Origin of the sequence: Flavobacterium caseinilyticum, from assembly GCF_004349085.1 — a bacterium.
GTDB classification, from domain to species: domain Bacteria; phylum Bacteroidota; class Bacteroidia; order Flavobacteriales; family Flavobacteriaceae; genus Flavobacterium; species Flavobacterium caseinilyticum.
Window position 1 is genome coordinate 1 of record NZ_SMFM01000010.1, and the last position, 115,343, is coordinate 115,343.

General features: G+C 35.0%; 90 protein-coding genes, 2 tRNA genes and 1 pseudogene (1 of these 93 running past the window's edge). 37 read left to right on the forward strand and 56 right to left on the reverse strand.

Annotated elements, in window-relative coordinates:
- From E0F89_RS15400 to E0F89_RS15415, 4 genes are all read left to right on the forward strand, one after another.
- Positions 1 to 137 (forward strand): ATP-binding protein (locus E0F89_RS15400; RefSeq protein ID WP_165930002.1); only part of this gene is annotated, 137 nt, incomplete at its 5' end.
- 103 nt (positions 138 to 240) lie between these two features.
- A complete protein-coding gene (locus tag E0F89_RS15405; protein WP_207915826.1) occupies positions 241 to 540 on the forward strand; it encodes a hypothetical protein in 300 nt (99 codons plus the stop codon).
- Positions 541 to 610: 70 nt separating this feature from the next.
- A complete protein-coding gene (locus E0F89_RS15410) occupies positions 611 to 1,237 on the forward strand; it encodes a hypothetical protein (protein ID WP_131910624.1) in 627 nt (208 codons plus the stop codon).
- A 55-nt stretch (positions 1,238 to 1,292) separates the two neighbouring features.
- On the forward strand, positions 1,293 to 1,634 hold the full coding sequence (locus tag E0F89_RS15415; protein ID WP_131910625.1) for a hypothetical protein: 342 nt from the start codon (positions 1,293 to 1,295) through the stop codon (positions 1,632 to 1,634).
- 774 nt (positions 1,635 to 2,408) lie between these two features.
- On the opposite strand, the gene E0F89_RS15420 is transcribed toward E0F89_RS15415, so the two are convergent.
- Positions 2,409 to 2,726, reverse strand: coding sequence for a DUF6922 domain-containing protein (locus E0F89_RS15420; RefSeq protein WP_131910626.1), 318 nt, complete (start codon positions 2,724 to 2,726; stop codon positions 2,409 to 2,411).
- A gap of 39 nt (positions 2,727 to 2,765) precedes the next feature.
- The gene (locus E0F89_RS15425; RefSeq protein WP_131910627.1) at positions 2,766 to 3,446 is read right to left on the reverse strand and encodes a nucleotidyl transferase AbiEii/AbiGii toxin family protein; all 681 of its coding nucleotides are present in this window, start codon (positions 3,444 to 3,446) and stop codon (positions 2,766 to 2,768) included.
- 215 nt (positions 3,447 to 3,661) lie between these two features.
- Here E0F89_RS15425 and mobA point away from each other — a divergent pair, with 215 nt between their 5' ends.
- The 3 genes from mobA to E0F89_RS15440 all read left to right on the forward strand — a co-directional run bounded on the left by mobA (position 3,662) and on the right by E0F89_RS15440 (position 5,091).
- The gene (gene mobA / locus E0F89_RS15430) at positions 3,662 to 4,093 is read left to right on the forward strand and encodes a conjugal transfer protein MobA (RefSeq protein ID WP_131910628.1); all 432 of its coding nucleotides are present in this window, start codon (positions 3,662 to 3,664) and stop codon (positions 4,091 to 4,093) included.
- 243 nt (positions 4,094 to 4,336) lie between these two features.
- Positions 4,337 to 4,762, forward strand: a complete 426-nt coding sequence (locus E0F89_RS15435) for a hypothetical protein (protein ID WP_131910629.1) — start codon at positions 4,337 to 4,339, stop codon at positions 4,760 to 4,762.
- 44 nt (positions 4,763 to 4,806) lie between these two features.
- On the forward strand, positions 4,807 to 5,091 hold the full coding sequence (locus tag E0F89_RS15440; protein ID WP_131910630.1) for a MerR family transcriptional regulator: 285 nt from the start codon (positions 4,807 to 4,809) through the stop codon (positions 5,089 to 5,091).
- Between the two features lie 69 nt (positions 5,092 to 5,160).
- On the opposite strand, the gene E0F89_RS15445 is transcribed toward E0F89_RS15440, so the two are convergent.
- From E0F89_RS15445 to E0F89_RS15515, 15 genes are all read right to left on the reverse strand, one after another.
- Entirely contained in the window at positions 5,161 to 6,381 is a 1,221-nt protein-coding gene (locus E0F89_RS15445) for a site-specific integrase (protein WP_131910631.1), read from the reverse strand.
- Between the two features lie 260 nt (positions 6,382 to 6,641).
- A tRNA-Ser gene (locus tag E0F89_RS15450) sits at positions 6,642 to 6,729 on the reverse strand.
- Positions 6,730 to 6,885: 156 nt separating this feature from the next.
- Entirely contained in the window at positions 6,886 to 8,019 is a 1,134-nt protein-coding gene (ribB, locus tag E0F89_RS15455; protein ID WP_131910632.1) for a 3,4-dihydroxy-2-butanone-4-phosphate synthase, read from the reverse strand.
- A gap of 8 nt (positions 8,020 to 8,027) precedes the next feature.
- Positions 8,028 to 9,461 carry an LptF/LptG family permease gene (locus E0F89_RS15460; RefSeq protein WP_131910633.1) on the reverse strand — a complete coding sequence of 478 codons (1,434 nt, stop codon included), beginning with the start codon at positions 9,459 to 9,461 and terminating at the stop codon, positions 8,028 to 8,030.
- Positions 9,462 to 9,469: 8 nt separating this feature from the next.
- Complete coding sequence (locus E0F89_RS15465) at positions 9,470 to 10,159, reverse strand: LolA family protein (protein ID WP_131910723.1); 690 nt, start codon at positions 10,157 to 10,159, stop codon at positions 9,470 to 9,472.
- Positions 10,160 to 10,163: 4 nt separating this feature from the next.
- Positions 10,164 to 12,608: a DNA translocase FtsK gene (locus tag E0F89_RS15470; protein ID WP_131910634.1), complete on the reverse strand. Its 2,445-nt coding sequence runs from the start codon at positions 12,606 to 12,608 to the stop codon at positions 10,164 to 10,166.
- 12 nt (positions 12,609 to 12,620) lie between these two features.
- Positions 12,621 to 13,001: a diacylglycerol kinase family protein gene (locus tag E0F89_RS15475; RefSeq protein ID WP_131910635.1), complete on the reverse strand. Its 381-nt coding sequence runs from the start codon at positions 12,999 to 13,001 to the stop codon at positions 12,621 to 12,623.
- A gap of 10 nt (positions 13,002 to 13,011) precedes the next feature.
- Positions 13,012 to 13,509 carry a thiol peroxidase gene (tpx, locus tag E0F89_RS15480; protein ID WP_131910636.1) on the reverse strand — a complete coding sequence of 166 codons (498 nt, stop codon included), beginning with the start codon at positions 13,507 to 13,509 and terminating at the stop codon, positions 13,012 to 13,014.
- Positions 13,510 to 13,696: 187 nt separating this feature from the next.
- Positions 13,697 to 13,954: a DUF6952 family protein gene (locus E0F89_RS15485; protein WP_131910637.1), complete on the reverse strand. Its 258-nt coding sequence runs from the start codon at positions 13,952 to 13,954 to the stop codon at positions 13,697 to 13,699.
- 152 nt (positions 13,955 to 14,106) lie between these two features.
- Positions 14,107 to 14,415: a thioredoxin family protein gene (locus E0F89_RS15490; protein ID WP_131910638.1), complete on the reverse strand. Its 309-nt coding sequence runs from the start codon at positions 14,413 to 14,415 to the stop codon at positions 14,107 to 14,109.
- 87 nt (positions 14,416 to 14,502) lie between these two features.
- Complete coding sequence (locus E0F89_RS15495; protein ID WP_131910639.1) at positions 14,503 to 15,141, reverse strand: peroxiredoxin; 639 nt, start codon at positions 15,139 to 15,141, stop codon at positions 14,503 to 14,505.
- A 138-nt stretch (positions 15,142 to 15,279) separates the two neighbouring features.
- Positions 15,280 to 16,893, reverse strand: coding sequence for a glycoside hydrolase family 3 protein (locus E0F89_RS15500; RefSeq protein WP_131910640.1), 1,614 nt, complete (start codon positions 16,891 to 16,893; stop codon positions 15,280 to 15,282).
- A gap of 162 nt (positions 16,894 to 17,055) precedes the next feature.
- A complete protein-coding gene (locus E0F89_RS15505; RefSeq protein ID WP_131910641.1) occupies positions 17,056 to 18,324 on the reverse strand; it encodes an MFS transporter in 1,269 nt (422 codons plus the stop codon).
- Positions 18,325 to 18,351: 27 nt separating this feature from the next.
- Positions 18,352 to 19,884 carry a glycoside hydrolase family 10 protein gene (locus E0F89_RS15510; RefSeq protein ID WP_131910642.1) on the reverse strand — a complete coding sequence of 511 codons (1,533 nt, stop codon included), beginning with the start codon at positions 19,882 to 19,884 and terminating at the stop codon, positions 18,352 to 18,354.
- 144 nt (positions 19,885 to 20,028) lie between these two features.
- Complete coding sequence (locus E0F89_RS15515) at positions 20,029 to 21,300, reverse strand: acyltransferase family protein (protein WP_131910643.1); 1,272 nt, start codon at positions 21,298 to 21,300, stop codon at positions 20,029 to 20,031.
- Positions 21,301 to 21,812: 512 nt separating this feature from the next.
- Here E0F89_RS15515 and nagB point away from each other — a divergent pair.
- The 4 genes from nagB (at position 21,813) to E0F89_RS15535 (ending at position 29,982) form a co-directional block, all read left to right on the forward strand.
- Complete coding sequence (gene nagB, locus E0F89_RS15520) at positions 21,813 to 23,738, forward strand: glucosamine-6-phosphate deaminase (RefSeq protein WP_131910644.1); 1,926 nt, start codon at positions 21,813 to 21,815, stop codon at positions 23,736 to 23,738.
- Positions 23,739 to 23,995: 257 nt separating this feature from the next.
- Positions 23,996 to 26,911, forward strand: coding sequence for an FAD-binding and (Fe-S)-binding domain-containing protein (locus tag E0F89_RS15525; RefSeq protein ID WP_131910645.1), 2,916 nt, complete (start codon positions 23,996 to 23,998; stop codon positions 26,909 to 26,911).
- Between the two features lie 188 nt (positions 26,912 to 27,099).
- On the forward strand, positions 27,100 to 28,776 hold the full coding sequence (locus E0F89_RS15530) for an amino acid permease (protein ID WP_131910646.1): 1,677 nt from the start codon (positions 27,100 to 27,102) through the stop codon (positions 28,774 to 28,776).
- A 561-nt stretch (positions 28,777 to 29,337) separates the two neighbouring features.
- Entirely contained in the window at positions 29,338 to 29,982 is a 645-nt protein-coding gene (locus tag E0F89_RS15535; RefSeq protein ID WP_131910647.1) for a hypothetical protein, read from the forward strand.
- 179 nt (positions 29,983 to 30,161) lie between these two features.
- On the opposite strand, the gene trpA is transcribed toward E0F89_RS15535, so the two are convergent.
- The 11 genes and pseudogenes from trpA to E0F89_RS15585 all read right to left on the reverse strand — a co-directional run bounded on the left by trpA (position 30,162) and on the right by E0F89_RS15585 (position 39,719).
- Positions 30,162 to 30,923, reverse strand: coding sequence for a tryptophan synthase subunit alpha (gene trpA, locus E0F89_RS15540; protein ID WP_131910648.1), 762 nt, complete (start codon positions 30,921 to 30,923; stop codon positions 30,162 to 30,164).
- A gap of 105 nt (positions 30,924 to 31,028) precedes the next feature.
- Entirely contained in the window at positions 31,029 to 31,349 is a 321-nt protein-coding gene (locus E0F89_RS15545) for a gamma-glutamylcyclotransferase family protein (RefSeq protein WP_131910649.1), read from the reverse strand.
- 238 nt (positions 31,350 to 31,587) lie between these two features.
- A complete protein-coding gene (gene trpB / locus E0F89_RS17510) occupies positions 31,588 to 32,769 on the reverse strand; it encodes a tryptophan synthase subunit beta (RefSeq protein ID WP_317126103.1) in 1,182 nt (393 codons plus the stop codon).
- 66 nt (positions 32,770 to 32,835) lie between these two features.
- Positions 32,836 to 33,498, reverse strand: a pseudogene (locus E0F89_RS17515) (phosphoribosylanthranilate isomerase); the annotation flags it as partial.
- Positions 33,499 to 33,572: 74 nt separating this feature from the next.
- Complete coding sequence (gene trpC / locus E0F89_RS15555; RefSeq protein WP_131910650.1) at positions 33,573 to 34,358, reverse strand: indole-3-glycerol phosphate synthase TrpC; 786 nt, start codon at positions 34,356 to 34,358, stop codon at positions 33,573 to 33,575.
- An 87-nt stretch (positions 34,359 to 34,445) separates the two neighbouring features.
- On the reverse strand, positions 34,446 to 35,438 hold the full coding sequence (gene trpD / locus E0F89_RS15560) for an anthranilate phosphoribosyltransferase (RefSeq protein WP_131910651.1): 993 nt from the start codon (positions 35,436 to 35,438) through the stop codon (positions 34,446 to 34,448).
- 111 nt (positions 35,439 to 35,549) lie between these two features.
- Positions 35,550 to 36,116 carry an anthranilate synthase component II gene (locus E0F89_RS15565; protein WP_131910652.1) on the reverse strand — a complete coding sequence of 189 codons (567 nt, stop codon included), beginning with the start codon at positions 36,114 to 36,116 and terminating at the stop codon, positions 35,550 to 35,552.
- A 143-nt stretch (positions 36,117 to 36,259) separates the two neighbouring features.
- Positions 36,260 to 37,660: an anthranilate synthase component I family protein gene (locus tag E0F89_RS15570; protein ID WP_131910653.1), complete on the reverse strand. Its 1,401-nt coding sequence runs from the start codon at positions 37,658 to 37,660 to the stop codon at positions 36,260 to 36,262.
- 344 nt (positions 37,661 to 38,004) lie between these two features.
- Positions 38,005 to 38,574 carry a YceI family protein gene (locus E0F89_RS15575; protein ID WP_131910654.1) on the reverse strand — a complete coding sequence of 190 codons (570 nt, stop codon included), beginning with the start codon at positions 38,572 to 38,574 and terminating at the stop codon, positions 38,005 to 38,007.
- A gap of 43 nt (positions 38,575 to 38,617) precedes the next feature.
- Positions 38,618 to 39,250, reverse strand: coding sequence for an NAD(P)H-dependent oxidoreductase (locus E0F89_RS15580; RefSeq protein ID WP_131910655.1), 633 nt, complete (start codon positions 39,248 to 39,250; stop codon positions 38,618 to 38,620).
- A 13-nt stretch (positions 39,251 to 39,263) separates the two neighbouring features.
- Complete coding sequence (locus E0F89_RS15585) at positions 39,264 to 39,719, reverse strand: MarR family winged helix-turn-helix transcriptional regulator (RefSeq protein ID WP_131910656.1); 456 nt, start codon at positions 39,717 to 39,719, stop codon at positions 39,264 to 39,266.
- Positions 39,720 to 40,292: 573 nt separating this feature from the next.
- Here E0F89_RS15585 and E0F89_RS15590 point away from each other — a divergent pair.
- The 4 genes from E0F89_RS15590 to E0F89_RS15605 all read left to right on the forward strand — a co-directional run bounded on the left by E0F89_RS15590 (position 40,293) and on the right by E0F89_RS15605 (position 55,013).
- The gene (locus tag E0F89_RS15590; RefSeq protein WP_131910657.1) at positions 40,293 to 42,440 is read left to right on the forward strand and encodes a catalase; all 2,148 of its coding nucleotides are present in this window, start codon (positions 40,293 to 40,295) and stop codon (positions 42,438 to 42,440) included.
- Positions 42,441 to 42,736: 296 nt separating this feature from the next.
- Positions 42,737 to 49,078 (forward strand): PAS domain S-box protein, encoded by a 6,342-nt coding sequence (locus E0F89_RS15595; protein WP_165930053.1) that lies wholly within the window; start codon positions 42,737 to 42,739, stop codon positions 49,076 to 49,078.
- Positions 49,079 to 49,450: 372 nt separating this feature from the next.
- Positions 49,451 to 52,816, forward strand: coding sequence for a chemotaxis protein CheB (locus tag E0F89_RS15600; RefSeq protein WP_131910659.1), 3,366 nt, complete (start codon positions 49,451 to 49,453; stop codon positions 52,814 to 52,816).
- 58 nt (positions 52,817 to 52,874) lie between these two features.
- Positions 52,875 to 55,013 carry a PAS domain-containing hybrid sensor histidine kinase/response regulator gene (locus tag E0F89_RS15605; protein WP_131910660.1) on the forward strand — a complete coding sequence of 713 codons (2,139 nt, stop codon included), beginning with the start codon at positions 52,875 to 52,877 and terminating at the stop codon, positions 55,011 to 55,013.
- Positions 55,014 to 55,042: 29 nt separating this feature from the next.
- Here the strand turns inward: E0F89_RS15605 and E0F89_RS15610 are convergent, their stop codons facing one another.
- From E0F89_RS15610 to E0F89_RS15640, 7 genes are all read right to left on the reverse strand, one after another.
- Positions 55,043 to 55,645 carry an LOG family protein gene (locus E0F89_RS15610; protein WP_243699537.1) on the reverse strand — a complete coding sequence of 201 codons (603 nt, stop codon included), beginning with the start codon at positions 55,643 to 55,645 and terminating at the stop codon, positions 55,043 to 55,045.
- Positions 55,646 to 55,933: 288 nt separating this feature from the next.
- Positions 55,934 to 56,236, reverse strand: coding sequence for a thioredoxin (gene trxA, locus E0F89_RS15615; RefSeq protein WP_131910662.1), 303 nt, complete (start codon positions 56,234 to 56,236; stop codon positions 55,934 to 55,936).
- Positions 56,229 to 56,435: a hypothetical protein gene (locus E0F89_RS15620; protein ID WP_131910663.1), complete on the reverse strand. Its 207-nt coding sequence runs from the start codon at positions 56,433 to 56,435 to the stop codon at positions 56,229 to 56,231. The genes trxA and E0F89_RS15620 overlap by 8 nt, the downstream gene beginning before the upstream one ends.
- Before the next feature lie 386 nt (positions 56,436 to 56,821).
- Complete coding sequence (locus E0F89_RS15625; protein ID WP_131910664.1) at positions 56,822 to 57,445, reverse strand: methyltransferase domain-containing protein; 624 nt, start codon at positions 57,443 to 57,445, stop codon at positions 56,822 to 56,824.
- Position 57,446: 1 nt separating this feature from the next.
- Entirely contained in the window at positions 57,447 to 57,650 is a 204-nt protein-coding gene (locus tag E0F89_RS15630) for a YgaP family membrane protein (RefSeq protein WP_131910665.1), read from the reverse strand.
- Between the two features lie 25 nt (positions 57,651 to 57,675).
- Entirely contained in the window at positions 57,676 to 59,091 is a 1,416-nt protein-coding gene (locus E0F89_RS15635) for an MBL fold metallo-hydrolase (protein ID WP_131910666.1), read from the reverse strand.
- Positions 59,092 to 59,407: 316 nt separating this feature from the next.
- Positions 59,408 to 60,034 carry a Crp/Fnr family transcriptional regulator gene (locus E0F89_RS15640; RefSeq protein WP_131910667.1) on the reverse strand — a complete coding sequence of 209 codons (627 nt, stop codon included), beginning with the start codon at positions 60,032 to 60,034 and terminating at the stop codon, positions 59,408 to 59,410.
- Positions 60,035 to 60,315: 281 nt separating this feature from the next.
- Between E0F89_RS15640 and E0F89_RS15645 the strand changes: the two genes are divergently transcribed.
- The 5 genes from E0F89_RS15645 to chrA all read left to right on the forward strand — a co-directional run bounded on the left by E0F89_RS15645 (position 60,316) and on the right by chrA (position 64,956).
- Positions 60,316 to 60,627 (forward strand): rhodanese-like domain-containing protein, encoded by a 312-nt coding sequence (locus tag E0F89_RS15645; protein WP_131910668.1) that lies wholly within the window; start codon positions 60,316 to 60,318, stop codon positions 60,625 to 60,627.
- A 60-nt stretch (positions 60,628 to 60,687) separates the two neighbouring features.
- On the forward strand, positions 60,688 to 62,268 hold the full coding sequence (locus E0F89_RS15650; protein ID WP_131910669.1) for an NADP-dependent glyceraldehyde-3-phosphate dehydrogenase: 1,581 nt from the start codon (positions 60,688 to 60,690) through the stop codon (positions 62,266 to 62,268).
- Positions 62,269 to 62,585: 317 nt separating this feature from the next.
- Positions 62,586 to 63,128 (forward strand): hypothetical protein, encoded by a 543-nt coding sequence (locus tag E0F89_RS15655; RefSeq protein WP_131910670.1) that lies wholly within the window; start codon positions 62,586 to 62,588, stop codon positions 63,126 to 63,128.
- 276 nt (positions 63,129 to 63,404) lie between these two features.
- Entirely contained in the window at positions 63,405 to 63,836 is a 432-nt protein-coding gene (locus E0F89_RS15660; RefSeq protein ID WP_131910671.1) for a DoxX family protein, read from the forward strand.
- Positions 63,826 to 64,956 carry a chromate efflux transporter gene (chrA, locus tag E0F89_RS15665; protein WP_131910672.1) on the forward strand — a complete coding sequence of 377 codons (1,131 nt, stop codon included), beginning with the start codon at positions 63,826 to 63,828 and terminating at the stop codon, positions 64,954 to 64,956. Before E0F89_RS15660 ends, chrA begins: the two co-directional genes overlap by 11 nt.
- A gap of 154 nt (positions 64,957 to 65,110) precedes the next feature.
- Here the strand turns inward: chrA and katG are convergent, their stop codons facing one another.
- Positions 65,111 to 67,366, reverse strand: coding sequence for a catalase/peroxidase HPI (gene katG, locus E0F89_RS15670; protein WP_131910673.1), 2,256 nt, complete (start codon positions 67,364 to 67,366; stop codon positions 65,111 to 65,113).
- A 273-nt stretch (positions 67,367 to 67,639) separates the two neighbouring features.
- On the opposite strand from katG, the gene E0F89_RS15675 reads away from it, so the two are divergent.
- Both E0F89_RS15675 and E0F89_RS15685 read left to right on the forward strand, forming a co-directional pair.
- The gene (locus E0F89_RS15675; protein ID WP_131910674.1) at positions 67,640 to 68,086 is read left to right on the forward strand and encodes a tellurite resistance TerB family protein; all 447 of its coding nucleotides are present in this window, start codon (positions 67,640 to 67,642) and stop codon (positions 68,084 to 68,086) included.
- A gap of 735 nt (positions 68,087 to 68,821) precedes the next feature.
- Positions 68,822 to 69,205: a pyrophosphohydrolase domain-containing protein gene (locus E0F89_RS15685; protein ID WP_131910676.1), complete on the forward strand. Its 384-nt coding sequence runs from the start codon at positions 68,822 to 68,824 to the stop codon at positions 69,203 to 69,205.
- 87 nt (positions 69,206 to 69,292) lie between these two features.
- On the opposite strand, the gene E0F89_RS15690 is transcribed toward E0F89_RS15685, so the two are convergent.
- On the reverse strand, positions 69,293 to 70,360 hold the full coding sequence (locus E0F89_RS15690) for a branched-chain amino acid aminotransferase (RefSeq protein WP_131910677.1): 1,068 nt from the start codon (positions 70,358 to 70,360) through the stop codon (positions 69,293 to 69,295).
- 292 nt (positions 70,361 to 70,652) lie between these two features.
- Between E0F89_RS15690 and mnmD the strand changes: the two genes are divergently transcribed.
- Together mnmD and E0F89_RS15700 are read left to right on the forward strand one after the other, a co-directional pair.
- A complete protein-coding gene (gene mnmD, locus E0F89_RS15695; RefSeq protein WP_131910678.1) occupies positions 70,653 to 71,321 on the forward strand; it encodes a tRNA (5-methylaminomethyl-2-thiouridine)(34)-methyltransferase MnmD in 669 nt (222 codons plus the stop codon).
- A gap of 173 nt (positions 71,322 to 71,494) precedes the next feature.
- Entirely contained in the window at positions 71,495 to 71,692 is a 198-nt protein-coding gene (locus E0F89_RS15700) for a hypothetical protein (protein WP_131910679.1), read from the forward strand.
- A 29-nt stretch (positions 71,693 to 71,721) separates the two neighbouring features.
- Here E0F89_RS15700 and E0F89_RS15705 read toward each other — a convergent pair whose 3' ends face one another.
- On the reverse strand, positions 71,722 to 72,663 hold the full coding sequence (locus tag E0F89_RS15705) for a LysR substrate-binding domain-containing protein (protein ID WP_131910680.1): 942 nt from the start codon (positions 72,661 to 72,663) through the stop codon (positions 71,722 to 71,724).
- Between the two features lie 97 nt (positions 72,664 to 72,760).
- Here E0F89_RS15705 and E0F89_RS15710 point away from each other — a divergent pair, with 97 nt between their 5' ends.
- The 4 genes from E0F89_RS15710 (at position 72,761) to can (ending at position 76,122) form a co-directional block, all read left to right on the forward strand.
- Complete coding sequence (locus E0F89_RS15710) at positions 72,761 to 73,240, forward strand: Dps family protein (protein WP_131910681.1); 480 nt, start codon at positions 72,761 to 72,763, stop codon at positions 73,238 to 73,240.
- 121 nt (positions 73,241 to 73,361) lie between these two features.
- Complete coding sequence (locus tag E0F89_RS15715; protein ID WP_131910682.1) at positions 73,362 to 73,643, forward strand: hypothetical protein; 282 nt, start codon at positions 73,362 to 73,364, stop codon at positions 73,641 to 73,643.
- Positions 73,644 to 73,730: 87 nt separating this feature from the next.
- Entirely contained in the window at positions 73,731 to 75,401 is a 1,671-nt protein-coding gene (locus tag E0F89_RS15720; protein WP_131910683.1) for a SulP family inorganic anion transporter, read from the forward strand.
- Between the two features lie 85 nt (positions 75,402 to 75,486).
- Positions 75,487 to 76,122: a carbonate dehydratase gene (gene can, locus E0F89_RS15725; RefSeq protein ID WP_131910684.1), complete on the forward strand. Its 636-nt coding sequence runs from the start codon at positions 75,487 to 75,489 to the stop codon at positions 76,120 to 76,122.
- A gap of 45 nt (positions 76,123 to 76,167) precedes the next feature.
- On the opposite strand, the gene E0F89_RS15730 is transcribed toward can, so the two are convergent.
- Both E0F89_RS15730 and E0F89_RS15735 read right to left on the reverse strand, forming a co-directional pair.
- Positions 76,168 to 77,367 (reverse strand): LETM1-related biofilm-associated protein, encoded by a 1,200-nt coding sequence (locus E0F89_RS15730; protein ID WP_131910685.1) that lies wholly within the window; start codon positions 77,365 to 77,367, stop codon positions 76,168 to 76,170.
- Positions 77,368 to 77,650: 283 nt separating this feature from the next.
- Positions 77,651 to 78,205, reverse strand: coding sequence for a superoxide dismutase (locus tag E0F89_RS15735; RefSeq protein WP_394345972.1), 555 nt, complete (start codon positions 78,203 to 78,205; stop codon positions 77,651 to 77,653).
- Between the two features lie 520 nt (positions 78,206 to 78,725).
- Between E0F89_RS15735 and E0F89_RS15740 the strand changes: the two genes are divergently transcribed.
- Together E0F89_RS15740 and E0F89_RS15745 are read left to right on the forward strand one after the other, a co-directional pair.
- On the forward strand, positions 78,726 to 79,673 hold the full coding sequence (locus tag E0F89_RS15740) for a YihY/virulence factor BrkB family protein (RefSeq protein WP_131910687.1): 948 nt from the start codon (positions 78,726 to 78,728) through the stop codon (positions 79,671 to 79,673).
- A gap of 54 nt (positions 79,674 to 79,727) precedes the next feature.
- Entirely contained in the window at positions 79,728 to 80,156 is a 429-nt protein-coding gene (locus tag E0F89_RS15745) for an META domain-containing protein (RefSeq protein ID WP_131910688.1), read from the forward strand.
- Between the two features lie 84 nt (positions 80,157 to 80,240).
- Here the strand turns inward: E0F89_RS15745 and E0F89_RS15750 are convergent, their stop codons facing one another.
- The 10 genes from E0F89_RS15750 to E0F89_RS15795 form a co-directional block, all read right to left on the reverse strand.
- Complete coding sequence (locus E0F89_RS15750) at positions 80,241 to 82,031, reverse strand: acyl-CoA dehydrogenase family protein (RefSeq protein WP_131910689.1); 1,791 nt, start codon at positions 82,029 to 82,031, stop codon at positions 80,241 to 80,243.
- Positions 82,032 to 82,062: 31 nt separating this feature from the next.
- Positions 82,063 to 82,428: a four helix bundle protein gene (locus E0F89_RS15755; RefSeq protein ID WP_131910690.1), complete on the reverse strand. Its 366-nt coding sequence runs from the start codon at positions 82,426 to 82,428 to the stop codon at positions 82,063 to 82,065.
- 82 nt (positions 82,429 to 82,510) lie between these two features.
- A complete protein-coding gene (locus E0F89_RS15760; protein WP_131910691.1) occupies positions 82,511 to 83,692 on the reverse strand; it encodes an acetyl-CoA C-acyltransferase in 1,182 nt (393 codons plus the stop codon).
- A gap of 92 nt (positions 83,693 to 83,784) precedes the next feature.
- Entirely contained in the window at positions 83,785 to 86,175 is a 2,391-nt protein-coding gene (locus tag E0F89_RS15765; RefSeq protein WP_131910692.1) for a 3-hydroxyacyl-CoA dehydrogenase/enoyl-CoA hydratase family protein, read from the reverse strand.
- Between the two features lie 42 nt (positions 86,176 to 86,217).
- Complete coding sequence (locus tag E0F89_RS15770) at positions 86,218 to 86,727, reverse strand: MarR family winged helix-turn-helix transcriptional regulator (protein ID WP_131910693.1); 510 nt, start codon at positions 86,725 to 86,727, stop codon at positions 86,218 to 86,220.
- Positions 86,728 to 87,119: 392 nt separating this feature from the next.
- A complete protein-coding gene (locus E0F89_RS15775) occupies positions 87,120 to 89,636 on the reverse strand; it encodes a T9SS type B sorting domain-containing protein (RefSeq protein WP_131910694.1) in 2,517 nt (838 codons plus the stop codon).
- A 381-nt stretch (positions 89,637 to 90,017) separates the two neighbouring features.
- A complete protein-coding gene (locus E0F89_RS15780) occupies positions 90,018 to 91,070 on the reverse strand; it encodes a proline iminopeptidase-family hydrolase (RefSeq protein WP_131910695.1) in 1,053 nt (350 codons plus the stop codon).
- 21 nt (positions 91,071 to 91,091) lie between these two features.
- On the reverse strand, positions 91,092 to 92,867 hold the full coding sequence (locus E0F89_RS15785) for an AMP-dependent synthetase/ligase (protein WP_131910696.1): 1,776 nt from the start codon (positions 92,865 to 92,867) through the stop codon (positions 91,092 to 91,094).
- 1,222 nt (positions 92,868 to 94,089) lie between these two features.
- Positions 94,090 to 94,698, reverse strand: coding sequence for an HD domain-containing protein (locus tag E0F89_RS15790; protein WP_131910697.1), 609 nt, complete (start codon positions 94,696 to 94,698; stop codon positions 94,090 to 94,092).
- Between the two features lie 84 nt (positions 94,699 to 94,782).
- Positions 94,783 to 95,670 carry a YitT family protein gene (locus E0F89_RS15795; RefSeq protein ID WP_131910698.1) on the reverse strand — a complete coding sequence of 296 codons (888 nt, stop codon included), beginning with the start codon at positions 95,668 to 95,670 and terminating at the stop codon, positions 94,783 to 94,785.
- Between the two features lie 175 nt (positions 95,671 to 95,845).
- On the opposite strand from E0F89_RS15795, the gene E0F89_RS15800 reads away from it, so the two are divergent.
- Both E0F89_RS15800 and E0F89_RS15805 read left to right on the forward strand, forming a co-directional pair.
- Positions 95,846 to 96,232: a hypothetical protein gene (locus tag E0F89_RS15800; protein ID WP_131910699.1), complete on the forward strand. Its 387-nt coding sequence runs from the start codon at positions 95,846 to 95,848 to the stop codon at positions 96,230 to 96,232.
- A complete protein-coding gene (locus E0F89_RS15805; RefSeq protein WP_131910700.1) occupies positions 96,232 to 98,061 on the forward strand; it encodes an adenylate/guanylate cyclase domain-containing protein in 1,830 nt (609 codons plus the stop codon). The genes E0F89_RS15800 and E0F89_RS15805 overlap by 1 nt, the downstream gene beginning before the upstream one ends.
- Before the next feature lie 943 nt (positions 98,062 to 99,004).
- On the opposite strand, the gene purL is transcribed toward E0F89_RS15805, so the two are convergent.
- The 4 genes from purL to E0F89_RS15830 form a co-directional block, all read right to left on the reverse strand.
- Complete coding sequence (gene purL / locus E0F89_RS15815) at positions 99,005 to 102,673, reverse strand: phosphoribosylformylglycinamidine synthase (protein ID WP_131910701.1); 3,669 nt, start codon at positions 102,671 to 102,673, stop codon at positions 99,005 to 99,007.
- Positions 102,674 to 102,765: 92 nt separating this feature from the next.
- Positions 102,766 to 105,321, reverse strand: coding sequence for an endonuclease (locus E0F89_RS15820; RefSeq protein ID WP_131910702.1), 2,556 nt, complete (start codon positions 105,319 to 105,321; stop codon positions 102,766 to 102,768).
- 322 nt (positions 105,322 to 105,643) lie between these two features.
- On the reverse strand, positions 105,644 to 107,413 hold the full coding sequence (locus E0F89_RS15825; protein ID WP_131910703.1) for an endonuclease: 1,770 nt from the start codon (positions 107,411 to 107,413) through the stop codon (positions 105,644 to 105,646).
- A gap of 160 nt (positions 107,414 to 107,573) precedes the next feature.
- A complete protein-coding gene (locus tag E0F89_RS15830; RefSeq protein WP_131910704.1) occupies positions 107,574 to 109,100 on the reverse strand; it encodes a hypothetical protein in 1,527 nt (508 codons plus the stop codon).
- A gap of 116 nt (positions 109,101 to 109,216) precedes the next feature.
- Between E0F89_RS15830 and E0F89_RS15835 the strand changes: the two genes are divergently transcribed.
- The 5 genes from E0F89_RS15835 to E0F89_RS15855 all read left to right on the forward strand — a co-directional run bounded on the left by E0F89_RS15835 (position 109,217) and on the right by E0F89_RS15855 (position 113,220).
- Positions 109,217 to 109,645, forward strand: coding sequence for a PaaI family thioesterase (locus E0F89_RS15835; RefSeq protein WP_131910705.1), 429 nt, complete (start codon positions 109,217 to 109,219; stop codon positions 109,643 to 109,645).
- Between the two features lie 49 nt (positions 109,646 to 109,694).
- Entirely contained in the window at positions 109,695 to 110,759 is a 1,065-nt protein-coding gene (locus E0F89_RS15840) for an isochorismate synthase (RefSeq protein WP_131910706.1), read from the forward strand.
- 86 nt (positions 110,760 to 110,845) lie between these two features.
- Positions 110,846 to 111,562: a bacillithiol biosynthesis deacetylase BshB1 gene (gene bshB1 / locus E0F89_RS15845; protein ID WP_131910707.1), complete on the forward strand. Its 717-nt coding sequence runs from the start codon at positions 110,846 to 110,848 to the stop codon at positions 111,560 to 111,562.
- A gap of 75 nt (positions 111,563 to 111,637) precedes the next feature.
- Positions 111,638 to 111,711 (forward strand) — tRNA-His (locus tag E0F89_RS15850).
- 312 nt (positions 111,712 to 112,023) lie between these two features.
- Positions 112,024 to 113,220: a PAS domain-containing sensor histidine kinase gene (locus E0F89_RS15855; RefSeq protein ID WP_131910708.1), complete on the forward strand. Its 1,197-nt coding sequence runs from the start codon at positions 112,024 to 112,026 to the stop codon at positions 113,218 to 113,220.
- Between the two features lie 182 nt (positions 113,221 to 113,402).
- Here E0F89_RS15855 and E0F89_RS15860 read toward each other — a convergent pair whose 3' ends face one another.
- Together E0F89_RS15860 and E0F89_RS15865 are read right to left on the reverse strand one after the other, a co-directional pair.
- Positions 113,403 to 114,416: a M28 family metallopeptidase gene (locus tag E0F89_RS15860; protein WP_131910709.1), complete on the reverse strand. Its 1,014-nt coding sequence runs from the start codon at positions 114,414 to 114,416 to the stop codon at positions 113,403 to 113,405.
- Positions 114,417 to 114,424: 8 nt separating this feature from the next.
- Positions 114,425 to 115,343 carry the 3' portion of a DUF3667 domain-containing protein gene (locus E0F89_RS15865; RefSeq protein WP_131910710.1) on the reverse strand. 95 nt of this gene lie beyond the right edge of the window, so 919 of the gene's 1,014 nt are visible here — the last part of the coding sequence; its start codon lies off the right edge, out of view — the gene reads right to left on this strand; it ends in the stop codon at positions 114,425 to 114,427.

Genomic DNA, 115,343 nt, shown 5'->3' on the forward strand with positions numbered 1-115,343 from the left:
CGGTACAAGGCTGGTATGACATCATTGGAGAAAAAACCATAGCTGATGCAATTCTGGATAGACTCATACATCAATCTCACCGACTCGAATTACATGGAGAATCTATGAGAAAGAAAAGAGGAATAAACAAAGGGTAATATTTTAAGTATATTTGAACACTAATTAACAGATGAAAAAAAGTAGTTTTTGATGTAAAATGTAGGTGGTCATTTTGCTCCGGAATTAGGTGGTCATTTTGAATTGGAATCAGGTGCTCACTTTAAATTGGAATTGGGTGGTCAATATCACTGGAATTTGCACCTGACAAAGGAAGAGTATGAGAATCCTTTCCTTGTATTTAAAAAAGCATTTGCCGAGAAAACCATTGATGAATTCGAATTCTTCCTATTTGAAGTTATACACCTGTCACTGTCTCGATGCATCGAAGAATTTGATTATGACTTGATCACACCCTACATATATTTAATCAAAATGCTGGATGCAACTCAGCTTATGCGTGAAAGAGGGATTGAAAAGATCAAAAATAATGTACAGTCTTAAAGATAACATCTCCAGTAACGGAATATAATATCTGCACATTCTCAACTTTAAAAACTATAATTTTTTTAATATGAAAAACAATAAAAATTTTAAGAAAGAAAAAACACTTGTAAAATCAACAGAACAGGCAAAGACAGTACTGCATATGCTCCTGCAGAATTCAAAAAAGAATCTCGAAAGCGGGATTTCTGAACTTCTGGGTAAATTGAGAAATCCCAAACTCGATTTATTACTTGACCGATATCCCGACCTTTTGCAGGAATACGATTTGGAAGAATTGCTTTCAGATGATCTTGAAATCATTGATGCGGAGATACAGGATTTAAAGACAGCAGGACTGCTGTCGTGCCTTCAATTACTAATACATTTTTGTTATGAATTAAAAGAAAATCCAAATCCAGCTGATAAGTGTTTTGACAGCCTCAGGTATATTTTAAAGTCAATTACCTGTTCCCAGTTTGTACATGAACTGCTCTATGTTGTTATATCGCTGGTTGGAACAGACTACTACCAAAAGTTTCAGCAGAGAATACAAAACTTAAATTTTGATTCAGAAAGCGCAATAGAACTGGAAAGCGATCCTGAACTGAATGAGCATATTGATCTGATGACATGGTTTGCGTTAGTGAGGCTATTTTTAGAATCGGTTTATACTTATTTCAACAGTTCAGATAAAAACTTCAAAAACACGACATGATGAAAACTTCAAAAAGTCCACTATTTAAATAATTAATCGATTTAAAATTAAGATTATGGAAAAAGATAAAATCAAATTAAATGAGTTCATAGAGAACCCAGAGCATTATTTTGTATTGCTCAAGCCGGCATTAGAAACAAGAAATGATATACACATTATTGAAATTAGTGTAGAAGGATATAGAGATCTATTTTGTATGATAATGGATTTGCTTAAAACAGCAAAATTTGCTTTAGACGGAATTGAAGTCAGTATTGAAAACACAAAAAATACTGAAAGATATGTTGGAAGTCTTTTAAGAATAATAGAAATGCTGATTCCATTGGAAGAAGCGGAATTACTGGATATGCTTTACCTAAAACATTTAAATGAAAAAAATAAGAGTGATTCCAATTAACCTGTTTCCAATTGTAATTTTAATAAAACGGCGACTTTGGAGACGTTTTTCCAGCCCCCTGCAAGGGCAAGTTGTTTTGAGATGCTGAATTCATTTCAAGCATCTCAAAACACAACTTGCTGGTTTCCTGCGAAACCATTTTTAGAAATAGATTTAATTGAAAGGGCTTGATGCCCTTTTTTTGATTTTTTCGATAATTTAAAAAGTGATTTATAGCAAACACATTTAAGGTTACAAATAGATTGAAGGTGATAATAAGTTTCTTTTGTTTAAGGTTGTTCTTAAAAACACCTTACCAATACACGCAGTATCGTTTGTTTTTGCAGTTTGTTAGCTATTGAATTGTGTAAAGTATCTGTAAAACTATAAAAGCAGTAAGGCTGTTTTTACATACATATGCTTTTACATACATATGCTTTTACATGAATATGCTTTTATTTGAATATGCTTTTACGCATAGGCAAGAATACATATTTGAACACAGGCACATATTTGTATGTAAATATTCAAGCTTTCAAATATTGCTGTATGTGCATATGTAAAGCCATAAATATAAATTCAAAAGAAAACAGAAAAACCATAAAAAAGAAAAAGAAAGCAATTTAACAGGGCTGGCATTAAACTTAGCAAAAGGAAACGGAATAAGTCCCGCAAGGGTGGCTTGTGAGGAACGAGCAAGACATTATGCCGTAGTCTTTTGCTAAGTTTAATGCCTGGCCTAACTTCGTTTTCTTTTTATTTATTTGTTCGTAAGAATGGCTTATGGTCTAAAAACTAGATCCAGTGGTAGGGTTTATCCTTACGGTTAAGATAGCAGTACATCTCTTCCTTTTTAAGTTCAGGAAATAATTTTAAAGCCTTGTCAATGGCATAATTAGGAAGAAAATAAATTTCGTCACGAATCGCTTTTACCACCTTTTTAAGGCCGTAGAAACGAACAATTTCGTCGATTTCTTCTTGTCCTCCACGCTCTACGATACGGGCAATAATAGTTTTATAGGCTCTCTCAAAGTCCATTGCATCTATGTCGAAATCCCAAAAAAATACTGGGTTTAGATTTGGGATTGCCTTATTTTTTTTAACTCGTGCCATGAAGTAAATATACGATTTTTTATCTTCTTATTCAAACGCTTAGTGTCTAAATCCACGTCCTTTATTGGGTGGAGGAATTTGATTTTTTGATTCAGAAAATAAAATGGAAGGATTGAAAACTGCTTTTTTTAACCGCTGGGTCATTTTATTCCAATTGGTTTCTTTGCCTTTGATGAGTTTGACTTTTTCTTCTTTGTCTATATTGCTATGATCCATTAATGCAAGGGCAGCCAGTCTGGGATTTCCGTTATATTTGTTTTGGTAAGCTTCTAAATAGGTCTTAAGGGGATGGTGTTCCAAAAGAAAATACATGTCAACAAAGTCTTTTATCCTCGTGCCGTTTTGGAAAATCGCATGAAGCTTCATGGCACCGATGTCATATAAAGATACCAACCGTATTCCTTCTTCATTCTGAACAGGTTCGTGCCATGGATATTTATGGGCGAGAATGTCTACCTTGACACTGCCTATATCCAAAAGCATTGTATTTTCAAGTATCTGCCTGATCTTTACCGAGTGCTGATTTTCTAAATGGGTAAGTATGGCTTGCTCGTCAAAATCTTTCGTAGTGAACAGATCCAAATCGATACTTAATCTATGGCCAATCATTAGGCTGAGAGCTGTTCCTCCAACAAGGTTAAAATCTTTCAATTTTTCATCTTTCATGAGTCTTTGAAGAAGTTCCCACATCTCTTTGGTAACTGTTTCTTTGTAAAGCATAATTTCACGTTTTTCATGAAATTAATCCCGAAAGCGAGGACGCTCTTACAAGGTGTCCTGTCGTGGCTTTATTTGACAGCCGATTTCCAATGTTAAAGGTTTAGACTGGGTTAGGAACAAATAAGCCAAATGCTTCCAAGTGCTTCCAAAAACTTCCAAATTGGAGTTTAATTGCCATTTATCAGATATATTGGTTTTAAGTAATACGATTGATCATGGAAAATGAAGAAAAAAAGAATCGGAATAAAGGAGGCAGACCTGCCAAAATAGATCCCGCCGTCCACCGCTATTCTATCAGTCTTAATGATGAAGAAAACGCCCACTTTCTCACTCTTTTTGAAACCTCAGGAATGCATGTAATGGCGCACTTTATAACAGCGTGTGTTTTTCAAAAAGGGATCAAAACAATTAAGATTGATAAAGCGACAATGGATTATTATATGCGCCTGACCTCTTTTTATAGCCAGTTTAGGGCAATCGGGGTAAATTACAATCAGGTTGTGAAGATTCTATATCAAAAATTTTCCGAAAAGAAAGCTTCGGCATATATGTACAAATTGGAAAAGCAGACCGCAGAATTTGCCGTTTTATCCCAAAAGATCATATCACTCACCAAGGAATTTGAAGAAAAGCACTTGGAAAAATAGGAATTTCCAATGTTTTACATTTTCTAACAATGCCAAATAAAGTCATTATATTCCTTTGAAAACAATAAAAAGCTGAGATATACTTTTACTTTTTAAATTCGCTTTAACACTTTAATTAGATTGGTGTCTTAATTACATCAATGCCATTTGGCATTGGTGTAGAAATCTTTTATATGTCCTGACAGGGGAATACAAATGAACGATGCAGTTTATTTAAATAATGATGACTAAATTTTAGACGCAATGAAAAACGGTAAGCTAATAAAGTTTATAGAAGTTATATTAAATTTTGATGAACGGCTGCGATTATTAGAAAATCTAATTAGTACAAGTGACCAGGAAAACAAAATACAATACGTTTCATCAAAAGAAAAATGTAAATCCTGTTACAGCAAAATTGATTTTGCCCAGCTGTTTTATATTTTAATGGATGAAGGTTTATTGTTTTTTGATGCTGCAGACGAAAAAAGTAATAGAAGTAAGTTTCAGTTTTTTCTCGAAAATAATTTTACATATGCCGGCGATGAGGGCGGGCAGTCGAAAATTAAGTCGATCAGTAGACAATTCTCCGAATGCAAAGGTTATACCTATAAAGAGAAGCAGATTACATTTTTAGAAGAACTCATTACAAAAATGGAGGAAAGAAAAAGAAGACTTCAGAGCTGGTAAGAGCTTGTAAAAATAGTTTAGTGTCAAAATTTAAATCTTTAGTTATGACAAAAAAAGAAAGAAAACTCTCTTTTGTAATGAGAGTAAAACAATTAATAGAGCCTGTACTGGTGAGGCTGGAAACAATTGATTCAAAAATCAGCGGACAGGGTAAAGGCGTGATACCTGTATATTACAGAAATGAAGATTTAAAAAAGATATTTGGATTGTCTAGCAATACTATTATAAAATACAGGCAGACAGGAATACTTCCATTTACTAAACTAGGGGATATATTTCTGTACGATGCTGCAAAAATAGATAAAATTCTTCATGAAAATAATGGCTAATAAAATTGTGTATAGTCCCTACAATATCAAAGAAAAGGCTCCAAATTTGGAGCCTTTTCTTTGATAATTTTACTTGTACTTTAGTTTCAGTTTCTCCATATCTTCCATTATATTAACATCTAAAACTTTAGCATAGTGCTGTGTCTGCTTAATATTTGTATGCCCCATCATTGCAGAGACATGTTCCAGACGCACGCCATTTCCTAGCGTGACAGTAGTAGCAAAGGTATGTCTTGAAACGTACCAGGTCAGGTGTTTATTGATCTCGCATATATCCGCAATCTCCTTTAAGTAAGCATTCATCTTTTGATTTGAAATCTGCGGAAGCAACCCTATCTGTTTATTTTTATATTTTTTGATCACAGCCATGGCAGGAGGAAGCACGGGTACATTTTCCCTAATCGCAGTTTTTGTCCTGTTTGTCATTATCCAAAGGTTACCGTCATTGTCTTCGAAGAGATTTGCAGGGGTCAGGTTCAAAGCATCCACTGGTGCGTATCCTGTGTAGCAGCAAAAAAGAAATATGTCCCTGACTTTCTGTAGGCGCTCCATAAAGATTGGCTTTTCTTCAATAAGTTTAAGTTCCTGCTGGGTTAGAAATACCGCGTCCTTTACGTTTAATTTTCCGTCGTAGGCATCAAAGGGATTGCGGACAAACAAATCCATCCGTATACAATAGTTGCAGGCTGTTTTGTACATTTTCATATATTTAACCACAGAGTTGTTTTTTATTCCGACCTGCCCCTTAAATGAACTCTCGTACTTTAAGTATTCTTCAAGATTATAAACGAAAGAATTTGAAATTTCGCTGACCGGCATATCTTCTGCGGTATAATGTTTTTTCATAAACGCAGTCAAAAGCTCACCACTTCGTTTGTACTTCTGAAGAGATGCAGTTGACCTTTCACCTGCGTCCACTTTTCTTTTGAAGAATTTGTTATGCCGTTGCATAACTTCATTGATTGTTGTTTTACTTGTTTGGATTTTAGATTTTCCTGTAAGTTCGGCTTTAAGCATTTCTAAAGATACCTCGGGATCAATGTTGAAAAGGTGGTTAAATTTTTTCTCGACATTAAGGCGGTATAATTCAAGATAATTTTTAAGGATCTTTTCTTTTTCGAGTCGCAGCAGATTCCTGAGGTTGTTGGTGTAAATCCATCTTTCTTTGGAAATAGTTTTTCCTGTGCTGAGAGAAACTCTTTTGGTTTTGTAGGTAATGCGCGCAAATATGGAGCATTCTCCGTTTTTATCTGCTTTTTCGGATTTAAGGTAAAAAATTACTTTTAACATGTTTTCTAGTTTTTAAATTAATACTCAAATTGATTTAAAAATTTTGAAGGACACCTTTGTTTACAGGGAATTCCCGGGGAATTCTTTCAATTTAGTACACTTTTTTTTGACGCAAAAATCAAAAAAATAAAAGTGTACTAAAAAGTGTACCACGCTTTGCTCTAATATGTGTTTTTTGACATATTGTAAAAAAGAAAAAACCCTTTAAATACTAGTATTTAAAGGGTTTTGATATTTAAAGTTTCTTTTGAAACTTATACTGGCGGAGAAAGAGGGATTCGAACCCCCGGACCTGTTACAGTCAACAGTTTTCAAGACTGCCGCATTCGACCGCTCTGCCATTTCTCCAGTATGTCGCTTTCATTACCTGATTGCGAGTGCAAATATAGCAACCTTTTTCGATTTACAAAACCTTTTACACTTAAAAATAGCAAAAAAATAATGGGTCTTTTTTAATCATTTCATTATCTTGGTTTTACAATCTAAAAAAGTAAAATAATTTTATTAGAACCGTACATATTCTGTTATTTCCAGGCCATATCCAATCATTCCTACTCGTTTTGTCTGTTGGGCATTTGAAACCAATCTTATTTTTGAAATATCAATGTCATGAAGGATTTGAGCCCCAATCCCAAAATCTTTGCTATCAATAATTATTTTTGGAGCTTTCATAACTCCTTGCGTTTGTAGTGCTTTGAGTTCAGAGATTCTACTAAGCAAATTAATCGATTGCATGTCTTGGTTAATAAAAATCACAGCACCTTTACCATGTTCATTGATAACTTTGAACATATCATCCAGTTGCTGGTCTGCATTATTGGTTAAGGTACCCAGTAAGTCGTTATTAACCTGAGAAGAATTTATTCTTGTCAGTACAGATTCACCCAAATTCCAGGTGCCTTTTGTTAGGGCAATATGAATTTGTTTGTTGGTTGTTTGTTGATAAGCTCTCAATCGGAATGTTCCAAATCGAGTTTCTACTTCAAAGTCTTCTTTTTTTACAATCAGGCTGTCGTGTTGCATTCTGTACGCTACTAAATCTTCAATTGAAACTAATTTTAAATTGAATTTTTTAGCTACTTCAACTAGTTCCGGTAATCGTGCCATGCTTCCGTCTTCGTTCATGATTTCGCAAATGACACCTGCAGATTTAAAACCGGCCAGTCTTGCAAAATCAATGGCAGCTTCGGTGTGTCCAGTTCTTCTTAAAACACCACCTTGTTTAGCTACCAAGGGAAAAATGTGCCCAGGTCTTGCTAATTCAAAGGGTTTAGTGCTTGGGCTGACTAATGCCAAAACTGTCTTAGCCCTGTCTCCAGCTGAAATCCCTGTCGTTACTCCATTTCCTTTCAAATCTACCGAGACAGTAAAAGCTGTTTCCATGTGATCAGTATTGTTGGTGACCATGGCTTTTAATTCCAGTTCTTTACAACGGCTTTCGGTTAATGGAGCGCAAATCAATCCTCTGCCATGAGTGGCCATGAAATTAATCATTTCGGGTGTTACTTTTTCGGCGGCAGCCAAAAAATCACCCTCATTTTCCCGGTCTTCATCATCAACAACGATAATAATTTTTCCTTGACGAATATCTTCTATCGCTTCTTCAATTGTGTTGAGTACTATTTTATTTGTCTGCATTAAGGGTATTAATTTTGTGAGGGAAATATTTTTTTAATTACTTTTTGAAATGGAGCTAAAATGACATCCATGTTTATTAATCCGATATCGTTTGTAGCTCTATACGTTAATAAAATAGCCAAAGGAGTCAATATCATCGAGGAGAGCCAAGCTCCCATAAATGGCGTCATTCCATTTTCCTGTGCGATTCTTTTTCCAAAAGTATTTATAAAGTGGAACGTTATAAATATTAAAACCGCAAAAACTATTGGAAGTCCTAATCCTCCTTTTCTAATAATTGCGCCTAATGGAGCACCAATGAAAAACATCAAAAAGCAAGCGTACACAATTACAAATTTATCATAAAATGCTTGTAAATGCCTGTTGATATTTTTTTGTTTGTTTTCTAATTCGGTGTTACTGGTGTCAATAGCATAGGAGGTACTGGTAACATTACTGCTTGCGATTTTTAAAATGGCTAATTGTTCCTCCATCGTGTATAACGACAAAATATTGTTTGGAAGCGGTTTCGTTTTTTTTATCTGTGAAAATTTTTTATCAGCAGGGACTGCAATTTTGGTATTACTGTTTTCCGAAAATGAAATTATATCAGTTTTTAGATTCTTATTTAATGAATCCAATGTGTACCTAAGTTCATTAACAGTAAGCATTGTATTTGAATTAGAAACACTTTCGTTATTGACCTCCACTTTGTTAAGTTCGGATAAATCGATGTTAATGATCTGTTTTTTAAACGAACTTTTGGCAAAAGGCATTTTACTGCGCTCTTCGTATTTTTTCGGAACAATATCTTCATAATAATAACCATTATTCAGTACTAACTGTAGTATGCTCGACTGCTCACTACTAATTAATTCTCCGTCTTTGGCTTTTATTACTGTTTTACTTCCGTCACCAATATTTGATTTTTTGTGAATTGTGACCCCGGTGAGAACATTTCCGTTTTCCCCAGTCTTCTTATTTACCTTGATGTTATAAAACCCTACATCACTAAATTGTCCTTCAGTTATGGCCAAAGCGGGTTTTACCTGAGCTATATTTTTTCTGAAATTGATGAATTTGTACTCCGCATACGGAATCACATTGTTTGCAAACAAAAAGGCAATGATACTTAAAAAAAAGATAAAAACCGTTAAACTTCTCATGGCTCTTTGCAGCGATATCCCAGAAGATTTCATCGCCGCAAATTCATAATTTTCTGCCAGGTTTCCAAAAGTCATTATTGAAGATAACAATACTGAAAGCGGCAAAACAAGTGGCACTATTCGAGGCATGGAAAAGGCAAGGAATTTGACAATCATAAATATGTCCAAATCTTTACCCGCTAATTCAGCGATGAAAAGCCAGACTGTTTGAAGTATAAATATGAAAAAAAGGATTACAAATACGGTGGTAAATGTAGTCAGGAATGTTTTTAATAAGTATTTGTCAAGAATCTTCACCTAATTCATTAATCTAATTTGTTAACGTAGTAACTTGGATATTTACTTTCTGCAAATGTAAATTGATTTTTTGACAAAGGTTGATTGGTTTTAAAAGAATTAACCGTTAATGTGGTTTTTGTACCTTTTTTGCCTACTTCTATTAAGTTATAAATGTGTTTTGTTTGGATATCAATTCCTAGTAATACTTCTTTTCTTTGATCTTTTGCATTGGTGGGAACCAATTTTATATACTGTATTTTTCGTCCTTTTACATTCTGCAAAATATCCATACTGTACTTGTAGCCACTATTGAAAAAAGTCAGCATTTTTGAAGGTGTAATCGCATTATCATCTTTTTCATTCACAGTAGAGATGGTGATTTCTTCATCTTCAGGGACAATAGTATATGTTTTTTTACCATCAAAAATTTTAGTAACACCCATAAAATTCAAGACATACTGATTTCCTTTCATCGTTACATTTCCTTTGCTCTCCTGGTTGATGTTTTCTTTGTAATTATTTAATGAATATTTAAAATCAATTGCGATATTGTTATAACTTTTAACTTTTGCGGTAACTTGATCTAAAAGGTCTTTTGCTTTTTTATCTTGCGCCTGTATTGAAAAACTAAAAAGAAACATAGCCGTTAATAAGAGGAGTCTTTTCGCCATAATTTGCATAGTAATCTTTTTAGAATCTTGAATTTTTGATTTCATCGTATTATTTGTTTTGTTCATTGTTGAAAAATTGATCAAGAGAACTCATGTCCAGAATGTTCACACTTCGTGCTTTACTTCCTTCAAAAGGACCCACAATTCCGGCAGATTCAAGCTGATCAATTAATCGACCTGCTCTGTTGTAGCCTAATTTTAGTTTTCTTTGCAGCAATGAAGCCGATCCCTGTTGTGCATTGACAATGATTTCGGCAGCTTCTCTAAACAAAGTATCTCTGTCGGAGATATCCATATCAAGATTAATGCCACTTTCTTCTCCTACAAATTCGGGAAGCAAATAAGCAGTCGCATATGCTTTTTGTGAACCAATAAAATCAGTAATTTTTTCAACCTCAGGAGTGTCAATAAAGGCGCATTGAACACGCACCACATCATTTCCGTTAGTATAAAGCATATCACCGCGACCTATTAATTGATCCGCACCCTGAGTATCCAGAATGGTTCTGGAATCAATTTTTGAGGTAACTCTGAAAGCAATTCTCGCAGGGAAATTGGCTTTTATCAATCCCGTAATTACATTTACCGAAGGTCTTTGAGTCGCTATAATTAAATGAATTCCAATGGCTCGCGCGAGTTGAGCTAAACGGGCAATAGGAACTTCAACTTCTTTCCCGGCGGTCATAATCAAATCGGCAAACTCATCGACAACAAGAACGATGTAAGGTAAAAATCGGTGTCCGTTTTCAGGATTCAGTTTTCGAGCTTTAAATTTATCGTTATATTCTTTTATGTTACGCACCATGGCATCTTTCAACAAAGAATAACGGTTGTCCATTTCCACGCAAAGGGAATTCAACGTGTTGACTACTTTTGCATTATCGGTAATAATAGCGTCGTCCATATCCGGAAGTTTCGCTAAATAATGTCTTTCAATTTTATTAAAAAGCGTTAACTCTACTTTTTTGGGATCAACCAATACAAATTTAACTTCCGCTGGATGTTTTTTGTACAAAAGTGAAGTCAGTACGGCATTCAAACCAACCGATTTTCCTTGTCCAGTAGCACCAGCCATCAAAAGGTGAGGCATTTTGGCTAAATCAACGACAAAAGTTTCGTTCGAAATTGTTTTTCCAAGAGCGATCGGTAATTCCATTTCAGCTTCTTGAAATTTGGCCGAGCCAATAACACTTTTCATCGAAACCATCGTTGGATTCTTGTTAGGAACCTCGATTCCAATTGTCCCTTTTCCAGGAATAGGAGCAATGATACGAATTCCTAATGCTGAAAGTGAAAGTGCTATATCATCCTCCAGGCTTTTTATTTTAGAGATACGAATTCCTGCTTCCGGTACAATTTCATATAATGTAACCGATGGTCCAACGGTCGCTTTTATCTGTGCAATTTCTATTTTGTAATTGCGAAGTGTATCAACAATTCTATTTTTGTTTTCTTCTAATTCTTCTTGATTGATGGTAATTCCTCCGGTAGAATATTCTTTTAATAAATCAATTGTCGGGAATTTGTAATTGGATAAATCTAAAGTTGGGTCGAATAATCCAAAATCAGCAACCAATCGCGACGCAAGATTTTCTTCGATAATATCTTCTTCCGGAGCTGTTTCTATCACAAACGAATCGTCAGCATTTGAAATAACTTCTGTTGCTGGTACTGGGGTCACTTCCATTGCAAGCGGTTTAGTAACGGGCTCCATATTAATTTCTGATGAATTGGTAATGGTTGGTTTTAATGCTTCTTTGTTGATTTCGAATTGAGTGTCTTTTGTTTTTAAGTGAATATCGTCTACTTCTTCTTCCGAAACAGCAAATTCCTCCAAATTATATCCGCTTTTCGCAGTATTAAACGGATTAGTCGCAACAGCCTTCATCTCTTTTTTGGTACTATCAAAAAAGGACTGAATGCTTTCCGGAGAAAGTTTAATTTTGAAAATCACATAAATGATTAATCCAAACATCAAAATTAAAAGTGTTCCGGTCTTCCCAAGATAATCCTGCAGAAATAAGTTTAATTCATATCCAATTATACCACCTAATTCAGGTTCTGAAGTCGCAAAAAAGCCAAATAAAACCGATAAAATTATAATTACAAATAAATCCCAAAACCAAATATTCTTAAGCTTTCGCAAAGGAATTCCCAGAATCATGTACATTCCAGAAAGGAAAAATAAGCGGACAAATATAAATGCAGCAATCCCAAAACCTCTAAAAACAAGCAGATCCGCCAAATATGCGCCGAATTTCCCTAACCAATTCTCGACGGTTTCTGACCTATTTGATAATTCGCGAACAGCACTTTGATCTTGTTGTCCGTAAATGAAAAAGGAAATAAAGGCAAACAACAAAGCAATGGAAAATAAGACCATTAGGGAACCAAAAACAAATTTGTGTTGTTTGGTGATTCTGGCAGGATTACCAATATCAGCTTTAGTGCTACTCTTTTTATTTAAGGGGGCTGTTTTAGTTGTTTTTGCCATTCTTGAGTATAATTATACCTGTAATAATAGTGGTATATAAATGATTAAACCGATTGCGATTGCCGTCAAAGCAGCAAAAAATACTGCTCCTGCAGCTATGTCTTTGATGAATCCAATTCTTTCATGATAAGTGGGATGAATAAAATCGGCTATTTTCTCAACAGCAGTGTTCAAACCCTCAATACTCATCACTAAACCAATGGCTAAAGTCTGAAAAAGCCACTCTGTTTTGGAAATTCCAAAATATAACCCAGCGAAAATCATCAAAATTCCTATGGAAAATTGAACCATAACACTATGTTCCGTCTTGATTAATTTGAAGGCTCCCTTAAATGCATAAGAGATACTTTTTAATCTTCCGGTTAAGAAAGTATTGTCTTTTTGAAACTCCATCAAGCTGCGATTAAAGTAATGCTAAGGCAGCTTCGTAGTTAGGTTCATCTGCAATTTCAGTAACTTGTTCCGTATGTGTAATTATTCCGTTTTCATCAACAACAATAATAACTCTTGAGTGTAATCCGGCCAATGGTCCGTCGGTCATTTCTAAACCGTTTGCTTTACCAAAACTTCCTTCAGAAAAATCAGATAAATTCACGACATTTTCAAGTCCTTCCGCACCGCAAAAGCGTTTTTGGGCAAATGGTAAATCTCTTGAAACACATAAAACAGTAGTGTTTTCTAATGTACTCGCGCTTTCGTTGAATTTTCGAACAGATGCTGCACAAGTTCCGGTATCTATACTAGGAAAAATATTTAATACTAATTTTTTACCTGCAAAATCATGTAATGATGCTATAGATAAATCTGTTTTAACTAATTTAAAATCAGCGATTTTTGTGCCTATTTTTGGTAATTCTCCTGAAGTTTGAATTGGATTTCCTCCTAATGTTATCGAAGCCATAGTGTTTGTTTTTTGTGAGGTTCAAAAGTATGAAAATTATTTAAGAATTTGTCTTCAAATTATGGTTTAAAGTTTACCATTTTAATCAAATTATTAACTGTAAATTTATATCGTCTTTTCGCTTTATTGAATAAAAAAACGCACTCGTTGCGGAGTGCGTTTTTTTAGAATTAAATAACAAAATCTTTTATTTATCGATAGAACCCAAAACACGTTTCATGAAACTGTTTAAAGCTTCTTTTTTGTCAGTTCCGGTTTTAACTAATTTGTTTACTTCTAATGCGCCGTACATATTAGAAATTAATTCCCCTATGACATCTAATTCTTCATCTTTCAACGACGAAATTTCAGTCATTGCTTCCAGAACTTCGATTGTTTCGATGATATAATCTTCATCATTATCTTCTATAAACTGCGTTAAATGCTTTATTACGGGTAATTTCATATTTAGACTTCTTAGATTTTTAGATATTTAGATATTTAGATATTTAGATCTTTAGAATTTTAGACTTCTTAAATTCTTTAAATTTTTGAGTAAAAGATTCAAGGAATCTATTATTTAAAAGTCTAAAAATCTAAGCTAGTCTAATGATCTAATTAAACTATTTCGTTCACTAATTCAATTAGCACTTCTTGTTTATTTGTTTGTGTTTCGCTTACCAGTTTTCCATTTACAAAAGTGGCAAAAGTAGGTAAATTACTAACATTCGCTAATTTTCTGGATTCAGGAAAATTTTCAGCATCAACAAGAGCAAAAGTAATTGTTTCGTTTTCAGAAGCTAATTTTTTGAATTTTGGCTTCATAATTCGGCAATTACCGCACCATGAGGCCGAAAATTGAACCACTACTTTTTCGTCTTTTGCAATTAAATCCTGTAACGTATCTTCGGTTAATTCGATTAACATATTTTTTAAATTTAAAAATGCAATTGCAATAACAACACTCAATATTATTAATTGAAATTTGATATTGCAATTAACATTGTTTTTGAATTAGTTTAAACTTAAGTATTCAGCAGTACTTTTTCTGTCAGCACTCATTGCTTCTTTTCCGGCTTCCCAGTTTGCAGGACAAACTTCTCCTTTTTCCTGAATGTGCGTGTAAGCATCAACCATACGTAAATATTCATTTACATTACGACCCAATGGCATATCGTTTACACTTTCGTGGAAAATTTTTCCAGTTTCGTCAATTAGGTAAGTAGCTCTGTAAGTAACGTTAGATCCTTCGATAATAATAGAATCTGTTTCTTCGCTGTAACCCGTTTCTTCAATATCAAGAATTCCTAGTATGTTTGATAAGTTTCTGTTGGTATCTGCAAGGATTGGGTACGTAACGCCTTCGATTCCACCGTTATTTTTTGCAGTATTTAACCAAGCAAAGTGTACCTCATTAGTATCACAAGATGCACCTATTACAATTGTATTTCTTTTTTCGAATTCTGGTAAAGCAGCTTGAAAAGCATGTAATTCAGTTGGGCAAACGAATGTAAAATCTTTCGGATACCAAAATAAAAGTACTTTTTTGTTGTTATTTACAGCTTCTTCGAAAATGTTGATTTTTAAATTATCACCCATTTCAGAGATAGCGTCTACTGCAATACTTGGGAATTTTTTACCTACTAATGACATATTATTTACTTTTTTGATTGTTTTTTTGTTGGTGCAAAAGTAGTCTATATAAAAGGTTTCAAACAATAACATTTGATTATAAATTCTTATTTAACAATAGAAATTTACTATGTAATAATTTTTGAAATTTCAAAACCTTTATTTAATATAGTTAATCTCTACAGGCAGAGTTCCTTTGCATTTTGTGTCCGATAAAAGTTGTTCAGCAGCGACTTTCTGAAATTCTGAAAAATCCTGATACATTTGAATGATTCCTGAAGCATTTTTAAGTTTTGGAATAATTTGCAACACATAAGGATTTCCAAAAACATATAAAACACATTTTTGCGTACTAAATAAGTTTCCTAAAAACTGAAGTACAGAATCTTCAATGTCAAAATTATTTAAAGGTTTTGCTTTTGGAACAAATAAGGAGACAATCACAGTATCATACTTGATTAATTCTGTTTTTAATTCATCCAATATCAAATCTCCGCCAGTTTCATAACTAAATTCCGGTGAAGACAAAGCATTAGACAAGCTCCTGAAAAATTCGTTGTCTGAATTTTTATAGATGCTTATTTTGGCAAGAGTTCCGGTGTTTTTGGCATCAAAAACCGTCACAGTATTGTTGTTGTCTTTTATTTTTGTAATACAATTTTGAGCAATTTTTAGATTCAATTTAGAAGTCGCTTCAAAATTAAAATCAGTTTCAGAAAGGTTTGGTAAACTTAGTATTTTATCCACAATTCCTGCTTTTTGTTTGCATTTCAAAATGCGTTGAAAACTGGCTTCAATTCTTTCAGGTTTTGCATTTTTTAGTATTTCCTGGATGCCTTCCGGAACATTTTCGGCGAAGCACAACACATCATTTCCGGCATTAAAAGCTTCCCACTCCAATTGTCCTTTTTGGTCATATAATTTGGAAACGCTGTGCATATTCAACGCATCCGAAATAATCAATCCGTCGTAGCCTAATTGCTTTCGCAAAAGTGTTTCAATCACTGATTTTGATAAGGTTGCCGAAGTGTCTTTTCCTTCGTTCAAAGCAGGAACAGCCAAATGACCAATCATAATCGAATCGACATCATTCTCGATTCCTTTTAGGAACGGAACTAGTTCATTGGCTAATAATTCTTCCAATGTTTCTTTTAAAATCGGTAATCCTAAATGCGAATCAACATTGGTATTTCCGTGTCCTGGAAAATGTTTGAGACATCCTAAAATCCCGACATCATTCATTCCTCTAAGATATTCCAGCGCAAAATCAGCTACTTTTTCTTTATTTTGACCAAAAGAACGGTACCCAATTACAGGATTATTTGGATTATTATTGATATCCGCCAACGGCGCCAAATTATAATGGATTCCAACTGATTGTAAGTCCAAACCAATTTGTTTTCCAACTTCGTAAACCAAATTTTTTTCGCTGTTTGGTAATGCGCCAAGTGTAATCGCATACGGATATTGAGGTGTTTTTTCGACGCGCATTGCTAAACCCCATTCGGCATCAATGCTCATTAGTAAAGGAGTAGTTGCACAATTTTGATATCTGACGATGAGTTCTTTTAAACGTCGAAAACTGTCATCATTAAATACTATTTTTTTCTTGGTTTCATAATTCGTTGCAGCGCTGGCTCGGCTGTGAAAAAAAGTCAATCCACCTATATTATGTTCTTTGATTAAACGTTCGGTAGCTTGAATATTTTCTTCGGTATCATTGATGAAAACCGCAGGAAAGAAAAATTGTCCTATTTTTTGTTCTAATGTCATTTTGAAGTGAATATGAAATTAATTTTAACATATAAGTCATTTAAGTCAAACTATTTAGAATAAATAATTAAAGAATAATAACTACAAAAACAGTTGTTTTGTAAGAGACTTACTTAAATAAATTTACATGACTTATATGTTTGAAAAAAAAAGCTAGTTTGTTTATTCTTGTACAGCTTTTTTTCCAAAATCAGCCGGAAAAATTAAGAGTCGCGATAATATTATTCCTGGAATGGTCGCTATAAATACCCAAATAAAGAAATTTCCATATCCCAAATATTCCTGAATATAACCGCTTAACATTCCCGGAAGCATCATCCCCAAAGCCATAAATCCGGTTGCGATAGAGTAGTGAGACGTCTTAGATTCGCCATCGGCAACATAAATCAAGTACATCATAAACGCAGCAAAACCAAAACCATATCCAAATTGTTCCGCAATTACCGTTAAATAAACATAAAAAACGGAAGTTGGGTGAAAATGAGAAAGCAATATAAATCCTATTATCGGTAAGTGCATGGCTAAAATCATCGGTAACATCCATTTGCCAAGCCCTCCTTTTGAAATGGCTATTCCGCCAAGAATTCCGCCTATTACCAGCGCAGCAACTCCAAATGTTCCATAAATGATACCTACATCTTCGGTGGTGAGTCCCATGCCGCCTTTTGTTTTATCATCTATTAAAAAAGGAGTTAACATTTTTAATAATTGAGATTCTCCTAATCTGAAAAGAAGGATAAACGATAATATGATTCCGATTTGTTTCTTTTGAAAAAAGGTTTTAAAAACAGCTGCAAAACTTTGTTTGTTTTCCTTTTCGACTGTAACTTTTGTTTCTTCTACTTTTGGAGTGGTCAAAAAATTATAGATAGTCAGGAAAGCCATAATCAAAGCTACAGCTATCATCGTGTAGGACCAAGCTTTGCTTTTGTCTCCATATTTCTGCTCCAGAAAACCACCCAGAATTACGATTAATCCATTGGCGGTAAGCATTGAAAGTCTGTAAAAAGTACTTCGGATTCCTAAGAAGAATGATTGCTGTTCTTTGGCCAAAGCCAACATATAAAATCCATCGCTTGCCACGTCATTTGACGCCGAAGCAAATGCCGCGACCCAAAATATTGCAAGGCTCAGTACAAAAAAATTACTCAGCGGAATGGTTAATCCCACAACCAAAAAGGCAACTGCAATCACCAATTGCATCGCAAGAAACCACTTTCTTTTAGTGGCATATAAATCTATAAAAGGACTCCACAATGGCTTAATAACCCAAGGCAAATATAGTAAGCTGGTGTACACTCCGATATCTTCGTTATCGATGCCCAAACTTTTGTACATAATCACCGAAACGGATATAATGATGGCATACGGAAATCCGGATGCAAAATTTAATAACGGAATCCAATACCAAGGGTTTTTGTCGTTTCTCATTTTTAGCGAATTATATTCGATTAAATTTTATAGCGTAAAGTTCACTAAAGTAGCTTCACTTTCATTACCATAAAAATCAATGAATGTAATGGCGCAGGTTGTATTTTTATCTAATTTATAAGTTGGAATCACAACCTCAACAGTGTCGGTATCCTCTTTAAATGCTATTTTGTCAATAATTTGACTAGGATCATTTAAATCAATTTTTGAGTTGAATTTGGCCCCGTAAACCATAACATAGCGCACTTTACTGTACAAAGGATACGTGACATTAAATCGTGATGAAATAGGATCTGTCAAAATGTTATTCGCTGTGGGAACAATAGCCATTGTTTTAATGGAATTTGGAACCACAGTAGGAAGAGCAGGATATTTATATTGGTTTTCTGTTAATAATTTAGTTACATTTTGATTTCTATTCAAAAATGATTTGGCGCTAAAAAAAGCATTCCCCTGAATGTTCTTATACGATCGGGTGATGTCTATCTGATTCGGAATTTCCTTTGGATTGTTCCATCTTTTATCAGAATCTGTATTGATTTTATATGTTCCATTTCCAATGTAGATTGCGGTATTTGTTGAATTTTCAGACCACCAACGCAATAATTTTGAATAAGAAGCTTTTGGATGATCCATACTCCAATACAATTGTGGAACGAGGTAGTCAATCCATTTGTTTTCCATCCAGGCTAACGGATCAGCAAATAAATCATCATAATTAGTTTGTCCAGCTTCAGTTTCAGAACCTCTTGGATCCACTGATTTATTTCTCCATACTCCAAATGGACTGATGCCAAATTGGACCCATGGTTTAATACTTTTTATTGAAAGGGAAACACATTTTACAAAATTATTCACATTCGAACGTCTCCAATCTTCAATGCTTGATCCGTTTCCATATTTTTTGAAAGAGGCGGTATCGTTAAATACCTCTCCTTTTATTCTGTACGGATAAAAGTAATCATCAAAATGTATCGCATCAATATCATATTTTTCCACAACTTCCTCTACAATAGCCAATAAATGGTTCTGAACTTCGGGTAATGCCGGATTGTAATAATATTTCCCGCCGTATTTAATCATCCAATCCGGATGCTTGAAAAAATCATGTTGCGGACTCAATAGCGACGTATTGTAATCCATCGTAGCTCTATATGGATTCATCCAGGCATGAAACTCAAAACCTCTCGCATGCGTTTCAGCAATCATCCAAGCTAGTGTATCAAAATAAGGTTTTGGAGCCTGACCTTCTTTTCCGGTCAAAAAACGGGACCATGGTGCTAATTCGGTTGGATAAAATGCATCTCCAACGCTTCTGATTTGGACAATTACAGCGTTATAATTCAGTTTTTTATAAGCGTCTAAAATTTCAATATAATCTGCTTTTTGTTTGGCAACATTATCAGTACTCATTTTCGGCCAGTCAATATTTACTACGGTAGCAATCCAAACGGCTCTAAATTCATTTTTAGGATTTGTGACTTGCATCTGTGCTTTTACATTCAAAACCGAAAGTAAAAGAAACAAAATAAGTAATCCGATATGCTTGACATTCTTCATTATTGTTGTGTTTATTAAGTATTCAAAAATAGTTTTTTTAGTGAAATCAGCCCGTTAAAATCCAGATAAAATTTGACTTATTTTCCTGCTGCAATTTCTTTGCCGTTTTTTTAATAAATCAGTTAGTTGTATTACTTGATGGTATCATACTTTGAAAATCATTTTGTTTTTATAAAAAAACCAGAGAATAAGAGACCAAAAAACGGCATAAGTTAACGCATATGTCAGTGACGCATCCAACGGATTTTCAAAAATGGGCACAATCCAAAAGTTATAAATTAAATTCTGAAGATTGATTTCTTCAGCAGATATGTCTGGATTCTGAATTTTAATAGAGCTTAAAACCCTTGGAATAATTCCCGAAAAAAAGAACACAATCATAGGATTTACCCCCCAAATTAAAAAAAAAGTCGCCCATTTTTTATAGTCTGCAATATCAATTGTGTAGTATAATATTGCTAAACATACTGTAGCGATACCAGCGGAATACAATACGTAAGAACTTGTCCAAAGCGATTTGTTTATCGGAAAGATGATACTCCAGATTAAACCGATGATTATTAAACCAATACCTGTAATTCCAATTTTTTTGGCAATTTCAATTTTCGGAATTGGCAAGTTTAATATTTGCCCGATAAACATTCCTAAAATCCCGGTGGCTATCGCGGGTAAGGTGCTCAATATCCCTTCCGGATCCCAAGTTTTGGAATAACTCCACATATGTCCGCTCAAAAGTAAATTGTCCAGCCAGGCAGCTAGGTTGGTGCCTTTTTCAAAATTTGCCGCGCCAAATCCCGGAACAGGGACAAAAGCCATTAAAATCCAGTACGTCAGTAAAATCAATGCAGCAACTATAAGTTGTGTTTTTTGATTAGTCTTCAAATACAAAATAGCGATGAAGAAATAAACAATCCCTATTCGCTGTAAAACGCCGGGAATCCGTACGTCCTGAAAAGCTTCTATTTGACTGTATGCCAAAAATAGTAATGTTGCAAAAACTGCAACAACGAAATATGTTTTAATTTTTAAAGAAAAGTTTCCTAAAAGCGCATAAGCCACTGCAAAAGTTATTACCAACCTGAGTATTAACAGAGAGATTCCTTCTAATCCAAATAACTCTATTTTACTGAAAAAGTTTAAAAATAATCCTAAACAGAAAATCCGTAACGAGCGTACGAGAATTTTATTAAAAACGGCAAAGTCAAATTGTTTATCTGGCATTGCAAAAGGAATTGCGGTCCCCATAATAAAAATAAAAAACGGAAAAACTAAATCGGTAGGAGTACAGCCATGCCATTCGGCGTGTTTGAACGGCGGATAAATAGAACCCCAACTTCCCGGATTGTTTACAATAGTCATCAACAAAATGGTGAACCCTCTGAATACATCAAGTGATATTAAACGCTCTTTTGTCATTTTTAAAATTAGATTATTGGGTTAATTTAATCATTTTAAACGTATTAAATTAAGGATACTTAAATAGGCATTGACAATTTTATTTTACAATATACTGCTGAATTATTTACTGCATATATTCTCGAATTTTTTCTTTAGATAATTTATTTCCTTTCGTTGATTCATGTGGATTCTTTTTAAACTTCTTTGCTAATTATTCTTTTACGATATAAACGTAAATCATTGGATTCATATTCTTTTTTTAAGGATAAAGGAGTATTAGCGATGACTTGCATTATACGATTCTAATATTCATTTTAAATTCTTGGATTTTCTGTGGCCTTTGTCAAAAATTGGAAATCAGATGTTTTACGATATTGCTAATAGAATCGTCTGTTTCCCGCTTAGTTACTGCAATATCTTTATCAAAAATACTTAATTTTTTTAAAAGTGTTAAAGCAATAGAAACATAAGTAAATAAGAGACAATTCTTTATATTTGTTGTGATAACTTTCTTAAATACACCAATAATTATGAGTGCAATTCAAACTTTGACGTATGTAAAACCAGGAAAATACGAAACAACCCGATTTGAAAAAATTCATAATGAGATTTTTAAAAATTCACAACAAGCTTCAGAGATTGTGGCGTTGGAAATTGCAGAATTAATAAGATCCAGACAGGCCAAAAATAAATTGTGCATTTTAGGTTTGGCGACTGGTTCCTCTCCCGTTAAAGTATATGAAGAATTGGTGCGAATGCACAAAGAGGAAGGACTCAGTTTTAATAATGTAGTGACTTTTAATTTGGATGAATATTATCCAATGACTAAAGAGAATAATCAGAGCTATCATTATTTCATGCATCAGCATCTATTTAATCACATTGACATCAGTCCGGAAAATATTAATATTCCCGATGGAACCGTTGCAATTCAAAATCTGAATCAGTATTGTGTTGATTATGAAACGAAAATTAAAAAGGCAGGCGGACTGGATTTTCAGCTGTTGGGAATAGGTCGCACAGGTCACGTAGGATTTAATGAACCGGGTTCCCATATTAATTCAGGAACACGAATAATTACGCTGGATCATATTACAAGAGTTGACGCTTCATCGGATTTCAACGGCATTGATAATGTTCCTAAACGAGCGATTACTATGGGAGTTTCGACTATCCTGGCTTCCAAAAGAATTGTGCTGATGGCCTGGGGACAAAATAAAGCCGAAATTATTAAGAGAACAGTTCAGGGAGATATCAATTCAGAAGTTCCCGCCACATTTTTGCAAAACCATACCAATACCACTTTTGTTTTAGATCAATCTGCCGCTTCTGAACTAACCCGATTTAAAACGCCGTGGTTAGTGGATGACTGTATTTGGACCCCTGAATTAAAAAGTAAAGCAATTGTTTGGCTCTGCCAAGAAACAAAAAAATCAATATTAAAACTGACAGATAGAGATTATAACAATAACGGAATGTCTGATTTATTGGCACAAGAAGGATCTGCCTATGACTTGAATATTAATATGTTTAATGTTTTGCAGCATACTATTACAGGATGGCCCGGAGGAAAACCCAACACGGATGATTCCAACAGACCTGAAAGAGCCAATCCTGCCAAGAAAAGAGTAATCCTTTTTAGCCCGCATCCGGATGATGATGTGATTTCTATGGGAGGTACTTTTTCTAAATTGATAAAGCAGGGACATGAGGTACATGTGGTGTATCAAACATCAGGAAACATAGCTGTTACAGATGATGAAGCATTAAAATTTGCTGAAGTTGCTAACGATTTCATAGGAAACAATGAAGGTATAATCAATTTTCCGAACATCATTAATTTCTTAAACAATAAATCAGAAAATCAGACGGATTCGCAGGACGTGAGAAAATTGAAAGGATTGATCCGACGCCGCGAATCGCACGCAGCAACAAGATATATCGGACTGGAAGCTAAAAACATTCATTTTCTCGATATGCCTTTTTATGAAACCGGTCAAATAAAAAAGAGTCCAATAGGTGCAGACGACATCGCAATGGTCGCCGCCATTATTGAAAAAATAAAACCGCATCAAATCTTTGCCGCGGGTGATTTATCTGATCCGCATGGCACTCATAAGGTTTGCTTAAATGCGATACTTAGCGCGATGAAACAGCTCAAGCCGAATCCATTCATGAATGATTGCTGGTTGTGGTTGTATAGCGGTGCTTGGCATGAGTGGGAAATTCACGATATTGATATGGCAGTTCCACTAAGTCCGGAAGAAGTTTTACTGAAAAGACATGCTATTTTATACCATCAATCCCAAAAAGACAGAGTGATGTTTCAAGGAAACGACTCCAGAGAATTTTGGGTACGTGCCGAAGACCGGAACAAGCATACTGCAAAGCTCTATGATGATTTGGGATTAGCTGAATATCAGGCTATGGAGGCCTTTAAACGTTTTGATTACTAAAAAAATTTTTTAAACAAGTTGGGTAGAATTATTACCCAACTTGCCTACAATCCCAATTAAATTACTTTTTATATCTGTTAATTTCGTTTTTAATCATGTTTTACAAGTCTCCAAATATTTATATTTTCTTTTGTTTATTTGAATGAGGCTTATTTCGCAAAAGGAAATAGTAAACTTCAAGAATTATTACTAAAATCATTAAATTATAATTCGCGATAATTTATATTTGTGAAAATAATAGCAATTTACTCCACAAAATGTCAATTACGCCTAAATTACTAGAATTATCTCAGTCATTAGAAGGAGCACTTTTATATGATGATCTGCATAAAACATTGTATGCCACAGATGCTTCTGCATATCGGATGATACCAGATGCTGTAGCGATTCCAAAATCAGAGGATGATATTGTAAAAATTATTCGCTTTGCAGCAAAAAATAAGATTTCAATCACGCCCAGAACTGCCGGAACTTCGTTGGCTGGTCAAACAGTGGGTAATGGCATAATTGTCGATGTTTCGAAACATTTCACCAAGATTGTTGCTTTTGATGCAGAAAAAAAGACAATAACAGTTCAGCCGGGAGTAATTCGTGATGAACTGAATTTATATTTAAAACCACACGGATTGTTTTTTGGACCCAATACTTCGACGTCAAATCGTTGTATGATAGGAGGAATGGTGGGCAATAATTCATCTGGAACCACATCGATTCGTTATGGAGTTACCCGAGATAAAATCGTCGAGATTAAAGCGATTTTGAGTGATGGAAGCTTGGCAGTGTTTAAAGAACTGACTTCGGCGGAATTCATTGAAAATACAAAAGGGAACATGCTCGAAAGCTCCATTTACAAGACTATTTATGAGGAACTTACCAATACAGAAAACCAGAAAGAGATAATCAAGGAATTTCCGAAACCTGAAATTCACAGACGAAATACCGGATACGCGATTGATTTATTATTGAAATCGGAACTTTTTGGAGGAACCGAAAACACGATAAATCTAGGAAAACTCCTTTGCGGCAGCGAAGGAACGTTAGCTTTTACCACCGAAATCACACTGAAAGTGGACGAGCTGCCACCAACGAATAATGTGATGGTCGTGGCCCATTTTCATACCATTCAGGAAAGTTTAGAAGCTGTGGTTACCGCGATGAAACATCATTTGTATACCTGTGAAATGATGGATGATACGATATTAGATTGCACGAAAACCAACAGAGAACAAGCCAAAAACAGATTTTTCATTCAAGGCGAACCAAAAGCGGTTATCATGCTCGAAGTGGCGTCGCATCACAGTATGGAAGACGCCGAATCGCAAGCCAATGCTTTAATCGCTGATTTACAAAGAAATAATTTTGGGTATGCTTTGCCAAAAATTTACGGAACTGATATTGATAAAATTAATGAGTTGCGAAAATCGGGTCTCGGACTTTTAGGTAGCATTGTTGGCGACAACAAAGCGGCCGATTCTATTGAAGATACTGCCGTTGAGTTGAGTGATTTACCCAATTATATTGCCGAATTCTCGGCGATGATGGAGCGTCACGGGCAGAGCGCCATTTATTATGCACATGCCGGCGCCGGAGAATTGCATTTGCGACCGGTTTTAAATTTAAAAACAAAAGAAGGACTGCATCAATTTAGAAACATCGCAACCGAAGTTGCTATTTTGGTTAAAAAATACAGAGGTTCGCTGAGCGGGGAACACGGAGACGGAATTGTACGTGGCGAGTTTTTGCCTTTTATGATTGGTGAGCAGAATTATGAATTGTTAAAAAGAATCAAACACGCTTTTGATCCCAATACCATCTTAAACGTGGGGAAAATCGTCAACGCTTTCAAAATGGATGAAAATCTGAGGGTGGAAGCGGGCAGAGTGGAACCTGAAATACAAACGATTCAGGATTTTTCGGATAGTATGGGGATTTTGCGTGCTGCGGAAAAATGCAATGGTTCCGGTGATTGCAGAAAATTACCATCGGCAGGCGGGACTCTGTGTCCAAGTTACCGCGCCACCCGAAATGAGAAAGATACGACGCGCGCCAGAGCCAATGCGCTGAGAGAATATTTGACGCATTCCGAAAAAGACAATAAATTTGACCACGAAGAATTATATAAGGTATTTGAATTGTGTGTGAGTTGCAAAGCCTGTGCCAGCGAATGTCCCAGTAATGTGGATGTAGCGGCTTTAAAATCAGAGTTTTTGTACCAATACCAAAAAGCAAATGGATTTTCATGGCGCAATAAAGTTTTTGCTTTTAACGCCAAATTGAATGGACTCGGAAGTATTACTCCAAGGTTTACGAATTTCATGGTGAATTTGCCTTTGGTGAAAAAAAGCATGGGAATTGCTTCCAAAAGAGAAGTGCCGCTTTTGGCTCCAAAGACATTTCGAAAATGGTACGAGGAAAATTGGAATCAGGCGCCAAGTAATTCTTTTGTAAACGGAAAAGTATGTTTGTTTTGCGATGAATTCACTAATTTCTATGACGTTTCGGTTGGAATTGATGCGTATGAGTTATTGACAGCATTAGGATATGAAGTGATTCTGGTAGATCATGAAGAAAGTGGAAGAGCTTTTATTTCTAAAGGGTTTCTAGAAGAAGCAAAAGCAATTGCGAATACAAACGTTGCTGTTTTTTCGGATTACATTACTGCAGATTTTCCCTTGATAGGAATCGAACCTTCAGCTATATTGACCTTTAGAGACGAATATATTCGCTTGGCAGATGATAAAGAAGGCGCTGAAAAATTAGCCAAAAATGTTTTTACGATTGAAGAATTTTTCAAGAATGAGATTACAAAAGGTAAAATTCATGCAGAACAATTTTCTGATGAGGCAAAAGCAATAAAAATCCACGGACACTGTCACCAAAAGTCATTGAGTACGATGGAAGCGACTTTTGCGATGTTGAATGTGCCGAAAAACAGTTCGGTTACCATTTATAATTCGGGTTGCTGTGGCATGGCAGGTTCTTTTGGATATGAAAAAGAACATTATGAAATCAGTATGCAAATGGGCGAGGATACGTTGTTCCCAAAAATTAGAGCAACTGAACCAACAACAGCCATTGCCGCTGCAGGAACGAGTTGTCGCCATCAGATTTTTGACGGAACCAATAGGAAAGCATTGCATCCGGTGACCATTTTAAGAAGTTGTTTGAAGTAGGATCTATTTCTTTACAGACTGATAAATTGGGACTGACTTTAGTTTGCCAATAATTATCTTAAGGTTGTTTTAAAAAAAATAATAATAAAATTCTTTTCTATTACTATATCCGAACAAAATTTATATTATTGCAAACTGCAAGTAAAAAAAAATACAAATAGATTAATTTTTAATGATAAAATTTAGATATGGCATTTTCAAGTTTATTTAGAAGAAAATCAACAACAACAATACTACAGCAAGGTGGCGATGGAGATCATACGGAACTACGCAAGGTTCTTACGGTCAGAGATCTGACTTTTTTTGGGATTGCTGCGATCATTGGCGGAGGAACTTTTAGCGCGATTGGAAATGCCTGTTTTTCGGGAGGTCCCGGAGTAGTTATCCTGTATATCATTTGTGCTATCGCATGTGGATTTACCGCTATGTGCTACGCCGAATTTGCTGCAAGAGTTCCCGTTTCGGGAAGTGCCTACACCTATGCGTATGTTTCTTTTGGGGAATTGTTTGCATGGATTATCGGCTGGGCATTGATTATGGAATATTCTATCGGAAACATCTATATTGCTTTTTCTTGGAGTGGTTATTTTACGAATTTGTTGGAAACTTTTCAGATTTATTTGCCGGAATGGCTGACGATAAATTACCAATCTGCGCATTCGGCCTTTTTGGAAAATAAAGCTGGAGAAGGGTTTAATGCTTGGCAAAACGCACCGATGCTCGGCAGCTTGAAAATAATTTTTGATATGCCGGCTGTTGTAATCAATATATTGATCACTTATTTAGTATATCGAGGTACAAAAGAGTCCAGAAATATCAGCAATGTCATGGTGATGATTAAATTGGTGATAATAGCTTTGGTCATTGTTGTTGGCGCTTTTTATGTGGATATTGACAATTGGACGCCATTTATGCCAAATGGTTTCAAAGGAGTTATGGGTGGTGTTTCGGCTGTTTTCTTCGCTTATATCGGCTTTGATGCCGTTTCAACATTGGCAGAAGAAAGCAAAAATCCGCAACGGGATTTGCCTCGAGGTATGATTTATTCCCTATTGGTTTGTACCGTTATATATATCATTTTAGCGTTGGTCATTACAGGGATGGTTTCCTATACTTTGCTAGGTGTAAGCGATCCTTTAGCTGAAATATTTGCATTAAAAGGAGTAAAATGGATGTTGTTTATTGTTTCCATTGCGGCCGTGGTGGCAATGACCAGTGTAATGTTGGTTTTTCAAATGGGACAACCGCGTATTTGGATGACAATGAGTCGTGATGGACTGATGCCAAAGAAATTTGCCGAGATTCATCCAAAATACAAAACACCGGGTTTTGCAACTATCATAACAGGCTTAGTGGTTGGAATTCCAATATTCTTCACAGACGAAAATTTTGTTTTGGACTTTACCAGTATCGGGACTTTATTTGCTTTTGTGTTGGTTTGTGGCGGGGTGTTGATGTTATCACCTCAAAGCGAAGCTGAAATTGCGGAGCGTAAGATCAACGGCAAGTTTAAAATTCCATACATTAACTCCAAGTTTATTTTTCCTCTGCTGGTTGTGGTTACTGCATTCTTAATTCAGTATTTATTTCCAACATTTTTTGCGGATACTTTCGATTTATCCGCCGATAAAATGGCAGCAAATAGCACAATGATCATTTTCTTTATTTTGTGTATTGTTATGGCGGTTTTATCATTCCTTAAAAACCTTTCTTTAATTCCGTTACTGGGATTAATTTCGTGCTGTTATTTACTTACCGGAATGGCAGTTTCTAATTGGAAATGGTTTGGTGTTTGGTTGTTGATTGGATTAGTATTCTACTTTATTTACGGATATAAAAACAGTAAATTGAATCTCAACAAGTAATTAAATAAAAGGTTAAAAATATCCGTTTCTGCTCCAGAAATGGATATTTCTTTTTTCAATTTCTCTCCAAAATTAACAGCAACTCCGCAATTTTAGCGGACTTACAATCGGTTCCATTCCAGATGAGTTTACCGTGTTTGTTTACTATTTGTTTTGGTTTTCGGTAATTCCAGTTAGTTACTTCTTCCCAGGAGTATACAGTTTTTCGAGCTAAGCAGGCAGTGAAACCATAGCTATTTTGAAACGAATTCCAAATCGCTATTTGGGGGAAAGTCAAAGGTATCAGGACGGTTTATTTTTTCAATCAAGTTTGTTAAATTGCAATAAGTCAAATGCGTTTTGCGCAACTTTTGATAAATTTATTTCTTTACAAGAAATGTTTCGCAGCTTGGCTCATTTTGCGGAAGCTAAAAATCCACTATGAAATATTTTTTAAATAATTGATTTTGAATATTTTATAAAATCATAAAAAAATATTTCGTAAATTTATGTGTTATTTGTTCTGCTTTTTCTACTTCAATTCATACTATAATTTGTTAATAAGGTCTAAAAACAAAAAGAATGAAAAAGTATATTTTTTACCTAATGACTTTTGAATTTCTAATTTTAAATGTAAGATGTTCATCAGATGTTAACTTAGATGCAAATTTTGATCACAATATAGTCGAATCGGTTACAGTTAAAGAATATAAAACCAATATACCTTTACCAGAAGTAAAATTTAGCATCTATTTTTGTAAAAAATACGATGTTGAGTTCGGCACTTGTATAGAGAAAGAGCAATTGTCTTCATGCGTAACCGATAAAAATGGTATTTGCAAATGTACTTTTCCTAAGAATTCATTTGCAGACATTATAATAGAAAAACCAATGTATTGGATAAAACATTATCATAACATTGAAAGGAGTAAAGAATATGTAATTCAACCGGAAGCTTGGGTTAATATTAATTTTATAGCTAATGCTGAATATCCAAGTACATGTACTTTTTTTATAAAAATTGATGGAGAATTGCGTTATGCACAAGAAATTTTTCAGCTAATAAATCCATCAAATAAGGTTTTAACGCTGTTTGGTAATGAAGAAAATAAAATAAACTGGATATTGTATAAAACCTTTAACAGCAATTCCGAAGTCTTAAATTCAGGTAGTTTTATTTTAAACCCAAAAAAATTTAAAAATTTAACTTATACCTTAAATTATTGATTTATCACTCTTTTGATATTTTTTGTTAACTAGTAGATAGGTCTGATAAATTTCAGTTATTAATTTTACTATTACGGACAAAATAGATTGTTGTAAATTAAATTACTGTATTATTTGGTCAAAAAAACGCCGTTTAAATCAACTTTAAACGGCGTTTCATCTTATATAAAAGAAGTTGTTTATCGAATCGCTTGTACAAACTCTTCAATTTTTCCAGTTCCATTTTCGGTTAAATGCTGAATGAAGGCACTTCCTATAATCGCTCCTTTGGCATATTGTGTGGCTTGGTTGAAGGTTTCTTTGTTGTTAATTCCAAATCCAATTACTTGAGGATTTTTTAGATTCATGTCGGCAATGCGTTTGAAATATTCTTCTTGAGCGCTTCCAAAACCAGTTTGCGATCCCGTAACACTCGCTGAACTGACCATGTAAATAAATCCATCAGAAACACTGTCAATAAAGTTGATTCGTTCTACGGATGTTTGTGGTGTGATAAGGAAGATGTTTTTTAATCCGTATTTTTCGAAAGTAGTTTTGTATTCATCGGCATACACGTCAACCGGTAAATCAGGAATGATTAATCCATCGATGCCAATTTCGGCACATTTCTGACAGAAATTTTCAATTCCGTATTGCAACATTGGGTTGAAATATCCCATAATCACCAAAGGAATGGATACTGTTTTACGAATGTCTTTTAGTTGGTCAAACAAGACTTGTGTTGTCATTCCGTTATTCAACGCCTGTGTAGAACTAGCTTGAATCGTTGGGCCATCAGCCAATGGATCGCTAAACGGCAATCCGATTTCAATCATGTCGACGCCATTTTTTTCTAAATCCTGAATGATTTGTATCGTATCGTTTAGATTGGGATATCCCGCCGAGAAATAAATGGAAAGTATCTTTTTAGTCTCTTTTAATTTTTGATTTATTCGGTTCATTATTTATTTTTTTTATCAGATCAACAAGGTTTTAGAAACCTTGCAGGTCATTTATCGTTATCCTGCAAGCTCTTTTTTGACCTTGTAGGTTTAATTTTCAATGCCTTAAATTGCGGCACTGTATGCCCAAGCTTTTTGGTTGGATTGCAACTGTACTTCAACACGTCTGTAGTGCAATCCTTCGTACAGATCTGTTTGGCGAAGTTCTTGTGACGAAACAGAATACACCATTCCGTTGATAGTATCTTCGGGTTTATTAGTTTCTGTAATAATGGGATAGTGTACTAGTCCAAATTCTTCTTCAATTTGAATTTTTTTTACAATATATCCAATTAACGTTTCAGGAGTTCCCTCCAGAATACGTCCAAAGAGATCTTTTTGTATGTCTTCATTTTGTAAACTGCCGTAAGCGAATAATTTTTCCATAGTTTCTATTTTTGAAAGTGTGAACAAACGTAATTTTTATTGCTGTTGGGTTTGCGTTAAGGATTAAAGTGGAAATCCTTTTTTGTCTCGTTTTTTTAACGAGATAAAAAAGATTGCAACGGAAAGCCTGACCGCGCTGAAACGCTAGTGAAAGCGAGGTAACGCCCCGAAATAAATTCGGGATAAACCCCGAAATAAAGCCGGGATAAACTGTAAAATGAATTCAGAGTCAACCCAGTTATAATTTAAAATAATCGATATAAGTACTCAAATCTTTGTCACCGCGACCGGAAAGATTAATGACAACCACATCTTCCGGTTTGAATTTCATCTCGTCGAGAACGGCAAAGGCATGCGCACTTTCAATGGCGGGAATAAGCCCTTCCATTTTGGATAATTTGATTCCCCATTGCATGGCTTGATCATCCGTAATGGAGATAAATTGTGCTCTTTTGGTGGCGAATAAATTTGCGTGCATTGGACCTACACCCGGATAATCCAGTCCTGCAGAAATGGAATACGGTTCGGTGATTTGGCCATCCGTTGTTTGCATCAACAGTGTTTTACTGCCGTGAATAACACCCACTTTTCCTAGGGCCGATGTGGCGGCACTTTCCCCTGAATTTACGCCTAAACCGGCTGCTTCGACGGCAATGATTTTCACGTCCTCATCTTCTAAGAAATGGTAGTAAGTTCCAGCAGCGTTGCTTCCGCCACCTACGCAGGCAATTACATAATCAGGGTTTTCACGACCTTCTTTTTCCAATAATTGTTCTTTGATTTCCTTAGAAATAACACTTTGAAAGCGCGCTACCATATCAGGATAAGGATGCGGTCCCACAACAGATCCAATAATATAATAGGTGTCAACAGGATTATTAATCCAATCCCGAATGGCTTCGTTTGTGGCATCTTTTAAGGTTTTTGATCCTGACATTGCCGGACGAACTTCAGCACCTAACATTTTCATACGAGCTACATTTGGCGCCTGACGTTTGATGTCGATTTCACCCATGTACACGATGCATTCCAGACCCATTAAAGCACATACAGTGGCAGTGGCTACGCCGTGTTGGCCGGCACCAGTTTCAGCGATGATTCGTTTTTTGCCTAAACGATTGGCTAACAATATTTGTCCAATCGTATTGTTAATTTTATGCGCACCAGTGTGACATAAATCTTCTCTTTTCAGATAGATTTTAGTGTTGTATTCTTTTGATAGGCGTTTGGCAAAATAAAGAGGTGTTGGTCGGCCTGCATACTCTTTCAGTAAAGAGTCAAATTCAGCTTGAAATTCTGGTTCAGCTGTAATTTTTAAATAGTTTTGGCGTAATTCCTCAACATTTGGATATAACATTTCAGGAATGAAAGCACCTCCAAATTCTCCGTAATAGCCTTTTTCGTTGACGTTGTATGACATAATTTTATTTTTTATTTTGTTATCTGTAGAGACGTACTGCAGTGCGTCTCTACGTATATTTCTACATAATTCTATATTTTTTAATCCCGGTTCTATTTCGAATTTACTGTTTACATCAATGGCGTAAAGCGGTAAATTAGTTTTTGCTATTTCTTTCACTGCTTCCATTTCCTCAATTCCAATTCCGCCACTCAAGAAAAACGGTTTGCTTGAAGGATATTTTTCTAAGACTTTCCAGTCGAATGTGGTTCCGTTTCCGCCTGGTAATTTTCCTTTGGTATCAAAAAGGAAATAATCACATACGGTTTCAAAGGGTTTCAATACCTCAAAATCAAAAGCGTCATCAACAGAGAATACTTTGATGATTTCAATTGAACTATTCAGATTATCCCTCAATTCCTGGCAAAATTCAACCGATTCGTGACCGTGCAATTGAATGGCTTGCATATTATATTTCTGGGCTTTCGCCAAAATAACTTCTATGCTTTCATTTACAAAAACGCCTACTTTTTTAATCGATTTGGGTAAATCTGGAATCACACCATCAAAATACCGAGCTGATTTCTCCCAGAATATAAATCCCATATAATCGGGTAGGAGCGTACCTACTTCAATTATATTATCGGGATATTTCATACCGCAGATTTTTATCCCCAATCCTCCCAAAGTCTCGGGACTCCCTGAATGTGAGGGAGCGGAAGTATCTTGATTGTCAGTGTTTTTTTTCATCTATTTTTTTACCACAAATTTCACAAATTTTCACCTCTTGAATTCGTGTTAATTTGTGAAATTCGTGGCTAGTTTTAATTTTTTAATTTTGAAATAAATTCCGCTGCTGCTTTTCCTGCATTATCAGTTTTCATAAAATTTTCTCCAATTAAAAATCCTTTGTAACCAAAAGGTTTTAATTCGTTTATGGCTTCAATAGATGAAATTCCGCTTTCGGAAATTTTTACAAAATCATCCGGGATTTGCGCTGCTAATTGCTTGCTGAAATCCAAACTCACTTCGAATGTTTTTAGATTTCGGTTATTCACACCAATCATGTCTAATGTTGGCATAATCGATTTCTCCAATTCTTCCTGATTGTGAACTTCCAGTAAAACTTCGAGTCCTAAACTTTTGGCAAATTCAGATAATGATTTGATTTCGTCTCTGGTTAAAACCGCTGCAATAAGCAAAATTAAATCTGCTCCATGTGCTTTTGCTTCCAAGATTTGGTATTCATCAACAATGAATTCTTTTCGCAATAATGGAATGTTGACTGTGGCTCTTGCCAAAAGTAAATCGTCTAACGAACCACCAAAATATTTTCCATCCGTCAATACCGAAATCCCGCAAGCACCTGCATTTTCATATCCTTTGGTTACTTCTTCAACAGTAAAACTATAATTGATTTCTGCTTTAGAAGGCGAACGGCGTTTGTGCTCGGCAATGATTCCTGAGTTGCTGTTTCTTAAATTGCTGCTCAAAGAAATAGTCTTTTTTTCAAAGAAAACCGAAGATTCCAATTGTGTAACAGGAATAATCAATTTCTTGAGAATGACTTCTCTTTTTTTGTCAACTATGATTTTATCTAAAATATTCATTTATTTTATTGTTTCAAGTTTTCTTTGTTTAAGGTTTGAAGTTATCCGTATTTGGGAACAACTTTAAACGGTAAACTTTAAACTATTTTATTTGCTTAATTCCTGTAATTTCTTCAAAGCTACAAGTCCTTTTCCGGATAATAAACTTTCTTTCGCTATTTGAAATCCTTCTAAAGGAGAACATTTTGTAACTGTTGCAATTGCCATTCCAGCATTGGCACAAACCACATTATTCTGAGCCTCGCTTCCTTTTCCCGAAATGATATCGGTAAACATTTGTGCAGATTCTTCAATGGTTGTTCCGCCTTCAATTTCGCTTTGCAGCAAAAGGGGAACATCAAAATCTTCTGGATTTAGCATTCCTTCTTTGGAACTGGTAATTATTTTTGTAGGTCCTGTCAGAGAAACTTCGTCATAACCGTCAAGCGAATGCAGGATGGTGAAATTAGTATTCGTGTTTTGATACAAATAGGCATACATTCTGGCCAGTTCCAAATTGAAAACGCCCACTAATTGGTTTTGCGGAAACGATGGATTTACCATAGGTCCAAGCATATTGAAAAAGGTTTTTACAGCTAATTCTTTTCTGATAGGTCCCACATTTTTCATTGCGGGGTGAAATAACGGTGCGTGTAAAACGCAAATCCCTGCTTTATCGATGCATTTTTCCAGAAAATCACGATCATTACTGAACTTGATTCCTAGTTTCTCCATCACGTTACTTGACCCAGAAATAGAAGAAACTCCGTAATTTCCGTGTTTCGCCACTTTTATTCCTGCTCCCGCAGCCACAAATGATGCCAATGTTGAAATGTTAAAAGTATCTTTTCCATCACCGCCCGTTCCACACAAATCGATGGTATTATACGCGGATAAATCTACACGGATACACAATTCTAGCAATGCTTCACGAAAACCGGCAAGCTCATCGATGCTAATGCTTCGCATCATGTAAACCGTTAGAAAAGAAGCAATCTGGCTGGTGTTGTAACTTCCGTTTGATATATTAACCAATACGTTTTTCGCCTCTTCTTTCGACAGGATTTCGTGGTTGATTAATCTGTTTAATATATTTTTCATTTTTATTTTTTTGTTTAAGGTTTCAGGTTTAAAGTTTAATACAAGACCTAAAACTTCAATCTAAATATCCATATTGGCTCCCCTTCCTTTGGAGTGGGTTGGGGGGAGGAATTACCCTTTCACCCAGTTTTCCAATATCTTTTTCCCATTTGGAGTCAACACACTTTCGGGATGAAATTGAACACCGCGCACATCATACGTTTTGTGGCGCAAGGACATAACCTGTCCGTTTTCATCAAATGAAGTTGCTTCCAGAACATCCGGCAAATTAGCATCTACGACCCAGGAATGGTAACGTCCCACTTCAAATTCGTTTCCTAATCCTTCGAATAAAAGTTCATCATCGACTACAGTTTTTACATTGGTAGCCACACCGTGATACACTTTGTCCAAGTTAGAAAGCGTTCCTCCGTAAACTTCGCCAATCGCTTGTTGCCCCAAACAAACGCCAAAGATACTTTTGGTTGGCCCGTATTTCCGAATCACATCTTTCAATAATCCAGCTTCATTCGGGATTCCAGGTCCAGGAGAAAGAAGAATTTTATCAAAAACTGCAATTTCATCAATATCAAATTCATCGTTTCTGTAAACGGTTACTTCACAATCTAAATCTTCGAGATAGTGCACTAAATTATAAGTGAAACTATCGTAATTGTCTATGACTAGTATTTTTTTCATTTTCCTGCCCCAACCCCTCCGAACGAGGGGAGTACCTATTGGGGTAAATAGGTTTTTAATTGTTATTTTTATTTACAACTTCATAAGTTGCTATTTTTTTTAGACTTGGCTCCCTTCCCTTCGGGGAGGGTTGGGGAGGGGATTTATATTGTCTCCGCTAAATCCAACGCTGCATTCAACGCTCTCAATTTATTATACACTTCTTGCATTTCGCTTTCTTCATCAGAACTGGCAACAATTCCCGCTCCCGCTTGAGAATGCAATTGATGATTCTTACTAAGGAAAGTCCGAATCATAATCGCATGATTAAAGTTACCTTCAAAATCCATAAAACCGATGGCGCCTCCATAAAAATTACGATTTGTTTTTTCATAATCCTCAATCAGTTGCATCGCCCTATGTTTTGGCGCGCCGCTCAAAGTTCCTGCCGGAAAAGTATCGGCAACCACTTGCATCGTTGTAGCATTTTCATGTAAATGTCCCGTTACTTTTGAAACCAAGTGAATCACATGTGAGAAAAACTGTACTTCTCTGTATTTCTCCACATTGACGTGATGACCATTTCTGCTCAAATCATTTCTGGCTAAATCCACTAACATTACATGCTCACTGTTTTCTTTTTTATCTATGGATAATTCTTTGGCAAGAATCGCATCTTTTTCGTCATCGCCCGTTCTTTTGAAAGTTCCCGCGATAGGATGAATCTCCGCTTTACGGTCTTTTACAATAATCTGTGCTTCGGGTGATGAACCAAATATTTTGAAATCACCGTAATCAAAAAAGAATAAATAAGGCGAAGGATTGATGCTTCTTAGCGCACGGTAAACATTGAATTCATCACCTTTGAATCCTTGGGTAAATCTTCTGGATAAAACTAATTGGAACACATCGCCGCGGAAACAATGCTTTTTGGCCAAAGCCACATTATGCTTAAATTCTTCGTCAGTCAGATTCGAAAATCCTTCTCCTTCTTTCGAAAATTTATAAGAAGCAATATTTCGAGATTGTAATAATTGTTCGATTTCCGAAATGTTGTTTCTTCCGTCTAAACTGTGACAGAAAATATAAGCTTCGTTTTTGAAATGATTAATGGCAATGATGTTTTGGTACACGGCATAATAGACATCGGGAATGGTATTGCTGTTTTCTTTTTTGGCAATGGTTACTTTTTCGAAATAACGAACAGCATCGTACGAAATATATCCAAAAAGTCCATTATTGATGAACTTGAAATCATTCTTCTCGGATTTAAACTGACCCGAAAATTCTTGAATTACTTCAGGAATATTGGTAGTGGTATCAATTGCAATTTTCTCAGAACTGCCATCAGGGAAAGTCTTGTAAATAGTTTCATTTTCTATTTTGATGGAAGCTATGGGATTACAACAGATATAGGAGAAACTGTTGTCATTCCCATGATAATCGCTGCTTTCAAGTAGAAGACTATTTGGAAATTTATCCCGAATTTTAAAATACACACTCACTGGTGTTATTGTATCAGCCAGGATTTGTTTGTAATTGGTATTTAAATTAAATGATTTCAATTTTGATGTTTTTAATGTTGTGTGTTATGATAGAATTGGCACAAAAAAAAGGCCTGTCGTGATGACAAGCCTTTTATATTTATAGTTTAAATAATACTATAGGAGCTTAGTTCACGACGAATGACGTAAATTGTTCCACCACCAAGTATTGTTTAAAATTGTTTTCATGTTTTATTTTGTTGCAACAAATATATAAATGAAATTCGATTATTCAAAAAAATAAGTCGTTAAAAATTTTTAAAAAGGAAGGTTTTTTGTTAAATAAATATTTTCAGCTGCAATCCTTTTAAAACAAAACCCCAACAATTTCTTGTCGGGGCTAGTATGTTTATTTAAAATTTAGATTAGAATTTTAAAGCTACTGCTAAATTGAAATCGTCATTGATAGCTTTGTCTCCTAAGCTGTCGAAGAAACTTCCAGAACCATATTTAATATCGTATTTTGTTCTGTCAATAACTACATTAGCTGTAGCAGTATTTGCAGTTGTAGCAAGATCAAAAGTTACTGGTTTAGTAATTCCTTTGATTGTTAAATCACTAGTCACAGTATATAAATTTTTAGCTTTGGTAACTATTTTTTTGAAAACTAAAGTTGCAGTTGCAAATTTATCAGTACCAAAAAAATCATCAGCTTTCAAGTGGCCTTCTAATTTTTCTTTACCTTGACCTGCTTTCAAGTCAGTAACGACGATTGAATTCATGTCTACAGTAAATGTGCCACCAACTAATTTTTTTCCTTGGAAAACTAAAGCACCATCTTTCAGATTGATAGTTCCTTCATGTGCTCCAGTTACTTTTTTCCCAACCCAGTTGATAGTACTTGCTGAAGTGTTAATTTTTTTAGTTTGAGCAGTTACTGACATAGTAGATAAAACTACGACTAGCGATAATGCAATTGATTTTAAATTTTTCATGTGTTTAATTTGATTTGAATTAATGTTTAATTTGAACTAATAATTATAAGGTGATAAATAAATCTTCGTTTGATTTTCTAACTTTTTTGTAATGCTGCGTTGCATCCTCATCATGTCGATAACCAAGTGTTGCTATTAAGGTTGCATTTAATCCTAGTTCGTCAAGTCCTAATATTTCATTAACCTGAGTCGCAACAAAACCTTCCATTGGAGTTGCGTCAATTTTGAGCTCTGCTGCTACATTCAACAGGTTTCCCAAGGCTAAATACGTTTGTTTTGCGGACCATATATTTCTTGTTTCTTCTGTCAAGTTTACAATGTTAGATTTCATATACTCCACATAGCCTTGAATACTTTCCAGAGGAATTCCTCTTGTTTCACTCATGTTTTTAGAGAAGTTTACAATTCCTTCTTCACCAAAGTTGATTTCATTAGCGAAAACAATTAAGTGGGAAGCATCTACTACCTGGGATTGGCCGTACGAAGCAGTTAAAAGTTGTGCTCTTAATTCAGGATTTTCAACTATAATAATTTTATACGGTTGTAATCCGTATGACGAAGCGCTCAAGCGAATCGCTTCTTTCAACGTGCTTAAATCTTCAGTTGTTATTTTTTTCGTAGCATCGAATTTTTTCGTTGCATATCTCCAATTTTGATTTTCTATGAAAGTAGTCATAATGTAATACTATTTATTGATTTCTATATTTTTCTAATAATTGATTTAATTGATTTATTTCTTCTGTATTTAGATTTTTAGAAAAAAACTGCTCATGAGCAATTACTTTCGGATCTAATTCCCTTAAAACATCCAATCCTTTTTGTGTAATTAAAACTTCAATTTTTCGCCTGTTTTCAAGACAAACTTTTCGAGTCACCAATTCTTTCAGTAATAATTTATCGACTAATCGTGTGGTATTACTGGTTTTGGCTAACATGCGTTCTTGTATCATACACATATTTGCCGGGTTTCCTTTCTGACCTCTTAATATCCGTAATACATTATATTGCTCACCCGAAATTTCATGTGGCTTTAATATTTCATTAAAATTATCTGTAATTATGTTTTGCGTATATAAAACATTCAGGATAATTTTTTTAGAATTATCCATTGTCACAGTTGATTTTAAAATTTCTTCAATTTTCATATTTGTATATATGTAATTTGTTGGTACAAATGTAACACATTTTATATTTGTATATACAAGTGTTTGTTATTTTTTTGTTAAAATTATTTCAAACTTTTATAAATAATTTGAAAAATATACACTTATACGCTGATAATTAATGTTTTAAAATTTATTCAGCAGTGGTTTTTGCAACAAAATAAGTGAATTTGGGGTTCTTTGATTTTAGTTGCATTAAAAATTTGAAATGTAATTTTCCTGAATTGAAGTCAAAATACGAACCACAATTATTTCAGGATCCACAAACTAACAAGTAGTGCGCTGAAGAAAAGTAATTTTTATGCAGCTTTTCAACAAATTTGACTACTTCTTTTAAATTAAAATTGAATTCATGTTTTTGGATCAAAGTATTGTTTGAAACGGGTTGCAGTTAGCTGTCCATTACTTTTAAAGTAAAATTTTAAAATAATGTAGATCAGGCATTTAAAATTTAAAATTCAATAAAATTGCAAATTTTAATTGGAATTATGTAATTAAATCATTAGTTAAAAGTGTAAATTTATGAGAACTAAAAAACTTTAAATATTATTAAAAATGAAAAACGTAAAAAAACATTCACAGGATTCTGAAAACAGGAAACAGCAGGATTTAGAAATAAACAAATCCGATGCTACAGACCAATTGATGACCACAGATCAAGGACTTAAAATCAATGATGATAATAATTCCCTTAAAGCTGGTGAGCGCGGACCCTCGTTATTAGAAGATTTCATTTTAAGAGAAAAAATCACCCATTTTGATCACGAAAGAATTCCCGAAAGAATTGTTCATGCCCGAGGTTCGGCTGCGCATGGTTATTTTCAGGTGTACGAATCTATGGAGAAATATACTAAGGCAGGGTTTCTTCAGGATCCTAGTATCAAAACGCCCGTATTCACCCGTTTTTCAACTGTTGCTGGATCAAGAGGATCAACTGATTTGGCGCGCGATATAAGAGGATTTGCAGTAAAATTTTACACCGAGCAAGGAAATTATGATTTAGTGGGAAATAATGTACCTGTATTCTTTATTCAGGATGCCATGAAATTCCCAGATTTAGTTCACGCAGTAAAACCGGAACCGAATAACGAAATGCCACAAGCAGCTTCCGCTCACGATACTTTTTGGGATTTTATTTCGCTAATGCCAGAAACCATGCATACTATTATGTGGGTAATGTCAGATAGGGCTATTCCAAGAAGTTTACGCATGATGGAGGGTTTTGGGGTTCATACTTTTCGGTTTATAAATAAAAATAATGAATCACATTTTGTGAAATTTCATTGGAAACCAAAACTGGGTACTCATGCCGTAGTTTGGGATGAGGCTCAAAAAATATCAGGAAAAAATTCTGATTTTCACCGTCAGGATTTATGGGAAGCTATAGAAAATGGAGATTATCCGGAGTGGGAATTAGGCGTACAAATTATTCCTGAAGCCGATGAGCATAAATTCGAATTTGATTTATTAGATCCGACTAAAATCGTTCCCGAAGAAACAGTTCCAATTACCATAATCGGAAAAATGGTACTTAACCGTAATCCCGATAATTTCTTTGCTGAAACGGAGCAGGTCGCTTTTCACCCGGGTCATATTGTCCCGGGAATTGATTTTACAAATGACCCTTTATTACAAGGACGATTATTTTCGTATACCGATACGCAGTTGTCCCGTTTAGGAAGTCCGAATTTTCATGAAATCCCTATCAATAGAACGATTGCTCCAATGTTTAATAATCAGCGGGATGGACACATGCGTCAGGAAATCAATGTGGGTAGGATAAGTTATCACCCTAATTCTCTTGGTGGAGGCTGTCCTTTTCAGGCAAAAATAGATGAAGGTGGTTTCACAAGTTTCAACGAAAGGATAGACGCGCAAAAAGTACGAGACCGCAGTGAAAGTTTTTCGGATCATTTTAGTCAGGCAACCTTGTTTTTTAACAGCCAGACACAAACCGAAAAAAATCATATCATAAATGCCTTACGATTTGAACTTGGCAAATTAGAAACGCCAGCCATACAAAACCGTATGCTCGGACTCCTTTCTCAAATTGACAAAACTTTAGCGGAAAAAGTCGCCCAAGGATTAGGGCTTAAAGTTCCTAGCAGCCCTGATAAACCAATGAACCATGGTGTAGGTGCAGATGCTGATCAACACAAATACGAACCGAAAAAAGTGACTCAGAGTCTGAAATCCTCGGATGCTTTGAGTATGCTTAAAAACAAAACACTATCCAAAACAATTGCCACCAGACAGGTTGCATTTATATGTTCAGAGGGTGTTGACAGGGCTGCAATTAATGGAATGAAAGCCGCATTGGAAAAAGAAGGAGCAAGTATAAAAATCATCGCACCACATTTAGGAACTATAAAAACTAGCGATGGCAGCGAAATTAAGGTAGATCAAAGTTTTCTAATTGCTTCCTCGGTTCTATTTGATGCTGTGTATATTCCTGATGGAAAAAACACTAAATTCTTAAATTCTAATTCAGTTGTAATCGAATTTATAAATGAAGCTTACAAGCATTGTAAAGTTATTGGCGCTGATAAATCTGAAATTTTTATCAAAACCAATTTCAATGAAAAATTAGACGCTGAACAAGGAATTATTTTGAATGCTGACAGTCAGGACAAAACTTTTAGAATTTCTTTCATTGATGCAATGGGCGAACATCGTTTTTGGAACCGGGAAGAAGAAGTGTAGTCCAAGTAGATTTATTTAAAAATATAATACGTGTTAAACAAAAACCGAAATGAAAAATTTCGGTTTTTGTTTATATTAATGATTTGATGTTTGCTGACTGTATTTTAAAATCAAAAATTATCAATCATGAACTGCTGTTCAATTAATTAAAGTGGATTAGGTAAATTTATTGTTCGCTACTTTATTGGAATTGAAACTTTAAATATTTTTTATAATACAGAACCGAATTCTAATTGTTCTTTTTATTTTATTATATTTAGCCTTTACAAAAGATTTATTACCTGAATTGTATGAGCATGAAAGAAAAGACGCCAACTTATGAGGAATTGCTCCAAAAAACAAAAGATCAAGAAGTTGAAATAGATCGATTATTAAAAAAAGAAGAGTCATTAGCCAGCTTCAAGTTCTTTATTGAAGAATCTAATGATTTAGTATGTATTGTGGGAACTGATGCTTTTTTTAAAGAAATTAATCCTGCTTTTGTTGAAATTTTAGGATATTCGAAAGAAGAATTACTAAATCATTCGTTACTCCATCTTTTGCACCCTGATGACCTTGAAAGGTCCCTAAAAGAAATTGAAACGATTGCGCTGGGTAAACCTGCAATAAATTATGAGAATAGATTTCAGAAAAAAAACGGAGAGTTTGTCACCATTCAATGGACCGCAAACAGCATCTCTGATGGAAATATTTATGCAATCGGAAAAGATGTTACTGAAATAAGGGAAAGTCAGCAAAATTTACTGGCAAACGAAAAATTGTTAAACGACGCGCAGAAAATTGCTAAAATTGGAAGCTGGGAATATAATTTTACTACTAAAAAAATGATATGGTCTGAGGAATTGTATTCTATTTATGAAATAGAAAAAAAATCCAACGAAAATTTATTTGAAGTTTATTTAAGTTGTTTCTCGAAAACGGATATTGACATTTTTCAAAATAAAATAGCTAATGCGATAATTGATAAAGAACCTTTCGAGTTTGAGCAGGCAGCATTATTTCCAAATAATATTATTAAATGGATACATGCAATTGTAATTCCAGTGCTAAATTCTGTCGGAAATGTTTATCTATTAAGAGGAAATACACAAGATATTACCCAGAAAAAACAAATTGAGGAATCCATCAAAGAGCAAGAAGCAAAGGTTGTAGAGTATAAATTAAAATTAATTGAGGATGAAAGTAATGCTAAGTTTAAAAATTACATAGAAAATGCACCCGACGGAGTTTTTGTATTGGACGAAGAAGGAAAATATATTGATGTAAATCCTGCAGCAACCGCGCTGACCGGTTATTCCAAAGAGGAGCTTTTAACGATGAAGTTTGGGGATTTATCACAAATAGCCTCTCTGCCGGATTATTATGACGAATTCCGAAATCTATTAAATCGTGGAATAGCAAAAAAAGAGATTACATCGATTCATAAAGACGGCAGAACATTAAACTTGTCAGTAGAAGCCGTGAAAATTTCCGAGAATCGTTTTCTTGGATTCGCGAAAGATATAACAGAAAGTAAAAGGGCGCAAGATCTTCTGACCAATACTTTTGAGCGTATATCCGATGCTTTTGTAGCCCTGGATAAGAACTGGTGTTATACTTACATGAATACAAAAGCCAGCGAAATTTTCAATAGGAAACCGGAAGAAATGATTGGAAAACACATTTGGACTGAATTTCCCGAGGGTGTAAATCAACCGTTCTTTACGGCGTACCATCAAGCAATGAAAACCCAGCAATATATTTATTTAGAGGAGTACTATACGCCCAATGATATTTGGTTCGAAAATCATATTTATCCTTCGGTTGATGGATTATCAATTTTTTTCAGGGACATTACAAAAAAGAAAAAAGCTGAAGATACTACTGAACGAAGTGAAAAACGTTTTCGGGAATTGGTCGAAAATAATGAGGGAATTATCACAGTACTTGACGAGAATTTATCCACTTTATTTCGCAGTCCCTCTTCGTTTCGTATTACCGGATTCACAAACAAAGAATTAAAAGAGATTGCTAATGAAGACTATTTCCATCCAGATTATTTAAATTATATTGATGAGGCAATCCAAACAACTTTGGATAATCCGGGAGTTCCTCATCCAGTTTTATTTCAGATAAAACATAAAAAAGGGCATTATCTGTGGCTTGAAGGAGTATTTAATAACCTGCTGAAAAACAGCAGCGTAAATGGTCTTGTTTCTAATTTAAGAGATGTAACAGAGCAAAAAGAAGCAACTGAAACCTTAGAAAAAGAAAGAGATAAATTTGCCAAAATTGCAGCAACATCACCGGGTTTGATTTATTCGATGCATCAAAACAATGATGGCGTTATGATTTTTCCCTATGCAAGTGATGCTATTTTGGACATATATGGATTTTATCATCATGAAATTGAAAATGATGCAAATAAGATTTTCGCTCTTTTACATCCAGAGGATTTAGGACACTTTATGATTAAAATAAAGGATACTAAATCGAATCTGGTGCCTCTAAAAGGGAGGTATCGATATTTTCATCCAGCAAAGGGATTAGTATGGCATGATGTAAATTCCTTACCGGTTGTTGAGCCGGACGGAACAGTAATTTGTCACGGAATAATTACAGATGTCACCGACAGAATTGAGGCGGAACAAAAACTGTTAAAGGCCAGTCGCCTTTATTTATTTATCAGTCAGATTAACCAAATGATTGTTCGTGCAACGGATGAAAAAATTATTTTTAAAGAAGCTTGTGAGATTGCGGTGAACTTTGGTAAGTTTAAAATGGCATGGATTGGTACGATTGACTTTGCTAATAAACAATTAGTTCCTGTAATGACGGCCGGAGAAGATAGCGGGTATCTTTCGATCATTACAACAATTTCAATTGAAGATATACCGGGGGGAAGAGGCCCAGGAGGAATTGCTGTTAGGGAAGGGAAATATGTTGTTTGTAATGATATTGAAAATGATCCAATGATGCAACCTTGGCGAAAAGAAGCTTTGGATCGGGGATATCTTTCTTTAATGGCACTGCCAATAAAAAAATCAGGAAAAGTAATTGGAATCTTTTGTTTTTATGCAGATGAGAAAAATTTTTTCGATGCAGAGGAAATTGCATTGTTAGAAGAAGCAACCGGCGATGTGGCATTTGCATTAGAAGTTTTTGAAAAAGAGGCTCTAAGAAAAAAGGCTGAAGAAGCCGTTCTCGAAAGTGAACAGCGTTATCACACACTTACCGAAGTATCTCCTGTAGGAATTTTTAGAACTGATGTAAATGGATTAACCACTTACGTTAATCCATATTGGTGCAAAATTTCAGGACTATCTTTTGACGAAGCTTTAGGAATGGGTTGGTTAAAAGGAGTTCATGAGGAGGATAAAAGTTCCTTGTTCAGAGGATGGGAAAATGCCACAAACAATAAGCAGAATTCATTGTCTGAATATCGGTTTGTGCATCAGGATGGATCTGTTGCATGGGTGATGGGACAAGCTTTAGCTGAAAAAAACATAAAAAATGAAATTGTAGGATACATTGGTACCATCACCGATATTACCGAACGCAAAATTGGTGAAGCTATAATTCTAAGAGAAAAGAAACTTTCGGAATCGGTGATTAATAATCTTCCGGGAATTTTTTATCTCTATGATGAAACAGGAAAATTTGTGAATTGGAATAAAAATTTCGAAGTGGTAACCGGTTATAATAAACAGGAAATTTCTAAAATGAGTCCAGTTGATTTTTATGAAGAAGGGGATAAAGAAATAATCAGGGAGCGAATTAAAGGTGTATTCGAGAAGGATTTACCAGATATGGAGGTAGAATTATTCACAAAAAATAAAAGAAAAGTTCCGTACTACATTAGCTCTCATTCCATTGATTATGGAGGGAAAAAATGTTTACTGGGAATGGGAATTGATCTTACTGAAAGAAAAAAATCCGAAGAGAAAGTTAAAAAAGCAAATGAACGATTCGAGATGATTGCCGCTGCAACTAACGATGCCGTTTTTGAAGTGGATTTATTAACTGGACAAAGCTGGAATAATAAAGTATTTATTGATCTTTTAGGTTTTGGCGGCACTGAACCTGATGAAATAAAAAACACTACAATTTGGCGGTCAAAATTGCATCCGAATGACTCAGAGAGAGTTATAAAAAAATTAGAAGATTCCTATGCAGGAACTACAGATTTATGGTCGGACGAATTTCGTTTACTCAAAGCAGACGGCACTTATGGAATATTTTATGACCGAGGAATCATATCAAGAGATGAATCTGGAAAAGCAATTCGTTTAAATGGAGCATTAACTGAAATTACAGAATTAAATAATATTAAGAAAGCACTGGTTAACAGTGAAGAGAAATATCGAAGTCTTATCGAGCAAGCTTCTGATGCTATTTTCATTAATAATGTGCAAGGTGAGTTATTGGAAGTAAATGAAAGTGCTTGTCAGTTGCTGGGATATTCTAAGGAAGAATTATGTACAAGAAATGTTACAGATTTATACACTATCGAGGAGTTGAAATCCACCCCTATAATGATCAAGGAATTATTGAACGGGGAGCAAACATTGATAGAGCGCAACATGTTGCATCGTGATGGGACATTGATTTCAGTTGAGATTACCGCCAAAATGATTGTTGATGGGCGCATTGTGGCTATAGTACGTGATGTTACCAGCCGTAAAAAATCAGAGGATGAGTTCCGGAAAATGAATAAAAAACTGGAAGGCATATTAGGCGCCATACCGGATTTATTATTTGAAGTCGACATGGCAGGCACAATTTTCAACTACCATTCCCGTCGGGATGACCTGTTGGCACTACCTCCAGAATTCTTTCTGGGGAAAACATTTTCACAGGTTTTACCATCTGATGCTGCAAATTTAATTTTATCAGCAATTAAAGAAGCTTCTTTACGGGGGTATTCAACAGGAAGACAATATTCGTTAGAGTTGCAAAGCGGTTTGCATTGGTTTGAACTTTCCATAGCGCCCATGAAGGAAAGCGATGAACATGAAACACATTACATTTGTCTTTCCAGAGATATTACCGGAGCCAAACAATCTGACCACGCTCTTTTAAAAAGTGAGGAACGCTACCGCGGTTTGTTAAATAATCTGGATGCTGGTATAATTGTTCATGCAGCGGACACCACTGTTATAGTCAATAATGGAAAAGCGGCTGAATTGTTAGGGATGAATGAGGAGCAGTTGAAAGGAATTACAGCCTTTGACCCTGCCTGGAATTTCCTGAATGAAGATAATTCTGTGATGTCCATTGAAAGGTATCCCGTTAATCAAATTGTTGCTACGAGAAAAGCACTTAAAAATTTTACATTTGGCGTGCGTCGACAAGTAACTAATGACGTTGTATGGCTTTTAATCAATGGTTTTCCAGATATGGATTCTAACGGTGATAATTATGAAATCGTGATTAGCTTTATTGATATTACCGAACAAAAAGTAATGGAAATGGAGCTTGTAAAAGCCAAAAAACAAGCCGAAGCCGCCAATAGAGCCAAAACTGATTTCTTGGCCAATATGAGCCATGAAATTAGGACTCCGTTAAATGGAATTATAGGATTTACCCATTTGTTGATGAAATCGGATCTGAAAAAAAATCAATCGGAATATATGTCAACGATTAATGAATCCGCAACTTCGTTAATGCAGATTGTAAATGATGTTTTGGACTTTTCTAAAATTGAATCCGGTAAATTAGAATTAGACATCGAAGAAATTAATTTGTATAAATTAACGAATCAGATTATTGACTTATTTAAATACCAAGCCACTTTAAAAAAGATAGATTTAATACTCACTATTGACAGTGCGGTCCCAAAATATGTATTTGCAGATTCAGTTCGATTAAAACAAATACTGGTAAATCTGTTAAGTAATGCTGTAAAATTTACAAACTTCGGAGAAATACGATTGGATATTACTAAAATTATAGATTCAAAGGACAAATCGTCAAATTTGAGATTTTCTGTAAAAGATACAGGTATTGGTATTAAAGTAGATAATAACGAAAAAATATTCAATTCATTTGTACAGGAGGACAATTCCACAAATCGTAAATTTGGAGGTACAGGATTAGGTTTGGCTATATCAAATCAGTTATTAGCATTAATGGACAGCAAAGTACAACTGATAAGTAAATATGGCGATGGCAGTGATTTCTTCTTTGATATTAAATTACAAAAATTGAAAAGTAAGAAAAAAATACCTGCGCAAGAAATTTTTATCAAAGAGAATGACAATCACATAGCACGAGAAATTCCTATTGAGAAAAAGATTTTAATTGTTGAGGATAATAAAATCAATATGCTTTTAGCAAAAACACTTGTAAAAAAATTATTTCCAAGTTGCACTATTTATGATGCAAAAGATGGAAACGAGGCAGTGGAGCAATACAAAAAAGAAAAGCCCGATGCAATTTTGATGGACATACAAATGCCAAATAAAAACGGTTACGAAGCAACAGCTGAAATCAGGAAATTAAAAGGTGCTGAAAATATTCCAATAATCGCTATTACAGCAGGAATTATGATTGGCGATAAAGAAAAATGCTTAAATGCCGGAATGAATGATTACCTGTCAAAACCAATTATTCAATCAGATTTAGAAAACATATTGTATAAATGGTTGCATAAATGATTTTTTAAACCGCAGTTTATAAACTAAAAGTATGTTTTTTGATTTAGAAAACATACTTTTTTGGCTTAATTGATCGTGGCAATAGCTCAAAAGGTAATTGTAAACTAAAAGTAAGATTAGAAAGTTATTTTTAGAATAGACAATTAAAGAAATTTAAATATTTTTTTTTAGCAGTAACTATCTAAAGAATAATGGTTTGATTTTTTTTAATTTTAAAAATTCCTTTATAAAACTGTTAATAAATTTAAAAAAAATAAGTAAATTAGAGTAATATTTTAATTTACAACAAGCTGTGTTACTTGAATCGGTAACAAATTAAATCAATGGATTGTGAAAATTAATGCTGTAGATTTATAAAAGCATAATGTTATAATGAAAATAATAGAAAATGATAAAATTTTATTGGAAAAAGATAAAATATCAAAGACAGCTAATACGAAATCCACAATGGTAAATAAACTAAATAACTTTCCTATTGTAGGTATCGGATCTTCCGCCGGAGGACTTGAAGCAATGGAACTTTTTTTGAAAAATATGCCGGTGGAAAGCGGCATTGCATTTGTGGTTGTTCAGCACCTTGATCCAACTTATGTTGGTATTTTACCGGAGATATTACAGCGGACCACAGCGATGAAAGTGCTTCAAGCTTCGGACCAACTTGAAGTGAAACCAAACCATGTATATGTAATTCCTCCCAATAAAAGCTTATCCATTTTAAGAGGATATCTCCATTTATTTGACCCCGTTGAAAGCCGAGGACTGCGTTTACCCATTGATTTGTTTTTGCGTTCACTAGCGATCGATAAGGCAGATAAAGGCATTGGTGTTATTCTTTCCGGAATGGGTTCTGATGGAAGTTTAGGAATTAAAGCCATAAAAGAAAATAATGGCTTGGTGTTAGTTCAGGAGCCAGCGACGGCAAAATTTGACAGTATGCCAAAGAATGCAATTGAATCTGTTTTGGTCGATATTGTTGCCCCGGCCGAGGAGTTGCCCGCAAAACTGATTAATCTTCTGAAGTATATTCCACCAATTAAAAAAGAGGTTGTAATCGACAGTAAAAATAAAAGTAGCCTGGATAAAATTATTATTTTGTTGCGCGAGCAGACCGGACACGATTTTTTATTATACAAGAAAACGACATTAATGCGCCGAATTGAAAGACGCAAAGGAGTGCATCAAATTGATGAAATTGAAACGTATGTTCGCTTTTTGCAGGAAAATCCGAAGGAGGTAGAATTACTCTTTAAAGAATTATTGATTGGTGTTACCAGTTTTTTCCGAGATCCTGCCGTTTGGGAAAAGCTAAAAACTGCGGTTCTTCCTGAACTAATAAAGGATTTGCCTGATGGTTATGTTTTGCGGGCCTGGATTACGGCTTGTTCAACAGGCGAGGAGGCCTACTCTTTAGCCATTATTTTCAAAGAAGTTTTGGAAAACATCAGTAATCGCAGAAACCTTTCCTTACAAATATTCGCCACGGATTTAGATGTTGATGCCATTGATAAAGCGCGAAAAGGTTTTTTTACTTCTAATATTGTTGCGGATGTTTCTGCAGAGCGAATCAGTAAGTTTTTCACTCCAGAACCTGAAGGATATAGAGTTAGCGCAGCAATACGGGAACTGCTGATTTTTGCCCCTCATAATGTAATAAAAGACCCGCCATTTACCAAGCTCAATTTATTGATGTGCCGTAATATGCTGATATATATGGAACCACCATTACAAAAAAAAATAATAGAATTGTTTAACTATAGTTTGCTTCCAGGCGGCATCATGGTGTTAGGTTCTGCAGAAACGCTGGGACGTAATACCGAAGGTTTTGAAATACTTGATTCCAAATTAAAATTATTTAAACGTACACAATCATCTATGTCAACCGAATTAACTGATTTTCCAAGTTCTTTTTCCAGAAATAAAATGCGTCAAACTGAAAATAAAGCCGAACCTAAAGTAGTTGAAAATATTCAGACTCTCGCCGACCAAATTGTACTGCAGCGCTTTGCACCGGCGAGTGTCTTCGTAAATGAAGAAGGTGATATTGTATACATTACCGGCAGAACAGGCAAATATCTTGAACCTGTTGCCGGCAAAGCAAACTGGAATATTCATGTGATGGCGCGTGAAGGTTTGAGAAACGAACTTCCGGGTGCCTTCCGAAAAGCATTGAAAAGCACTGATCCGATTGTATTGCGAAATATTAAAGTAGGAAATAACGGAGAATCTAATTTTGTGACCATTACAGTTCAGCGCATTGAAACACCCGGGCCAATAAAAGGGATGGTAATGGTGGTATTTACTGATGTTCCCCCGTTAATCGAATCGAATGCTGTGAATGTTAAAAAAGGGAAGCAAGATACCTCTATGAGGCAGCGGGAACTGGAAGCGGAATTGAAACAAACAAATGAAGACTTAATAAGTTCCCGCGAAGAGATGCAGACATCGCAGGAAGAACTGAAATCCATGAACGAAGAATTGCAGTCAACAAACGAGGAATTACAGTCAACAAATGAAGAATTGACTACTTCCAAGGAGGAAATGCAAAGTCTAAATGAAGAATTACAAACCGTTAATGCTGAACTTCAAAGTAAACTAAGTGACTTTGAACAAGCAAATAACGATATGAAAAACTTGCTTAACAGCACTGAAATCGCTACTCTTTTTCTAGATAAAGAGATGAATATCCGCAGATTTACAGATGCAGTGACCAAAATATTTAAAATACGCGTTACCGATGCCGGAAGACCTTTCACGGACTTGGTAAGTGATTTGAAATATCCTGAAATGGGTATCGATGCTAAAAAGGTAATCAAAAACCTGGTTCCCATTCAAAATACAATAGAAACGCAGGACGGAAGTTGGTTTTATGTCAGAATTATGCCTTATCGAACTTTGGATGACCGGATTGACGGACTTGTCATTACATTTACAGATATAACGGCAACTAAAAAAGCCGAAGAAGCACTGCTAACGGAAAACCGATACAGACGTCTTTTTGAGTCGGCCAAAGACGGAATTTTGATTCTTAATGCTGAATCGGGTAGGATTATTGATGTAAATCCATTTTTAATCCAAATGTTGGGTTACTCGTATGAGCAAATTGTTGAAAAGGCAATTTGGGAAATAGGACCGCTTAAGGATATAGTGGCTAATAAAGACAAATTTTCAGAATTGCAACATAAAAAATTCGTCCGTTATGAAAATTTACCGCTTGAGACTACAGATGGAAAAAAAATTAACGTAGAGTTTATTAGCACCATGTATTTAGTAAACAATCGAAAAGTAATCCAATGTATCATACGTGATATTTCAGATCGTAAGTTGATTGAAGATGCTTTGGCATTTTCTGAAGCGCGTTATCATCATCTTTTTGAATCGGCTACGGACGGCATTTTTTTCCTTGACGGCACAACAGGGAAAATAACGGATGTGAACCCGTTTTTGATGAAATTATTGGGTTACCCAAAAGAAAAATTCACCGGGAAACCAATTTGGGAAATTGATTTTTTTAAAAATATAGTGGCAACTAAAAATAAATTTGAAGAACTGCAAAAGAAAGGTTCCTTTTCATCTGAAAATTTACAAGTTGAAATGAATAATGGACAAAAGATCAGTGTTGCGTTCAGTTGTAATACTTACACTATAGAGCAACGTAAAATAATGCAATGTTTTATGTATAATAAGGAGAATCATTTTCAAAAAGAGCGTGAGCTTGTGCGAAATATTGGAAATAAATAATATTTCTGAATAGTCTATATAGGGAAAGATAAGCGGCAGTATTTAAAAGCTAAACAAAATGGAAAATTCCAATAGTAAATCGAAAGTTTCAACAACCCTTAGGCAAAAAGCGGAGGACTTGTTAAGCAAAAAACAACAGCTAAAGTTTGATTCAAACTTCTCACAAGCAGAAACTTTGAAACTCATTCATGAATTGGAGGTTTACCAAATTGAGCTCGAAATGCAGAACGAAGAACTCTTGTTGGCAAAAGAACAAGCTGAGACGGTTACTGAAAAATATGCAGAACTATATGATTTTGCACCTTCTGGATATTTTACGCTTTCCAAAGATGGAAAAGTCCTTGATGTGAATCTTACCGGCTGCACGATGCTGGGAAAGGAACGATCAAAATTAAGAAATAGTCAGTTTGGTTTTTTTGTTTCGGATGATACAAAAAGCATATTTAATCTTTTTTTAGAAAAAATATTCCAGAGTAAAGTCAGAGAATCATGTGAAGTTAACCTTTTGCCAAATGACAATTCAGTGTTTTACAGTTACCTCACGGGGACGGTTTCTGGAGACGGAGAACAATGCCATATTACGGTTGTTGATATCACGGAACTAAAATTATCAGAGTTTGCCTTGCGCGATAGCGAGAAAAGACACAGAGATTTGCTAAATAATCTGGACGAGGGTATTATCGTTCATGCCTTAGACACTTCCATCAGTATGAGCAATCCGAAGGCTTCAGAATTGTTGGGTTTTACCAAAGAGCAAATGAAGGGAAAACAGGTTATTGATTCGGAATGGAAATTTTTTGATGAAAATAATCTACCGCTACCGCTTGAAAAATACCCGGTAAACCAAATTCTAATTAGTAAAAAACCACTTAAAAATTTCATTGTCGGGGTGAATCGTGCGCTCACTAAAGATACTGTTTTGCTGTTAGTAAATGGTTTTCCTGTAATGAACACCTTTCATGAAATAACAGAGATAATTATCAGTATTATTGACATTACTGAGATTAAACTTATGCAGAAAGAACTAATAAAAGCAAAATTACTGGCCGAATCTGCCAATAAAGCCAAATCCAATTTTCTCACCAATATGAGTCATGAAATTAGGACTCCTCTAAATGGAATTATTGGCTTTACTGATTTGTTGATGAAAACAAACCTCGACACTAATCAATTAGAATACATAAATATTGTCAATGAATCTGCGGTTATTTTAATGGATTTGATTAATGATGTTTTAGATTTTTCTAAAATTGAAGCGGGAAAACTGGAATTAAATATTGAAGAAATAGATCTTTTTTTACTGACGCATCAAGTGATTAGTCTTTTTAAACATCAGGCAAATTTAAAAAACATTGATTTGATTTTGAATGTTGACCAAAGTGTGCCTCAATTTATCTATGCGGATTCAGTACGACTGAAACAGATTCTTGTAAACTTAATAGGGAACGCCTTAAAATTCACAATGGTGGGCCAGATTCAATTGGATATTATTGCAATAGAATCCTCCAATAAAGAGTTTTCGACTATAAATTTTTCAGTAAAAGATACGGGAATCGGCATAAAACACCGTAATCAAGAGAAAATATTTCATTCTTTTGTGCAGGAAGATACTTCTACCACTCGAAAATTTGGTGGAACGGGATTAGGATTAACGATTTCTAATCAACTGTTAGAATTAATGAAAAGTAAGTTGAACCTTGACAGCCGATATGGAAAAGGAAGCAATTTTAATTTTTCAATAGAATTTAAAAAATCAAGCAAGAAAAAAAATATAAAAAGTCCATTTCAAATTGAAGAAAACATAGAATATTTGCCTGAAAATTCTAATCAAACCAAAATATTAATAGTGGAGGATAACAGGATTAATATGCTTTTGGCCAAAAAATTAATAAAAAAAATAATTCCAAATTGCATAATTTTTGAAGCTTGTGACGGAAAAGAAGCTATCAAATTATATAAAAAAGAGAAGTTGGATATTATTTTGATGGACATACAAATGCCGAAAAAAAATGGCTTTGAAACAACGCTTGAAATTAGGAAATTAAGCCATTCTGAAAACCCGCCTATAATTGCATTGACCGCAGGAATATTTGTTGAAGAGAAGCAAAAATGTTTGAATTCAGGAATGAACGATTATATTTCTAAACCCATTATTCAATCTGACTTGGAACATATACTTCATAAATGGGTTAAATGAAAGTTAAGCACTGACAAAATATAGCCACTTTATCCAAACCATTTTTTAGGATTATATTCCTGTTTTTTCAAGTAAAATTTTTTGATAGCATGTTTGTTGAGATGTTCTATTAAATCTTCTACTGAATCAGTCACAAATAGCAGGCTCATATCTTCGTGACTGATACTTTCATTTTCTGACATTATTTTAATATGATGGTATAATTCTTTGTGATAAACAGTATCAAAAATTACAACTGGGAAATTATTTATAATTTTATTTTGAATTAAGGTTAACGCTTCAAATAATTCATCCAAAGTACCCATCCCGCCTGGCATAACAATAAAACCGTAAGAATATTTCACTAAAATAACTTTTCTGACAAAGAAATAAGGAATGTAAATCCATTTATGTAAGTAAGGATTGGGTTTTTGTTCCACAGGCAGGACAATATTGCATCCTACCGAATATCCTCCAGCTTCGAATGCACCTTTATTTGCCGCTTCCATAATCCCGGGACCACCACCTGTCATTACGGTAAATCCTATTTTTGCAATTTCGGCACCAATTCTTTCTGCATTTTTGTAATGTGCTGTTTCTGGACCAAATCTGGCAGATCCAAAAACGGTAATACAAGGACCAATAAAATGCATTTTTTGAAAAGCCTTTATGAAGTTGAACAGTACTTTGAAAACGAAATACAGATTTTTTAGCCGTGTTAACGGCCCTCTTACAAATAAGGATTCGGATCTTGAAAGTCTGTATTGTCGTTTTTGCATAGGGCTCACTAAGATAGGAAAAATAACAGTTGGCTTTTGTTTTTCGGAACCAATAAATGGTTTAAAATGCAATTTACTTTCAACTATGAGACGAGCTGCGGTTAAAATCAGCAAGCACAACTAAATTACAACAAAAGTTCTTCTTCAATATTGTTGGTGTTGCTATTTATTGCTTTTCTCCAAAATAATTTTAATGATTTCTTCCTTACTTAAGACACCGGACTGTCTCCATAACTGTTTTCCGTTTTGAAACAAAATCATAGTAGGAACGCCACGGACCTGATATTGACTTGAAATTTGCTGGTTCTTGTCGACATCAATTTTGATAATCGAAACCCGATCACCTAAACTGTCTTTTACTTCTTTCAAAACAGGACCAAGCATTTTGCAAGGGCCGCACCAAGTTGCAAAAAAGTCTATTAAAACCGGTTTTTCGGATTTGATAATGGTATCGAAATTACTCATATTTATTGTATTTATTGTTTGGAATACTGCAGCCATTTACACCGCAACCTAAATTAAAAATCACCTGAATAAAGAAAAATAGTCCAAAACCAATGAACATCCATTCTTTCAAAATATAGGCTTGTGCGAATAAAAATAAGGCAAAAACTAGGCGAACCCAGCGCATAATATGCCAATTTGTAAATATTAATGTTTTCATTTTTTTTAAAGTGATTTAGTTTGTCATGATTATATCATCATAAAAAACAATATTTTAAATTAATTCATAACCCGCTAGGTGTAATCAAGTATTTCATTTCATTTTAACCACATTTCAACTTCGCTCCGTGCAGGCTAGAAACATAGATTTCAAAATTTTGGCTGTCGTTTAACTTTTTCAGAGAAACCTTAGCTATGTGAATCCAAGAATTGGGCTATATGACTCTTTTTTTCTATGTTTCGATGTGTTTCCATTATTCTATTTAAGATTAATTGATTTTATGGACTACATCCCAAGGTTTAAATTACTGTTGTAAAAGAGGAGCCATAAAATTTATGAATTACAGAATTCTAAAGTCTATATCTTTTCATTCTCATTCCGTAAAATTATGATATACTTTTCTTTTTCAATTCGATAAACAACTCTGAATTCACTCTTGGTGCAATAGAATTATCACATAAATCCATTTTTATAAAATAAAAAACAGCTGCAAAAAGCTTTTCATATTCTTCTTTGCTTCCGCCAAAAGGAGGTCCGGATTCAAACGTTCTGTTGAATAGTAATCCTGCCAGAATTCCTTCTTCAGCCAAAAGTTGGTGCATTTTCCAAACGTATTTTTCACGCATTGTTGGCGGCAAAGCACAGAAAAAAGTCTGCTCAATAATCAAATCATAGTTTCCCTGATGTTCAAAGAAATCTCCCAATACAATCTGAATATTAGGATTATTTTTGAATTTTTCTTTTAAAAACGCAACTGGTGTTGGTGCTATATCGATAATGGTAATATTTGTAAATCCCTGCTCCATGAGATATTCCGCTTCATAACTGTTTCCGCAACCGGGAATCAAAACACGACTATTTTTATTTACAACGGTATCGGCGTACGCTTGTATTGGTGGTGATACTTGGCCTAAATCCCAACCGGTGGTTTTGGCTTTGTATTGTGCTTCCCAATAGGCAGCGTTCAACGGTTTTTCACAAGAAGTATCAGAACATTTTAAGTCGGACATATTATATTTTTTTTCGGGTTGAAATTCCAAACGGGGAATACAATGGGCAAAAACTAATAAAACTGGTCAGTATAAAAATAGCTGCAAAAATTCCTAAAACTAGTGCAAGCGTCCCGCTGATTGTATTGGTAAAATACAATATAGCAATTACTATTGCTATGGCAATCCGAATAATTTTGTCTGTTGAACCCATGTTTTTTTTCATTGTATTCTTTTTATTTGGTTATAAATTATTTCAAAACTTTGCTTTGGCAAACGAAATCCGTTTTAGGAACATCCGTTTTTGCAATAGCATTAAAACCGCCTTCAATTTCGGTAAAATTTCTAAAACCACGCGCTTCCAGAATCGAAGCTGCAATCATACTGCGGTATCCGCCGGCGCAATGCAGATAAAAATGTTCTTTTGGATTAATATCTTTGACCCAATCATTAATAGCCGCTAATGGCTTGCTGTAGGATTCCTCAACATGCTCTGCACAATATTCACTTTCTTTCCGAATATCAATTATTTTGCTTTCGCCAATTTTCACTTCTTTGGCAAATTGTTCCGCTGAAATTCTATTTACGGTATCAATCTCTTTACCGGCTTTTGCCCAAGCATCAAAACCACCTGCTAAATGACCAATCAAATTATCAAAACCTACACGGCTCAAGCGCGTAACAGTTTCTTCCTCTTGTCCCGGTTCGCAGATAATCAGGATTGGTTGTTTCACATCAGCAATTAAAGCGCCAACCCAAGGAGCAAAATCACCGTCAATCCCAATGTTTATGGATTGCGGAATAAATCCTTCGGCAAATTCACCATTTTTGCGCGTGTCTAATAGTAATGCTCCTGTTTCTTCAGCGGCCACTGCAAATTCTGATGGGGACAGCGCACGCATTCCTAAATTCAAAACGTTTTCAAAACTGTCGTATCCTTTTTTGTTCATGGCCACGTTCATACCAAAATAAGCTGGCGGTGGTAACAAACCTTCGGTGACTTCTTGTACAAATTCGGCTTCTGTCATATTCGCACGCAAGGCATAATTAGTGGCTTTTTGGTCGCCAATGGTCGAAACGGTTTCTTTGCTCATATTTTTTCCACAAGCACTTCCTGCACCGTGAGCTGGATATACAATGACGTCATCCGCCAAAGTCATTATTTTTGTTCGTAACGAATGGAATAGGGTAGCGGCCAATTGTTCTTGCGTCATGTGTGCCGCTTTTTGTGCTAAATCCGGTCTTCCCACATCGCCAATAAATAAAGTGTCACCAGAGAAAATAGCGTGATCTTTTCCGTTTTCGTCAATTAATAAAAAAGTGGAGCTTTCCATGGTGTGTCCTGGAGTGTGCAATACTTTTATTTTGATGTTTCCAATGGTAAATTCCTGTCCGTCTTTTGCAGAAATGCAATCAAATTCACAGGTCGCATTTGGACCATAAACAATGGGAGCGCCAGTTTGACGACTCAAATCGACGTGGCCGGAAACAAAATCAGCATGGAAATGGGTTTCGAAAATATATTTCAATTTTACGCCGTCTCTTTCGAGTCGGTCCAGATAAGGTTGAGTTTCGCGTAACGGGTCAATAATTGCAGCTTCACCATTTGAAGTAATATAGTAAGCGCCTTGTGCTAAACAGCCGGTATATATTTGTTCTATTTGCATTATTTCGTTTTTTAAGATTGTGATACAAATGTACTTCTGTTTTTGAGCAAAAACAGTGACAATTGTTACATTGCTATGAGCAGCATGTAAAAAATAAATGCATAAATCGTATTAATGTCGTATTGAATAGTAAACAAAAAAAACATCATTAAAGATAATCAAAAAGGAGATTTAAAAGGAGATTTTCTGAAGTGAATTTTCAAAAAAAGTAAGTTTTAGAATATCGAAAAATTATTAGAAACTAAACCTCCGTGAAAGAATTTAGCAGCAAATGAAAGTGTTCTACAAACCCATTTTCGTAGTGAATCGACTGAATTTATTTTAAAAGTTCAATATTATTGCGATGCAAAGCAACGATGCCACGTTGTTCCATTTTTTTTAATAAACGGGAAATTACTTCTCTTGAGGTATTTAGTTCAGAGGCAATTTCCTGATGGGAAAGCTTCAATTCTTTGCAACCACAAACATCGGCATGGCGTTTCAAATAGAATTCCAAACGCTCGTCCATCGCACGAAACGCAATACTGTCAATGACTTCTAATACTTCTTCAAAACGACTTCTATAGGTATCGATAACAAATTCATACCAGCTACGGTGTTGCATCATCCATTTGTCCATCAAAGGTAAAGGCACCATAATCAACTCAACATCCTCAACGACTTTGGCCATGATCTGGCTTTTTTCATTTTTGGTGGCACAAATCATAGAAATGGCGCAGGCTTGTCCGGGTTGCAAATAATACATGAAAAACTCGCCGCCATTTTCATCTTCGCGATATACCTTGATTTTTCCGCTGATTACCAGCACCGTATTTTTGATGTATTGTCCGGTTCGGATAATAATATCTCCTGTCTTATAGGAATGTATAGTTGCATTGACTTCAATTTCTTTCGCTAATTCAGTTGAAAAGGAAGTAAATATTTTCTTTATAGGCTCGATCATTTTATTTTTTTTTCAGTGTAGTGTATTGTAAAAGTACTGTAAAAAACTCAAAAAACAGTTTGTTTCTTGTCCTAAAACGCGAACAAGCGCTTGATTCAGGGTTAGTTATTTATATTTAATCTATGGATTTTATAGACTGTTTATTGCAATATGAAAAATGGTATTTATACTTTATCGCAGTTAATATTTTGCGAAAAGGATTTCTTATGAATATTATCTAATTAACAATTGTTGCGTTTATTGTTTGGTAAAAACGTTGTATTTTTACAAAAAACATCATTATGAATTTAACACAAGTAGATTGGGTTTCTCAATTTGAAGCTGATGAAAATGCAGTGATTCTGGACGTGAGAACCGAAGATGAATTTAACGAAGGTTTTATAGCAAGTGCCATCAATATTGATATTCACAGAGGGCAGGATTTTGTAACCGAGATTGAAGCTTTGGACAAAAATAAAAATTATTATGTGTATTGCCGCTCGGGAATGCGAAGTGCAAAAGCCTGTGAAATAATGAATCAGCTGGGCTTCGAAAATGCCTACAATCTTATTGGCGGCATTACGGAATGGGACGGTGAGGTCATTGAACCATAAAACAGAAAGAGGCGATTGCCTCTTTTATTTATTTAAATTATAAATATAATACCCTTTAGTATGAATATAATACCAGAAGAATTTCAGATTAACACATTATTGAATCAAGATACGTATTTAGTGGACGGCGAATTGAAAAAATGGGAAGGTCAGACTACCGCTGTTTTTTCAACGATTTCATCTACTGAGGAATATGGTCCAACAATATTGGGTTCCATCCCGTTTATGGGTGAAACCGAAGCGTTGGAAGCTGTAAATGCGGCCAGTGTAGCGTACAATAACGGTCAGGGATTGTGGCCTACGATGAAAGTGTCAGACCGAATCAAATGTATGTCGAATTTTGTCACTCAAATGAAAGCGACACGAAGTGAAGTCGTTAAGTTTTTGATGTGGGAAATTGGTAAATCGTTGCCTGATTCCGAAAAAGAATTTGACAGAACCGTAGAATACATTTACGATACTATTGAAGATTATAAGTTATTAGACCGTAATAGTTCTCGTTTTACCAAAAGTCAAGGCGTAAATGCCATGGTCCGTCGTGGACCTTTAGGAGTTGTTTTGTGTCTTGGACCTTACAACTATCCGTTGAACGAAACCTTTGCGTTGTTGATTCCGGCATTGATTATGGGGAATACCGTTATTTTTAAACCTGCTAAACACGGTGTATTATTAATTTCACCTTTGTTAGAAGCTTTCAGAAGTAGTTTTCCCAAGGGAGCCATCAATATTGTTTATGGTAGAGGGCGTGAAGTTGCTTCGCCAATAATGAAGTCCGGAAAAGTCGATATTTTGGCTTTGATAGGAAACAGTAAATCAGCAATCGCTTTACAGGATCAACATCCAAACAAAAACAGATTGCGTTTAATTTTAGGTCTGGAAGCTAAGAATCCAGCCATCATTTTACCGGATGCCGATTTAGATTTGGCAATTCAGGAATGCATTGCAGGAACGCTTTCATTCAATGGACAGCGTTGTACGGCATTGAAAATTTTATATGTTCACGAGACGATTGCCGATGAATTCAACAGACGTTTTGCTGCCAAAGTAGATTCGCTTGTTTTTGGAAATCCTTGGGATCAATCAGTAATGCTGACTCCGTTACCAGAAAAAGAAAAACCGGCTTACATTCAGGAATTGATTGATGATGCTGTCAAAAAAGGCGCAACAATCATTAATGAAAAAGGAGGAAAACATACTCCAAATTATATTTTTCCAGCGGTTTTGTTTCCAATAAATAAGGAAATGCGAGTGTATCATGAAGAGCAATTTGGTCCTGTAATTCCAGTCTTGACTTTTAAGGATATTCAGGAACCATTGAACGATATGGCGGAATCGAATTATGGACAGCAAGTGAGTTTGTTTGGTAAAGATATCAAAACTATTGCGCCGCTTATTGATACTTTGGTGAATTTAGTGTGCAGAGTAAACTTAAACAGTTCTTGCCAAAGAGGTCCAGATGTATATCCGTTTACCGGACGTAAAGATTCTGCTGTAGGAACATTGAGTATTCACGATGCCTTGCGTTCGTTCTCGATTAGAACTTTTGTAGCTTCAAAAGACAATGATTATAACAATGCTATTTTGCAGGAATTATTAAACAGCAAAGAATCTAATTTCATTAACACGGATTATACGATGTAAATCTATTTTAATTAGAAAAGTAAAGCCGTCTCGTTTTTTTCGAGATGGCTTTTTTTATGGAGTTGCGGTTGGTGAGGAGAGTTTAAGTTTTAAAATGGTTAGTTTTTAATTTAAAAATTAAGACGGCTTTACGGGAAACCGTAAAGTAATGAAAACGAAAACTTTTAAATTTGTTGGAATAGATCTTTTTGGTTAATTATCTATACATTAGCAGAAGTCATTTAATGGCACGAAGTCTTCTATTTTGGATAGATTAGTGCCACTTAATGGCTGAATTTAATGAGTTAAGGGTATATTGCAATTAAGTAACAAAAAAAATGGAGAAATGGAAATCTCAAATTTTAATTTTTTATGCTATTTGTGCTTTCATTATAGCATATCCATTTTTTGCAATTAAATATTTTGAAACTTCTATAGCGGAAAAATTATTTGTAAAATATTTATTACTACCAATTTTTATCTGTTTGTTTATCATTGTTCCAAAATTTTACTACGCCAAAGTCAAACCTTTGGATAATAACATCCCAAAAACTATATTTAAAGAGAAAAGACGCGATATTATTTCGATTATAATGATTTTAATTTGCTCAACAGGGCTTTTTTTTGGGATATCATTCTCATTAATCATCACAATAAATAAATTTTTTGGAAAATCAGATAATACAAAAATTAAAGAAAATGTTGAGAAATATTATCCATATATATCAAAAAACGGACGATTACGACATTATATTGATTTTAGAGATCCTATAACTCAAAACACTATACATTTAGAAGTTTATCGCGAATACAAAGTTGGAGAAGTATTTGAAAAACAGATAGCATATGGATTTTGGGGAATTTTATACTCAACAAAATAAAAATCCTAACTCAACAGATAAATGGACATCAACTTGCAAATTATCTCCAGAATATCAAGAAAATATTACAATTAATACAAAAAGCTGTGAGTATTTCACGGCTTTTTGCTATTTTTAAAAAAAATGTAAATTTAGTTTAAAGTCGAAGGAACTGAACAATAATTAGAAATTGTATTAATGCTAATTTTAGTTATTAAAACGACCAAATTGCAAATAATAGCATTTGGGTTTGAAGCAATTGTATTTTCTTTCCGACTGCCAGTAATAATAAAAAAAATGTTTAAAAAAATCATTACCACAGACAATTCAAAAACGACAATAATCATCCGCTTGATTGTTGGAGCAGTATTTCTATCAGAAGGGATTCAGAAATTTTTATTTCCCGCTGATCGCGGAGCAGGTAGATTTGAGAAAATAGGATTGCCTTCGCCTGAATTTTTAGGAAGTTTTGTAGGTGCATTTGAAATCATTTGTGGCGTATTACTTATAATTGGTCTGCTTTCAAGATTAGCGAGCATTCCATTAATTGTGATTATGCTTGTGGCATTTTCAACAACAAAAACAGAAGTTTATTTAGAAAAAGGTTTTTGGGAATTGCTTCACGGAAGCAGAACGGATTGGGCAATGCTTTTAGGGAGTATTTTTCTCTTAATTGAAGGCAGTGGATTATGGTCACTTGACAAAATAGTAATTCAAAATGAAAAGTAACGCTGACTTAAAAGACATAGCAAAACTTTTTTTAAAACTTGGCATAATTGGTTTTGGCGGTCCTGCCGCTCATATCGCGATGATGCAGGAAGAGGTTGTCAGCAAACGGAAATGGATGACCGAACAGCACTTTCTTGACTTAATTGGTGCGACAAATTTAATTCCCGGCCCCAACAGCACTGAAATGGCCATTCATATTGGCCACGAAAAAGCAGGCTGGAAAGGTTTAATTGTTGCGGGACTTTGTTTTATTCTGCCTGCGGTTTTCATAACTGGAATTTTTGCATGGCTTTACAAACAATACGGTCAACTTCCCGAACTGCAACCTTTTGTTTATGGCATAACTCCGGCAATCATCGCCATCATACTTGCAGCAATTTTTCCGCTAGCAAAAAAATCGTTAAAATCACTAGAATTGGGAATTATAGGACTCTTAGTTTTAATAGGTTCTGTACTGAATTTCAATGAAATTTACCTGATGTTCGGCGCGGGTTTTCTTGCTTTGTTGCTAGCTTCAGTCCTGGACAAAAAATTAACCAACACGAATAGTGTTCTTCCTTTTACAATTTTGCAGGTAACAAATACTGCCATTGTTTCGGTCACTAATTCCAATCTATTTTTGATATTTCTAAAAATTGGCGCCATACTTTATGGCAGCGGTTATGTCCTTTTTGCGTTCCTTGATACGGAATTAGTGTCAACAGGACTTTTATCAAGACAGCAACTCGTAGATGCCATAGCTGTGGGACAGTTTACTCCTGGACCTGTATTTTCTTCGGTGACATTTATAGGATATCAAATCAATGGATTTTGGGGTGCAATCGTTTCTACCATTGGAATTTTTCTGCCTTCATTTATATTTGTGGCTTTGCTTAATCCACTAGTTAAGAAAATGCGAAATTCAAAATTGTTTTCAGCATTTTTAGACGCTGTTAATGTGGCCTCAGTAGCCATTATTATTTCAGTTTGTTTTGCGATGGGGAAAGACACAATTACTGACTGGCGGACTATTGCTATTGCCGTTTTAAGCATAGCGCTGACATTTGGTTACAAAAAGATAAATAGTGCATTTATAGTTTTGGGAGGTTCTTTACTCGGTTACTTATTGACACTTATATAATGATAATCACTGCGATGCGCATCAAAAAAATAATATAAAGTAAGCAGAATCACTTCTACGGAGGTCCTTTAAACGAAACTTCGAATGAATTTGTAAATAAAAAAGGTGATCTGTTACCAGATCACCTTTTTAAACAAATCAAAAAAATCTAAAATTAAATTAAGTCAAAACGGTCGAGGTTCATCACCTTGGTCCACGCCGCAATAAAGTCTTTTACAAATTTTTCCTGAGCATCTTCACAACCATAAACTTCGGCAATGGCTCTTAGTTCTGAGTTAGATCCAAAAATAAGATCCACGCGTGTTCCAACCCATTTGATTGTGCCACTTTTGCGATCGGTACCAACAAATGCATCGTCTGACTCTGAAACCGCTTTCCATGTAACGCTTAAATCCAACAAGTTTACAAAGAAATCGTTGCTCAACGCTCCTGGGCGTTTTGTAAAAATTCCAGTTTGAGACTGATCGAAGTTCATATTCATAGCACGCATTCCACCTACAAGAACTGCCATTTCAGGTGCCGTCAATGTTAATAATTGTGCTTTGTCAATCAACATTTCCTCTGCTGAAACCTTATATTTTGTTTTGACATAGTTGCGAAAGCCATCCGCTTCGGGCTCAAGGACTGCAAATGATTCTACATCAGTTTGTTCTTGCGAAGCATCAGTTCTTCCCGGAGTAAAAGGGACTCTTACATCATAATTGGCATTTTTTGCAGCTTGTTCAATCCCAGCACTACCACCTAAAACAATTAAATCAGCGATGGAAACTTGCTTACCGCCAAAATTAGCACTGTTGAAATCTTTTTGGATGTTCTCAAGTGTTTCTAATACTTTCTCTAATTGAGAAGGATTATTCACTTTCCAGTCTTTTTGCGGTTCTAAACGAATGCGAGCACCGTTTGCACCACCACGTTTATCAGATCCACGGAACGTGGATGCTGATGCCCAAGCGGTAGAAACTAATTCATACACTGACAATCCAGAAGCAAGAAGGGTCGATTTAAGATTAGTAATATCGTGTTCGTCAATTAATGGGTGCTTAACTGCCGGAACCGGATCTTGCCAGATTAGTTCTTCACTAGGAACTTCTGGTCCCAAATAGCGAGCTTTTGGTCCCATATCTCTATGCGTAAGTTTAAACCACGCTCTAGCAAATGCATCATTGAATTCCGCTGGATTTTCAAAAAAGTGTCGTGATATTTTCTCGTATACTGGATCTACTCTTAAAGATAAATCAGTAGTTAGCATAAAAGGTTGATGACTTTTTGAAGGATCGTGCGCATCTGGAACGGTGCCGGCACCTGCATCTCCTTTTGGTTTCCATTGATGTGCTCCAGCCGGACTTTTGGTTAATTCCCATTCGAAACCGAATAAGTTTTCGAAGTAGTTATTACTCCATTTTGTCGGGGTAGTTGTCCAGGCACCTTCAAGACCACTGGTAATCGTATCTTCGGCGTTACCTTTCCCATAACTGTTTTTCCATCCTTGACTTTGCTCTTCGATACCTGCTCCTGCAGGTTCTGAACCAATGTATTTATTAGGGTCAGCAGCACCATGGGTTTTCCCCAATGTGTGTCCACCGGCAATAAGAGCCACAGTTTCTTCGTCATTCATCGCCATACGGGCAAAAGTTTCGCGAATATCACGAGCTGCCAATAGCGGATCAGGATTCCCGTCCGGACCTTCAGGGTTTACGTATATAAGACCCATTTGCACTGCTGCTAAAGGATTTTCTAGCTCACGATCACCCGAGTAACGGCTATTTGGAGTGTTGCTTAGCGCTAACCATTCTCGTTCAGATCCCCAATAAATATCTTCAGCTGGTTCCCACACATCGGCACGTCCGCCGGCGAAACCAAATGTTTCTAAACCAGCCGACTCAAGAGCGCAGTTACCAGTTAGAATCATTAAATCGGCCCAAGAGATTTTCTTGCCATATTTTTGTTTGATTGGCCATAGTAATAAACGAGCCTTATCTAAATTTGCATTATCTGGCCAGCTGTTTAAGGGTGCAAAACGTTGCGTCCCAAAACCTGCTCCACCACGTCCGTCAGCAATTCGATACGTTCCTGCACTGTGCCAAGCCATACGAATAAAGAACGGGCCATAATGACCATAATCTGCAGGCCACCATTCTTGAGAAGTGGTCATCATTTCGAATATATCTCTTTTCAACGCATCCAAATCCAATGATTTGAATTCTTCAGCATAGTTAAATGTTTCTCCCATGGGATCTGATAAGGAAGAATTTTGGCGCAAAATATTTAATTTTAACTGATTGGGCCACCAGTCGCGATTACTCAGCCCTGCAGCAGCGCTCTGTTTTGGAGCAGCTGCACCAGAAAATGGGCACTTGCTTTCCGTGTTGACATTGTAAGCAGTTGAGCTTGGATTTGTGTTATTTTCCATAATATGATTGATTTTTTGTTTTCTTTGACGAATTTATTAAAAAATATCCGCAGCTGAATCTATTTTCAATAGATAAAAACTATTGCTGTTATTGCGCTAATGTGATTCAAAAGGATTGGGTAGGAAGAATGCATTTCTCCTTTACTATAAAAATAGGAATAGTTGAATTAATTCTGCTTCCAAAATTCAGTTTATTTTTTAAATCTTAATTTATTACCAAATCTTAGTAGTCGTTAAAACTGATAGCAGTAACTTTAACAAAAAATAAAAACGATGAATTCAGTAGAAGACCAAAATAATAACAGCCAAAATCAGGTACACTCAGAGTTTGAAGCTTGGGTTGGCATCTTATACTCGTGTATAGCTGCTGACCATAATATTACAGATTCAGAAAAAGCCACATTAGCCAGATTATTGCATTCCAAGGAGAAATTTGTTGGAATTGATATTGCACCTCTTTATGCAAAGGCTTTTAATTTAAGAACAGAATTTGGGCAGCTAAAATTCATCTCGTCTTGTTCTGAATTTATTAAAGAGGAAGATAAAGAAACGCTATTTGCTCTTGCTTTAGAAGTTTTACTTGCCGACGGAACATTGGAAAAAGAAGAAAAAAACATCATAGAAGTTTTGTCAAAGCAACTCAAATTACATGATGACATGACACGTAAAATTGTAGAAGTGATTTTCCTGAAAAACAGGGGTAACATCAAAGGAATATAAGACAGTGCTGGAATTCTAGCACTGTTCAAAAATAAATTAGACTAAAAATTTTTTTGAAACGGAAAGCTAAACTAAAAAATATACTTCGAATCTGAAAGATGGTTTTTTAATTTGAGGCTCTGTTTCAGTTAAATTTATTATGTAATTTAGAGTATTGGTAAATGCTGAACGAAATAATGTACAACTGTTTTCTTAAAAACTAACTGGCTATCAAAAAGAAACTTAAAATTGCAAAGGAAAACTTTCATCAGAGACTCCATCGGGAACCTTTAATTACACATCCCAGATTGAAGTTTATCCCTAATATTGTGCTTAACTTACTTAGTTTTTTAATAGCATTTGCGTTTGCCGGAATAGTGCTTTACTTAATCATTGACTACCTTATAAAAAGGTTTTATCACTTGGATTAAAGCGCCTCTGTTGGCCTGCATTTCCAGAAAGCACCAAATTTAGATTTGAAACAACTAGCGCTTAAAAAATATTTTTATTAAAAATAAAGTTCCAATAAAAACAACAAAGCCTATCAGAATGATGTAGTTTCCCTTGTAAAACTTTCTGTGTAGTGCTAAATCTTTTCGGTAGGCATAAATCATTGCAATAACAAAAGCAACAAAAAATAAACCTGCAAATATGTACTGTCCCTGACTAAACATAATTTAAATAATTTTTGACAAATTTAGTTATTTGTTTAATAATAGTTTGCTAAATTGTCCATCATTTGATAAAATAAAAATTATGCAGAAACAAATCGAAGCTGTCAAAGAATTTCACATAACCTATAAATTGGATTATTCTGAAAATCCAACGGCTCATTTAGGAGAAAGCAAACATTTACTTCGTTATAATCTGATGAAGGAAGAAAATGAAGAATATTTAGAGGCAGTAAAAAATAATGATTTAACCGAAATTGCGGATGCTTTGGGAGATATGATGTATATTCTTTGCGGCACCATTCTCGAACATGGTCTGCAGCATAAAATGGAAGAAGTTTTCGCCGAAATTCAGCGCAGTAATATGAGTAAGTTAGGGGAAGATGGAAAACCGATTTATCGTGAAGATGGTAAAGTGATGAAAGGTCCTCATTACTCTAAACCTGATTTTTCTGAAATACTAAAATAAATTAATGCAGATTTTACCTGTTTTTGACGATAAAAAAAAGCGATATTCATTAGAAAATCGCTTTTTATTTATTCTTTAAAAGAAATGTTACACTTTAACAGTCCATCCAAAAGTATCTTCAGCCAGTTTGTGCTGAATATTTGTTAACATGTCTTTCAACCTTAATGCCATTGAATCTTCAGTTTTTGGCAGTTCATAATAAACATCCTGATATGAAAATCCAACGATAGGATTTACAACTGCAGCGGTTCCTGCACCAAAAATTTCTTTCAGCGTACCATTTTTTGAAGCTTCCACCAATTCCGACACTAAAACGGGACGAATCTGAACGTCGATACCTTCCTTCTCTGCAATATCAATGAGACTCTTTCTGGTGATTCCATCAAGAATTCGCTCGCTCACGGGAGCAGTCAGTAATGTATCATTTATTCTAAAAAAGACATTCATTGTTCCGGCTTCTTCCAGTTTGGTGTGCGTTGCATCATCGGTCCAGATTACTTGCTGAAACCCCTCTTTGTTAGCAAGGCTTGTTGGATAAAATTGAGCGCCATAGTTACCGGCAGCTTTTGCAGCCCCAATACCACCGTTAGCAGCTCTACTATAATGTTCAGCAATAAGGACTTTTACTTCGCCTGAATAATAAGATTTTGCGGGCGATAAAATAATCATGAATTTGTAGTCGTTTGAAGGACTTGCAATTACTCCCGTACCCGTTGCAATCATGAACGGTCTGATGTATAAAGTGTTTCCTTTTCCTTTCTTTACCCAAGCTTCATCTAATTGCAGCAATTGATTCAAGCCTTCAATAAAAACTTCTTCCGGAACTTCGGGCATAGCCATCCTTACTGCAGAATTATTGAAACGCTTGTAGTTTTCATCCGGTCTAAATAGCCAAAGTGCCTCATCGTCATCTTTGTAGGCTTTCATTCCTTCAAAAATTGCCTGACCATAATGAAAAACTCGTACTGATGGATCTAATAAAAAAGGAGCATATGGTTTGATAACTGGTTTCTGCCATTGTCCATTGGTATAATCACATTCTAATAGATGATCAGTAAAAACCGAACCAAAGCTTAGGTTTTCAAAATCAACTTCGTTTATTTTAGAAGTGGAGGCTTTTATTATTTCAAATTTGTTGGTTTGAGTTGTACTCATAGTAAGTATTGTTTTTAATTATCTTTAAAGTATAATAGTTGAGCGTTTAAAATTTTTTAATTCTCGAAACTGTCATTTATAATTTGCAAAATTAAATAAAAATCAATGAAATCCTTATTAAAATGCCATTAATTAAAGCTTTTGATTACGGTTTATTTATTTTTCAGAAATCATAGCCTTCCTATTAATATGGTATATAAGAATTATGTAATTATTAGATTAGATACAGCAGTTTATATTAAATTTGAAAAATAAATTCATTTGTAACATATCAACAACATAAATCGCAGTTTTGAAAAGAGAAATTATACAGACACTTGATGGTTCAACAACTATACAGATAAAGGAATGGGACGAGTGTTATCATTCAAAACATGGCGCAATACAAGAAGCACAGCATGTTTTTATTAAAAACGGTCTTTCTCTATTTAATAATAGGAAAGTTTCCATTTTAGAAATAGGATTTGGCACGGGCTTAAATGCTTTTATTACTTTATTGGAAGCCAAAAAAATGCAGCAGACCATTGAATATGTAGGAGTAGAGGCGTATCCCATTTCAGAAGAGGAAGTTTCAAATATGAATTATGTCGCGGAATTAAATGCTGCAGCAGAAGGTGAAATCTTCTCCACCATGCACAACAGTAGCTGGGGCGAGCAAATCACTTTAAGGAATGATTTTTTATTGACTAAAAGGAAGCAATTATTCGAAGAAATCGATGATATTAATCAATTTGACCTAATTTATTTTGATGCTTTTGGCTACAGGGTCCAACCGGAATTGTGGAGTACGGAAATTTTTAAAAAAATGTATGTCGCACTTAAGCCTGACGGTGTACTGGTAACTTATGCCGCAAGGGGAGTGGTAAAAAGAAGCATGATCGAAGTAGGTTTCACTGTTGAAAAGCTTGCAGGACCTCCTGGAAAAAGAGAAATGTTCCGAGCGACAAAAAAAACGATTTAAAAACACAAGTAAATCATAATCAGTAACTTATAAATTGTTTGCTATGATCAATTTTTCATAAATTAAAAATATAAAAGAATGAAAAATGATATTAAATAGTTCTATTGTAATTAAAAAAAACGTATTTTTACGATACTTTAAAACCAATAGATAATTTAAAATCCTCATTTATTATGTCTAAAGTTATGTACGATTACACAAAATTAGTTTTAGAAAGAGTGAGTTTTGACCCATTACTTTTTTGTAAAGAGTTAGAAAAAGCGATCAAAATGTTGCTTCCTTATGAACTGGAGGAATTAAGGAAATGGTTATTAAGTTTCACAAAAGGTAAACCAGAACTGAAGCAATGTCTATTAATTGTTAATTCATAAAATAAGAGGAACTCTAAGTGGTTCCTTTTTTATTTCTTGGAAAGTGGACTTATAATTTGAACATTTTGAAAAACGATAGCGCCTTTTATCACACCTGCAATTGTGGTTCTAAGGGCATCGATGATTTGTATTTTTAATTCGTTCTTTGGATAAATTAAACTTACTTCTCTGGCTGGTTTAGGTTCTTTGAAATGGCGGAGTTTTAATTTGTCACTTTCTTTTAGATCAAGTGTGTGTAAATAGGGCAACAATGTAGTTCCTAATCCTTCATCGGCCAATTTTATCAATGTTTCAAAACTACCGCTTTCTATCTGAAAGTGGCTCACTTCATTTTTACTTACATTTTTGCATAAGTTTAAAATTCCGTCGCGAAAGCAATGGCCGTCTTGTAACAGCAGCATTTCATCAATATTTAAATCAGCAATTTCTATTTCTTCTTTTTGATAATGATGGTGACTTTCCGGAATATAAGCTACAAACGGTTCGTAATACAATACAATTTCTTTTATTTTTTCCTCCATCAAAGGTGTTGCAGCAATTGCAGCATCAAGATGACCATTTTTGAGTTTCTCTATAATATCTGCAGTATTTAACTCTTCTATTATAAGTTTTACTTTGGGGTACTTTTTTATGAAATTATTCAAAAACATGGGTAGTAGAGTTGGCATAACTGTAGGTATTATACCCAATCTAAATTCTCCTCCAATAAAACCCTTCTGCTGTTCTACAATATCTTGAATTCGATCTGCTTCGTTGACTATGTTCTTTGCCTGATTGACAATTTTTTGACCAATATCAGTAAGTTGAATTGGTTTTTTGGTTCTGTCAAATATCTGAATACTTAATTCATCCTCTATTTTTTGAATTTGCATGCTCAACGTCGGTTGAGTGACAAAACATTTTTCGGCAGCCAGAGTAAAATTTTTATGTTCAGCAACGGCAAGAACATATTTTAGTTGAGTGATTGTCATCTTTTATAGTAATATCTGATGCAAATATAAAAACAATCAATTTGACTTATCGTGTAAAGTGACGTTTTCTTGCTTAGATTTGTATAAAATAAAAACAATGAAAACAAATATTTTAGGATTACCCGTAAAAGAATCAGAATTGATAGTAAGTGAATTAAATGTCCTATTGTCTAATTTTCAGGTTTATTATCAAAATTTAAGAGGTATTCATTGGAATATTAGAGGAAAACGATTTTTTGATTTGCATGTAAAATTCGAGGAACTATATACTGACACTCAAATAAAAATTGATTTAATTGCCGAAAGGGTACTGACAGTTGGTGGAACACCACTTCATACTTTTGAAGATTACATAAACAATAATCAATTAGTTGTGGGTAAAAACATTTCTAATGATGAAAAAGCAGTTCATTTAATTGTTACTTCTTTGTCTCATTTATTAAAAATAGAGAGAGAAATTCTAAAAAAATCAAGTGAAATCAATGACGAAGGAACAAATTCGATGATGAGTGATTTTATTTCAGAGCAAGAAAAAACAATTTGGATGATGCAAGCATGGCTTGAAGAAAGTTTGTAATGAATTGAAAACCAGATGAAAATTAAGTAATTTTTTTCTGGTTTTTTTTTAATGTTAATTTTATTTTAAATTTAGGATCATTGATGTTTTTTTATTAAACAAAAATTCTATTTTTGTTAAGATGAATTTGATATCTAAAATATTCTTAATTATATTTATAACGTTTCTTGCCACACCAACAATTGTTACTGTGATTGAGAAAAGCGCTGATATTTCTATTTTCTACACTACTTCTGAAGATGAACATACTCCTAAGGAAATCAAGACTTTTGTTTATTTTGATAATCTTTCAGATGAAATCCTTCCCGCAAAATTTGCCTCATGGACTATTTTATCGGAGAATTTATCCAAACACGATAATATAACGTCTTCCATATTTATTCCCCCGCCCAACGACGTTTAATACACAATTTTTGATTTTATTTTTTTAAAATCAATTTTCACATATAGCATGTGAAAAACTGTTGGTATTCAATTTTAGTTAGGTATTATGACAAAAAAAATTAATCTTTTTGCTAACCTTAAGTCAGATTTCGCGTCTGGTTTGGTGGTTTTTTTGGTGGCGCTACCATTGTGTTTAGGTATTGCAATGGCTTCCGGTGCTCCTCTGTTTTCAGGAATTATTGCTGGTATTGTTGGCGGAATTATAGTAGGTTATCTAAGTACATCCCACATAAGTGTTACCGGACCTGCCGCTGGTCTAACGGCTATTGTTCTTACAGCAATTACTGATTTAGGTGCTTTTGATATTTTTTTAACGGCCGTTTTTATTGCAGGATTACTACAGTTAATTTTGGGATTTGTTAAAGCGGGAAGCATTTCTAATTATTTTCCAACTAACGTTATTGAAGGAATGTTAGCAGGTATTGGAATCATCATTGTTCTGAAACAACTGCCACATGCTTTCGGCTATGATAGTGACTTTGAAGGTGACCAATCTTTCTCACAACCCGATGGCAGTAATACCTTTTCTGCGCTGTTTAATATTTTGGATTATATACAAATAGGATCAATAGTTATTACCTTGGTTTCTATGGCTATTTTGATCTCATGGGATAAAATTCCTTTTTTGAAAAAATTAAAATTGGTTCCTGGAGCTTTAATTGCCGTGGTTCTTGGTGTTGTTTTGAACGAGATTTTCATGGCCACTGGTAGTGCGTTGACAATTGGAAAAGAGCATTTAGTGTCTTTGCCGGTCCCATCATCTTTCGAAGAATTCAAAGCTATTATTATAGCTCCAAATTTTTCTGGAGTTATGAATCCAAAAGTTTGGATAATCGCTTTTACAATTGCTATTGTCGCCTCAATCGAGACACTTTTAAGTATAGAAGCAGCGGACAGAATGGATGTGCAAAAACGCTACACCGATACTAATGTGGAATTAAAAGCACAGGGAATTGGTAATATGGTGAGTTCACTTTTAGGTGGCTTGCCGGTAACATCCGTAATTGTTCGTTCCTCTGCAAATAGCAATGCGGGAGCCAGATCTAAAATGTCAACCATTATTCATGGACTTTTTCTTCTGGTTAGTGTACTTGCCATTCCGGTAGTTTTGAATAAAATCCCTCTGGCAACTTTAGCTGCTATATTAATTTTGATTGGATATAAACTTGCTAAACCGTCGACATTCAAGCATTTTTGGGAAAAAGGGAAATATCAGTTTGTTCCTTTCATTGCTACATTATTAGCGGTTGTATTTTTGGACTTATTGAAAGGAGTTGCATTAGGAATTATCATTAGTATTATATTTGTTTTAAAAGGGAATCTCAAGAAGGCCTATTACTTCAGAAAAGAAGAATATGCAGACGGTGATGTAATACATATTGATTTGGCCCAAGAAGTTTCTTTCTTGAATAAAGCGGCAATAAAACAAACATTAAATCATCTTCCAGAAAATTCTAAAGTTGTTATAGATGCCAAAGATACCGTTTACATTGCTCACGACATTTTGGATTTAATCCATGAATTCAAAACAACCAGGGCTGTTGACAGTAATATAAAAGTGAAATTGAAAGGATTTAAAAAAGCTTATCAATTAGAAAATAGTGAGGGAACTCAAAATAATGTTACTATTGAGCATTATTACGACGCTGCCAAGAGAGTTATGGTGAAAAAAGAAGTGACAGATGAAGAATTTCTTCAGGAAGAAAACGGTAAGTAAGTTGGGATTTCAGTTCAAAAAAAATGCTTTTTCACGTAATAATAACTAACGACTTAAGTTTGTACAACAAATAAAAAAAAAGATTATGAGCGATTTTTATAAAAAAATACTAGAGAATAATAAAAAATGGGTAGAAACATCTCTTGCGAGAGACCCTAATTATTTTGCAGACTTGGCAAAAGGCCAAACACCACCATTATTATGGATTGGTTGTTCGGATAGCCGTGTTCCTGCAAATGAAATTGTTGGCGCAAAACCAGGTGAAGTTTTTGTACACAGAAATATTGCAAATATGGTAGTACATTCTGATATGAATATGCTTAGTGTTTTGGATTATGCAGTAAATGTGTTGAAAGTAAAACATGTGCTGGTTTGCGGTCATTATGGTTGCGGAGGTATAAAGGCAGCAATGGGTAATGATTCGATTGGAATTATCGACAATTGGATTAGACATATAAAAGATGTTTATCGTTTGCACAATATTTACTTAAATTCTATTGAAGACGAAACGGAGCGATTTAATACTTTCGTAGAGTTGAATGTGAAAGAGCAGGTTTTTGATTTAGCCAAAACATCAATTGTTCAGGCAGCTTGGAGAAGCGGTCAGGATTTAACTTTACACGGATGGGTATATGGTCTTAATTCTGGTTTTGTAACGGATTTAGATGTTAACATCAGCTCTGAAAAAGATTTGGATGAAGTATACCAATTGAAATTTTAATAAAAGAATTTTACTGAAAAAATCTGCTCTTGAGCAGATTTTTTTTTATTCATTATCGAGATTTTCGTTAAATGCAGTTGGCAAAAGAGTAGGAATGAATTTAATTAAAATAGGCAGCAATAAACTCCCGCCGGGCAATAGAAATATAGCCAAAGAAGGAACGGTTTTACAAATTTCCAACAATTGTTTTTTAACTTTTTTCTTTTCTTTTTCGTCTAAATCCCTTCTGGTTGAATAGGCCAGTAATACCATTAATTCTTTGCTCTGAACAATTTCTTTAATCAATCTGTTTTTATTTCTGCTTATCAATGTAACAACACTTTGAGTAGTTTGATCGTAAAAGTGTTTAACAGGATTTGAATAATTAAAATACGGGATTTCTTTTTTATGTTTCGTTATAAAATCGTTGGTGTTACTGATACTTTGATTCACAAATGAATCGGAAACGGACAAAGCTTCGGCTAAAGTATGTAAGAAGTAAATTTCATCGTTCTCGATTTTCCCATCGCTCCAAAGGGCCATACCAGCGATATCAATCAAATAATATTTTTCCAGTTCATTTGTGAAATAATCCAATTTAAGGGTTTCGAAACCTTGTACTGAAACTTTCGAAAATTTACTGTAGCGTATCGATGCTTCAAAAAGTTTAATTAACAAATCATCATACTGCGATTTATTAGACTTTATATTTAGCCCAAGTGTAACGATACTCACTATCGTTTCTTCAATTTTTTTTAGATATTTTTCAGGAATTGAATCATGTATTAAATACTGACGGAATGCAAGGATATCAATAAATAATAATGCATTAGTGACCAGATGCGAAAAATTTTTACTGATGATACTGTCATTGGTTTGAACACGTTCATCAATTATTTTTTCTAATGTTAATGAAAGACGGTTTTTGGGCAAAATTTTTTGTAAAATATTAAAACCCTGAGGATGCATTTGATTGTAAAATGAAACAGCTTTCTCGATAAACTTTTCTGAGCGGATTTCTTTATTGGTCAGACAAAAAATATCATACAAAGTATTTAGCAAGGCTACTTTAGAGATTTCCTCTTTAAACCAGCCTTTGGTTTCAATTCTATTTACGGTATCAAATGCAATGATATGACCGTATATAAAACCAGTATTTCGTACTTTCTGATAAAATATATCAGTAGTTGTAGAAATGTTTTGTTCAGAAAATTTTTGTTCTGCAAAAAATTTATCTATCCAACCGGATGCCGAAGGGTTAATCATTACTTTAATTTGAAGTTACAAAGCTATGTTTTTTTATCGTTGTTTTAACTCCTGATTTTAGTTTAACGCAGATAATTCAATTAATTAGTAATGTTTTTTTCGTTTTCAACAAGATAAATTTAATTGTTATAATTTTTGATTAAAACATGCTTCACCTAGGTACTACTTTGTTATCTAATTATTGAGAATGAGATGTACTAAAAATCACATTTGGATACATAAAAAACGCATAAGCATAATTTGAAGCCCTGATTTTCAATCAAACCGGGGCTTTTATAAGTATTTAAGAATTGAACAAAACTTCAGCGGCTTCCCAATTGACTACATTCCAAAATGATGCAATATAATCGGCTCTCCGATTTTGATTCTTTAGATAATACGCATGTTCCCAAACGTCTAGTGCTAAAACGGGTTTCCCTTTTAGTCCTTTACCTCGCAGTCGCATCAAAGGATTGTCTTGGTTTGCAGTTGAGCCTATGAGTAATTTTCCGTCTTGAACCACTAACCAAGCCCAGCCGGAACCAAACCGTTTCATCGATGCATCACTGAATTGTTTTTTGAATTCATCAAATGAACCAAAAGTACTCATTATAGCATCTCCTAATTTCCCTTTTGGATTCCCGCCGCCATTTGGTTTCATTAAACTCCAGAACAAACTGTGATTGTAATGCCCGCCACCATTATTACGAACAGCTTCTGGAAATTTAGACATTTTTGCAAAGATACTTTCCAATGATTTAGAATGTTCCAGTGCGTTTTTATCCAATGTTTCTATCGCTTTGTTCAAATTCGTCACATAGGCTTGATGGTGTTTGCTGTGATGAATTTCCATGGTCATTTTATCTATATGCGGCTCTAAAGCATCATAAGCATAAGGTAATTTTGGAAGGATATAGTTTCCCTGAACGTCCACAGTGTCTTGTTCGCGGAATTGATTTTCAAATTTCAAAGTATTTTCAGAAGCTAATGCCGAATTAAATAAACTAGAGCCGATAATTGTCCCTGTTGAAAGTATTGCTGTCTGTTTTAAAAAATTTCTTCGTGTATTGTTATTTTCCATGAGTTAAAATTTATACTAAAAAGGTTATTAAAAAGAATATAAATTTAAGCATTAAATGATTGTGATGGGTTAATAAAGACTTAAAATTTAGTTAGATTTTTGGTGCCAATATGTATAATAAATACAAAGGGCAGAGGAATTTTATTAAATCTATTTCTATTTAGTAAATTATATCTTTGTAATTTTGAAACCAATACCATTTGAGATCATACGAAGTGTTGATGGTATTTTTCACTCAATAATAAAGAAGCGTAAGATGCAGTTTTTTCAACGAAAAAATATTAAGATAGTTACACAAATGAAACATAAAGAAATAGCAGTTTTAAGTTGGGGTTTATTAAAGCGAACTTATAATGAATTTGATGATGATAATGGCTTCAAGTTAAGCGCTTCATTGTCCTATTACACCATCTTTTCACTGCCTCCATTGTTAATCATTATTTTGTCTATTTTCAGTTTTTTCTTCGGAAGAGAAGCCGTAACCGGAAGATTTTTTGGACAAATTAATGGAATGGTTGGTAACGAAGCCGCTATTCAAATTCAGGAAACCATCAAAAATATTGAATTATCTGATAGCGTTACATTTGCAACAATATTTGGAGGGATTATGCTATTAGTTGGAGCTTCGGGTGTATTTGCAGAAATACAAAGTTCGATTAATTCTATTTGGGGATTAAAGGCAAAACCGAATAAAGGAATTGTGAAATTCGTACAAAACAGATTAATGTCGTTTTCTATGATTGCATCAGTTGGGTTTTTGTTAATGGTGAGCTTAATGGTAAATACCGTAATGGATATTGTCAATACGCGATTGTTAATTTATTTCCCAGATACAACGGTTTACATATTTTATGTTTTTAATATTTTAATATTATTTGCAACTACGACTATTTTATTTGCCATTATTTTCAAAACGTTGCCTGATGGACATATTGCATGGCGAGACGCCTTAATAGGTTCCAGTTTTACTTCTTTTTTCTTCATGATAGGCAAATTTGCCATTGGTTTTTATTTAGGAAGCTCAACCGTTGCTACAGTTTATGGTGCTGCAGGATCTGTAATCATTATTTTAATCTGGGTATATTACTCAGCTATAATATTATATTTTGGAGCCGAATTTACTAAAGTATATGCTAATGCGCATGGGAAAAAAATTATTCCAAATGCGTATGCCGTTGGAATAAAAGTAGAGGTTACAGAGATAAAGAAAAAAAAGACCGATGTCATTCCTGAAGATGAAAAGTAATAAATTTACTTCTGGTCAATAAGCAAATTTTACAAAAATATTAAAACAAAACAAATGATAAAAATAATTTTATCACTTGTCCTATTTTGTTCGGTACTTATTTCTTGTAATTCCGTAAAAACGGCAAACAGTCAAAAAGCTGAATTGCAAGGTGCTTGGGAATTGAATTATATATCAGGACCACGAATAGCTTTCGCAGGATTGTATCCAGACAATAAACCAACCATCACTTTCAACTTAAAAGAAGACAGAGTTTCTGGAAAAAATAGCTGCAACAGTTATTCGGGAACATTGAATGCAGATGGTAGTAAAATCAATTTCAAACAACCGATGATGGTAACTAAAATGTTTAGTCCTGGTGAAGGTGAGAATGTTTACATGAATACACTTCAAAAAATAGATTCTTATTCTGTTTCTGAAGATGGAAAAACGTTGAGTCTTATAATAGGAGACATTGTAATGATGCGTTTTGAGAAAAAATAGATTATAAACTTTTGTAGAAATAAAAAAACCGCCTTGTTTTCAGGGACAAGGCGGTTAAAAAAAAAACTAAAAAACTAATTTTTATTAGAAACAATATTCATTTTCAGCTACTAATTTTGCTGTAATTGTTTCTCTTAATGCCACTACATTTGGCATGTTGGTGTATTTTGTAAAACGACGTAATCCCATTAGCATCATACGTTGTTCATCGCCTTCGGCAAAAGAAATAATGCTTTCTTTTCCTTTTTGATTCACAATATCTACCGCTTTGTATAAATACAATTTTGCCATTGCAATTTGCTCTTGTACTTTATCTTCTCCTTCTTTTTTAGCTAGTTTTTCAGTACGCAAGATGGTACTTTCCGCCATATATACTTCGATTAACATATCTGAAGCAGCCATCAATAGCTGTTGGTGAGCGTCTAGGTCTGCGCCAAATTTTTGAACGGCACTTCCGGCAACCATTAAGAATGATTTCTTCAAATTTCTAACGATTTCTTTTTCCTCAGCAAATAATTCAGAATAATCTGGAGTTTCAAAAGATGGAATTCCCATTAATTCTTCAGAAACTTTCATAGCTGGTCCTAGCAAGTCAACATGGCCTTTCATCGCTTTTTTGATCAACATTCCTACTGAAAGCATTCTGTTGATTTCGTTTGTACCTTCGTAAATACGTGCAATACGCGCATCTCTCCAAGCACTTTCCATCGGCGTATCCTCTGAGAATCCCATTCCACCAAAGATTTGAATTCCTTCATCGGCACAGTTTTGTACATCTTCAGAAACCGCTACTTTTAAGATAGAACATTCGATTGCATATTCCTCAACTCCTTTTAATTCTGCTTCTTGATGAGAAACTCCTTCGGCTTCACGCGCAATAATTCGATCTTCAATATCTTTTGCAGCTCTATAAGAAGCACTTTCTCCAGCATAACAACTTGTAGCCATTTCTGCTAGTTTTGCACGAATAGCACCAAACTGAGAAATTGCAGTATTAAATTGGATTCTTTCATTCGCATATTTCACTGAGCCTGAAATCACTCTGCGTTGTGCGTCCAAACAAGCAGCTGCTAATTTGATACGACCTACGTTTAAAGCGTTCATGGCAATTTTGAAACCGTTTCCTCTTTCTGACAGCATGTTTTCAACAGGAACTTTCGTTTCATTGAAGAAAACCTGACGTGTAGAAGACGCACGAATTCCTAATTTATGCTCTTCTTCACCCATTGAAATTCCGTTATCTGCAGTGTTTTCAAGGATAAAACCAGTAATATTTTTGTCATCGCCAATACGGGCGAAAACAATAAACAAAGAACAAAATCCTGCATTCGAAATCCACATTTTTTGTCCTGTGATTTTGTAATGTGTTCCATCTTCTGATAAAACGGCTTTTGTTTTTCCAGAATTAGCATCTGATCCTGCGCCCGGTTCTGTTAAACAATACGCACCAAACCATTCGCCAGAAGCTAATTTAGGAACGTATTTTTGTTTTTGTTCTTCTGTTCCGTATAAAGTGATTGGCATCGTTCCAATACCGGTATGTGCTCCAAAAGCAGTCGAGAACGATCCCGTTGCTCCCGAAATATAGTCACAAACCAACATTGTGGAAACAAATCCCATTCCTAATCCACCATAAGCCTCAGGAACTGCAACTCCTAAAAGTCCTAAGTCTCCCGCTTTTCTCATGGTTTCTTCTGTATAGGCGTAATCTTTTTTCTCAAAACGATCTTTATGTGCCCACAACTCTTTATCTACAAACTCTTTTACAGAGTCGCGCATCATTAATTGCTCTTCCGAAAAATCTTCTGGAGTGAAGATATCTTCGCATTTTGTTTCTTTAACTAGGAATTGACCTCCTCTTGTTTTGTCGCTCATTTTTTTTGTTTTTAGATAAAAGATGAAAGAATCAAGAAGAAAGATTATTGTCTAACTTATTTATGAAACCTGTTGTCATCTTTTGAAATTCAATTATTTTATTTTCTATTTCGTCTGTTTTTTCTTTTGATAGATAAGCATTTTGATTAGCTATTAGCAATTGAGTTTGTAATTCAAATGACGAACCCAAACTGATATTTAAATAATGCTGAAAATGTTTATCCCCTCTATTCGAACCTTCTGCAATATTTGAAGGCATCGAAACTGAACATCTATTCATTTGACTAACTAGACCATATATTTCAGATTTTGGAAATATAGAAGTAAGTTTATAAATATCATTAGTGATATCCATTGCTAAATTCCAAATCTTCAAGTTCTTGAAATTGTGTCTCATTTGCCTTTTTTAATTCTAATTTCTACTAAAATTATATGTTAAAATCTTGCTTCTAGTTTCTTTCTTCCTTTTTAAAATAGTTTTAAAGCAACTCATAAATCCCAGCACTTCCTTGTCCAGTCCCCACACACATACTCACAATTCCGTATTTGCTTCCTCTGCGTTGCATCTCGTCGAATAATTGAACAGACAATTTTGCTCCGGTACAACCCAGTGGGTGACCTAATGCAATCGCTCCACCATTGACATTGATAATATCTGGATTTAGGTTTAGTTCTCTCGTTACAGCTAATGCTTGTGAGGCAAATGCTTCGTTTAACTCAATTAAATCAATATCATTCAATGTTAATCCAGCTTGTTTCAATGCTTTTGGAATCGCTTTTACTGGTCCAATTCCCATGATTCTTGGTTCCACTCCAGCCGAAGCGAAGTTTACCAAACGGGCGATAGGAGTAAGGTTCAATTCTTTTACCATTTCTTCGCTCATGATTAGAACAAATGCTGCTCCGTCACTCATTTGAGAGGAGTTTCCTGCAGTCACGCTTCCGTTCGCTTCAAAAACCGGTCTTAAACCTGCCAAAGCTTCTACAGAAGTTCCTGCTCTTGGACCTTCATCTTTATTAACTACGTATGATTTTGTTTCTTTTTTACCATTTTCATTGATAAATGTTTGTTCAACAGTAATAGGAACAATTTGTTTGTCAAATTTGCCTTCAGCTTGCGCTTTCAGGGCTTTCATGTGTGAGTTATAAGCAAACTCATCTTGGTCGGCACGAGATACATTGAATTGTTTGGCAACCGCTTCCGCAGTTAATCCCATTCCCCAATAGTAATCTTCGTTGCCCGCTTTTGCAACTGCATAATCCGGAGTTGGTTTGTAACCTCCCATTGGAATAAAACTCATGCTTTCAGCACCACCGGCAATAATACAATCCGCCATTCCAGATTGGATTTTGGCCGTAGCCATACCAATAGTTTCTAATCCTGACGCGCAATAACGGTTTACGGTTACACCCGGAACATCTTCGATTTTCAATCCCATCAAAGAGATCAATCGTCCCACGTTTAGTCCTTGTTCTGCCTCCGGCATCGCATTTCCTACCATCACGTCGTCAATACGTTTTTTGTCAAAATCAGGCAACTCATTCATCATAAACTGAATCGTTTCTGCTGCCAATTCATCAGGACGTTTAAATCTGAACACGCCTTTTGGAGCTTTCCCCACGGCTGTTCTGTATGCTTTTACTATATAGGCTGTTTTCATAATTTTGTTTTTGAGAAGAAAGAAGTAAGAGCCAAGACCGCTTCGTTGAAAGATTGTTTTTTGTCTTTCTTCTTTCTTCTTGTTTCTTTTTTCTAATTTCTCAACGGTTTCCCTTTCGTTAACATAAACTGGATTCTCTCCAATGTTTTTCTTTCGGTACACAATGACAAGAAAGCTTCACGTTCCAGATCTAATAAATATTGTTCAGTTACTAAAGTTGGTTCAGATAAATCACCACCAGCCATAACATAAGCCAGTTTGTTAGCGATTTTTTTGTCGTGTTCCGAGATGTATTTCCCAGCTTCCATTTGATCAGTTCCAACAAGGAACATTCCCAAAGCTTGTTTTCCAAGAACTTTCACATCGCTTCTGCGAATTGGTTGTGTGTAACCCGCTTCGGCCATAAGTAAAGCGTGTTTCTTCGCTTCCGCAATTTGACGGTCTTTGTTCACTACAATGATATCTTTTCCTTGTTGTAAAAGTCCGGTGTCAAAAGCTTCATATCCAGAAGTAGACACTTTTGCCATAGCAATTGTCAAGAAATATTCTTGCAACACGTTCAATTCCACATCATTTTTATGGAATAAATCTGCTGCACGCAATGCCATTTCTTTCGATCCTCCACCGCCAGGAATTACCCCAACACCAAATTCTACCAATCCCATATACGTTTCTGCTGCAGCAACAACTTTATCGGCATGCAAACTCATTTCGCATCCACCACCAAAAGTCATTCCGTGTGGCGCAACCACAACTGGAATTCCGGAGTAACGCACGCGCATCATCGTGTCCTGGAACATTTTGATCGCCATATTCAACTCATCGTATTCTTGCTCGACTGCCATCATGAAAATCATTCCGATATTAGCTCCAACAGAGAAATTCGCTGCTTGATTTCCAATAACCAATCCTTGATATTCTTTTTCAGATAAGTCAATCGCTTTATTGATAGCTTGTAAAACATCGCCACCAATCGTATTCATTTTAGATTGGAATTCTAAATTCAAAATTCCGTCTCCTATATCCTGTATAATCGCTCCGCTATTGCTCCACACTTTTTTGCTTTCGCGAATGTTGTTCAGGATAATAAAGGCATCCTGACCCGGAACTTTAGTTTGTGATTTTGTTGGAATATTGTAGAAAAAAGTTGCTCCTTCTTTAATAGTATAAAAACTAGTACTTCCCGAAGCTAACATTTCAGTAACCCAAGCAGCTGGTTCAAGACCTTCCGCTTTCATGATTTCGATTCCTTTTTCGACACCAATGGCATCCCAAATTTCGAAAGGACCATTTTCCCATCCAAAACCGGCTTTCATTGCATCGTCAATCTTGTATAATTCATCTGAGATTTCAGGAATTCTGTTGGAAACATAAGCAAACATTCCAGAAAAACTTTTTCTGTAAAATTCTCCTGCTTTGTCTTTTCCTTTTACCAAAACTTTAAAACGGTCAATTGGTTTATCAATCGTTTTTGTCAGTTCCAAAGTTGCGAAAGAAGCTTTTTTAGCAGCACGGTATTCTAAAGTATCTAAATCCAAAGACAAAATATCCTTGTCTACTTTTTTATAAAAACCTTGACCTGTTTTGCTTCCCAACCATTTGTTCTCCATCATTTTGTTGACGAAGTCCGGAAGTTTGAACAACTCGTGTTGCTCGTCATTCGGGCAGTTTTCGTAGATTCCGTTGGCAACATGTACCAAAGTATCCAATCCAACTACGTCAACCGTTCTGAAAGTCGCTGATTTTGGTCTTCCAATAACTGGACCGGTCAATTTATCCACTTCTTCAATCGTCAATCCCATTTCTTTTACCAAATGAAACAAACTTTGAATCCCGTAAATCCCGATTCGGTTACCAATAAAAGCCGGAGTATCTTTGGCCACAACCGAAGTTTTTCCTAAGAATCTTGAACCATAATCAGTTAGGAAATCCAAAACTTCCGTTGCTGTTTGTGGACCAGGAATGATTTCGAATAATTTTAAATAACGCGCAGGGTTAAAAAAGTGTGTCCCGCAAAAGTGCTTTTGGAAATCCTCGCTTCTTCCTTCACTCATAAAGTGGATTGGAATTCCAGATGTGTTTGAAGTCACTAAAGTTCCCGGTTTTCTAAATTTCTCAATTTGTTCAAAAACTAGTTTCTTGATGTCCAAACGTTCCACTACAACCTCAATAATCCAATCCACAGTAGCGATTTTCGCCATGTCATCAGTGGTATTTCCAGTTGTGATTCTGCTGGCAAATTTCTGACTGTAAATAGGAGAGGGTTTCGATTTCAGGGAATTGGCCAAATGCTCATTTACCAATCGGTTTCTAACGATTTTGCTTTCTAAAGTTAGTCCTTTTTTAGCTTCCGCTTCGGTAAGTTCTCTTGGAACAATGTCTAATAATAGGACTTCAACTCCAATGTTAGCAAAATGGCAGGCAATTCCTGAACCCATAATTCCGGATCCAATTACTGCAACTTTTTTAATTGTGCGTTTCATATAAATAATATTTGATTTTCATTAGAAAACAACAGCGCTATTTTATTGATGGGAATCAATTTTAGCGGTATCATTCTCCGTTTTTTCAGTTTGTTCCGCCAGTTCGCTGACGTTCGTATGAGTAAATATATTTTTGTCTTGAATTAATTCATTGATGGTTTCCGCTACTTCTATAAAGTGCTGCAGTTTCTCTGCAGAAATAGTTTGTTTGACCGTTTCATTAAATTTCAATACGGTATTTTTTGACAATTCTCTTTTTTCTTTACCAAAATCCGTTAGGTAAATCAAAACCCCACGGCCATCCACAGGGTTTTTCTTGCGAATGATTAGGCCTTTTTCCTCCATAGATTTCAGGGTTCTGGTCAGGCTGGTAGCTTCCATTCCCATTTTTGGACCTAATGAGGTCGATGGCGTTCCACCTTCCTTATCAATACTCAATAAAGCGAAACCAGTAGCCATGCTTGCATCGTATTTCGATGCTTCTTCATTATACATTCTGGCCACTGCTTGCCAGGTGGCACGTAAAATATAATCTATCGTTTTATCTTTCATAAGTAACTATATCGATTTCAAATATAATAAAAAATACTATGCATGCATAATATATTAAACTATTTTTTTGTTAAAAAGTATTAAATATAAAAAATATCCGCTGAAATAGAGGAGATTATACCGTTTTTTAAGAGTAATTAATTTTTTTTGGGCGTATCCCTGCGGGTCGGGCTGTTCGTTATATCCACGCTAAAAAGCGTGGGATGCCACTTCCATCCCTAACGCGAATCCTGCTAAGGAGAATGATTGGGGATTTTAGTTTAATTGTTGGGATTATGGATTTACGTAATTGTAAGTAGTTTATCAATTATAAATGGAGGTAGCAATAAAGAGATATTGTATTTCTATCTGTACTAATTTTGTCGGGAAAAGCGATTAATGTTTACAATGAGCTATCGCTTTAATGCAAAATGACCTTTTATAACCCGTCCATCGTCAATATTGGCAACAAACCAATAATCAGTTGCGGGCAAGGGATATCCGTTGTAAGTCCCATCCCAGCCATAGCTTGTACTATCTGAGAGTTCTTTTATTAGTTTTCCATATCGGTCAAAAATTCTTACTTTGGAATTTTTGAAGAACAGCTCATTAATCCCTTTTATTGTCCAATTGTCATTATATCCATCACCATTTGGAGAAAAGAATAGAGGCGCACCGATTAAAGCAACAGTTTTAGAAACAACACCGCAGCCATTTTTATCGTTTACATAGACCGTGTGAATACCCGGTTCTACATTTTCAAATACATTGGAATCTTGAAAGAAACCCGATGGATTATCAAGGCTGTATTCAGAATTTTCCATCCCAGATGCTAGAACGGTTATCGTATTGTTTTCAGTTATATCAGAGATTAATACTTTTTCTATTGTGATTTTTTTAGAATAAGTCACTGTATTGGTTCTAGTTCTTTCGCAACCTGTTGTTTTGCTTTTTACGTTGCAGGTGTAAATGCCATCCTCATTAACATTTATGTAATATTCTTGCTCAGAAGGCAACAGTTGATTGTTGAGAAACCATTCATAGCTAAATTGTGATCGAGAACCTGACAGCAAACCAGCGCTGAGTTGTATAGGGTCATCATTTTCAGAGCAAATAATTTCATCATGATTTGGTTCGATATCTGGCAAGGCCATTACTATAATAGTCATTGTTGCAGTAGTACTGCATAATCCACTATTTGGTGTAAAAGTGTAGGTGGTTGTAGTCTTGTTATTTAAAGAAGGTGACCACGTTCCTACAATGTTATTGTTTGAAGTAGTAGGTAGTTCAAGTATTGTTTCTCCTGCACAAATAGCAGTTATTGGTGTAAAAGTTGGAGTTATATTTGAGTTTACCGCAATGGTCATGATGGCAGTTGTGGCGCACGAACCAATTATAGGTGTAAAAGTGTAAGTTGTGGTATTGGTATTATTCATTGCAGGTGACCAACTTCCTGAAATACCGTTGTTAGAAATCGTTGGTAATGGTTGAAGTGTTGTTCCTGGACAAATATCATTTTGCGGTGTAAAAGTTGGTGTTGCTGGCGTATTAATTGTTACAGGGACCGTCGTTCTATCACTTTCAATTCCTCCTACGGTTTGTGAGACATAGTAAGTTGATGGAACTAAAACACTAGTGGTTGCAAGAGGAGTGGTACTTGTAGCGCTTGCATACCACTTCAAATTAGTGCCTAGGGCAGTTAAACTAGAAATGGTCGCGTTTAAACAAACTGATTGTGCAGAAGCTATTGGAGGTAATAAATTATTGTTTAAACGGATTATAATATTAGTAGGGATACCATCATAAGTAGTAAACTGACCACCAATAATAATTTTTCCATCAGACTGAATTGCAGAAGAGGTAACGTTAAAACCTGCACCGCTATCCACATTAGACGGTACTGTAATAGGAGCAAATGTTAGATCCAAACTTCCATCTGCATTCAAACGGGCTATATTATTTCTGATTATACCGTTAAAATTGTCAAACCATCCACCGATTATAATTTTACCATCGGGTTGAAGAGACATTGTTGAAATATTACCTCGTAATTTTACACCATTGTTATCATGGGTAAGAATTAAACCTGGATTAAAACTAGCATCCACACTACCGTCTGTATTCAAACGAACAATATTATTTTTACCAGAACCATTAAAATTCAAGAATTCACCTCCAATAATAATTTTTCCATCTGGTTGAAGCAACATACTTTCAACTTGATCAGTTGCAATTCCAATATTAAAAGTAGAATCTAAACTCCCATCAGCATTTAAACGTGCAACTCTTCCATTATTATAATTAAAACTTCCTGCAATAAGAATTTTACCGTCCGGTTGAATAACTGTGCGCTGAATCCAATTTGTAGGGATTATGCCAAGTTTAAATGTAGCATCTAAACTTCCGTCAGCATTCAAGCGCGCCATTCTATTGATAACTGTACCGTCGAAGGTATATAAATAACCACTAATAATAATTTTTCCATCACTTTGAAGAGCAATATTTAATCTATCATCATTTGGACCCTGTCCGGGGTTAAAGCTTGTATCAATACTTCCATCTGAATTCACACGGGCTATTCTATTTATTTGTGTGCCGTTATAATTATAGAATTCGCCTCCAATTATAATTTTTCCATCCGGCTGCAATACTATGGCTTTTACAGTATCATTTGCTCCAGTACCAGTATTAAAACTCATATCTAAACTGCCGTCAGGATTCAATCGAGTTAAATTTAGGACCCATTTGCCGCTTGTAGTATAAAATGAACCACCTACAATAATTTTTCCATCCGGTTGAATAATTGTAGAATAAATAATTCCATAGGTTATTGCACTTGGACCATTATCAAAAGTATTGTCTAAACTTCCAGGCTGGGCAAAAATAAGGGAAGAAAACTGCAATAAAATCAGTAAAATAATGTTTCTCATTTTTAAGTCATATACTTTAAAATTGATTTAGGAATTTTTCAAATCCACTAAATTTTCTTTTAAATTAAAAAAAATAATTTTTTGATAACTTAAAAAAAGCGTAAACTTAACCTTATTAATTTATTTTAAAAACAGAATTCACTAAATATTTTCTTATTTATAAGTTCTAATATCTGTTACTATTCTAGTATTTTTCTTTAATTCATATTAAAATTTCAAAGCTGTATCTTATTAACAATTATCTCAAAAATTCAATTTCATATGAATAGGTTAACTAAGTAATGTAAGGCTTTAAATAGGAGAGATGTATTTTATTAGTAAGACCAAATTATTGCTTATAGATTGAATTACTTTTTATAAATCATTTATAATTGAAGTTAATTACCCTTTCTTAAACTCCCCATTATCCACATCTTTCAAGAATTTAATCACGCCCGGAAAATAGGTTTTTGGGTCATCGTATTGCGAAAGGTGGCTTCCGTTAGGGCAAAATAAGAAACGTCCGTTTTGGACTTCGTTTGCAATCCATTTCATGTGTTCTGGATCCATTGTGTCATATTTAGAACCAATACTCAATGTAGGAACCTTCAAAGTTTTTAGTCTGGCTTTGACATCCCAGTTTTTAAGAGTCGCATTTCCGGTGATGCCAAATTCACTATGCCCTTGCATAAATACATATACATTAGGATTAATGTGCTTGAAACACCTGTTGATGGATTCCGGCCATTCTTCGAGAGGCATTCTCAAAATGTGTTCCGTGTAGTAATGTTTGAACAGTAATTCGCTGTATTTTGGATTATTAAAATCATTGTTTTTTTCGATATCCTGCAATTGCTTCAGAATTTTAGGATCCATTTGCGGTGCCAGAACGTCTTTTGCGTAAGCGTTATATTCCTGAGCACTCGCCATCATATTCGAGATAATCAAGCCTTTCAGGTTTTTTTGGTATTTCAATGCATATTCCATTGCCAGGATTCCGCCCCAAGATTGTCCCATCAGGTAAAAATTAGAATTGTCCAGTCCTAATGCGATGCGTACTTGTTCGACTTCCTCCACAAAACGTTCATTGGTCCACAAACTATTGTCGTTGGGTTGGTCGCTGTAATACGAGCCCAACTGGTCATAATAAATGTATTCAATGCTTTCGTTGGGGAAATAACCATCAAAGGCTTCGTATAATTCATGTGTCAAACCGGGACCGCCGTGCAGCAACAACACTTTTATTTTAGGATTGTTGCCCACTCGTTTGGTCCAGACTTTAAACGTGCCTTTTGGTGTTTGAATCGGAATCATTTTGATACCGCCCGTGAGTTGGTCGTCCCGTTTGGAGAAATCTAAATAATTTGCTTTGATAGGGTCTTCCTTTGGTTTTTCCTGACAATTAGAAAAAAAGAACAGGCTGATAACGGAGCAAATTAAGATTTTTAGTTTCATAACAGAACGGTTTTATAACGGCTAGTTGTAGATTTTATGGAATAAATCAATGTATTTTTCCATTACTATTTTTCGTTTCAGTTTCAGGGTTGGCGTAAGCTGTCCACCTTCCACAGACCATAAATCCGGTGTTAACTCAAAACGTTTTATCTTCTCCCAGTTTCCAAATTTTTCGTTCAGGTTGTCAATTTCCAACTGAATTCTTTCGATTACTTTTTCGTTGGCAATTATTTCTTCATTGCTTTTTCCAATGTCAATTCCATGGATAACAGCCCATTCTTTAACAAAATCAAAGCTAGGTTGGATAAAAGCGGCCGGCATTTTTTCACCGGCTCCAATTACCATTATTTGCTCAATGAAACGGGATTGTTTCATTGTATTTTCTATCAATTGAGGTGCAATATATTTTCCTCCGGAGGTTTTGAACATTTCTTTTTTACGATCGGTGATTTTCAAGAATCCGTCTTCGTCAAAAATTCCAATATCTCCCGTGTGGAAAAATCCGTCCGTGATTACTTCGTTTGTCAGTTTTTCGTCTTTGTAATATCCCATCATTACGTTAGGCCCTTTACAAAGTATTTCGCCGTCTTCGGCAATGATAACTTCTACATTATCGATTACTCTACCCACAGTTCCCACTCTAAAACCACCATTTCTAATGTCATTTACGGAGATTACAGGAGAAGTTTCAGTCAAACCGTATCCTTCCATAACCGGGATTTCGGCAGCGGCAAAAATTCTGGCTAATCTTGGTTGCAAAGCAGCGCTTCCGGAAACCATTAAATCCAGGTTTCCACCCAAACCTTCTTTCCATTTGCTGAAAATCAGTTTGCGCGCAATTTTGAGTTGGAATTCGTACCAAAATCCATTTTTGCCATACGGCTCATAGATTAAACCCAAGTCAATCGCCCAAAAGAATAATTTCTTTTTGATACCGGTTAATTCAGTTCCCTTGGCATAAATTTTATCATATACTTTTTCTAAAAGCCTTGGAACAGCTGTGATTACGGTCGGTTTCACTTCCTTGATGTTGTCACTGATTTTCTCAATCGATTCTCCAAAATAAATGGAAACACCATAATATTGGTATAAATACAAAATCATTCTTTCAAAAATATGGCAGATCGGAAGAAAACTCAATGCACGGGTTTTTCCGGCTTCAAACGGAATTCTCGAAGCACTGTCCAAAACATTCGAGACAATATTTTTGTGCGAAAGCATAACTCCTTTTGGTCTTCCTGTTGTTCCGGAAGTATAAATAATAGTCGCTAAATCTTCGGTTTTTACGTTGTTTTTACGTTTTTCTACTTCGTCTTGATTTCCGGTGTCAACACCAAGAACCAACAAATCATTCCAGTTGGTACAACCTTCAATTTCGTTGAAGGAATACACTTCTTTAAGCGTAGAAACTTTATGCCTGATCAGGTTTACTTTACGAAGTACCTCAGCATCTGATACAAAACAATAAATGGAACCCGAATGATTTAAAATATATTCGTAATCTTCTTCAGAAATCGTAGGGTAAATAGGAACAGTCTGCGCTCCAGTTTGCAGCACACCAATATCCATAATATTCCATTCTGTTCTGTTATTAGAGGAAATTATGGCAATTTTATCGTCTTTTTGAACGCCTAATCGGAGTAATGCTCTCGAAATAGCGTTGGCTTTAGCTATATATTCTTGTGTCGATGTTTTTACCCAGACACCATTCTGTTTGCTTACTAAAGCATCCGGAATATTATTGTATTTTTCTTGCTGATAATAAGGGAAATCGAAGAGGCGGGTGATATTTATCATTATGAAACTATTGGATTTGATTGCAAATTAAAAAAAAATTAGCGATAAATTTTAAAAATTGGAAATTTTATCGCAAAATTTGTAAAGCATTGTTGATTATCAACGAAATCGTTTTCTCAAAGGGATTCCCAAAGAGATCCCTCTGATAAAAAAGCATTTCTTTTTAGACGGGCTCGTACCACCATTTTGAAATTTTAAAAAATTTTAGATTTATTAAAAAGTTTAGATTAGAGTGCTTTCAAGGCAATTTTAAGGATAGTCGATTTATATTTTTAAACCTCAACATGAGTTTTAAAGTTTAATGTTGAAAGTGTTACAAATGTTGTAAATATATGTGAGCGTCACTACTTTTTTATAATGTACTCCGCTGAAAGAAATTTTTTGCCATGAAATTTTTTAGGAATAAATTAGTTTTATATTCTTTCTTTCTTAGATTTTGACATTGATAGCGGAAAGGGAATTGCTTCGCTCAACTTTTGTTTAGTTAAAAGTTAAGCGAATACATTAGGCATCTGTCTTCATCGTTAATGTTCCATATTTTGTTTACTAATTCAAAATATTAGAAAAGGAATATAATACAGTGCGAATTTTAAGCACGTTAAGACATACTGCAATTCCGTTAACAATTTTTTTTAACTCACCCATTAACATCCTTACTTATTCTTTTGTTTAGCTGAGTGAGAGTTTTAATTAACTATTTACAAAAGTGATATTTTTTTTTCAAATGTTTATATTAATGTTTGTTATGAAAAGCATTAAATAAATTTATGATATTTAATATGGCGTATTTGTCATTCTGCTTCAGGCAGATAAATATCTGAGCATGGAAAACCATAAAGCACAATTGAATTTATGCAATTTTTTTTTCAAGTTAAATTTTGCTACTGTTTAATAAGTGAAGATTTAATGTGGTTTTTTGTAATACTATAGCCGTGATAGCTTTTGGTATTCAGAATGTTTTCAAAATTTAATTTAGTTATATGTAGTAAGTTCCAATACGAGAATTGATACAACTTTTTTATTATTTTGGTTGTTTGTATAATGTAAGTACGGTGCAACAGGCCAGCGTTTCAGCAGCTATATTCCCCACTAATCTCTCGAGCACTTCCTGCTTAAAATAAAGTTGGGCTGGATCATTTAGAACAGCGTAAAATTCATCAGGGAGTTGGAACATTCGTTCAAAATTGCTTTTGGTAATGTTTTAAAAGAAAATTGCTTAAAATTAGCTGGATTTTTGCCTTAATGGACTTTTTTGTTGCTGAAGCAACCCCTTTAAATTCTTTTCTTTTACTGCGGCTCTATTTTGAATGCAAAAAGCGGTGTGATAAAAGTGCGATTGAAGAAAATTAATTTGCATCTCGTTCCATTCCTCCGCGCTGAGATTGGGATTATAATGTTTCAATTCCAAATACAGGTTATTACCTAAACGCGCAAAATCATCGGTTCCCAGGTATTCAAGATCAGCATCCGCAAGAATGCATTCTAATTTAGTTTTTGGTTTTTGAGGTATTATTGTGGCTCTTATCATTTCAACAATGATTTCAATTTCTTTTTTGGTATATCCAAATGCCGGTAATTTTTTTTTTGCAAAACGAATGCTTTCTTCTTCGTGTCCCTCACTACGATTATTAATAAAACCACCATCGTGAAACAATGCGGCAGTTTTTATGAGTAGTATATCGTCCTCATTTATTTGCTCTTGCAATGCGATATGTTCTGCCATTTTTACCACATGCTGCGTATGTTTCCAGTCATGATAAATAAGAAAGGGAGACAATCGCGCTTTCAAACAATCCATTACATTATTGTACAATAGATTCCAGTTTTTCATTTGTAGATGCTATTAAATTTGGAAATATTTTATTGCGATGAGAGGTTTCTTCAACACTGAATCTCTATCACAGCTATTTTAAAATTAATGTTTTTGCTTGTTTCTTAAAATTCCGCCGCTCGCTTCTTTAATATATTGGATAAACATAAAAGCATGCGGATCTACTTTTTTTATTTCATCTTTAATCCTAAGTAATTCTAGTCGCGTAACTACAGTTACGATGATATCGCAGTCGGTTTTGATATCAAAAGTATCTGGTAAATAGCCCCGTTCTCCTTTAATTATTGTAATTCCTTTTCCAAATTTTTTTACTATTAAAGTTTTAATGGCTTCACTTTTGGATGAAATGATATTTAAAGATATATATTGTTCTAAACCATGAGCGATATAATCTAGTGATTTTATGGCTGAAAAATACGTAACTATTGAATATAATGCTGTCACGATACCAAAGGACCAAGCAGCCGCCAGAAACAATAAGGTATTCATCGCAAAGATCACTTCGGATACATTAAGTCCGATTTTTCGCGTAGTCAGTAAAGCCAGAATTTCAACACCGTCTGCCGTTGAGCCGCTCCGAATGCACAAACCCATTCCAATCCCAATTAGACAACCACCAAATATGGCAATTAAAAGACGATCTGTAGTAACGGCATCGATATTAATAAAAGTCATACTTGCTGCTATCAATAAAAAAGTGATCAAACTTTGTATCGCAAACGTTTTTCCCAACAATGCTTTACCTAAGAACAAGAAGGGTATATTCAGGCCCAGCACAAGAATTCCAAAGGGAAGATGGGTGATTTCATGAATTAATATTGAAATGCCGATAATCCCTCCATCCAAAAATTTATTGGGTATCATAAATCCCTTTAATGCCAATGTAATAAATGCGACACCTACTAAATTTAAAACGATATTTTTGGGATGAAATATTTCCTTCCAGTCGATTGGTTGTTGGTCAATATTCATAGGCATGAATTTGAATTAAAAACGTTTAAATATACTACTTTATTTTAAAAATATATGATTATATTTGCCTTATAATTAGCTTGTTACCTCAGATATTAATTCATTGGTTCCCCCAGCCATTTTTAAATTAATAATTTTCTAAATCAGAATTTATTAACCTTTAAATATAAAAATCATGGCAGATGTATTAATCACACTAAATGTAGACACAAGTAAGATCTCAGTACAAAATGTTGATCCTTTTTGTAATTTTGGGCAAGGCCCAGGAATTAGTAATGAAGATTTTTTAACCATAGTAGATGCCGGAGACACTGTGATTTGGGAAGGAGTGTCCAGCATAACGGCATCAGATACTGTCAATATTACCAATATAAATTATAGCGGAGGCAGTAGTGTTTTTAACAGCAACAATTTAACCGGGAATGGAAGAGTTTCTGGCACTGTTCGTAACAATGCGCGTGGCGAACAAGAAAAATATACGATCCAGTTTACTGTTTTCAATAACGGCACAAGACGTCCGGGCATATTCAGTATTGACCCAAAACTGCAGATTAACCCATAATGAAATTGAGATCTTTTAGATATTCTTTTACAATTTTCCTTTTTGCTTTTTTTGTGAATATAAGTATTTTCGCCCAAGAGCAAAAAGTGGCGGATAGTCTTGCTAAAATTTATCAGGAAGGGAATCTTAAAAACTCTGAAAAATTAGAATTACTTCGGAATTTGTCTTTTAATGAAGTCAATAATCTCAAATTATCCTTAAAATATGCGGAGGAACTTATTGCGTTATCCACGTTAGAAAAAAACTATTTATACCTGCACAGAGGTTATTTTCAAAAGGGAAATAAACTTCGACTTTTGGGAGATTTGAATAAAGCCTTGGATGCTTTTTTCAAAAGTGAAGAAGCGGCAGCCAAAGCAAAATTCAGTATTGGCCAAGGAACTGCAAATTCCTCTATTGCGGATGTATATTCGGTGATGGGAAATTCCCAAAATGCCCAGATTTACTACAAAAAAGCAATCAAATTATTAAGAAATACGGATAACGCTGTTGGTTTAGCTTCTGCTTTACTAAACGCGGGAGATGAATATTCGAAAAATAAGAAATATGACTTAGCATTGCGCTATTTTAAAGAGTCGGGAGAGATTTTCAAGAAGGCTAATTACCCAAGCGGTACTGCCTACAACTTGGGAAACATTGGAATGGTATATGCAGAGCAGGGAAAGGATGCGTTAGCGAAAAAGTACATTAGTGAAGCCATAAAAATGTTGGAAGAACTGAAGGATTATTATGCGATTTCAGATTACCTTACTTATATGTCTGACATTTATTTAAAACAGAATGATTGGACAACTGCACTCAACTATGCACGCAGAAGCTTGGAATTAGCCATAAGATATGGTTTGAAAGATCAAATCAGTAACTCCAATCTTAAACTTTCAGAACTGTATCAAAAAGCAGGAAATACCACTGAATCCTTTAAATATTATAAGAATCATATTGCGTACAGGGATAGTGTTACCAACCTAAAAGCAGTGCAGCAAATGGCTGATTTGCGAACGGATTATGAAGTTTCCCAGAAACAGTCCGAAGTCGATTTGCTAAACCAAGGGAAAAGAAATCGACAGATTATGGCGATTTCTTCCGCTGTTTCAGCGGCACTCGTTTTTTTATTGGCCTTTGGAATGTACAGACGCTACAAATTCATTAAGAAAACAAATGTCATTATTGAAGAAGAAAAGAATAGGTCAGACCACCTACTTCTTAATATTCTGCCGGAGGAAACAGCTCATGAATTAAAACAAAACGGAAAAGTACTGGCCAAAAAATTTGAATCGGTTACCGTATTATTTTCCGATTTTGAAGGATTTACAAATTATGCAGAAAAGCTATCGCCTGAAAAATTGGTAGAAAGTGTGGATTATTATTTTTCGAAATTTGATGAAATTATGGAAAAATATGACTTAGAAAAAATCAAAACAGTGGGTGATTGTTACATGTGTGCGGGAGGATTGCCTTTTGCAACCGAAGATCATGCCTGTAAAATGGTACATGCCGCTTTTGAAATTGCCAAATTTGTTTCGGATTCAAAAAAGAACAATCCTCTAGATCATACCCGTTTTGAAATTCGCATTGGAATTAATTCCGGACCAGTCGTAGCCGGCGTAGTTGGTACCAAGAAATTTGCGTATGATATTTGGGGAGATACTGTTAACATTGCTTCACGCATGGAGTCTAATTCAGAGCCGGGGAAAATCAATATTTCTGAGAATACCTATGAGTTGATTAAAGATGCTTTCGATTGCGATTACAGGGGAGAAATTGAAGTTAAAAATAGAGGAATAATGAAAATGTACTTCGTAAATAATTGTAAATACAAAACGATTTAAATTAACTTAAAATAATTTTCTTGCTATAGCAATTCTTTCGCTGCCTGTGAATTTTGTAAATTAATTAAAAAACTGTACAACAGCCGCAAGATGAATATATCTTATTTTTGAATTAGATAAATTCTGTTTAGTAGTGCTGTTCTAATTTGACAGGTTGGCAAAATGGCATCAAATACATAGAGGTTTTCCAACCTTCCGTCTATGACCAACGAAATGGTACACGAGTTTGATACCCATTGATTAGTTTATAAAAAGGTATTGCTGAACAGAATTATTTTTATCGGTACAAAAATTAATCTGATTTGCGCTCCGTGGAAAACAGAATAAATAAGGAATAGCATTCAGGTAACGCGCCAGTCAAACACTCATACTAAATTAAGATTGAAGGAAATAGCCGCCAGTGTGTGCATCCAGATCAATTATTTCGCCAGTGCCAAAGTTATTTTTCATCATTTTCAATTCAAAATTTTAATTTAAAGTATTCCATGTAATCCCTCCGGTTGTCGATATGGCTTGGTCCAATAAGGCAGAACAATCGATTCAGTGAGGTACCTTTTGATATTTGATGCCAAAAGTTCTGATTTCAGGAACTTTTCTTTTGAAAAATAGGTTTTCAAAAGTCCAATTTATACACGACTCATTTTAAGCTCTTTTTGTCTTTTTTCGCTTGTCTTTCTTTGCTTAAATTTTTTAATCTTTTGAATCAAATCCTCCCGACTTAAAGCAGGTTTTAAATCTAAGAAGACAGTAGCTTTTTGCACGCCATTGAGCTCGTCCCGAATTTCAGTGCTGATGGTATAAATAAAATTCCTTATAAACCAAAACGGGTAATCACTACTTTGCCTTTTATCACCATAGCTGATGGTTATGTTTTTAAGTGGATTTCCTTTAATGTAAAAACGCTTCTTTGCAGAAACGTTTTTATAGATTTATATACAATAAATTATTTTTTATCCATCCATTTTCTGGCATTGACAAAAGCCTCATGCCACGGCGAAACTTCATCGTTTCTATCTTTTGGATAATGTGCCCAGTTCCATTGAAATGTAGAACGCTCAATATGTGGCATCATCACTAAATGACGACCCGTTTTATCACACAACATCGCTGTGTTATAATCGGAACCATTTGGATTTGCAGGATAGCCTTCGTAAGCATATTTAGAAACAATATTATAATTTTCTTCACCCATTGGCAAGTTGAATTTTCCTTCTCCATGCGAAACCCAAACTCCAAGTGTACTTCCTGCTAATGTAGAAAGCATCACTGAATTGTTTTCCTGTACGGTAACCGATGTAAAAATACTTTCGTGTTTATGACTTTCGTTGTGCAGCATTTTTCCGTGAACTTCATGCTCCGGATTAATCACTTCCAATTCCATAAACAATTGGCAACCATTACATATTCCCACAGATAACGTATCTTCTCTTTTGAAGAAATTATCTAAAGCTGTTTTTGCCTTTTCATTGTATAAAAATGCTCCGGCCCAACCTTTGGCAGAACCTAAAACATCTGAATTCGAGAATCCACCAACAGCACCAATGAACTGAATGTCTTCCAAAGTTTCACGGCCTGAAATCAAATCGGTCATGTGAACGTCTTTCACATCAAAACCGGCTAAGTACATCGCATTTGCCATCTCACGCTCCGAGTTGCTTCCTTTTTCACGGATAATAGCTGCTTTAGGTCTTGCTTGAGAAGCGTCGATAACTGGTTTTTTTCCTGTAAAATGTGCAGGGAACGTATAATTTAAAGCTTGGTTTTTATAATTGTCAAAACGCGCTTGAGCCGTTCCGTTCTTTGATTGTTTTTGGTCCAATAAAAACGAAGTTTTGAACCAAATATCTCTGTATTTTTTGATGTCGAAAGTCGAAAGTCCAAGGTCTAAAGTTCCGCTTATTGCTACTGAACCAATTTTGAAGAATTCGACATTGTTTTGCTTCAATTTTGCTTCAACAACTTCGTCTGAATTGGCTTGGAAAACTACTGCGATATTTTCAGAAAATAAATATTTGATGATGTCTTTTTCTTCAAAAACAGAAAAATCTATTTTTGCTCCCAAATTCACATCTGCGAAACACATTTCTAATAAAGTTGTGATCAAACCACCACTTCCAATGTCGTGACCTGCAAGGATATTGTTTTCTAAAATTAATTCCTGAATCGTATTGAACCCTCTTTTGAAAAATGCAGCGTCTTTAATCGTTGGAACTTCTTTTCCAATAGTATTCAATGTTTGTGCAAACGAAGAACCACCTAATTTGAAATCATCTTGTGATAAATTGATATAATAAATAGAACCGCCATCTTTTTGTAAAACAGGCTCTACTACTTTTCTAATATCGGTACAATTTCCACCTGCTGAAATGATTACCGTTCCCGGTGCGATTACTTCGTCATTTGGATATTTTTGTTTCATCGAAAGTGAATCTTTTCCGGTTGGAATGTTTATTCCTAATTCAATTGCAAAATCTGAACAAGCTTCAACTGCAGCGTATAAACGAGCGTCTTCTCCTTCGTTTTTGCAAGCCCACATCCAGTTTGCCGAAAGTGAAATTCCTTTTAATCCGTCTTTTATTGGAGCCCAAACAATATTTGATAAAGATTCAGCAATAGCAGTTCTTGTTCCTGCCACCGGATCAATTAATGAAGCAATAGGCGAGTGCCCAATTGAAGTGGCAATTCCTTCTATTCCTTGGTAATCCAAGGCCATAACACCACAATTATTCAATGGCAATTGCAAGGGTCCGGCACATTGTTGTTTGGCCACTTTACCACCCACACAACGGTCAACTTTATTGGTCAACCAGTCTTTACAAGCTACAGCCTCCAATTGAAGCACTTGCTCTAAGTAGGTCGAAATGTTTTTCTTATCATATACTAAATCAGTATAATTTCTTTCGATTGTTTTGTCTGTCATCACCACTTTTGGAGAACTTCCAAAAAAGTCTTCCAACGCAAAATCCATTGGTTTAGCACCTGTTGATTTTGATTGAAAAGTAAAACGGTGATCTCCGGTTACGTCTCCTACTTGATACATTGGTGAACGCTCACGGTCTGCAATTTTTTGTAATAAATCGATGTTTTCTTTGGCGATAACTAATCCCATTCTTTCTTGAGATTCGTTACCAATTATTTCTTTTGCCGAAAGGGTAGGATCCCCAACAGGCAATTTGTCTAAATCAATTAATCCGCCCGTTTCTTCCACTAATTCCGAAAGACAGTTTAAGTGTCCACCAGCTCCGTGATCGTGAATCGAAACAATTGGATTAATATCACTTTCTACTAAACCACGAATGGCATTGGCAGCACGTTTTTGCATTTCCGGGTTCGAACGTTGAATCGCATTCAATTCAATTCCTGAACTGAAAGCTCCGGTATCTGCTGAAGAAACTGCAGCTCCACCCATTCCAATTCTATAATTTTCACCACCAAGGATCACAATTTTATCACCTGTTTGTGGTTTCTTCTTAATCGCTTGGTCTAATTTTCCGTACCCAATTCCACCCGCTTGCATAATCACTTTGTCGAAACCTAGTTTGCGAGCGTCCTCTTCGTGTTCGAAAGTCAGAATAGAACCTGTAATCAACGGTTGCCCAAATTTATTTCCAAAATCAGAAGCTCCGTTTGATGCTTTGATCAAAATGTCCATTGGGGTTTGATACAACCATTTTCTTTCGGTCATGCCATTTTCCCATGGTCTGTTTTCGGCTAAACGAGAGTATGAAGTCATGTAAACTGCCGTTCCTGCCATTGGCAAAGAGCCTTGTCCACCTGCTAAACGGTCCCGAATTTCTCCGCCAGAACCCGTTGCAGCTCCGTTGAAAGGCTCTACTGTTGTTGGGAAATTATGTGTTTCTGCTTTTAATGAAATAACAGAATCAAATTCTTTTACTTCATAAAAATCAGGTTTGTCAGCACTTTTTGGTGCAAATTGTTGTACTCGTGGCCCTTTTACAAAAGCAACGTTATCTTTATAAGCCGAAACAATATCGTTCGGATTTTCCTGAGATGTTTTCTTGATTAATTTGAATAAGGAAGACTCTTTTTCTTCCCCGTCAATGATGAATTTTCCGTTGAAAATCTTGTGGCGACAGTGTTCTGAATTGGCTTGTGAAAAACCAAAAATCTCTGAATCGGTTAGTTTACGACCTAATTTTATCGCTAGATTATCTAAATATTCCACTTCTTCAGGACTTAAAGACAATCCTTCTTGTTTGTTGTAAGCAGCAATATCGTCGATGTCCAAAATGGCTTCCGGTAGTACGTTGATAGTGAAAATATCTTGATTTAACTCGGCGTATTTTTGCGAAAGCATCGGGTCAAAATCAGAAAAATCAGCTGTTCCTTTGTGAAATTCTTCAATTCTAATGATTCCGGATATTCCCATGTTTTGGGTGATTTCTACAGCATTAGTGCTCCAAGGCGTTATCATTGTGGCCCGAGGACCAACAAAAAAATCCGTCAGTACGGATTTTTCTATTTTATTTGAATCGGCAAAAAGCCAGTTAAGTTTTGAAATGTCTTCAGCCGACATTTCGACTTCGCTCAATGCATTTTGCGTTTGTACGGCAAAAACAGTTTTGCTTTGGTTTTCAAAGAAATGGATCATTGTTATGTAGTTTGTTGTATTGCGGTGCAAATTTAGACAATTAAGATTAAATTTTGGCTATAAAAAAAGCGGCAAATTTGCCGCTTTTAGAATTAGTTGATTATTAATTTTTTTATGACCGAATCCGAATCGATGCTAACGCGAACTAAGTACGTTCCTTTAGTAATGTTTGGCAGCGTAATTTCTGATTTGGTGCTGTTTTCTTCGCTGTAAATTTTCTGACCAATGATAGAATAAATTTCAATAGAATACATTTTATTCGAATTATTGACAGAGAAAGTTCCATTGGATGGATTTGGATAGATAGCAATATCATTAATATCTAAAACTGTTTCAATTTTCGACTCTTTGGCAACCATACGACTTCCTAAATTGTTACAAGTGTCTGATGCAAATGAATCCCATTGGGTTGTTTTATTGAAAGTAGTCGTAGGAGAAGTAACGGTTGCTTTTCTGCGGAGGGTTTGATCCGCTGCAAAGTTTGCCGTTCCGCCGTTAAATGTACCAATGATGTCAATTAAAACGCCATTTTTAAATAAACCTACAGCATCGTTTCCATTAAAAGCCATTTCACCAGCTGATGTAGAAAGATTAGCCGAGCTTGTAGGATAACAAGTGGAAGCCATTAAACTATTTACAATAGTGAATTTACTTCCGTTATTCAACGTTCCAGTTAAAGGTAGTCCTGTGCTCCAAGTTCCTGCACCATTCGTTTGTTTTTTAATGCTGTAAATGGATAAGTTGATCGCTGCGCCAGTTGCATTTGAAATTTCCAAAGCTTTGTTATTTGAAGAACCTTCAATATATTCAGAAAACAACAAATCAGTTGCAGTTGAACCGCTTGCGGTTGTTGTAACATTCAGAGTATTACTCGATGCAGAAATATTACCTGCGGCATCCTTAGCTTTTACAGTGAAAGAATAAGCTGTTGCGGCGGTTAATCCGGTAACATTATAGGTCGTGGTTGAAACGGTTCCTAACAAAGTGGTTCCTCTGTACACATTGTAGCCGGTTACTCCCACATTGTCAGTAGCAGCAGTCCATGATAAAGTGGTGGCAGTTTGAGTTGTTCCCGATGCTGTCAAAGCTGTTGGTGCAGATGGAGCTGTTGTGTCAGTAGTTCCGGCAACTATATTTACCGTGTAATCCTCTACTTGGCCATACGGAATCGCTTCACATGAAGTTGGAATCGCATTGTATTTCATCGAAACTCTCATTCTCGTAGTTCCTAATGCAGCCGAAACTGGTATCGTGATTGTTCCAATTGCCGGAGTAGTTGTTGAAGCAGCCTTTGACCAAACCAATTCACCAGCATCAGTAAATAATCCGTTTTTGTTATAGTCGATCCAAACGGCGTATCCTTCGCTGTAAGCAGTACTTGTCCATGACGGTGTTATTGTAATAGTATTTGCCGTCCCAGCAGTTACATTTGTAGTTAGTGCAGTGAAATTTTCATAACCGGCAGTTCCGGTCGTGGTATTATTTATAGTACCAAAAACGACTTTACCTATTTTTTCGTCTACAGTGCTGTTTCCTTGAGAAGCACAATACGTAATTGATGTTCCAGCCGCAGTTGTAACGTTCACGTTATTACTTGAAGCCGAAGAATTTCCAGCTGCATCTTTGGCAACAACATAAAACGAATAGGCTGTTGAAGCTGTTAGGCCAGTGATAGTTGTGGTTGTTCCAGTTACAGTCGTTTTTAAAGCGCTGTTCATGTAAACATTATATCCAGTCACTCCAATATTATCAATAGAAGCCGTCCAGCTTAATGAAACTGAGTTTGATGTTGTTCCGCTGGCTATTAAATTCGTTGGAGTAGTAGGAACTTGTGCATCAGCAGTTGGACTCCAAATCGCTTGTACATATTCCGGATGATCAATGTATGGATTCCTATTATTTTGCGCAGTATAAATCGCATTGTTACGCGCAAGTTCTCTGGCGCTAACCGGATCTTGATTGTGCCAAGTGATCAGTAAGTTTAAAAAAGCAGTGGTAAAAACTTGATTACTGCTTCCATTGAACATAGCATAAGGATAACCGGCAACAGTATTTTCGTATCGTGTGGCAAAATAAAAATACATTCTTGCGATGTCACCTTTGAATTCGTTGAGAGGTTCGAAAGTTGTTCCAGTGTATCCGGCAGTTCCACTGGATCCAAGTTTACTTCCGTTTAAAGAGGTCCAAGATGCTGTAGCTACATTTCCATGGGGATAACTAGAACGTTGTCCGTTCACTTTGCCGTCCGTGGGAGTGATGAAATGTGCATCTGAAACCATTGGTGCCGCAGAATTGAAAGTAGACTGCGGAATTATATGTTCTCTGTTATAACAATCACCTTCTACACTATAGGTTCCGCATCTTTGCGTTGTTCCTGCCGAATAACTGTAAGGATCTGTTCCCGATGGCTTTTCAGAATACATGTCTAAAATAGTGCCGTCATTTTCATAGTAATAATCCCTGTCCGAAGTTTGGTATATCGTATATAAACCTGCATATCCATTATCAGTGTGGCCTTTGATAATGTTGTATAATTGTGTTTTCAAGGTGTAGCCAGTTCCCGTGGCTGTGGTGTAGTAACCGCTTGGTATTTGTGCAATACCAACGGTAAAGAACAGTAACAGTAATGCAGAGTAGATTTTTTTCATAATTTAAAGTTGTTTTTGTTATTGGGGTTTGTTTCAGTTTTTAAGAACGTGGTTTTCATAATTTAAAAAACTGAAGGCACGCAAATTTATCACTTTTACGACGGTTTACGTTAAGGAATTATTAAGATAATTATGATTTTCTTAACATAATTATTAACATTTCCCTAATAGTAGCTTTACTCTTATTTTAGGCCTAATCAAAAGAATAGGAAACCAAAAAGCTATGTAAAATATAGATCCAAGCACCCCTTTTTTATCTTAAAAATTGGAACAAAAAAAGCGGCAAAAATGCCGCTTTAAATAAAATAGATTGGTATATCAACTAGTTTACAATAATTTTTTTAGTAACCGATTTCGCATCGTTCGTAATTTTAATTAAGTAAACTCCACTTTGAAGATTATCTACAGCTGCTGACGAACTGTTTGTGTATTCTTTTTCAAAAACTTTTTGTCCTAATATTGAAAACACTTGAACAGAATATTTTTCATCAGAATTTTCGAAATTTATTTTGACATTTCCATTAGATGGATTTGGATAGATTTCAAAACGGCTTGCGTCTAATTCATCAATTCCAAGTGAAGTGGCACAAGTCCAAGAAAGATCGTCAAATTTAACACGGTTTGACGACGTGCTGTTTCCTGTGATGCTGATTATTACATTTCCGGTAACATTTATCCCTGATATAGTTGTTGTAGTTGCGGTAGCACTATATGGTATAGTTCCAACTTCGATTCCATTAACATTAAGTTTGAAAGACCCTGCAGTTCCAGAAAAAACAAGTTGAGTAGTAACTGTTAAATCTTTGATTCCGTTAGCGACAGCTGTAGAGGTAAGAGTAGCATTTCTCATTGTTAACGCTCTTGAATTCAAGGTTTGATCCGTACGAGAATCTGTAGCTGTCCAAGTTATTCCGGCATTAGTCCAAGTTTGTGTTGCATAAGAAGTTGCATTAGCTGGAATAGTCTGAAAATCTTCAGAAGCACAAGAGGTTGTACCTGCAGCAGGAGCTGCAGTAGTTCCTTCCACAGTAACACTTGCTACTGAAGAATTTCTTTCCGCATCTCTAGTTATTATATAAAAGTTGTAAGCTGTAGATGCAGCTAAACCACTTACTGTTGCAGTTAATCCCGTTTCAGTAGATTTTAAAGTACCGTTGACATACAAGTCATAACCTGTAACTGCAACATTGTCTGTAGCTGCAGTCCAAGTTAAGGTAACACTGTTCGAAGTTGTCTCGGTTACTTTTAGGTTTGTTACAGCAGTAGGAGCTTCTGTATCAACAACCTCCATTTTCCAGATAGCCGTTACATAATCAGGGTTGTCAATAAATGGATTTCGGTTGCTCTGACGCGCATAAATAGCGTTGTTACGGGCAATTTCTCTCGCACTGACCGGATCTTGGTTATGCCAAGCCAGTAATTGATTTAAAAATGCTGTGGTAAATACTTTATTGGTTGAATTATTGAACATAGGGTAATTGTATCCGGCAACAGTATTTTCATAACGTGTTGCAAAATAGAAATACATTCTGGCAATATCGCCTTTAAATTCATTAATTGGTTCAAAAACAGGACCTGTATATCCTGCTGTTGTACTTGCTCCAAGTTTACTTCCATTTTTGGTGGTTTCAGTTGCGATTGCAACTACTGAATGCGGATAGTTAGACCTTATTCCATTTACTTTGCCATCTGTAGGTGTAATAAAATGAGCATCAGAAACCATAGGCGATTGTTGATTGAATATAGATTGTGGTATGATGTGTTCTCTATTGTAACAATCTCCTTCGTTTGTGTAGTTTCCGCATCGTTGTGTAGTTGCAATGCTATAATTGTAAGGATCTACTCCAGCAGGATTCTCAGAATACATATCTAACACAGAACCGTCATTTTCAAAGAAATTATCAATATCCGAAGTTTGGTAGGTAACATACAAACCTGCGTAATCATTAACGGTATGATCTTTTATGATGTTATATAATTGTGTTTTTAGGGTGTAACCGGTCCCTGTGGCATTTGTGTAATATCCAGCTGGGGCTTGTGCAAAACCCGCAGTAAAAAGAAATAATAAGAATAGTGAGTAGATTTGTTTCATAATCTAATAATGGATTAATTGGTTTTAAAAATAATTTAATTTATTGTTTTGAAATTTTGACAAAACTAATATTTAAATTAGAATTTAAGGTTATTAAATGTTTAATAAAATCGAGTTTTTTTTTGGGTTTTAGAGGTCTTAAATTCTGATTTGTAATTCTTTATTTTGGAAAAACTTCGTTTTGATACGCACCTAAATCCGGCGGTAAAGTTCTCGTATTTCCTGTTATATCTAGCGGAATCAGATAAGCCGAATTCCCTTTTGCGAAAGCGGCAGAAGTTGCATCAATGTTGAATTTGTTTTGTGCTATACTGAAGAATTTTGGATCCTTGTTCAAAAGTATAGCGTTGTAATGTGCTGTATCCGTAGTGAATTGGTAATTGGGATTCGTCGTGAATTGATTGGACACGTTATCAAATTTAATAAGGCAATTGTTGAATTGGTATTCAAAAGCGGCTCCCGTTTTCTTGTTTAAACTCATTTCGTTCGCGTACGATCCATAAATGATGCAGTTGTTAAAAGTGGCTGCAGTCAAATCTTTCACTTCCGGAATTGCTGCCAAAATATAATTACTCACCAAAACAGCCACTTGTTGCGAGCTGTTCCAGTTATTATAGAAAGTAGAATGAGTAAATGAATAATTTCCGCCGTACGTGCAGGCTAAGCTGGCTTGTCCTGCATTATTGATGACTACATTTTCACCTTTAATTTTTGCGGTCTGCGCCAAAATTCCGTAGTTGCTACAATTGTAAATTTGGGTGTTTTTGACAGAAACCGTACTGCCATCATTGTTTTGAATTAATAAACCAATCGTTGCATTTTTAATGGTTAGGTGATTAATAGTGTTATTGGTACTTCCATCTGTAAGCCAGATGGTTCCCCATTGCCCCGGCACATCTGTAAAATCTGGTTCTAATCGGTCACCTTCAAAAATGACTTCATTCTCCATTTGATTTGTTGACGACAATATACCATTTACATTGATGGAGGCATTACTGGCAACAATAAGACCAGAATTAGCATGAAAATGAACTCTGGTTCCTGCTTCAAAAGTGGCAGTTTTATTCGAGGGAACGGCTGCATAGCCATAAATAACATACGGTTTATCATTGGTAAACTGCAATTCATTTCCATTTATAGGATCATTTTCATCGAGATAAAATCCCTCAATTTTTTCGTTTCCAATGGGAAGTGTTTCGCTGGTTCCGTCAGCAAAACGTTTTGGATACAGGAAAACAGCGTCTTGGATTAGCGTCACTAATTCTACATTTTGAAGATTTTGGCCACTGTCAAACTGAATTTGATCGGTATATAAAAAATCAGTTTGATTTGCATCAGTTACATGTGCGGTTGTTTCTATAAAAATATACAAGCTGTCTTTGGCTAAAAGATCCACATTATTAAAAATTTTCCCTTCAGTTCCTTGCATTCCATCAACGGTCATTCGGTACTTTGAGTTTAATCCTTTTGCTAATTTAATGCTTGGAATAGTGATGTCATTTTTGCTTTTGTTATACACTTTGAGTCGGTACGTGCTGGAACCGATGTTTGAAAAAATGGTGTCTAAATAAATTGTGTCTTTAGAAAAAGTTAGCTCACCGGTACTGGATACTGTTTCAAAATCACTGCGACAAGAGCAAATTGAAATAAGTATTCCGATAAAAAATAATAAAGTGAAAGGGCGCATTGCGATATTTTTTTTTGTAAAAATAGAAAAAAACTCATTCGATTTTATATTATCAATTGTTTTGATGTTTTCTAACTCATCTTTTATTTAAATTTACATTTTAAAAAATAAAGTTCATGACATTAGATAAAGTTAAAATGCTGGAATATTGCAACGCATTTTCAAAAAACACCTTAATGCAAACTCTAAATATTGAATTTATTGATGCTGGAGAGGGTCTGCTGGTTGCCAAAATGCCGGTTAATTCATCGGTTCATCAACCCATGGGATTGTTGCACGGTGGCGCTTCGGTGGCTTTGGCGGAAAGCGTGGGCAGCGCAGCTTCACATTTTTTTATTAATGACAAGGAGCAGGAGGTACGCGGAATAGAAATTTCGGCGAATCATCTAAAAAGTATTCGGGAAGGGTTTGTATTTGCAACGGCAAGAATTATTCATAAAGGAAGAAGTCTTCATCTTTGGGAAATTAAAATTACTGACAAGGAAGGAAGTCTAATTTCTTTATGTAAATTGACAAATATGGTTTTGACCAAAGATAAAAAATAGGAATTCAGTACAGTTTTTGATTTTAAATTCACTTAAAAAATGTCGCGATATGATTGATTTTTTTATAAAAGTAAAACAGCAAAAAGCTCAAAATTTACCATTTGTATTGTACAGAAAACCAAATGATATCAAATTGTTTGGTTACTTTCAAAATAACGATCATTTATATTTTGCTGAAAATTTTGATGAAACTGGTTTTGTGTTTGCTCCTTTTGAAGGCAGCCAAATGATACTTATTCCTAAAAATCAAGCTGTAAAATGGGAAACACTGGTTACTTCTTTTAAAGAAAATCAAGATTTTAATTCTTTAGGTTCAGAAGATGCAGCAGCGAAAGAACGCTTTGAAAAACTTGTCCAAAAAGGGATTGATGCTATTGTACAAGGAACTTTAAAAAAAGTAGTGCTATCAAGGAAAGAAATCGTTGATTTGTCAGCATTTGACCTTGTTTCAATTTTCGAAAAATTAAATCAAAGTTATCCAACTGCTTTTTGCTATTGTTGGTTTCATCCAAAAATAGGATTATGGATGGGCGCAACTCCTGAACGATTGCTCAAAGCCAATAATAAAAAGTTCTACACAATGGCATTGGCGGGAACCCAAAAAATCGCTAGTGAGGAAGAGGTCGTTTGGGAGAAAAAAGAAATAGAGGAACAGCAGTTTGTAACTGATTTTATTTTGAATAATTTGAAGAACCTTACGTTAGAATTGGCAATATCCAGTCCTTACACCGTACAGGCAGGAAGTTTAGCGCATATCAAAACAGATATTGAAGGGCTTTTAAATGAGAATTCAAGTTTAAAACAAGTAATTTCCATTTTACATCCAACACCCGCCGTATGTGGGGTGCCTACAGAAGAAGCAAAAAAATTCATTTTGGAAAATGAAGGATATGACAGAGAATATTACACAGGTTTTTTAGGCGAATTAAACAAAGAAGGATTTATTAAAGGAGAATTGAAATCTGATATGTACGTCAATTTACGATGTATGCAAATTAGAGATAATAAGGCGCATTTGTATGTGGGCTGTGGAATTACAAAAGACAGCATTCCTGAAAAAGAGTGGAGGGAAAGCGTTAATAAATCGATGACGATGAAAAGAATATTGGAATAGGAACAGCTAAACTCCTATTGAAGAAATAATAATATGGTATTGAAAAATTGCTACATTAAACATAAAAAAACTTTAAAATAATTTTAATGAAATTAGACATATTAGCTTTTGGCGCGCATCCGGATGATGTAGAATTGGGTTGCGCCGGAACGATTTTAAAAGAAATATCCGTTGGAAAAAGTGTTGGAATTATTGATTTGACCCGCGGTGAATTAGGAACTCGAGGTTCGGCTGTAATCAGAGATCAGGAAGCGAATGCTGCTGCAAAAATTCTTGGAGTTTCAGCGCGGGAAAATTTAGAAATGCGAGATGGTTTTTTTGTCAATGATGAAAAACACCAGTTAGAAATCATAAAAATGATTCGCAAATACCAACCGGAAATTATATTGTGTAATGCGATTGACGACCGTCATATTGATCATGCAAAGGGAAGTCAATTGGTATCGGATGCTTGTTTCTTATCTGGATTGATGAAGATTGAAACAACGATTGATGGAGAAAAACAAACTGCCTGGCGACCAAAATTAGTATACCATTATATTCAGTGGAAAGATATAAAACCGGATTTTGTAGTTGATATTACAGGTTTCACCGATAAAAAAATTGAATCTATTTTAGCGTATGGTTCTCAATTTTACGATGCAAATTCCAAAGAACCGGAATCGCCAATTTCGAGCAAAAACTTCCTGGAGAGCCTAAATTATCGTTCGCGGGATTTAGGAAGGCTTGTAGGAGTAGATCATGCGGAAGGTTTTACGGTTGAAAGATATTTGGCAGTCAATAGCTTAGGAGATTTGATATAATTTTGATGTATTTTTTTTAAAAAAATCTTTGCGAAAGCAAACATTTGTCTTATATTTGCAACCGCTAAGCAAATGGTGGTTGTAGCTCAGCTGGTTAGAGCATCGGTTTGTGGTACCGAGGGTCGCCGGTTCGAACCCGGTCATCCACCCAGAAAGCAAAAGCCTCGAAGAAATTCGGGGCTTTTTTTGTGGGATAAAGTCTCAAGATGGTTTAGAAGTTAATTTATGGCTTGAATATTGTTGAAGTGGCTTATATAAAATAGCGCAATCAAAAAAAACATTTAAGATTTGAAAATCCAACAAATAAATGCTGTGATTTTTTCGACGCTGTAGATCTGTTCTGAGTTATATTTTTTGTTTTAAAGCAATCATCTTTCCTTTTTTGTATCTTTGAGCAAATTTCATAATTAAACCAATCGAATATTAACTTTCGAAATTTTAAATATTATTTACATAATTTAATGGAAAAAGAGAGAATCAATTCTAAAGTTCTTAAAAGTAGTTACATCCCAACGGCTGAATTTTATAGCCAAATAATAGACAGTTTACAAGATTACTCGATTTTTACGCTCGATAATCAATTTATAATTAATAGCTGGAGTTTAGGTTCAACAAAAATATTTGGATATGAGACTGATGAGATTCTAGGAAAGCATTTTGATGTAATTTTTACTGCAGAAGATGTGAAGAACGGTATTCCGCAAACAGAAATACAAGGTGCAATAACAAAAGGAAGAGCTACGGATAACAGATGGCACATTTGTAAGGATGGGAGTCTGTTTTATGCTTATGGTTTGGTTTTTCCACTGCTTGGAAGTGAAGGGGAGAAGTTAGGATATGTTAAAATTCTACGTGATTTAACCGAGAGAAAGAAATCGGAGGATGCCATTAAAAAATATATTAAAGAACTTGAAGATCTTAATACACACAAAGAGAATGTTCTTGCAATTGTTTCTCACGATTTAAGGAGTCCTTTATCCGGCATTATCGGAACGGCTGAATATTTGAAAACAAATCTGGAAAGATTAGCACCCAGCAAGGTAAAAGAAATGCTCAATTTACTTCATAAAACTGCAGTAGACGAGTTGAATATGCTGGATCATTTGGTGGAATGGGCTAGAATAAAATATGCATCGGAGGTATTCTCACCGAAAAAAATTAATCTTTCTGGTTATGTTGAAAAGGTTTTTGAATCTTTAAAGGAATATGCCTCGTTAAATGCCATAATTCTTATTAATGAAATTGAACCCAACACCACTATTTTTGCAGATGGGAAAATGTTGTTTTCTATTTTTCAAAACATAATTTCTAATGCAATCAAGCATTCAAATCCTGGAGGTAAAATTACCGTTTTGGCGAAAATCGAAGCGACAAGAGTAATAATTCAGATAAAAGATCTTGGAGTTGGTATGTCTAAAGAGGTGCAAGAAAAACTTTTTACTCCGCAAATGAGTATGCTTTCTAAAGCAAGGAAAGACAATAAAGGTGCTGGAATAGGTTTGTTATTGGTGAAAGGATTTTTAGAACGAAACGACGGTGAAATATGGATTGAAAGTGTCGAGGGAAAAGGCACGTCTTTTTATTTTACATTGCCTTTGGAAGAACCTCTTCATAAAATTGATAGTGCAGACAAAATAGTATTTGACGAAAGAGTTTAAGAAATATATATATTTAAAAAAAAGAGCTTTGAAGTGATTCAAAGCTCTTTTTTTATCAGGGTTGCACAAGGGATAGCAGTGGAAATCCTTTATTGTGATTTTTCATCACAATAAAGATTGTAACGGAAAGCCCGACCACGCTGTAACGCTAGTGAAAGCGTGGATGTGCCCAAATTTTCAATCTATTTTTTATCTACAATAGGTCTTTCGCTGCGGTTTGCAAGTTCCCAAGCGGTTACAAACGCAAGTTTTGCTCTTTTGGTCAGTGCATCATATTCAATTTTATCTGGAGTGTCTGTTGGTTTATGATAATCAGCATGCACGCCATTAAAAAAGAAAACAGACGGAATACCATGTTTAGCAAAGTTGTAATGGTCAGAACGCTCATAAAAATGGTTTGGATCTTTAGGATCATTGTATTTATAATCTAAATTCAATTGCGTATATTTTGCGTTTGCGATGGTGCAAATGTTATCTAAATCAGTAGATAATCGGTTTGCGCCAATAACATAAACATAATTGTTGCTGGCTGTGTGAGCTTCGTCGCGGCGGCCTATCATGTCAATATTGATATCAGCAATGGTGTTCGCTAACGGAAACAGAGGATTTTCTGAGTAATATCTGGAACCATGCAAGCCGTGTTCTTCCCCGGTCACGTGAAGAAAAAGAATTGATCGTTTAGGTCCGTGTCCTTCATTTTTAGCTATCTGGAATGCCTGCGCAATCTCAAGTAAAGCAACGGTTCCAGAACCATCATCATCGGCACCATTATAAATTTCTCCATCTTTTATCCCTACATGATCGTAATGGGCAGAAATTACCAAGACTTCATTGGGTTTTTCAGAACCTTCAATGTAAGCCCACACGTTTTCTGAATCGGGCAAATTTTCATTTCGTTTTGCATTCAGGAAAGCTGCGGGAATTTTTTGATAATAGTCTGACGCGCCAGTGGGAAATGGAACAGCGTTTTTCTTGTATTGATCGATGAGGTAAATACCGGCTTTTTTCTGTCCTGAGGATCCAGTCTCCCGTCCTTCCATTTCATCTGAAGCTACAATGTAAAGGTGTGTTTTTAATTCATCGGCTGTAATGGTATTCATGTATTTTGTGGGTGAAACTGTTGTTACACTCATTTTTTGAGAAGTACAACTGATTGTCAGTACAGTAAGGAAACCTAATAACGGAATTTTTTTCATTTCTTTTTTTAATGTAAATTGATAAATGTATAAAGTGCAAAAAGTGCTATTATAATAATGATGAGAATAAGGTTAATAAAAAATAAAAAACTGCTTTTCAGGAATGAAATGAATCTTGTTTCTCCATAAAAGCGGTGATGTGCCGGATAAAAATAATAAAACATCCATCCAATTCCGATAAAATTAATTATTATTTGCAAAAATGAAGCCACACCAGATTCTTGCAACAACGCCAGGCCTTTATTTATTAGAAATAGCAGTAAGATAATGAGTAATAAAAAAGAAAAATAATGCAGTGTAAAAATTCCGTGATCAAAATAGTACCAGCGTTTTTTATTATGGAAAAGCCAAAGAAAAAAGGCGAAGATAGGCATAAATACAAAAAGGACCTTGGGTAAATTATGTGTAAAAGAATTTACGAATTTTTCAATAATTTCAGGTGGTGTATTTTCCTTTTTAACGATTTGAATTTTTCTATTAATCCAATAATTAAAATCAGATAATTTTTCTGGTTCAGGTGCATTCTTTTGAATCGAGTCTAACTGTTCTAAAGAATCATATCCAAAATTAAAGAATTGATTTTCGTCTATTGAATCAGTTTTGTTCTTTTTAATTGTATCATATGTGGAGTTGGTATTTTGAAATGATTCGTTTTTAGTTGTAATGGTTGATTGCTTTTCGTTAGGATCTTCGGGTGCATTTATTTCAGTGGGAAAAAAAGCAATTAAAAGAAATGTGATGAAGCTAATGAAGATGTAAAGACGAACGGGAGCAAGGTAAGACAATCGTTTTCCAGAAAGATATTCTTTAGTAAGTGCGGCAGGTTTGAATAAAAGATTTTTTATCGTTCGCCAAAAAGCGTTTTCATAGTGTGTTAAATCCTCAAAAAAGTTTATAAAAAGGTGGTGAAACGTCTTTCTGGTATCC

What these genes read in the sequence shown, in the direction of transcription:
- E0F89_RS15610 (WP_243699537.1), bottom strand. Translation starts at nt 55,645, where the DNA reads ATGCATTTTATTGGTCCTTGTATTACCGTTTTTGGATCTGCCAGATTT.
- E0F89_RS15500 (WP_131910640.1), bottom strand. Translation starts at nt 16,893, where the DNA reads ATGACATTAGAACAAAAAATAGGACAATTTTTCTTTCCTGCGGTTTTC.
- E0F89_RS15600 (WP_131910659.1), top strand. Translation starts at nt 49,451, where the DNA reads ATGAAAATAATAGAAAATGATAAAATTTTATTGGAAAAAGATAAAATA.
- E0F89_RS15620 (WP_131910663.1), bottom strand. Translation starts at nt 56,435, where the DNA reads ATGAAAACATTAATATTTACAAATTGGCATATTATGCGCTGGGTTCGC.
- E0F89_RS15445 (WP_131910631.1), bottom strand. Translation starts at nt 6,381, where the DNA reads ATGTTAAAAGTAATTTTTTACCTTAAATCCGAAAAAGCAGATAAAAAC.
- chrA (WP_131910672.1), top strand. Translation starts at nt 63,826, where the DNA reads ATGAAAAGTAACGCTGACTTAAAAGACATAGCAAAACTTTTTTTAAAA.
- E0F89_RS15710 (WP_131910681.1), top strand. Translation starts at nt 72,761, where the DNA reads ATGAAAACAAATATTTTAGGATTACCCGTAAAAGAATCAGAATTGATA.
- E0F89_RS15740 (WP_131910687.1), top strand. Translation starts at nt 78,726, where the DNA reads ATGAAACATAAAGAAATAGCAGTTTTAAGTTGGGGTTTATTAAAGCGA.
- E0F89_RS15585 (WP_131910656.1), bottom strand. Translation starts at nt 39,719, where the DNA reads ATGAAAATTGAAGAAATTTTAAAATCAACTGTGACAATGGATAATTCT.
- E0F89_RS15775 (WP_131910694.1), bottom strand. Translation starts at nt 89,636, where the DNA reads ATGAGAAACATTATTTTACTGATTTTATTGCAGTTTTCTTCCCTTATT.
- E0F89_RS15745 (WP_131910688.1), top strand. Translation starts at nt 79,728, where the DNA reads ATGATAAAAATAATTTTATCACTTGTCCTATTTTGTTCGGTACTTATT.
- E0F89_RS15800 (WP_131910699.1), top strand. Translation starts at nt 95,846, where the DNA reads ATGGCAGATGTATTAATCACACTAAATGTAGACACAAGTAAGATCTCA.
- nagB (WP_131910644.1), top strand. Translation starts at nt 21,813, where the DNA reads ATGAGTGCAATTCAAACTTTGACGTATGTAAAACCAGGAAAATACGAA.
- E0F89_RS15515 (WP_131910643.1), bottom strand. Translation starts at nt 21,300, where the DNA reads ATGACAAAAGAGCGTTTAATATCACTTGATGTATTCAGAGGGTTCACC.
- E0F89_RS15830 (WP_131910704.1), bottom strand. Translation starts at nt 109,100, where the DNA reads ATGCGCCCTTTCACTTTATTATTTTTTATCGGAATACTTATTTCAATT.
- E0F89_RS15580 (WP_131910655.1), bottom strand. Translation starts at nt 39,250, where the DNA reads ATGACTACTTTCATAGAAAATCAAAATTGGAGATATGCAACGAAAAAA.
- E0F89_RS15780 (WP_131910695.1), bottom strand. Translation starts at nt 91,070, where the DNA reads ATGAAACTAAAAATCTTAATTTGCTCCGTTATCAGCCTGTTCTTTTTT.
- tpx (WP_131910636.1), bottom strand. Translation starts at nt 13,509, where the DNA reads ATGGCTTCGATAACATTAGGAGGAAATCCAATTCAAACTTCAGGAGAA.
- E0F89_RS15685 (WP_131910676.1), top strand. Translation starts at nt 68,822, where the DNA reads ATGCAGAAACAAATCGAAGCTGTCAAAGAATTTCACATAACCTATAAA.
- E0F89_RS15770 (WP_131910693.1), bottom strand. Translation starts at nt 86,727, where the DNA reads ATGAAAGATAAAACGATAGATTATATTTTACGTGCCACCTGGCAAGCA.
- E0F89_RS15505 (WP_131910641.1), bottom strand. Translation starts at nt 18,324, where the DNA reads ATGAGAAACGACAAAAACCCTTGGTATTGGATTCCGTTATTAAATTTT.
- E0F89_RS15440 (WP_131910630.1), top strand. Translation starts at nt 4,807, where the DNA reads ATGACAAAAAAAGAAAGAAAACTCTCTTTTGTAATGAGAGTAAAACAA.
- purL (WP_131910701.1), bottom strand. Translation starts at nt 102,673, where the DNA reads ATGATCCATTTCTTTGAAAACCAAAGCAAAACTGTTTTTGCCGTACAA.
- E0F89_RS15435 (WP_131910629.1), top strand. Translation starts at nt 4,337, where the DNA reads ATGAAAAACGGTAAGCTAATAAAGTTTATAGAAGTTATATTAAATTTT.
- E0F89_RS15490 (WP_131910638.1), bottom strand. Translation starts at nt 14,415, where the DNA reads ATGTTAATCGAATTAACCGAAGATACGTTACAGGATTTAATTGCAAAA.
- trpB (WP_317126103.1), bottom strand. Translation starts at nt 32,769, where the DNA reads ATGTCATACAACGTCAACGAAAAAGGCTATTACGGAGAATTTGGAGGT.
- E0F89_RS15735 (WP_394345972.1), bottom strand. Translation starts at nt 78,205, where the DNA reads ATGACCATGGAAATTCATCACAGCAAACACCATCAAGCCTATGTGACG.
- E0F89_RS15690 (WP_131910677.1), bottom strand. Translation starts at nt 70,360, where the DNA reads ATGAGTACAACTCAAACCAACAAATTTGAAATAATAAAAGCCTCCACT.
- E0F89_RS15635 (WP_131910666.1), bottom strand. Translation starts at nt 59,091, where the DNA reads ATGCAAATAGAACAAATATATACCGGCTGTTTAGCACAAGGCGCTTAC.
- E0F89_RS15760 (WP_131910691.1), bottom strand. Translation starts at nt 83,692, where the DNA reads ATGAAAACAGCCTATATAGTAAAAGCATACAGAACAGCCGTGGGGAAA.
- E0F89_RS15650 (WP_131910669.1), top strand. Translation starts at nt 60,688, where the DNA reads ATGAATATAATACCAGAAGAATTTCAGATTAACACATTATTGAATCAA.
- E0F89_RS15835 (WP_131910705.1), top strand. Translation starts at nt 109,217, where the DNA reads ATGACATTAGATAAAGTTAAAATGCTGGAATATTGCAACGCATTTTCA.
- E0F89_RS15825 (WP_131910703.1), bottom strand. Translation starts at nt 107,413, where the DNA reads ATGAAACAAATCTACTCACTATTCTTATTATTTCTTTTTACTGCGGGT.
- mobA (WP_131910628.1), top strand. Translation starts at nt 3,662, where the DNA reads ATGGAAAATGAAGAAAAAAAGAATCGGAATAAAGGAGGCAGACCTGCC.
- E0F89_RS15475 (WP_131910635.1), bottom strand. Translation starts at nt 13,001, where the DNA reads ATGGAGTTTCAAAAAGACAATACTTTCTTAACCGGAAGATTAAAAAGT.
- E0F89_RS15625 (WP_131910664.1), bottom strand. Translation starts at nt 57,445, where the DNA reads ATGTCCGACTTAAAATGTTCTGATACTTCTTGTGAAAAACCGTTGAAC.
- E0F89_RS15510 (WP_131910642.1), bottom strand. Translation starts at nt 19,884, where the DNA reads ATGAAGAATGTCAAGCATATCGGATTACTTATTTTGTTTCTTTTACTT.
- bshB1 (WP_131910707.1), top strand. Translation starts at nt 110,846, where the DNA reads ATGAAATTAGACATATTAGCTTTTGGCGCGCATCCGGATGATGTAGAA.
- E0F89_RS15590 (WP_131910657.1), top strand. Translation starts at nt 40,293, where the DNA reads ATGAAAAACGTAAAAAAACATTCACAGGATTCTGAAAACAGGAAACAG.
- E0F89_RS15750 (WP_131910689.1), bottom strand. Translation starts at nt 82,031, where the DNA reads ATGAGCGACAAAACAAGAGGAGGTCAATTCCTAGTTAAAGAAACAAAA.
- E0F89_RS15720 (WP_131910683.1), top strand. Translation starts at nt 73,731, where the DNA reads ATGACAAAAAAAATTAATCTTTTTGCTAACCTTAAGTCAGATTTCGCG.
- E0F89_RS15795 (WP_131910698.1), bottom strand. Translation starts at nt 95,670, where the DNA reads ATGAATATTGACCAACAACCAATCGACTGGAAGGAAATATTTCATCCC.
- E0F89_RS15595 (WP_165930053.1), top strand. Translation starts at nt 42,737, where the DNA reads ATGAAAGAAAAGACGCCAACTTATGAGGAATTGCTCCAAAAAACAAAA.
- E0F89_RS15785 (WP_131910696.1), bottom strand. Translation starts at nt 92,867, where the DNA reads ATGATAAATATCACCCGCCTCTTCGATTTCCCTTATTATCAGCAAGAA.
- E0F89_RS15495 (WP_131910639.1), bottom strand. Translation starts at nt 15,141, where the DNA reads ATGTCATTAGTAGGTAAAAAATTCCCAAGTATTGCAGTAGACGCTATC.
- E0F89_RS15575 (WP_131910654.1), bottom strand. Translation starts at nt 38,574, where the DNA reads ATGAAAAATTTAAAATCAATTGCATTATCGCTAGTCGTAGTTTTATCT.
- E0F89_RS15415 (WP_131910625.1), top strand. Translation starts at nt 1,293, where the DNA reads ATGGAAAAAGATAAAATCAAATTAAATGAGTTCATAGAGAACCCAGAG.
- trxA (WP_131910662.1), bottom strand. Translation starts at nt 56,236, where the DNA reads ATGAGTAATTTCGATACCATTATCAAATCCGAAAAACCGGTTTTAATA.
- E0F89_RS15655 (WP_131910670.1), top strand. Translation starts at nt 62,586, where the DNA reads ATGGAGAAATGGAAATCTCAAATTTTAATTTTTTATGCTATTTGTGCT.
- E0F89_RS15630 (WP_131910665.1), bottom strand. Translation starts at nt 57,650, where the DNA reads ATGAAAAAAAACATGGGTTCAACAGACAAAATTATTCGGATTGCCATA.
- E0F89_RS15840 (WP_131910706.1), top strand. Translation starts at nt 109,695, where the DNA reads ATGATTGATTTTTTTATAAAAGTAAAACAGCAAAAAGCTCAAAATTTA.
- E0F89_RS15640 (WP_131910667.1), bottom strand. Translation starts at nt 60,034, where the DNA reads ATGATCGAGCCTATAAAGAAAATATTTACTTCCTTTTCAACTGAATTA.
- E0F89_RS15530 (WP_131910646.1), top strand. Translation starts at nt 27,100, where the DNA reads ATGGCATTTTCAAGTTTATTTAGAAGAAAATCAACAACAACAATACTA.
- E0F89_RS15805 (WP_131910700.1), top strand. Translation starts at nt 96,232, where the DNA reads ATGAAATTGAGATCTTTTAGATATTCTTTTACAATTTTCCTTTTTGCT.
- E0F89_RS15535 (WP_131910647.1), top strand. Translation starts at nt 29,338, where the DNA reads ATGAAAAAGTATATTTTTTACCTAATGACTTTTGAATTTCTAATTTTA.
- E0F89_RS15525 (WP_131910645.1), top strand. Translation starts at nt 23,996, where the DNA reads ATGTCAATTACGCCTAAATTACTAGAATTATCTCAGTCATTAGAAGGA.
- E0F89_RS15715 (WP_131910682.1), top strand. Translation starts at nt 73,362, where the DNA reads ATGAATTTGATATCTAAAATATTCTTAATTATATTTATAACGTTTCTT.
- can (WP_131910684.1), top strand. Translation starts at nt 75,487, where the DNA reads ATGAGCGATTTTTATAAAAAAATACTAGAGAATAATAAAAAATGGGTA.
- E0F89_RS15605 (WP_131910660.1), top strand. Translation starts at nt 52,875, where the DNA reads ATGGAAAATTCCAATAGTAAATCGAAAGTTTCAACAACCCTTAGGCAA.
- ribB (WP_131910632.1), bottom strand. Translation starts at nt 8,019, where the DNA reads ATGCAGACAAATAAAATAGTACTCAACACAATTGAAGAAGCGATAGAA.
- E0F89_RS15565 (WP_131910652.1), bottom strand. Translation starts at nt 36,116, where the DNA reads ATGAAAAAAATACTAGTCATAGACAATTACGATAGTTTCACTTATAAT.
- E0F89_RS15660 (WP_131910671.1), top strand. Translation starts at nt 63,405, where the DNA reads ATGTTTAAAAAAATCATTACCACAGACAATTCAAAAACGACAATAATC.
- trpC (WP_131910650.1), bottom strand. Translation starts at nt 34,358, where the DNA reads ATGAATATTTTAGATAAAATCATAGTTGACAAAAAAAGAGAAGTCATT.
- trpA (WP_131910648.1), bottom strand. Translation starts at nt 30,923, where the DNA reads ATGAACCGAATAAATCAAAAATTAAAAGAGACTAAAAAGATACTTTCC.
- E0F89_RS15420 (WP_131910626.1), bottom strand. Translation starts at nt 2,726, where the DNA reads ATGGCACGAGTTAAAAAAAATAAGGCAATCCCAAATCTAAACCCAGTA.
- E0F89_RS15425 (WP_131910627.1), bottom strand. Translation starts at nt 3,446, where the DNA reads ATGCTTTACAAAGAAACAGTTACCAAAGAGATGTGGGAACTTCTTCAA.
- trpD (WP_131910651.1), bottom strand. Translation starts at nt 35,438, where the DNA reads ATGAAAAATATATTAAACAGATTAATCAACCACGAAATCCTGTCGAAA.
- E0F89_RS15410 (WP_131910624.1), top strand. Translation starts at nt 611, where the DNA reads ATGAAAAACAATAAAAATTTTAAGAAAGAAAAAACACTTGTAAAATCA.
- E0F89_RS15675 (WP_131910674.1), top strand. Translation starts at nt 67,640, where the DNA reads ATGAATTCAGTAGAAGACCAAAATAATAACAGCCAAAATCAGGTACAC.
- katG (WP_131910673.1), bottom strand. Translation starts at nt 67,366, where the DNA reads ATGGAAAATAACACAAATCCAAGCTCAACTGCTTACAATGTCAACACG.
- E0F89_RS15730 (WP_131910685.1), bottom strand. Translation starts at nt 77,367, where the DNA reads ATGATTAACCCTTCGGCATCCGGTTGGATAGATAAATTTTTTGCAGAA.
- E0F89_RS15755 (WP_131910690.1), bottom strand. Translation starts at nt 82,428, where the DNA reads ATGAGACACAATTTCAAGAACTTGAAGATTTGGAATTTAGCAATGGAT.
- E0F89_RS15860 (WP_131910709.1), bottom strand. Translation starts at nt 114,416, where the DNA reads ATGAAAAAAATTCCGTTATTAGGTTTCCTTACTGTACTGACAATCAGT.
- E0F89_RS15820 (WP_131910702.1), bottom strand. Translation starts at nt 105,321, where the DNA reads ATGAAAAAAATCTACTCTGCATTACTGTTACTGTTCTTTACCGTTGGT.
- E0F89_RS15765 (WP_131910692.1), bottom strand. Translation starts at nt 86,175, where the DNA reads ATGAAACGCACAATTAAAAAAGTTGCAGTAATTGGATCCGGAATTATG.
- E0F89_RS15705 (WP_131910680.1), bottom strand. Translation starts at nt 72,663, where the DNA reads ATGACAATCACTCAACTAAAATATGTTCTTGCCGTTGCTGAACATAAA.
- E0F89_RS15700 (WP_131910679.1), top strand. Translation starts at nt 71,495, where the DNA reads ATGTCTAAAGTTATGTACGATTACACAAAATTAGTTTTAGAAAGAGTG.
- E0F89_RS15465 (WP_131910723.1), bottom strand. Translation starts at nt 10,159, where the DNA reads ATGAAATCAAAAATTCAAGATTCTAAAAAGATTACTATGCAAATTATG.
- E0F89_RS15470 (WP_131910634.1), bottom strand. Translation starts at nt 12,608, where the DNA reads ATGGCAAAAACAACTAAAACAGCCCCCTTAAATAAAAAGAGTAGCACT.
- E0F89_RS15545 (WP_131910649.1), bottom strand. Translation starts at nt 31,349, where the DNA reads ATGGAAAAATTATTCGCTTACGGCAGTTTACAAAATGAAGACATACAA.
- E0F89_RS15855 (WP_131910708.1), top strand. Translation starts at nt 112,024, where the DNA reads ATGGAAAAAGAGAGAATCAATTCTAAAGTTCTTAAAAGTAGTTACATC.
- E0F89_RS15485 (WP_131910637.1), bottom strand. Translation starts at nt 13,954, where the DNA reads ATGAAATTACCCGTAATAAAGCATTTAACGCAGTTTATAGAAGATAAT.
- E0F89_RS15645 (WP_131910668.1), top strand. Translation starts at nt 60,316, where the DNA reads ATGAATTTAACACAAGTAGATTGGGTTTCTCAATTTGAAGCTGATGAA.
- E0F89_RS15790 (WP_131910697.1), bottom strand. Translation starts at nt 94,698, where the DNA reads ATGAAAAACTGGAATCTATTGTACAATAATGTAATGGATTGTTTGAAA.